Below are 87,693 nucleotides of genomic sequence, written 5' to 3' on the forward strand. Positions count from 1 at the left end.
ATGAAGAAGACGAACTCGCCCTTCTCGATGTTGACGGAAACATCGTCGAGTGAGGGGCGGGACGCCTTCGGATACGTCTTCGTCACGTGGTCAAGCCGAATCACGGGACGTGAGTCTACGCGGTGTGACATCCACGCCAAGTACGCGAAGTGCGTCGCGTGCCGTTTGCCCTAAATGCGAACCCAAAGAGCTGACCCCAACCGCAGGGAGACACGGGATTCCAGCCGCAAGTGTGACGTACACCTCACTTGCGGCCTTGATCGCCTAATTACCGAAGGTGATCGCCGCACTCCAATGCGATGATCAGGCCTCCGGGGGTCACCCGAACGGGGTTTACGCCGGATTGAGCTCCCGCTGCTTGCGCCACCGGATGCCCGCGTCGATGAAGCCGTCCAGATCGCCGTCGAAGACCGCGGTGGGGTTACCGGTCTCGTGCTCCGTCCTGAGGTCCTTCACCATCTGGTACGGGTGCAGCACGTACGAGCGCATCTGGTCGCCCCACGAGCCCTGGACGTCGCCGCGGAGCTCGTTCATCTTCGCGGTCTCCTCAGCCCGCTTCAGGGCGAGGAGCTTGGCCTTCAGCACGCCCATGGCGGTCGCCTTGTTCTGGATCTGGGACCGCTCGTTCTGGCACGAGACGACGATGCCGGTCGGCAGATGGGTGAGGCGCACCGCGGAGTCGGTCGTGTTGACGCCCTGGCCGCCGGGGCCGCTCGAGCGGTACACGTCGACGCGCAGCTCGTCGTCGGGGATCTCCACGTCGTCGGTCTGCTCGACGACCGGCACGACCTCCAGCGCGGCGAACGACGTCTGCCGGCGGCCCTGGTTGTCGAACGGGCTGATCCGCACGAGCCGGTGCGTGCCCGACTCGACCGACAGCGTCCCGTAGGCATACGGGGCCTTCACCGCGAACGTGGCCGATTTGATGCCGGCCTCCTCCGCATACGAGGTGTCGTAGACGTCGGTGTTGTAGCCGTGCCGCTCCGCCCAGCGCAGGTACATGCGCAGGAGCATGTCGGCGAAGTCCGCGGCGTCGACGCCGCCGGCGCCGGCGCGGATCGTGACGAGCGCCTCACGGGCGTCGTATTCACCCGAGAGCAGGGTGCGCACCTCGAGCTCCTCGATCGACTTGGTCAGCGCCGCGATCTCGTCGGCGACCTCGCCGAGCGACCCCGCGTCGTCCTCGGCCTGGGAGAGCTCCAGGAGGACGACGGCGTCGTCGAGCTTGGCCCGCAGCCGCTCCAGCTTGCCGATCTCGCCCTGCACGTAGGACAGGCGGGACGTCACCTTCTGCGCGGCCACCTGGTCGTCCCACAGGTTGGGCACGGCCGCCGCCTCTTCGAGCTCCGCCTTCTCCTTGCGGAGCCGGTTGAGGTCGAGGACGGCCTCGATGTTGCGCAGCGTGCCATCAAGGTGCTTGAGCGATTCGGCGTGGTCGAGAGCGGTCACCCTCAAAGACTACGCCGGACCGGCCGGCGCTAACGGGCGGGCGCTATTTGGTCGGGGCGCTCTTGAGCCACGTGAGAGCGGCCTTGTGATAGCCGACCGCGAAGTCCAGCGACGCGGCGAAGAACTCGTCGCCGGACTTCTTCGCCTCTTTGGCCATTTCCCGGGCCTCGGTCAGCGCCGCATTGTGGTATTCCACCGCGTGCGCATACACCTGCTGCAGTTGCGCGCCCGTCTGCTGCACGCCGAAGGCGACACGCAATGCGACAGGATTGCGCAGCGCCTCCCGGCCGGCGGGCTCCGACAGCCAGCGGGTGAATGCCCGCTTGCCGGCGGGAGTGATCGCATAAGGCTGGCTCGAACGCGCGCCGGGCTTGCCGAGCCTGACATAACCAGCGGCTGCGAGCGCGGGGAGCTCGCGGTAGACCTGGCTGCGGGTCATCGACCAGTAGGCGCCGAGGCGTCGCTGGGCGGCGGCCATCAGCTGCCCACCGGTCATCGGCCCCTCGTGCAACAGACCGAGCAGGGCCGCCGCCGTCGCGTTGACTCCAGATTCCGCCATGAACCCTACGCTGTCATCTTTCTCCGGCTCAGTCCAGGATTTCGACAAATCCACTGTCGACTGTCGCGTCGCGACTGTCGAGTTAGGACGGAAACTTCGGCGGTGAAGGAAAGGACGGCATCGTCGGGAACGGCGGCAGCGGATCACCGATGCCCGGCAGGCTCCGCCCCGGCGACGGCACCGCCGTCGGACGCTTCGTGGGCGGTTTCCCACCACCGCCCCCGTTGCCTTCGCCGCCCGGTCCGGTGGATTCCTCGACCGGCGGCGCGCTGAACGGCTCCGGGGACGTGGCCGCCGAGGGGGCGGGCGAGTCGCTGGAGACGACCGCGGGCGTGGTGCCGTTCACCCGCGTGGGCTGCCGCCCGCCGCCGTCGAGCGCGCCGCTCATGAGCACGGCGCCGACGCCGAGCAGGATGAGCAGCAGCACCGCCCCGCCGACGCCGGCGAGGACTCGGCGGTCGGACCGGCGCTCGCCGGCGGGCGGCGCGGCGGCATCGGACGCGTCGTCGGGGGCACGCAGCCAGGTCAGCGCACCGGAGTCGGGGTCGGCGGCGGCCGGCGGCGCGTCCGCGGCGGACGCCAGGACGTCGGTCGGCGGCTCGGCGGCATCCTCAAGATCCACCGGGTCCATCGGCGAGGCGTGCACCGGCGCGTCGGGCTTGACGAGCGAGGGGCCGGGAATGGGGCCGGTGGGCCGGTCGGGCAGCACGGGCCAGGCCGCGGGCACGACGACGTCGGTGGACCGCTCCCCCTCGGCGGTGGCGGCCGCTTCGGCGGAGGCCTCCCGCTGCTGGGGGACCGCGGGCGTGAGCACCACGGTGAACGCGTCCGGGCTGGGACCCTCCCCGACCGGCGGCGCGGCGGGCTCATCCCCGCCGGATGTGTCGCCGCCCCAGAGCGGGACGTCGGTCACCAGCTCGGGTCCGGCATTCCCGGTATCGACCGGTTCGTCGGAACCCTCAGACTGTTCGGTCTCAGCCTGTACCGCGGCATCCTCGGCGACGACGTCGGCAGCGGCCTCCGTGGGCGTGACGGATTCGGCCGGCACGGCGAGGGCCTGCTGCAGCGCCGCGAGGGCGCCGCCGGGAACGCTCTGCTCCGGCTTGGCGAGCACCACGGCCTCCGCCTCAGCAGCGGACACGACGGCCTCGGTGGGCGGTTCCGCCTCAGGAGCGGACGCAATCACCTCGGTGGGCGGTTCCACCTCGGAAGGGGACGCGACGACCTCGGCCGGGGGTTCCGCGCCGGAAACGGATTCGATGACCTCGGTGGGCGGTTCCACGTCGGAAGCGGGCGCGATGACCTCAGTGGGCGGTTCCACCTCGGAAGCGGGCGCGATGACCTCAGTGGGCGGTTCCACCTCGGAAACGGGCGCGATGACCTCAGTGGGCGGTTCCACCTCGGAAACGGGCGCGATGACCTCAGTGGGCGGTTCCACCTCGGGGGCGAGCGCGATGACCTCGGTCGGGGGCTCCGGCTCCGAGGCAGCCGGGGCGGCATCCGCAGGTGGCTCCTCCGACGGGGTAGCCGACAGTGGGGAAGCCGGCACCTCGACAGCCGGCGTCTCGGTAGCGGGCATATCGGTAGCAGGCATCTCGGCTGCAGGCAGCTGGGACGGCACGGTGGGCAGTTCGGCGACGTCCTGGCGGACCGACGCGGCGAACGCGCCCGCCCCCCGCGCCTGCGTGGGCAGCTCGGAGAGCGGCAGCCCGTTCGGCTCCGTCGGCAGGTCCTTGATCGGCACGGCCACCATGAGCGCCGCCGAGGCCGCGGCCGGTGAGGTCGGGGCGGTCGGCAGCGGCACCCAGTCGACCCGGCGGACCGGGGCGGACACGGGCGCGGTCTGCTCGGCGGAGCGGGCCCAGAAGGTGACCGCCTCGGCGGGCAGCCGCGGCAGCGGCTCGAAGCCGTCCAGCGCGCCCTCGGCGACCCTGAGCCGGCCCATGATCGAGGCGGCCGCCGGACGCATGCGCGGGTCGAGCTCCATGCAGCCCTCGATGATCGGCCACAGCGCGGCCGGCATCCCGGGCGGCGGCACGGGCACGCAGTCCGCGTGGCGGCGCAGGACGTCGTTGGGGGATCCGCCGCGGTACGGGCTCCGGCCGCAGATCAGCTCGAAGAGCACGACCCCGAGCGCGTAGACGTCGGAGGCGGGGCTGGGCAGGCCGCCCGCGACGACCTCGGGCGCCACGTACTCGGGCGTGGCGTGGGTCGGCCCGGCGGGCTGATCGAGGCGGCGGGCGACGCCGAAGTCGGCGAGGCGCACCGGGCCGCCGTCGAGCGGGACGAGCAGGTTGCCGGGCTTGACGTCGCCGTGGACGATGCCGGCGGCGTGGACGTACGCGAGCGCGTCGGCGACCTGGGCGACGACCTCTGCCGCGGCGGCGGGCGGCAACGGGCCGTCGGCGCGCAGCCGGCGCCGCAGGTCGGGCCCGCCCACGAGCTCCATCGCGATGGCGAGCAGGCCCTTGCCGGTGATCAGGTTGTGGACCCGGATGACGGACGGGTGGTCGAGGCCGGCGAGCAGCTCGGCCTCGCCGAGGAACCCGTCGACGAGCTCGGGCACCTCGGCGGCCTCGGCGCGCATGACCTTGACCGCGACCCATTGGCCGGTCTGCTCGTCGTACGCCCGCCAGACCGCGCCGATGGCGCCGCGGGCGACCTCGGTCTCCAGCCGGTACCGGTCGCCGAGCATGGTCTTCGTCTTCATTGCGGACCCCTCCCCATCACCTAGGACGGTAGGCCCGCATCGATGCGGCTGGACGGCCCGGGTGGGCCGGTTGGCACAAAGAAAGGAGTAGCCAGGCTACATGTGCGAGCGCAGCTCCCCAGCGCCGGTGCTACACGTGTGAGCGCAGCTCCCCCAGCGCCGGTGCTACATGTGTGAGCGCAGCTCCCACAGCTCCGGGTAGAAGCGCAGCTCGACCCGGGAGCGCAGGTAGGCGCCGCCGGCGCTGCCGCCGGTGCCGGCCTTGGTGCCGATCTGCCGCTCGGCCATGAGGACGTGCCGCGCCCTCCACATGCCCCACGCCTGGTCGTGCGCGACCATCGTCTCGGCGAGGTCCCAGAACGGGCCGTGGTGCTCCCGGTCGCGGGAGATCGTGAGCAGCGACGCGATCCGGTCCTCCTTGGTGGCGACGGCGAAGCCCGCCTTCTCCAGGGTGGTGAGGAACGCCTCCCAGAGGCTCGGCTCCTCCAGGCGCCGGTTGAGCCGCGCCTGCTCGGCGTCGGACAGTCCGCGGAAGCGCTGCAGGTACGTCGGATCCTTCAGCCCGGAGAGGAACTCGATCTCCCGGAACTGCGCCGACTGGAACCCCGAGGCCGGGGACAGCTTGTTGCGGAAGCGCAGGAAGTCCTGCGGGGTCATCGTGTCGATCACGTCCACCTGCCCGACCAGCACCCGCTGGATCGACAGGCAGCGCTCCAGGCGCACCCTCGGCAGATAGGTCTCGCCGGCGAGGAGGCGGTCCCGGGCGTCGGTGAGCTCGTGGAGGATGAGCTTGAACCACAGCTCGTACACCTGGTGGATGGTGATGAAGAGGAGCTCGTCGTGCGCGGCGGGGTCCGACTCGGGGACCTGGGCGTCGAGCAGACCTGTCAGTTGCAGGTAGTCCCCGTACGTGAGGCGGCCGCCCTGCTCCCCGAAATGCGCGTCCTGCCAGTTGCCGGCGACGTTGCCGGGCGATGGGTTGGTCACCTCCCAAACCTATAAGGTCACCAGTCGTGACGAGAGTTGCACTGGTCGGCTGGCTGGGTCGGTTGGCGGCGGACGAGCTGGGCGCGGTGCTGCGCCGCCGTCCCGACGCGCTCGGGGCGCCGCCGCCGGAGGACCTGGTGCAGCTGGCCGCGCGGCTGACCGCCCGGACCGGCGTCGACGAGGTGGTGGCGCGGCTGCCGCTGCCGGCCGTCCAGGTGCTGGAGGCGCTGGGCGGAGGACCGGATCCGGTGCCGCTGCCGGAGCTGGCGGACCGGCTCGGCGTCGCCGCCGACGACCCGGCGCTCGACGCGACCCTGCAGGTGCTGCTCCAGCGGGCGCTGGTGTGGCCGTCGGAGGACGACACCGCGCTGTTCACCACGGCGCAGCTGCCCGCCCCTTCCGGGCATGACGCGTTCGAGCCGGTGCCGCCGGCGCCGTCGCTGCGCCCCGCCGACCGGACCGAGGTGCGCGACGCGGCGGTACAGGCGGCGACACTGCTGCTGGAGCGGCTTCCGGTGCTCCTCGACGCGGCGGCGGCGCGCCCGCTGAGCCGGCAGCGCTCCGGCGAGGTCGCGGTGCGGGAGCGGCGCCGGCTCGCGTTCACCACCGGCCTCGACGAGCCGACGGTGGTGCTGCTGGCGGACCTCGCGGTCGCGGCGCGGCTGCTCGGGCCCGACGGGGTGCGCTTCGTGCCGACGCTCGCCTACGACGAGTGGGCCGACCGGGCGGCCGCGGACCGGCTCGCCAGGCTGCTGACGCAGTGGTGGTCGGGCGAGCCGCTGCGACAGGTCGTGGTGCGGGCGCTGCACGAACTGCCCCCGGACACGGCCGTCGCCGACGTGGTGTCGTTGGCGCCGCTCGTACGATGGACCGCGCCGCTGCAGACGAGAGCCCTGGACGACCTCGGGTCCGTGGTGGCCGGCATCGTCGACGAGGCCACCCTGCTGGGCGTGTGCGCGGCCGGGGCGCTGAGCCCGCTCGGCCGGGCGCTCGCCGACGGGCGGGGCGTCGCGGACGTCGCGGCGCGGCTGCTGCCTGCGGGCCCGCCGGCGGACACCCTGCACGTGCGCGGGGTCGGCAGCGTGATCGTCAGCGAGGACACCGACCTGCTGGACTCGCTGGTCGCCGACGGCACGCTGGCGGCGCTGAAGCTGCGCCGGGTCGCGCCGACCGTCGCCGGGTCGGCGCTGTCACCCGTGGACACCCTCGCCGCGCTGCGGGCCGCCGGCTACCGTCCGGCCCGCGACGCCGGCCCGGGGCCGGTCCGGCTGCACCGCGCGCGGGTCGACCACGCGCGCCGCCCACCCGCGCGGGCCACCGTGGACCCGGGTGAGCTGGCGGCGCGGCTGCTCGTGCCGACGCAGCGGACGCCCGATCCGTTGGAGCTGATCCGGCAGCGGGCGCCGCAGCTGCGCGCCGACCAGGCCCAGCTCCTCGCGACCGCGGTGGAGGACGGCTCGCCGGTGTGGATCCGCTACGTCGACGCGCAGGGCCGCGCCTCCGAGCGGGTCATCGACAACGCGCACCTGTCCGGCTCCACCATCGACGCGTGGTGCCGGCTGCGCCGCGACGACCGTGCCTTCACCCTGGACAAGATCGTCGCGGTCGCACCCGTGCGGGTCTAGCCCATGTGCGGGTAGCGGTGGTCGGTCGGCGGCACGAACGTCTCCTTGATCGTCCGCGGCGACGTCCAGCGCAGCAGGTTGTGCCACGATCCGGCCTTGTCGTTGGTGCCGGAGGCGCGCCCGCCGCCGAACGGCTGCTGCCCGACGACCGCGCCGGTCGGCTTGTCGTTGACGTAGAAGTTGCCGGCGGCGAAGCGCAGCGCGTGCGTCGCCCGCTCGACGGCCTGCCGGTCGGTGGCGAAGATCGAGCCGGTGAGCGCGTAGGGCGCGACCGACTCGGCCTGCGTGACGACGGCGTCGTAGTCGGCGTCGGGGTAGACGTGCACGCCGAGGATCGGGCCGAAGTACTCGGTCGTGAAGACCTCGTGCGTGGGGTCCGTGGACTCGACGACCGTCGGCCTGACGAAGAAGCCCTCGCTGTCGTCGGTCGTGCCGCCGGCGACGACGGTGCACGACGGCGAGTTCTTGATCCGGTCCAGCGCCTGGGCGTGCCGGTCGAACGCCCGCCGGTCGATGACGGCGCCACCGAAGTTGCTGAAGTCGGTGACGTCGCCGTAGGCCAGCTCGTCGGCGGTGCCGGTGAGCTGGTCCTTGATCTTCGCCCAGATGCTGGCCGGGACATACGCGCGGGACGCCGCCGAGCACTTCTGGCCCTGATACTCGAACGCGCCGCGGATCAGCGCCGTCGTCAGCGCGGCCGGGTCGGCGGACGGGTGGGCGATCACGAAGTCCTTGCCGCCGGTCTCGCCGACGATCCGCGGGTAGGAGCGGTACTCCCGCTCGGCGACGGTCCGGTTGAGGGTGCGGAACACGGCGGTCGAGCCGGTGAAGTGGATGCCGGCCAGGTCGCGGTCGGCGAGCGCGACCTCGGACGTGGCGAGCCCGTCGCCGGTCACCAGGTTGATCACGCCGGCGGGCAGGCCGGCGGCCTCGAACAGCCGCATCGTCAGGTGCGCCGCCAGCTGCTGCGTCGGCGACGGCTTCCACACGACGGTGTTGCCCATGAGCGCGGGCGCGGACGGCAGGTTGCCGGCGATCGCGGTGAAGTTGAACGGGGTGATCGCGTAGACGAACCCCTCCAGGGGGCGGTGGTCGAACCTGTTCCACACGCCGGGCGACGACTTCGGCTGCTCGGCGAGGATCTGCTGGGCGAAGTGCACGTTGAACCGCAGGAAGTCGATCAGCTCGCAGGCCGCGTCGATCTCGGCCTGGATCGCGGTCTTGCTCTGCCCGAGCATGGTCGCGGCGTTGAGCGTGTCGCGCCACGGCCCGGCGAGCAGGTCGGCGGCGCGCAGGAACACCGCGGCCCGCTCGCTGAACGGCAGGTCGCGCCAGCCGGGCGCGGCCCGCTTCGCCGCCTCGACGGCGTCGGCGGCGTCGGCGGTCGTCGCGTTGTGGGTGACGCCGAGCACGTGCCGGTGGTTGTGGGGCTGCACGACGTCGATCGGCTCGCCCGACGCCATGCGCTCCTTGCCGTCGATCGTCATCGTCAGCTCGAACCGCTCGCCCGCCAAATCGGCCAGGCGGCGCTGCAGGCTCTCGCGCTCCGCCGACCCCGGCGCATAGCCGCGGACCGGCTCGTTGGTCGGGTCAGGCACGGCGAACAGGCCATCCATCACGGGACTCCAGATCTCTACTCGGCAACGTCGGCGAGGTTTCCTCTCATCTTCCCACGGTCCCCTGAACCGTCGTTCGGGTCGCTTCCGCGTACGCTGCTAGCTCGTGGCAACAAAGGTCGTCTCGTCTCAGGTGGAACGCCGGCCCTACACGGTGGTCGTCGTCGCGCTCATGCTGCTCGCGCTGACCCTCTGGTCGACCTACAGCGTCATCGCCAATGCCGCGAGTGAGTTCCTCGTCACCACCCTGGCCGCCCTGGTGCTGCCGAGCATCCTGCTCGCCACGGCCCTCGCCGGTGGCGCGGCAGGGGTGCTGGCCGTCGGCCTGCTGCCGTGGCGCCGCCTGTTCGCGGGCGCCGCCGGTGGTCTGGTCGTGGGGCTGCTCGCGACGGGCGGGATGCTGCTGGCGTACCACCATGGGCCGGCGGTGCCGTACGTCGCGGCGGTCGTGGCCGTGACGGGCGCGCTGGGCGGCGCGGCGGCCGCGTTCCGCTTCCCGGAGGCGGTCACGGCCGGGATCGCCGGCGGCGTGGCGGCCACCGCGCTGGGCCTGGTCGTCGCCTACTTCCAGAACGACCTCGTCGACCTCTTCGGCAACCAGGAGACCGTCGGCACGATGGCCGAGGCCGCGTCCCGCCTGCAGCTGACCACGTCGATCCTCAGCGGCGTGCTGGCCGGTGTGGTCGCGTTCATCGCCCTGCGGCGCACCGGTGCCGCCCTGCCGTGGCCCGTGTACCCGGCGGCGGGCGCCGCGGCCGGGGTCGTCACCCTGGTCGCGACGCTGCTGGGCTGGCTGGGGCGGCTGCCGCTGACGGCCATCGTCGAGGACTACAGCGCCTTCGACGCGCAGATCATCTACAGCCGGCTGCCGGAGCAGATCAACCACGGGATGATCGTGCTCTTCGCGGGCGCCTTCACGGCGATGATCCTGGTCGGCCGGACGATCCGGCGCGCCTAGCTCTTCGTTGTTACCGGATCAGCTGGTCCAGCTCTGACGGGTCGTACCACTCGAGCTCGTGGTCCTCGGCGCCGTCGACGGTGAACTGCGCGTCGGGGTCGCCGGCGGCGGCCTCCTCCACCACCTCCGCGGCGGCCGACACCTCCGGCTCCGCGTCGCGGCCGTCGACGTGGATGGCGGCGACCGCCCGCAGCGGCACCTTGCCCGACACCTCGACCTGGCTCGACCCGAGGTCCAGCCCGGCCATCTTCAGCGTCTTCTCCGGCAGGTCCACGCAGAGCACGACCCTGCGCCGCGGCGCCTTGGGGTCGTGGCGCAGGAGCCGCAGCGCGCTCTGGGCCGCCCGGGTGAACGCGACGTATTCCAGCTCCTCCTCGTCGCCTTCCGCGTACCACTCCCGCAGCGCGGGCGTGACGGCGTGCGCCTCGGACGGCGGGGGCAGCTCGCCGCTCTCCCGCAGGACGGCCAGCTGGGCGAGGGTCGCGGGCAGGTACACACGGGTGAGGTCACTCGTCACGCCACCTGTACTACACCCTCATCGCCGTTTTCGGTGCGGAAACGCCCATGTGTCCTTCAGCGCTCGGGATGGGTCGTCCGGGGCTGTCGGGGCCTAACGGTGGCAAACTGAGGTCATGGAGCCGCGATTCCTGCTCATGGCCGACGTCGCCGAGCAGTTGAACGTGTCGACGTCGCAGGTCTACCACATGGTCCGCAGCGGCGAGCTGCCCGCGATCAAGGTCGGCGGCCGGGGTCAGTGGCGGATCGAGCGCTCCAAGCTGGAGGAATACATCGAGCGCAAGTACGCGGAGACGGCGGAATGGGTGCGCTCGAACCCACTCACCGACCGCTTCGACGACGCGCTGTAGCCCCCGCCCCGTCCGCGCAAAGCGACGCTTACCCATTGTCCAGATTTATCATCTCTTTGCGGTCGAGTTGATCTTGCGTTTGCTTGCGTTTGCCTTGACCGGGGTTCGGTACGGTCGTAGAAAGGAGGAGGCAAACGTAGGCAAACGCAAGGATCGGGGGAAGTCATGGCGCCCACCACGACGCCCGCTCGCCCACGCCGCGCCCGCACGTCGGCGTCCCGCCCCGGCACCGCGGCCACCACCTCGCCGTCCCGCCGCGCAGCCCGCCCGCCCAGCGACGCGCCCACCTCATCGGCCTGCTCCCCCGCCGGTGCGACCGACCACCCGACGGTTCTGGCCGGCGGCGCTGCCGATCATCCGGCGGCAGTGGCCGGTGGCGCCGCCGGTCACTCGGCGGCGGTGGCCGGTGATGCGGCCGTCGTGGCCCGCCCCGCCCCGCCGCTCGACCCACCGTGCGAGGAGGCCGTGGTCCGCCGGCCTTCGCAGCCCACCGGCGGGATGGACTTCCTGCCGGGCGGCTGGGTGGCGTTCCCCACCAGGGCGGCCCCCGCCTCCGCCCGCCGGGCCCCGGCACCCCCCTCGGCCGGGACGCCCGCACCGTCGCCGCCGCACCCGTCCGCCCAGCGGTTCGTCGGCATGTGCGTCGAGATCCTCAACGGCTACCGCCCGGCGTCCCACCTGCGCCAGGTCACCCACCCGAAGCACTGCACCGCCATCACCGACCAGCTGATCCGCCGGACCGTCCGCGTCCGCATGACCCCGTCGCACGCCGCCCGCCAGGGCCACCTGGTCCGCGTCAGGCGCATGCTCGTCACCGAACCCCTGCCCGGCATCGCCGAGCTGGTCGCCATCCTCGATCAGGGCTCCGCCACCTGGGCGATGGCCGTCCGTCTGGAGCGCCTGCCCCACCGGACCACGGGCCACCCCACCTGGCTGTGCACCCTGGTCCAGGTCGTCTGAAGCCCCGGTGCCGCCCGCCGAGGGAGGGCGGCAGGCGGCACCGGCCCAAAGCCCTGAACCCTCGCCACACCGCCCGTCCCGGCACGGGGCAGGACGGGCCCCGACAGGGCAGCGGGAGCCCTCACCCGGTCAACCTCGCGGACCGGGTGAGGCTCCCGCTGCCCGGCACCTCACTCACCCACCGAGACCCACCACCGAGGTCCGCATAGACCCCCGGTGCGCCCACTGGAGGGGCGGCGGGCGCACTGGGACTCCACCCACCCCTCAACCCAAGACCCAGACGCGCCAAGCCCGAGCGACGGCGAACGCCCCGGGGCACTCCATCCGCCCGCCCACTCCAAGGCCCCGGCGCCCGACGTGAGCAACGGCGAGCACACCCGACTCCGATCACCCCCAAGCCCAAGCTCCCGGCGCGCCCATCTTGAGCAACGGCGGCACTCCGGGGCACTTCGCCCACCCGCCGACTCCAGGGCCTCGGCGCCCGTCTTGAGCAACGGCCGGCACACCGGGACCCCACCCACCTCAGCCCCAAGCTCCCGGTGCGCCCATCTTGAGCAACAGCGGAGCGCACCGAACGTCTTTACCCCCAACCCCAAGTCCCCGGCGGCTGCGGGAGGGGCGGCGGGAGCGCTGGGACTCCACCCACCCCGCGACCCCAAGTCCGCAGGTGCACCCAACCAGAGCAACGGCGAGCGCCCCCGAGGCTCCATCCGCCCGGCAGTTCCAGATCCCCGGCGCCCGTCTTGAGCAGCAGCGGGCAAACCGGGCCTCCCCTCAGCCCCAGGTCCCAGCGCGCCCTCTCGAGCAGCAGCGGAACGCACCGAACGTGTCCCACCCACCCGACCGATCCAGGGCCCCGGCGCTCGTCTTGAGCAGCGGCGGAGCGCACCGGACGCCACTCATCAGCTGCGGCGGGCGCGGGTCCAGGTGCAGACATGCGGACGCCCGCCGGGCTGCGGAAGTGCATCAGCAGCGCGGCGGGCGTCCGGTGGGGCTGGCAGGCGGCGCGGGTCAGGCGCCGCCGGGGGCGCCGTGGCAGCGCTTGTACTTCTTGCCGGAGCCGCAGGGGCAGGGGGCGTTGCGGGAGGGGCCGTTGCTGGCGACCGCCTGGCCGGGGGAAGGCTTGCGGGCCGCCGACGGCGCGGCCGGGCCCGAGCGGCGCACGCCGGGAGACGGCGACGACGACGGGGCCGGGCGGGTGGTGCCGCTGCCCAGGCCGAGGGCGGGCGCGTCCTCCTGCTGCTCGATGTGCACGCCCGCCTCGCCGTCGATGGTCGGGGCGGAGTACTGCAGCGCGCGCGGCATGCGGTTGCCGCCGAGGCCCTTGGCGCGGATCTCGACGTGCGGCTCGGGCAGCGGGACGTTGGCGCCGGTCTCGGCGGCCGCGGCCACGTCCAGCACCGGGGCCGGAGCCTCCTCGACCTGGACCTCCAGGTTGAAGAGGAAACCGACGGCCTCTTCCTTGATGCCTTCCTGCATCTGCTGGAACATGTCGAAGCCTTCGCGCTGGTACTCGACCACGGGGTCGCGCTGCGCGTAGGCCCGAAGGGTGATGCCTTCCTGCAGGTAGTCCATCTCGTAGAGGTGCTCACGCCACTTGCGGTCGATGACGTTGAGCAGGACCTGGCGCTCCAGCTCGCGGACGGCCTCGGCGCCGAGCTCCTCCTCGCGGCGGTCGTAGGCGGCGTGGGCGTCGTCGATGAGCTGGTTCTTGAGGAACTCGGGGTCCAGCGAGCCGCCGGCCTCCTCCTCCAGGTCCTCGATGGTGACGCCGACCGGGTAGAGCTGCTTGAGGTTCGTCCACAGCTGCTCGAGGTCCCAGTCCTCGGCCGTCTCGCCGAGGGAGGTGGCGGAGGTGACGTAGTCGCCGACGACCCCGTCGATCATGTTGCGGACCTGCTCGCTGAGGTCCTCGCCGTCCAGGACGCGCTTGCGCTCGGCGTAGATGACCTTGCGCTGCTTGTTGAGGACCTCGTCGTACTTGAGGACGTTCTTGCGGATCTCGGCGTTCTGCGCCTCGATCTGGGTCTGCGCGCTCTTGATCTGGCGGGTGACCATCTTGGACTCGATGGGCACGTCCTCGGGGATGTTGAAGCGGTCCATGACCGCCTCGACGGCGCTCGCCCGGAAGCGGCGCATCAGCTCGTCCTGCAGGGACAGGTAGAAGCGGGACTCGCCGGGGTCGCCCTGACGGCCGGAGCGGCCGCGGAGCTGGTTGTCGATGCGGCGGGACTCGTGCCGCTCGGTGCCCAGGACGTACAGGCCGCCGGCGTCGGTGACCTCGTCGGACTCGTCCTCGACGAGCTTCTCCCAGCGCAGGAGGGCGTCCTCGAAGGCGGCCGAGTACTCGTCCGGGCCCTCCACCTCGTCGAGGCCGCGCTGGCGCAGCTCGGCGGCGGCGAGGTATTCGGCGTTGCCGCCGAGGAGGATGTCGGTGCCACGGCCGGCCATGTTGGTGGCGACGGTGACGGCGCCCTTGCGGCCGGCCTGCGCGATGATCTCGGCCTCTTTGGAGTGGAACTTCGCGTTGAGGACGGAGTGCGCAACGCCACGCTTGCGCAGCAGCTGCGACAGCAGCTCGGACTTCTCGACGGAGACGGTGCCGACGAGGATCGGCTGGCCGAGGGCGTGCCGCTCGACGATGTCGTCGACGACGGCGTTGTACTTCGCCTTCTCCGTCTTGTAGATCACGTCGGGGTGGTCGACGCGGACCATGGAGCGGTGGGTCGGGATGCTGATGACGCCGACGCCGTAGACCTTGTTGAACTCGGCGGCCTCGGTCTGGGCGGTGCCCGTCATGCCCGACAGCTTCGAGTACAGGCGGAAGAAGTTCTGCAGGGTGATCGACGCGAGCGTCTGGTTCTCCTGCTTGATCTCGACGCCCTCTTTGGCCTCGATGGCCTGGTGCATGCCCTCGTTGTAGCGGCGGCCGTGCAGGATGCGGCCGGTGAACTCGTCGACGATGAGGACCTCGCCGTCGTTGACGACGTAGTCCTTGTCGCGCTTGTAGAGCTCCTTGGCCTTGATGGCGTTGTTCAGGTAGCCGACCAGCGGGGTGTTGACCGACTCGTAGAGGTTGTCGATGCCGAGCTGGTCCTCGACCTTGCCGACGCCGCGCTCGGTGACGGAGATCGTGCGCTTGGACTCGTCGACCTCGTAGTCGCCGTCGCCGTCCTTGCCGCGCTTCAGGCGGCCGACGACGCGGGCGAACTCCTGATACCACCGGGCGGACTGCTCGGCCGGGCCGGCGATGATCAGCGGGGTGCGGGCCTCGTCGATCAGGATCGAGTCGACCTCGTCGACGATCGCGAAGTTGTGGCCACGCTGCACGAGTTCGTCGCGCGACCACGCCATGTTGTCGCGCAAGTAGTCGAAGCCGAACTCGTTGTTGGTGCCATACGTGATGTCGCAGTCATACGCGGCCCGGTGCGCCGACGACGGCTGGTTGGGCAGCACGGTGCCGACGGTGAGGCCGAGGAACCGGTGCACGCGCCCCATCCACTCGGCGTCGCGCTGGGCGAGGTAGTCGTTGGTCGTGATGACGTGCACGCCCTTGCCCGAGAGCGCGTTGAGATATGCGGGGAGCACGCAGGTGAGGGTCTTGCCCTCACCGGTCTTCATCTCGGCGATGTTGCCGTAGTGCAGGGCGGCGCCGCCCATGACCTGCACGTCGTAGTGTCGCTGACCGAGCACCCGGGAGGCGGCCTCGCGGGCGACCGCGAACGCCTCAGGCAGGATGTCGTCCAGCGTCTGACCGTCGGCGAGCCGTTCCTTGAACTGGTTCGTCATGTCGGCCAGCTCTTCGTCGGAGAGGTCGGTGTACTCCTCCTCCAGCGAGTTGACGGCATCTGCGACAGCCTTCAACCGCCGCACCTGGCGACCTTCGCCGGCGCGGAGGATCTTCTCGAAAATCGACACGGGTCAGCGCTCCCTTAAACGTCTGCGACCCATCGTAGGCGGCTTCTTGCCCGAACTGCCGCCCCCGCCCACCCACTCTACGGACACTGATGGACAAAGCCGTACAAATCGCTTCGATGTACCGGAGAAATATCCGCCGACAGCGGGCACATTTGGGGCAGGATCGGCGGTCATGGAGCCGATCGAACTGACCACCGGCGACGGGCTCGTCCTGCGCGCCTGGCATGAGGACGACGCCGAGGACGTCTTCCTCGCCTGCCAGGATCCCCTGATTCAGCGCTGGACCATGGTGCCTGTGCCTTACCTGCGGGAACAGGCCGCCGCCTACGTGCGGGAGATGTCACGGGCCGCGTGGGTCACCGAGACGTCGGCGCCGCTCGGGGTGTTCGACGCCCGCACGGGTGAACTGCTCGCCTCCGCCGGCCTGGTCACCCTCGACCTGCGCAACCGGCAGGGCGAGCTCGGCACCTGGGTGGCGCCCTGGGCGCGCGGGCGGCGGGTCGCGGAGCGGGCCGGCCGGGCCGTCGCGCACTGGGCGTTCGAGGTGCTGGGGCTCACGAAGCTCGTCTGGCGCGCCGAGGTCGGCAACCACGCGTCGAAGCTCACCGCCGAGCGGATCGGCTTCACGTTCGACGGCGTCGTGCGGGCGCTGCTGCCGGCGAAGGAGGGCGGGTTCGTCGACGGCTGGCACGGGGTGATGCTGCCCGGCGAGGTCTGCGACACACCCCCCGCGTGGGTCGCTCCGGGCGGCCCGGGCGCGCTGCGCGCCCACACGTTCTGCGCCCCGCCGGTCCGCCTGCCGGCCGGGCCGGGCACGCTGCGGCTGGCCCGCGACGGCGACCTGGACGACCTGGTGATGACGTTCCGCGACCCGGAGACCGTCCAGTGGACGTCGGTCCCCCTGGACTACGGCCCGGAGCATGCCATGGACTTCATCCACCACCGGTACCCGAACGGCTGGCTGCAGGGCACGGGGGTGGGGTTCGTGGTCGCGGACCCCGACGACCGGTTCGCCGGCACCATCGACCTGCGGATCAACCCGATGGACCCGGTCAGCGCGGAGCTGGGCTTCTCCTCCGCGCCGTGGATGCGGGGCAAGGGCTTCATGACCGAGGCGGCGCGCGCGATCTGCGGCTTCGGGTTCGACCGGCTCGGCCTGGGCCGGATCGTCTGGCGCGCGCACGTGGGCAACATCGGATCGAGGAGGGTGGCGGAGAAGGTGGGATTCGTGATCGAGGGCGTCCAGCGGGACAGCTGCGAGCAGCGCGGCACGCGGGTCGACGGCTGGGTGGCGACCCTGCTCAAGCGGGACCTGAAATGACCGTCGCGCTCAGGCCGTTCCGGGACGAGGATGCCGACGCGGTCGCCGAGGCGTGCGGCGACCCCGCCATCGCGCACTACCTGCCGTTCCTGCCCCAGCCGTACACCCGCGACGACGCCCTGGCGTTCTTCCGGCAGAAGCCCGAGGACCCGGCGATCGTCGACGCGGCGACGGACCGGGTGCTCGGCGCGATCGGGTCGACGCCACGCGGCACCGGCACCGTGGAGGTCGGCTACTGGGTCGCGCCGTGGGCCCGCCGGCAGGGGGTGGCGTCGGCGGCGCTGGAGCAGTTCAGCGCCGGGCTGTTCGCGCAGGGGCTGCAGCGGCTGTACCTGGTGACGGCGCTGACCAACGGCGCCAGCCAGCGGGTCGCCGTCGCCGGCGGGTACGTCCGGGAGGGCATCGCCCGGGCCGCCTCGCAGGCCGTGGACGGCACCTGGCAGGACATGGTCGTGTGGGCCAGGACCGCCGGCGACCCGCCCGGCCCCAGCGCCCGCGCCCTGCCGGACCTGCCCGGTGGCGTGCTGACCGACGGCGTCGTCGCGTTGCGCCCGATCAGCGAGGAGGACGGGCCCAGCACGTACCAGATGCGCAGCCGCCCGGACGTCAGCGGCAGGTCGGTCGTCGGCACCCCGATGGACCCGGCCGTCGTGACCCGTCAATGCGCCGAGTCGGTGTCGAAGTGGCTGGCCGGCCAGCGGGCGGAGATGACCATCCGGGACGCCGCCGGCGGCACCTACCTCGGCGAGATCGCGCTGTTCTACTTCGAGCCGCTCCTGCGCGAGGCGATGATCGGCTACAGCCTCACCCCGGAGGCGCGCGGCAAGGGGTACGCCGCCCGCGCCGCCCGGCTGGTCACCGCGTGGGGCTTCGAGATCGGGATGGCGAGAATGACCGCCGGCACCGCCCCGGACAACGTCGCGTCGCAGCGGGTCCTGGAGGCGGCCGGGTATCACCGCGAGGGCCTGCAGCGCAGCCGGCTGCCCGGCCCGGACGGCACCCGGATCGACAACATCCAGTTCGCCAAGCTGCGCCCGGCGGCAACCTAGGCGTCATGCGGCGTTGCCGTGTGCCCGAGACAGTCTGGGCATGCGTCGACGTGCAGTGATCTCCGGCATCTCGGTGGCCGCCGGGGCGGCGGTCCTTCCACAGGCCCTCGTCAGCCCCGCGGCCTCCGCCCACACCACGAAGCCGCGGCCGGCCCGGCCGCTCGTCATCGGGCACCGCGGGGCCAGCGGCCACCGGCCCGAGCACACCCTGGCGGCGTACCGCCTGGCGATCGCGATGGGCGCGGACTTCATCGAGCCCGACCTCGTGCCCACCAAGGACGGCCAGCTCGTCGCCCGGCACGAGAACGAGATCTCGGGGACCACCGATGTGGCGTCGAAGCCGCAGTTCGCGGGCCGGCGGACCACGAAGACCATCGACGGGGTCAGCGTCACCGGCTGGTTCACCGAGGACTTCACCCTCGCCGAGCTCAAGACGCTGCGCGCGGTCGAGCGGCTGCCCGCGGTCCGCCCGCACAACACGATCTACGACGGGCTCTTCGAGATCCCGACCCTGCAGGAGGTCATCGACCTCGCCCGCTCCGCCGGCGTGGGCATCTACCCGGAGACGAAGCACCCCACGTACTTCGCGTCCGTCGGGCTCGCGCTGGAGCCGCTGCTCGCCCGGATCCTCAAGCGCAACGGGCTGGCCGGCCGCAACGCGAACGTCTTCCTGCAGTCCTTCGAGCCGACCAGCATCAAGAAGCTGCGCGGCCTGGTGGACACGCCGTCGGTGGTGCTGCTCGACGCGGTCGGCTCGCCCTTCGACTTCCGCAGCAGCGGCGACCCGCGCACGTGGGCGGACCTCGCCAAGCCGGCCGGCCTGGACTGGCTCAAGACCTTCACCAACGGCGTGGGCGCGACGAAGAACCTGGTCATCGCGCGGGACGCGGCCGGCAATCTGCTGCAGCCGACGGCGCTGATCGGCGACGCCCACGCGCGCGGCCTGAAGGTGCACTCCTGGACGTTCCGCAACGAGAACCAGTTCCTGCCGCTCAACCTGCGCAAGGGCACCGACCCCAACGCGTGGGGCGACGTGATCGGCGAGATCAGGACCTTCCTGGCGGCCGGGCTCGACGGCGTCTTCGCCGACTACCCCGACACCGCGGTCCTGGCCCGCGACCTGTGAGCGGACGGCGGGCCGGTTCGCACCGGCCCGCCGTCCGGCGACAAACGGCTCAGGTGCCGAGGCTCATGACCCCGTAGTCATACGCCTTGCGGCGGTAGACGACGCTGGGCCGGCCCGACTCCTTGTCGTTGAACAGGTAGAAGTCGTGGCCGAGCAGCTCCATGTGGAACAGCGCGTCGTCCACGGTCATCGGCTCGCCCGGGTGTTCCTTCTCCCGGACGATGTGCCACGGCTGGTCGTCCTGCTCGTCGATCAGGTCGAAGGACTCGGCCTCGACGTCGGCGAGTGTGGCGACGCTCGCGCGCTCAGGTTGTGTGAACGCCAGCGACGCGGTCGCCGCGGCGACGGAGACCGGCGCGTGCCGCCCCCGGTGGACGCGCCGGCGGTCGGCGGCCCGACTCAGCCGGCTGTCCAGCTTGGCGATGGCGGCGTCCAGCGCACTGTAGAAGTCGGCGGCGCAGGCCTCCGCCCGGATCACCGGCCCTCTGGAGACACACGTGATCTCCACACGCTGGCAGTGATCGGATTGGCGCGGATTGCGCTCGTGAAACAACTCGACGTCGACGCGGATGAGCTTGTGGTCGTATCGCTCGACCTTCTGCAGCTTGTCTGCGACGTGCTGCCGGTAATGGTCGGGCACCTCGACGTTGCGGCCCTTGACGACGATGTCCACTCCTGGCCTCCCCCACGGGTCTAGCTAAAGAAACGGGTTTGGGTTCGGTTGTTGTCCGGACTGCTCGGCCGGATCGCGCCTCCCCAGAGGCTGAGCCTTCGCGGCACGCGACCGAAACGGATGGGGCAGAGTCCTCCCTTCCGAACCGGCGCTTCGCGAACGCCGGCAAGGTCTTCGGTCAGGTCGTCTCTCGACGTTAAACCGAGGACAGCCGCTAGTCACCCCCGGTTCACAAGAACTCTCCGATCAACTTCTGAATCCCTCCTCGCGGATTACCCCGAGTGGCGCACGAAGTAACGTTCCGCTCAAACCGGGACGAAGGGCGTTAGCTACGCGGCACGCTGCGTAGCGGCCAGAACGGCCACGCGGTGGACCCGGACGCCCGCGGCGGCGAGCCGCGCCGTGGATGCGGCAAGGGTCGACCCTGTGGTGATGATGTCGTCGACGAGGATCACGGCACCGCCGGCCGGCCTGCCCCGTCCCCGCACCGCGAAGGCCTGCGCGGCCGCGCGGGCCCGCTCGGTGGCCGACAGCTCGGTGGAGTCCTCCCGCTTCGGCAGCGCCCGCAGGAGCCCTTCCACCCGCACCTCGGCGCCCCGCCGGCGCAGCGTCGCGGCCGCGGCGACCGCGAGCCGGTCGACGTGGTCGCCGAAGCGCCGCCTGGCCGCCGCGCTCGTGGCCGGCACGGGCACCAGCGTCAACGGCCCGGCACCGGCCGGCACGGACGCGGCGACGACCCTGGCGAGCAGCCCGCCGAGCACCGGCGCCAGCTCGTGGCGGTTGCGCTCCTTGTACTGGATGAGCATCCGCCGCAGCGAGCCGGCATACGCGGCCAGCGCGAAGGCCGGCGGCAGCCCCGGCGGCTCGGGCACCGGCCGCGTGCGCCCCGGCCGGACGGCGGCGAGCGCCGCGCGGCACGGCTCGCACAGCGGCCCGGTGGCGGGCCCGTCGCACCCGGCGCAGGTGGCCGGCAGCACCAGGTCCAGCAGGTCGGCGAGCAGCATGACGCCCGTCAGTCCGCGTAGAAGGGCGACTTGGCGATCAGCTTCGGCGTCTGGGTCGCCGACGGGCTGGGGGTCCCGCCGCCGGGGGCATCCACCTCGATCGGGTCGACGGACGTGGCGTACACCCCCCGCGCCTGATCCTTGTCCTGGAACATGACCAGCACCAGCTCCAGCGACTTGGCCGCGTCGTTGGTGCGCGCCGACAGCTCGGTGACTGGGAAGGCGCTGGGCTTCTCCGGCTTCCGCGGCAGGGGCTCCTCGCCGGTGCCGTCGAGGCTGGTGCGCACCAGCGAGTAGTTGGCCTCCGGCGGCCCGTTGGCGGGGTTCGGCTCGCCGCCGATCACCAGCGAGGTCTCGGTAAGCCAGCCGACGGCCCTGTTCGCGCCGAGGGAGTTGGGCACCGCGTGCTGCTCGCCGAGCGTGAGCTTGCCGTTCTCGAATTTCAGGGCCGCGACCTTGGTCTCCTTGCCACCGATGACCAGGGCGACCCGCCGGCCGTCGGGCGACACCGAGAAGGCCGAGACGTTGGTCAGCTCCGTGTCGTTGGGGCCGGGCACCGCCACCCGCACGGGCGGCTCGCCCGCGGCGCCGGGCGGGGTGACCGCCCACAGACTGGCGCCGTCGGCGATCAGGAACCGCGGCGCCGGGTGGTCGATCCACACCGGCCGGCTCAGCGTCGCGGCGGTCATGCCGGGGACCTCGACGTACGTGGGCACCCGGGTGTCGGCGTTGACGAAGAGCTGCTCCTTGTTACCGACCTTGCGGACCAGCGCCGCCCTCGTGCGCGCCCGGTTGATCGTCGCCGAGACGACCGCCTTGTTCCACTCGCTCGGGCCGAACAGCGCGGGACCGTCGGTCGCCGTGCTGAGCTGCCGGACCGACTCGTTGACGATGGCGAACCTCTCCTGGTCCAGGTCCCCCTGCACAACGGCGGAGTTGTCGCCGAGGTAGCCGCCGGAGTCGTTCGTGGTGTCCCTGGCGTTCTCGAAGGACAGCGACACGGGCGGGTGCAGGATGAGCGACCAGCGGATCTGGCTCGCCAGCTTGCGCAGGTCGTCGGGGCTCTTGCCGGCCACCTTCGAGATCAGGTTGACGTTCACGCTCTGGTCGGCGTTGACCGTGGCGCTGCCCTTCGTCTCGATGCCGGACAGCCTGTCGACGGCCGGGGTCAGCCACGCCGACGGCCCTTCGACGAGCCACCGCACGACCTCGTCGACCCGCTTCGACGGCTGCAGCACCTTCGGCATGTACCGCAGGTCGGGCACCAGCTTCGGCTTCTCGACGTCCTTCTCCCAGAAGTAGATCGGCTGGCGGATGTACTGGTCCTGGAGCCCTGCGGTGCTCAGCAGCATGTACTGGGGCACCTGGGAGAACCGGACCTGTCCGCCGACCTCCTCGCTCTCGAACACGGCGGGGAACGTCCGGTCGCTGTCGGTGGGCCAGGCCGTGAACCGGCCGAACGAGTCGAGCTGACCGACGCGCGTCAGAACGACCTTGTAGGTCGATCTGGTGCCGTCCTGGACGATCTCGCTCTTCCCCTGCGCGACGACCGTCAGGTTTCCTGTCGGCTTCCAGGTCGCCGCGGTCTGCTCGGTCATGAACGTCTTCATGCGGGTCTGGGTCTCCGACGCCGCGTCCTGCTGGTCCGAGTTGGTGATGTTGCCGCCGACCGACGTCTTCAGGTAGCGGTTGACCAGGTCGGACAGGCTGGTGGCGCCGTCGGGCTTCTCGGGCGGGTCGGCCCGGTCCTGGACGCGGCTCGGCTCGACGGCGGGGCCCACGTACCTCGGGTCGGTGCGGTCGGGCAGCCCGCACCCGCCGAGCACCAGCGCGACCACGGCCACGCCCGCGGTGAGCCGCAGGAACCGGGCGGTCATGCCGACACCTCCGCTGCGCTCCGGCCCGCTCATGGCGTCTCCCCGATCAGCGCGGCCTCGTCGGCGCGGGCGTCGTCGGGCACCAGGCGCAGCGGCGAGGAGACGAGGCGGTCGCCGGAGCGCACCGGCAGTGTCAGGCGGAACTGGGCGCCCTTGCCCGGCGCGCCCCAGGCCTCCAGCCAGCCGCCGTGCAGCCGGGCGTCCTCCAGGCTGATCGACAGACCGAGCCCGGTGCCGCCGGTCTGCCGCGCCCGGGACGGGTCGGCCCGCCAGAAGCGGTTGAACACGAGCTTCTCCTCGCCGGTCTTCAGCCCGACCCCGTGGTCGCGCACGGTCACCGCCACCGCGGCCTCGTCGATGGCCAGGGTCACCACGACCGGCTTGCCCTCACCGTGCTCGATGGCGTTGCCCAGCAGGTTGCGCAGCACGCGCTCGACGCGCCGCGGGTCGACCTCGGCGATCGCCCCGTCCTCCGGCGCCTCGACCCGCAACGGTACTTTGCAGCGCTCGGCGAGCGGCTCGAGCCGCTCCGCGACCCGGCGCACGATCGGCGCGAGGTCGGTCGGCTCGGCGTCCAGCGCGGCGAACCCGGCGTCGAAGCGGCTGATCTCCAGCAGGTCGGTGAGCAGGTCCTCGAACCGGTCCAGCTCGGCCTGCAGCAGCTCCGCGCTGCGCGCGGCGGCCGGGTCGAAGTCGTCGCGGTAGGCGAAGAGCAGGTCCGCCGCCATCCGCACGGTGGTCAGCGGGGTGCGCAGCTCGTGCGACACGTCGGAGGTGAAGCGCCGCTGCAGTCGCGACATCTCCTCCAGCCGGACGATCTGCCGCTGCAGGTTGGCCGCCATCTGGTTGAACGCGGCGGCCAGCCGCGCCAGGTCGTCCTCGCCCTTGACCTGCATGCGCTGGTCGAGCAGGCCGGCGGAGAGCCGCTGCGCGGTGCGGGCCGCGACCCGCACGGGCTTCACCACGAGCCGGGTCATGGTCGCCGCGATCAGGGCGAGCAGCGCGACGAGCGCCACGCCGGTCGCCGTGACCACCAGCGCGACGAACTCGACCAGGTCGTTCTCGGCCTTCAGCGGCAGCAGGTAGTACAGCTCCAACGGCTGGCCGCCGGTGATGATCGGGGTGCCAATGACCAGGAAGCGGGTCGGCCCCCGCCCGACGTCGAGGGTCTCGATCTGCTGCCACGTGCCGGGCTTGCGGCCGCTGACGACCGACTCGCGGAGCTGGCGCATCGAGCTCTGCTGCATCACCGTGGCCGTGCCGTTGTCCGGCGACGCGGCCCCCGGCGTGCCCTGCCGCAGGATGACGACCTCGGAATCGGGGTTGTCCATGGAGGTGGCCAGGTCCAACGCCACGCTCCGCATCTTCCCGGGCAGCCCCGGATCGTCGGCCTGGGTGTAGCCCTCCAGCTGCTTGGTCGCCTCCCGGGCGCCGCGCAGGATCTGGTCCTCGGAGGTGTCGACCTGGGTGCGCAGCACGCCCTGGCTGATCAGGGAGGCGACCGTGTAGCCGAACGCCGACACCAGGATCGCGGAGAGCAGCAGCGTGATGCCGACGACGCGGAACTGCAGCGACCGGCGCCACTGCCGGCGGGCGGCGGCGTAGAAGCGGCGCAGGCGGCGGCTCACGGCGTGCGGGATCAGCCGCTTCGGCCGGAAGCGGCTGAAGCGGCGGACCTGCACGATGATCGGGTCGATACGCACCAAGGCAGACCTCAGCCTGTGCCGGCCTTGTAGCCGACGCCGCGCACGGTGAGGATGATCTCCGGCTTCTCCGGGTCGGGCTCGATCTTGGCGCGCAGCCGCTGGACGTGGACGTTGACCAGACGGGTGTCGGCGGCGTGCCGGTAGCCCCAGACCTGCTCGAGCAGCACCTCGCGGGTGAACACCTGGCGCGGCTTGCGGGCCAGGGCCACCAGCAGGTCGAACTCGAGCGGCGTCAGCTTGACCTCCTCACCGTCGCGCATGACGGTGTGCGCCGGCACGTCGATGGTGATCTGGTTGCCGGGCGGGCCGATGGTCAGCAGCTCGGGGGCGACGTCCTCGCCGCGGCGCAGCCGGGCCCGCATGCGCGCGACCAGCTCCTTGGGCTTGAACGGCTTCATCACGTAGTCGTCGGCGCCCGACTCGAGCCCGAGCACCACGTCGACCGTGTCGCTCTTGGCGGTGAGCATCACGATCGGCACGCCGGACTCGGCGCGGATCGACCGGCACACGTCGATGCCGCTCATGCCCGGCAGCATCAGGTCGAGCAGGACGATGTCGGGCCGACTGTCCCGGAACGCACCGAGTGCACGCTCGCCGTCCGCGACGAAGGACGGGAGGAAGCCTTCGCTGCGCAGGACGATGCCGAGCATCTCGGCAAGGGCGGGGTCGTCGTCGACCACCAGGACGCGGGCTCTCATGCGGTCCAATATTTCACCTCGACGCCCGAAGATGGGAACCCGATGCCCGATCTTGGTCAGTTTCCGGCCATCTGGTCAGGGCGGGCCGCCGGGTTCGCGCCTGCCGACTACGGTGTCCGCGTGGACCAGCACAGCCCGGTGATCCCACTGCGTCCGCTCACCTTCGGTGAGCTGCTCGACGCGGGGGTGCTGCTGCTGCGCGCCAATGCCCGGTTGTTCCTGGTCGCCGCGTTCGTGCTGGCGGTGTGCGAGCAGGCCGTGCTGTTTCCGCTGCGCTCTGTCGCCGGCGCGGACGGCACGACGGACGTCTTCGACGCCGACACCGGGATCTGGTGGCTGGTCTTCTGCTGCGGCCTGACCACGGAGGGCATCGTGCTGGCGCTGCTCGGCGGGCTGACCGGGGCGGCCGCCGGGCCGGCCCTGCTCGGGACCCCCGCGCCGGCCCGCGACCTGCTGCGCGCGTGGGGGCGGCGGGCGCCGGCGCTGATCGTCCTCGCCATCTCGGTCGGCCTGATCCTGCTGCCGAGCGCGGTCGTGGCGCTGCCGTGGTTCTACTTCTTCGGCGCGATCGGCCTGGCCGCGCCCGCGCTCGTCGTCGACCGGGTGGGGCCCGGCGCGGCGCTGGTGCGCTCCCTGAACCTGGCGCCGGTCGGGCTGCGCGGCGTGGCGATCCGGCTGGGCGGCTACGGCGGCTGGGCCGCGATCCGGGTGGCGATCGGCCTGGGCACCGCCGCGCTGCTGGACACCGTGCTGCCGAGCGACGCGCTGGTCTACGAGATCGTCACGGTGGCGGTGTGGGTGCTGGCCAACACCGTCGTCTACGCCGCGCTCGCCAGCGTCGACGCCGTCCTGTACCTGGAGAGCCGGATGCGGGTCGAGGGGCTCGACGTCGCGGTCGGCCGCTCCCGCCGGCTCGGCCGCCCCGTCGACCTGGCCCAGGCCGCCCTCTCCGGTGCGGTGCAGCGATGACCCGCGGCTGGGCCGAGTTCCTCGAGCGGCTGTCCGCGGCGATCGGGCTGCCGCTGCTGGTCTTCCTCCTGCTGCTGCTGTCGGTCGTCGGCGGCGTCCTGTACTACTTCTTCCCGCGCTGGGTCCCGAAGCGCTTCCCGCGCCTGCGCCGGCGGAAGCGGAAGAAGGACGCCGAGGAACCGGAGACGGCCGCGCCCGAGGAGGTCGAGGTCACCGAGCCGTCGAGCGGCGACACGCTGCCCGACCTGCCGGCCAAGGTGTTCCTGAGCCTGGCCGACCGGCTGGCCGCGGAGGGCCGCTACGCCGAGGCGGTCCGCGAGCGGCTCCGGGCGATCGTGCGGGGGCTCGCCGACAAGCGCGCCGTCGAGGTGCTGCCCGGCATGACCGTGACCGAGGTGGCCCGTGCCGCGTCCGCCGTGGTGCCGGCCGCCGAGCCGGCGCTGCGCGGCGCGACCGGGATCTTCTCCGACATCTGGTACGGGCAGATCCCCGCCACCGAGGAGCACGACACCCTGATGCGGCGATACGCGGCGGAGGTCGACGCATGAAGAAGGCGCGCTCCCGGCGGTGGCTGCGGGTCGTGGTCCCACCCGTCGCCGCCCTGCTGGTCGTGATCACCGGCCTGGTGCTGTACCAGTGGGAGCAGCCCGACGAGGACGACGCCGCCTACCTGTCGCCGGTCAGCACGGCGGCCATCGGCGCGAGCACCCTCGCCGACCGCGTCCGCGCGGCCGGGGTCACGATCGCCCGGGTCGGCAGCACCGCCGACGCGTTCCTGGCCGAGAACCGCGGCGACGTGACGATCCTGCTCACCACCCCGCAGTTCGTGCACCCCGAGTACCTGCGGCGCATGGCGCTGCTGCCGGGCTCGACCCGGGTCGTGCTCGTCGAGCCCAGCAAGCAGACCCTGCTGCGCGCGCAGATGCCGCTCACCACCGGCCGGCGGGCCCTCGCCGGCTCGGTGAGCGCGCCGGGGTGCGACTACCGGCCCGCGGCCGACGCCGGCCCGGCGGGGATCCACCGGACCAGCTACGGCCCCGTCGACCCGGCCGCCGAGGAGGAGTTCGCCCGCTGCTACGACGACTCGCTCATCGTGTTCAGCCGGGGCTGGACCACCACGACGATCGCCGGCTCCGCGGACCCGTTCCGCAACGACCGCATCGGCGAGGCCGGCAACGCGAGGCTCGCCACCAGCCTGCTGACCACCAGGCCGCGGCTCGTCTGGGTCGACCTGCACCGGCACGAGTCGCCGCCGGAGCCGGTGCGGGACCCCGCCCCTCCCGTGCCGACGGCGACGCGGACCGCCAGCGCCGAGCCGAGCGCCACGCCGACCCGCGACCAGGACCTGCCCAGCTCCGGCCCCAGCCGGTCCAGGGGCGCGCCGCCCAGCCCGGACCCCGGCGCGACGCAGGCCGGCAGCCGCGGCGAACCCGCCAACCCGCTGTGGGAGGCCTTCCCGGCGTGGGTCTACGTGGTCGCCGTGCTGCTCGTCGTCGCGCTCCTGCTGTACGCCCTGGCCAGGGCGCGCCGGATGGGCGGGCCGGTGGTGGAGCCGCTGCCGGTGCTCGTGCGCGCCGGCGAGACGGTCACCGGCCGGGGCAGGCTGTACCAGCGGGCCCGGGCGCGCGACGAGTCGCTGCGGACGCTGCGGGCGGCCGCCGTGGCCCGGATGGCGCGGCTGCTGCGGCTGGAGCCCGGCACCGACCGCACGACGCTCGTGGCCGCGGTCGCCGCGTGGAGCGGCTGGCCCCCCGAGGTCGTCGACGACACGCTGTTCGGCCTGCCGCCCGCGGACGACGAGGCGCTGGTCGCCGCCGCCGTCCAGCTGGAGATGCTCACCGAGGCCGTGATCAACGAACAACCCCACGCAGAAGGAGCACGACGGTGACCGACACCGCTATCCCGCTGGCACAGCCGGCGCCAGAGCCGGCAGTGGGGCCGGTCGGGGACCCGCAGGAGGCCCGCGCCGCCCTCGGCCGGCTGCGCGCCGAGGTCGGCAAGGTCGTCGTCGGCCAGGACGCCGTCGTGTCCGGCATGGTGATCGCCCTGCTCGCCCGCGGGCACGTGCTGCTGGAGGGCGTGCCCGGCGTGGCGAAGACGCTGCTCGTGCGCACCATCGCCGCGGCGCTGGACCTGGACACCAAGCGGGTCCAGTTCACCCCCGACCTGATGCCCGGCGACGTCACCGGTTCGCTGATCTTCGACGCCCGCACCGCCGAGTTCGAGTTCCGGGAGGGGCCGGTCTTCACCAACCTGCTGCTCGCCGACGAGATCAACCGGACGCCGCCGAAGACCCAGGCGTCGCTGCTGGAGGTCATGGAGGAGCGGCAGGTGTCGGTGGAGGGCCGGGCCCGCCCGCTGCCGGACCCGTTCCTGGTCGCCGCGACGCAGAACCCGATCGAGTACGAGGGCACCTATCCGCTGCCGGAGGCGCAGCTCGACCGGTTCCTGCTGAAGCTGACCGTGCCGCTGCCGACCCGCGACGAGGAGCTCGGCGTGCTGCGCGCGCACCACCACGGCTTCGACCCGCGACGGCTGCGCGACGCCGGGGTGACCGCCGTCGCGACCGCGGCCGACCTCGCCGCCGGGCGCGCCGCGGTGCAGCGGGTCGCGGTCGCCGACGGGGTCCTCGCGTATGTGGTCGACCTCTGCCGCGCGACCCGCGTGTCGCCGTCGCTGGAGCTCGGCGCCTCGCCGCGCGGCGCGACGGCGCTGCTCGCCGCGGCGAAGGCGTGGGCGTGGCTGACCGGCCGCGACTACGTCACCCCCGACGACGTGAAGGCCCTCGCCCGGCCGACGCTGCGGCACCGGGTGCGGCTGCGGGCCGAGGCGGAGCTGGAGGGCGTCACCGCCGACGCGGTGCTCGACTCGGTCCTCGCGACCGTGCCGGCCCCACGATGAAACCGGTGTCCGCGTGACCATCTGTCTTCGCCCGGGGACGGCTTCATGATCACCTGGCGGCCGGCCGCGCTCGTCGCCGCCGGCACGCTCCTGCTCGCCCTGGCCGGCATCGCCGCCGGGGACGCGGTCGGCGGCGGCTGGCTGTGGCTCGGCGCCGCGGTCCTGCTCGCCGGCGTCGCCGCCGCGTGCGCCGTGGACTACTTCGCCGCCGTGCCGCCGCGCGCGCTGGCCCTGTCCCGGTCCGGGCACCAGTCGCTGTGGCTCGGCGACACCGGCAGCGTCGAGCTGACCATCCGCAACGGCGCCGACCGGCCGTTCGTGGGGCGCGTCCGCGACGCGTGGGTGCCGTCCGCCGGCGCGTTCCCCGCCGAGCAGGAGGTCCGGATCGAGCCGGGGCGGGCCGTGAAGCTGACGACGTCGCTGACCCCGACCCGCCGCGGCGACCGGCCCGCCGTCCGGGTGACCCTGCGCTCCCATGGGCCGTTGCGGCTCATGTACCGCCAGACGACGCGCCGGACCGCGGACTCCATGACCCCGTCGTGGCGGCTCCGCGTCTACCCGGCGTTCGCGTCCCGGCGGTTCCTGCCCGAGAAGGTCGCCAGGCTGCGGGTCCTGGACGGGTCGGTGGTGACCCGCGGGCGGGGCCAGGGCACCGAGTTCGACACCCTCCGCGAGTACGTCGTCGGCGACGACGTCCGCTCGATCGACTGGCGCGGCAGCGCCCGCCGCTCCGACGTGGTGGTCCGCACCTGGCGGCCCGAGCGCGACCGGCGGCTCGTCTGCGTCCTGGACACCGGCCGGACCTCGGCGGCCCGGATCGGCGACGAGCCCCGGCTCGACGCGGCGATGGACGCCGCGCTGCTGCTCGCCTCCGTCGCCGCCCGCGCCGACGACCGGGTCGACCTGCTCGCCGTCGACACCACGGTCCGCGCCTCGGTGACGAACGTCGACAAGAGCACGCTGCTGTGGCGCCTCGTCACCGCGATGGCCCCGCTCCAGCCGGCGCTCGTCGAGACCGACTTCGGCCTGGTCGCCGGCGAGGTGCTGCGGCGCGAGCGGAAGCGGGCCCTCGTGGTGCTCTTCACCGCGCTGGAGCCGGGCGCGCTCGGCGACGGTCTGCTGCCGGTCCTGCCGCAGCTGGCCGCGAAGCACCGGGTCGTCGTCGCCGCGGTGCACGACCCGGAGCTGAGTCGCATGGCCCAGGTCCGGCCCGGCGCGACCCCGGCCGACGTCTACGCGGCCGCCGCGGCGCAGCGCACCCTCGCCGAGCGGGAGCGGGTCAGCGCCGCGCTGCGCCGCCACGGTGTGGAGGTGGTCGACGCCCCGGCCGACGTGTTCGCGTCCCGAGTCACCGACCACTACCTCGCCCTGAAGACCAGCGGCCGGCTCTAGGCCACCGGGACCGCGGCCTCGCTCAGTTCCTCCGGGAGGTCCGTCGACACGCCACGCAGTTCCGCGGCCCGGCCGAGGATCACGACGTACGCCAGGAACCCCAGCCACACGACGGCGCCGATCGCGTCTTTGACCAGCATCGGCAGCGCGGACGGCGTCAGGAAGCCCTCCAGGACGCCGCTGACCAGCAGCACCACCACGAGCCCGAGCGCGACCAGCATCCCCTCCCGGGCCGCCGCCACCAGCGCCCGGCCGCGGGTCCGCAGCGGCCCGGGCACGATCCACGCCCACCCGATCCGCAGCCCCACCCCGGCGCCGACGAAGACGGCGGTCAGCTCCAGCAGACCGTGCGGCATGATCAGGCCGAAGAACACGTCACCGCGCCCGTACGTGATCATCACGCCGCCGGTCAGCCCGATGTTCAACGCGTTGTTGAACAGCACGATCAGCACCGGCAGGAGCAGCACGCCACCGGCGAGGCACTCCGCGGTCAGCACCGCGTTGTTGGTCCAGACGCGCAGCGTCGAGTTCTGCGCCTGGAACTCGCTGTAGTAGCCGACGAACTCGCTCTGAACCATCTTCGTGATCGTCGCGTCGTCCATGAACAGGTCGGCGACCTCGGGGTTGGCCACCACGTACGCCATGATCCCGAACGTGACCAGACTGAACACCGTCGCCACGGCCGACCACCACGGCCAGGCCCGGTAGACCGCCAGCGGGAACGTCTCCGTGAAGAACCGCCCCACGGTCCGCCACGAGAACGCCGGCGCCCCCGTGATCGCGTTGCGGGCGGCCAGCACGAGGCGGGACAGGTGGGCGACGAGCGCCGGGTCGGGCGACCGGCTGCGCACGGCGGACAGGTGCGTCGCCGCCCGCTGGTAGAGCGCGACCAGCTCGTCGGCCTCGGCGGCACTCACCCGCCGCCGGCGCGCCAGCTCGTCCAGCCGCCGCCACTCGGCGGAGTGCTCGGCGACGTATGCGTCCAGGTCCACGACGGCAGCGTAGACGGCGCCGGCACCCCCGGTGGCCCGGTCCTTCGGGTGCGCGCGATGGTGCGGCCGTGTAGGACACTGTTGCGCATGCGCATCGCCACGGCCCCCGAAAGTCCAGGAGACCGCCTGGTCAGCGGCGAGGCCGTCGAGCTGGACGTGCGGGTCGCCAGGATCGGCTCACGGGCCGTCGCGCTCATCATCGACGCCTTCGGCCAGGCCGTCCTGTTCATGCTCCTGTTCGTGGCGGCCTCGTTCCTGCGCCTCGTGACCGACGCCGCCGGCCTCTTCGACGACGGCCTCGGCCAGGCCATCTTCACCGTCATCCTGGTCGTCACGGCCCTGGGCTACCCGGCCTTCTTCGAGACCCTCCTGCGCGGCCGCACTCCCGGCAAGGCCGCCATGGGCCTGCGCGTGGTCCGCGACGACGGCGGCCCGGTCCGCTTCCGCCACGCCTTCACCCGGGCGCTGCTCGGCCTGGCCCTGGAGTGGCCCGGCCTCCTCCTGCCGGTCGTCACCTGGGTCGCCAGCCTCGGCACCATGCTCATCGGCCGCAGCGGCAAGCGCCTCGGCGACTGGGCCGCCGGCACGATCGTCATCCACGAGCGCACCCCGGCGAGCTGGGGCTGGGTCCCCGCCATGCCGCCGCCGCTGCGCTCATGGGCGAGCCGCCTGGACCTCACCGGCCTCGACGACAGCCTGGCCCTGGCGGTCCGCCACTTCCTGGCCCGCAACCGCGAGATCACCGAGCCCTCCCGCACCGCCCTCGGCCGTGCCCTGGCCCGCGAGGTCGCGCTCTGCACGACCCCGCCCCCGCCCCGCGAGGCCCCGGGCTGGGCGTACCTGGCCGCCGTCATCGCCGAACGCAACCGCCGCGCCACCGCCCAGCTCGTCAAGGCCCGCGCCGCCTCGTCCAGCGTCTGGCCGGACCTCCACGCCGCCGCCGGCCCCCACCTGGTCGGCCCGTTCGAGCCGGCCCCACTCCCCCCACCCCCGACCGCCCTCCGCCCCGCCGTCCCCCGCTGACCCGACCATCAAGACCGACGGCGCCAAGCAGGCCGCCCAGAAGGTCGTCGACTGGGTCAACGCCGGCTACGTCCCGGCATCGGCCAACAGCGACCCCCACCGTCGGCGGCAATCCCCCGCACCACCCACCGCCCCCTTCGATCGACGATGCCCCGCCAAGGCACCCGCCGGCCGCACAGCCGCTGCGGACACCGCCCACCACACCACACCGCTGCGGCTCCTATCTAGCGGACACCGCCCACCGCGCCGCCACAGGACTCCCCACTGCTGTGGACGCCGCGTCCGCACCCCACCGCCGCGGACTCCCACATTCCGCACTCCACTCTCCGCGCTCCGGGTCTACTTCGACCTCTCTCCGCCCCACCGCATGGGACTCCCGGACTTCCACTGTGTTCGCTTCCGGCCTCCGCAGCCCCGCGCCCACGCGTCCGCTCGCCCGTCCCCCACGCTCGCCGCGCTCTTCCTAGGCAGTGTCTTCAAGGAGGCGCGGGTCGGGCATGATCTGACCCGCGGTCCGTCGATATGCACTCACGGATGGCGAGTGGGAAGCATTGTCGCGGTTCCTGCCTTCGCCGGTCACCGGCGGCATCGTGCGGGTGCATCAGCACGCCGCCGGCGGCGGCAAAGGGGGCGGGCAGAACCCGGCGAATCAGACACCCGTGGGGGCCCGCAACCGGCTCACGCCGTCGGACGATTCCGTGGCGGACTGACCACGAAGATTCACCTTGCCTGCGACGGTGCGGGCCGTGTCCTGGCGTTCGTCCTCACCGCCGGCAACGTCAACGACTGCACCCGGTTCACCGCTGTCATGGACTCGATCAAGGTCGACCGGCGCGGCCGGGCCGGCCCCGGACCCGCCCGGACCACGCCATCGCCGACCAGGGCTACAGCACCAACGCAATCCGGGCTTCCTGCGTTCCCTCGGCATCGGGCACACCATCCCTGAACGCGCCGACCAGCAGGCCAACCGCCGCCGCAGAGGCAGCCGCGGCGGTCGGCCGCCAGCCTTCGATCGTGACCGGCACAAACACCGCAACGTCATCGAACGCTGCACTGCCTAGCCCGTCCCCCACGCTCGCCGCGCTCTTCCTAGCCCGCCCCCTTCGTTTTTCGCGCTCTTCCTCGCAGGCCTCTCACAGCCACTCCTCTCCACACAGACATTGATCAATGCCCCGGAATGCGGCAATTGCTCCATAGACGTTGCGCTATCTGCATACGAAATGATCAATGTCTGTGCGGATGGAGGGCGCCGGGTGCCGTGCGGTGCGGGACTCGAAACCGAATACGAACGGCCCCGGCTGGAGCCTCGCTGGTGGGCGGGTCCGGGCCGGGGCCGGTGAGGTGGAGCGAGTGCCTAGACCAGCTTGACGGCCTCGGCGTAGTGGCAGGCGCTGCGGTGGCCCTGGCCCCGGTCGGTGAGGGCCGGGACCTCGTCGGTGCAGAGCTTGCGTTCGGTGTCGGTGAGCTCGGTGGCGAACTTCGGGCACCGGGTGCGGAAGCGGCAGCCGCTCGGCGGGTTGACCGGGCTCGGCACGTCGCCGGTGAGGAGGATGCGCTTGCGGACGCGTTCCTTGCGCGGGTCGGGCAGCGGGATCGCCGAGATCAGCGCCTGGGTGTAGGGGTGCGACGCCCTCGTGAACAGCTCCTCGACCGTCGCCGTCTCCACGATCCGGCCGAGGTACATCACCGCGACGCGGTGGGCGATGTGCCTGACCACGGACAGGTCGTGGGAGACGAAGAGGTAGGACAGGCCCAGCTCGCTCTGCAGGTCCTCGAGCAGGTTGATGACGCCCGCCTGGATGGAGACGTCCAGCGCGGACACGGGCTCGTCCAGGACCAGGACCTTCGGGCGCAGCGCCAGGGCCCGGGCGATCCCGATGCGCTGGCGCTGGCCGCCGGAGAACTCGTGCGGGTAGCGGTTGCCGTGCTCGGCGTTGAGGCCGACCGTCGACATCAGCTCGCGGACCTTCGCCGGGCCGCCGTCGGAGAAGAGGCCGTGGATGCGCAGCGGCTCGGCGATGATCTCGAAGACGGTCATGCGCGGGTCGAGCGACGCGAACGGGTCCTGGAACACGATCTGCAGGTCGCGGCGCAGCGGGCGCATCTGCGAGCGGGACAGCCCGGTGAGCTCCTTGCCCGCGTAGTGGATCTCGCCGCTGGTGGGGCGGATCAGGTTGAGCAGCAGGCGGGCCGTGGTCGACTTGCCGCAGCCGGACTCGCCGACCAGGCCCAGGGTCTCGGTGCCACCGATCTCGAAGGAGACGTCGCAGACGGCGTGCACCTCGCCGACCCGCCGGCGCAGGATGCCGCGGGAGCGGACCGGGAAGTGCTTGACCAGGTTCTTGGCGGAGATGACCGTGCCGGTGACGGCGGGTTTCGTGGTGTCGATGGTCATGAGGCGTCCTCGGGCGTGTCGGCGGCCAGGTCCGTGTCGGCCACCGCGACCTCTTCGGTGTCGACGTCGACGGAGGTCACCGCGAAGACGTCGGTGGCCTGGGTGTCGACGAGCTGGGTGCTGAAGTGGCAGGCCGCGGTGTGCTGGCCGTCGAGGTCGACCGGGAGGAGGTCGGGCTCGACCTCCTCGCAGATGTCCTGGGCCATCGGGCAGCGGGGCCGGAAGGGGCAGCCGGGCGGCAGGTTGAGCAGCGACGGCGGCGTCCCGACGATCGGCGTGAGCCGGGCGTCGCGGCCCTCGTCGACGCGGGGCAGGCTGCCCAGCAGGCCGAGGGCGTAGGGCATCCGCGGGCGGTAGAAGATGTCGTCGACGGTGCCCGACTCGACCAGCTTGCCGGCGTACATGACGCACACCCGGTCGGCGTGACCGGCGATGACGCCGAGGTCGTGGGTGATCAGCACGAGCGCGGCGCCGATCTCCGTGCGGGCCGCCTCGAGGGCCTCCAGGACCTGCGCCTGGACGGTGACGTCGAGCGCGGTGGTCGGCTCGTCGGCGATCATGACCTCGGGGTTGTTCGCCATCGCGATGGCGATGACGACCCGCTGGCGCATGCCGCCCGACATCTCGTGCGGGTAGTTGTTGACCCGCTGCTCCGGGTACGGGATGCCGACGACCTTCAGCAGCTCGACCGCCCGGTCCCAGGCCGACCGCTTGCTGACGTCGTGGTGCACGAGCACGGCCTCGGCGATCTGCTTGCCGATGGTGTAGACCGGGTTGAGCGAGGTCAGCGGGTCCTGGAAGATCATTGCCAGGTTCTTGCCGCGGATCTTGCTCATCTCGCGGTCGTTCTTGCCCAGCAGCTCCTCACCGCGGAAGCGGGCCGAGCCGGTGATCTTCGCGGAGCCGGGCAGCAGGCCCATGAGCGCGAGCGACGTGACCGACTTGCCGGAGCCCGACTCGCCGACGATGCCGAGCGTCTCGCCGCGCCGCAAGGTGTACGACACCCCACGGACCGCCTTGACGAGGCCGTCCTCGGTGGGGAACGAGACGCTGAGGTTGTCGACCTCCAGGACGGTGTCCGTCGCGGTTGGGCGGGTGTTCAGTTCGATGGAGGTCATCGGCGCACCAGTGTCTGTCGGGGGTCGAACGCGTCGCGCAGGCCGTCACCGATGAAGTTGACCGTCAGCGCGATGAGGATGATGAACAGGCCGGGGAAGTAGAACAGCCACGGCTGGTCCTGCACGGAGAGCTTGGCGTCGTTGATGAGCAGGCCCAGCGAGGTGTCGGGCCGCTGCACGCCGAAGCCGATGAAGGACAGCGCGGTCTCGGCGAGGATGGTGGTCGCGATCGTGACGGTCGCGGCGACGATGATCGAGCCGAGTGCGTTGGGCAGCAGGTGCCGCACGATGATGCGCAGGTCGCTGGCGCCCATCGCCTTGGCCGCCTCGACGAACTCCTGCTCGCGCAGCGACAGCACGACGCCGCGGACGACCCGGGAGATGCCGGCCCAGGCCAGGAACGACAGCACGAGGGCGAGGCCCCACCAGCTGGCGCCGCCCTGGAGGTTGACCGACAGGGTCACCGCGATCGCGATGCTGGGCAGCGTGAGCACCACGTCGGCGATGCGCATCAGCACGCCGTCGGCCCAGCTGCGGTAGAAGGCCGCGACGGCGCCCCACAGCGCGCCGAAGGTGGTGGCGATCAGCGCGACCAGCAGCGAGATCTTCAGCGACTGCTGGGTGCCGCGCATGCTCTGGCCGAGCAGGTCGTGGCCGGCCTGGTCGGTGCCGAGCGGATACTCCGCCGACGGCGGGGAGAAGCTGGGGCCGTCGATGTAGGCGTAGTCGTATTTCCACAGCAGCGGGCCGACGAACGCGAACAGGACGATGAGCAGGAACAGCACGAGGCTGCCGACGGCGAGCCGGTGCCGCAGGAAGCGGCGGAGCACCAGCTCCATCTGGCTGCGCTGGCGGGTGGTGAGGACAGGGGTGGCCTCGGGAGCCTTGGTGACCAGTGAGCTACTCATAACGGATCCTCGGGTCCAGCACCGCGTAGAGAAGGTCGGCGACGATGTTGAAGACGATCACCACGATGCCGGAGACCAGTAGCCAGGCCAGCAACGAGTTGACGTCCCGCCGGGTAACGGATTCCAGCAGGTAGACACCCATGCCGGACCAGTTGAAGACGGTCTCGGTGATCACCGCGCCGCCGAAGATCCCGCCGATGTCGACGGCCGTGATGGTGGCCAGGGGGATCAGCGCGGTGCGCAGGGCGTGGCGGACCATGACCTGGCGGCTGCGCAGCCCCTTGGACCGGGCCAGCCGCACGTAGTCACTGTTGAGGACCTCCAGCATCGCGCTGCGCTGATATCGGCTCCAGGCCGCATAGGTGATCAGCGTCAGCGAGATGGTGGGCAACACCATGTGCCCCGCGATATCGGTGATCTTGCCCCACGTATCGAAGGTGTCGTGGTTGTAGTCCTGGTCGCCGAGCGTGTAGAAGACCTGCGATCCGGTGCTCTGGTTGTACGCGACGCCCGCCTCCTTGAGCAGCAGCGCGAGCCAGAACGACGGGATCGACAGGGCGAGGAAACCCATGAAGGTGAACCCGTAGTCGACCTTGCTGTACTGCTTGACGGCGCTCAGGACGCCGGATATCACGGCCAGGATGACGGCCAGCAGCATGGCCACGAAGACCAGCCGCAGCGTGACCCACAACCGATCGCCGATCTGATCGCCGATGTTGAGCGTCTTCTCGGTGGACTGGCCGAAGTCGCCGTGCAGGACGAGGTTGCCAAGCCAGCTGACATACCGTTCGGCGAGTGGCTTGTCGAGGCCGAGCCGGTGGGCCTCCAGCTGTCTGGTCTCGAGCGGGACCGGTGGGTTCCGCGCTTCCATGTCGTCAATGGGGTTGCCCGACAGTGAGGCGATGACGAACACGAATATCGAGGCGGCGATGAGCACCGGAATTCCGATCAGGAGCCGGCGCACCGCATAGGCGATCATGAGTTTCCTCCGCTTATTGGCAGGTGCGGGAGGACCCCGGACGCACGCGGCGTCCGGGGTCCCCGTCGATCCGGTGCGTCAGGCCGCTTTCTGGCCCCACTCCTGGATGTTGTACGTCGGGCTCCACTGCGTCGCGTTGTCCCGGATGTTGACGTAGTCCGAGTAGGTGAACGTCAGCGTGGGCTTCTGCGCGATCGGGAGGACATAGGCCTCCTTCGACAGGATCTCGTCGCCCTGGTTGATCAGCTCGGCGGCCTTCTTCGGGTCGAGCGAGCGGGCACCCTCGTTGGTCAGCTTGTCGACCTCGGCGTTGGAGTAGCTGCCGTAGTTGCCGCCGTTGCCGGTGACCCAGTTCTGCTCGGCCGCGCCCTGGTACAGCGGGCTGCCGACCCAGGCGAAGATGATCATGTCGTAGTCGGCGCTGGAGAGGGTCTTGCCCAGCGTCTCGGTGACCTCGATCTTGATGTCCAGGCCGATGTTCTTCAGGGCCGCCTGGACCAGCTCACCGGTCGTGGCGCGCAGCTGGTTGCCCTTGGTGTGGCGGAAGCGCAGCGGCGGCACGGCCTCGCCGGACTTCGTGATGAGCTTGCCGCCCTCGATCTTGTAGCCGGCGTCGGTCAGGATCTTCTTGGCCTTCTCGACGTCACCGGAGCCCTGACCCGTGGGGGTCACGACGTCCTTGTAGTTCGGGTCGCCGGGGAAGAAGTTGTGGCTGCCGAGCGGCTTCGCGGCCTTGTCGAACACACCGTAGGTCTTGTCGATGACCGACTTGACGTTGATCGCGGTGAAGATCGCCTGGCGCAGCGCGAGGTCGGACAGGTACTTGTTCTTCAGGTTCAGGTCCAGGTGCTCCCACTGGTACCCGTGGCCGATGCGGTAGATGACACCGGGCGTCTCGGCCGCGCCGTTCACCAGAGCCGCGTTCGGCTGCGGCGACATGCCGGTGATCTCCTTGTTCTTCAGGGCCGGGATGACGCTGCCCTGGTCGATCACGAACTTGAAGACGACCTTGTCCAGGGACGGCTTGACCTTGCCGTACCACTTGTCGTTCTTCTTGAGCACCAGCGACTGGTCCTTGTTGAACGTGTCGATGACCAGCGGGCCGCCGGACCAGGTCGGCACGGTCTCGCTGAACCAGTTGGCGGCGCTGTTGACGCCCTCGGGCTTGTTCAGGTCGAAGCCCTGCTTGGTCGCGAGGTGGGCCGGGTAGAGGCCGTCGGTGGAGTAGAGGCCCTTCCAGTCGGCGTAGGTCTTGCCGTCGTCGAAGGTCACCGTCACGGTCTTGCCGTTGTCGGAGCCGACGATGCTCTTGATCAGGTCATAGCCGGAGGTGCTGGCGGGCGTGCACTCCGAGCAGTGCTCCTTCTTCCCGGAGTTCTGCTTCCAGCCGAAGATGAAGTCGTCGGCGCTGATCGCGGTGCCGTCGTTCCAGACCGCGTCGGCCTTGATCTTGTAGACCACGGTCTGCGGGTTCTGGTTGGTGAGCTCGGCCGAGGTCATGAGGTCGGCGTTGAGGGTGAGCTGGCCGCTCGGGTCGGACTTGTAGACCTGCGGGATGACACCCGACAGCGCCTGCGAGGCGACGAGCGTGTTGCCCTCTTCAGTGGTGATGTTCCAGCTGGTGAAGCTCTGCTCGAGGCCGAAGATGTATTCACCGCCCGGCTTGGTGTTGCCGCTGTTGCAGGTGTTCGGGCTCTTCTCGCAGTCGGCGAAGCCGGCGTTGGACGTCGGCGTCTCCTTCTTGGTGTCACTCCCGCCACCGCAGGCGGTCAACGTGAGCAGCGAAGCCGCCGCGACCGCGACGAGGCTGGTGAGCCCCTTCGATCTCGTGCGCATGGTCTCCTCCAGTCAGGAACGACAGCCCTGGCCACGATGAGTCCGCGGTCGCGGGCACGACCGTGGGCCAACCAGGCTGCGTTGTGGTGCCTAAAGGAAACGACGCGATGGGCAACCTGCATAGAGGATGTAGAGATTCGTAACTGTCCCGTTATGCGGACTGTTGGCCGACCATTTGCCCAACGAAATGGACGTTCTGAAGTGCGGTTGTTACAGATGGTGAAAGTAGATCTTGCTGACTTGCGCCCGAAATATCCGAGAAACATGCCTTCGAATCAGTCGAAACTACGCGAAGAGCGCCCGACCCCAGAAGTCGTCGGCGGCACGGATGCCGGGAGGGCAGGCGAACAAACCACTTGACACATGGCGGATGTACTCGTTGAGCGCGTCCTGCCGGGCGAGCCGGGTCTGCATCGGCACGAACTGCCGGCGCGGATCCCGCTGGTAGGCGATGAAGAACAGCCCTGCGTCGAGGCGGCCGAGCCCGTCCGATCCATCGACGAAGTTGTACCCGCGCCGCAGCAGCCGCGCGCCCTCGTTGGCGTCGGGGTGCGCGAGCCGCACGTGCGCGTCCGCGGCGATGGCCGGCCCGCCGTCCGCGCCCTTCGCGTCGAACTTCGGCAGGTCGAACTCGGCCTTGCCGCCCAGCGGCGCGCCCTCGCCCTTGTCCCGGCCGATGATCGCCTCCTGCTCGCCGAGCGACGTGCGGTCCCACGTCTCGATGAGCATCCGGATCTTGCGGGTGACGACGTAGGAGCCGCCGGTCATCCACTCCGCGCCGTCGCCCGGCTGCACCCACAGCTGCTCCTTGAGCAGCTGGGTGTCCTCGGCCTTCAGGTTGGCGGTGCCGTCCTTGAACCCGAACAGGTTGCGCGCGGTGACCTGGCCGCGGGAGGTCGACGAGGTGCGGCCGAAGCCCAGCTGCGTCCAGCGGACGCTGACCACCCCGAAGCCGATGCGGGCGAGGTTGCGCACGGCGTGCACCGCCACCTGCGGGTCGTGCGCGCACGCCTGGATGCAGATGTCGCCGCCGGAGATCTCCGGCTTGAGCGTGTCCTTGGCGAAGCGCGGCAGGTCGGCGAGGGCCGCCGGCCGCTTGTCGGCGATGCCGAAACGGTCCTTGCCGTCGGCGGTGCGGAACAGCGTCGGCCCGAAGCCGATCGTGATCGTCAGGCCCGACGGCGGCAGGCCGATCGCCTCGCCCGTGTCGTCCGGGGCGGCCTCCGGGGCGCCGGCGACCGCGCCGATGCTGCCGGCGTCGCGGCCCGCGGTCATCCGCGCCGCCGCCATCGTCCACTTCTCCAGCAGCTCGACGAGGTCCGCCTTCTTGTCGGTGATGACGTCGAAGGCGACGAAGTGCAGGCGGTCCTGGGCCGGCGTGACGATGCCGGCCTGGTGCTCGCCGTAGAACGGGATCGCCGCACCCGCGTCGGAGGCCTGGGCCGGGTGGGTGGCGCCGTCGATCAGCGTCACCCCCGCCACGCCCCCTGCCGCGGCGCCCACGACGCCCGCACCGGTGAGCCCGAGCATCTTGCGGCGATCCATCGCTCTTCCTTTCGCGTTGGCTGCGTCGGTACGGCCTGCCGCCGCGCTACTTGGCGGCGACCAGCGGGGCGACCTTGCTGATCGGCTCGGCGAGGGCGTTGATCGCGTCGCCGAGCTGCTTGAGCTCGGTCTCGGACAGCTCGTTGTGCAGCTTCCAGCCGTCGCCCTTGCGGTGCTTGTCGAGCTCGGCCTGCGCCGCGGCGAACTTGTCCTCGAGCGTCTTGGCGAGGGCGGCGTCCTTCTCCTCGATCATCGGGCGGAGCGCGGCGATCGCGGCGCGCGAGCCTTCGAGGTTGGCGGCGAAGTCCCACAGGTCCGTGTGCGAGAAGATGTCCTCCTCGCCGGTGATCTTGCCGGTGGCGACCTCGTCGAGCAGCTCCTTGGCACCGTTGGCCAGGTTCAGCGGCGACAGCTGCACGCTGTTGGCCTTCTCCACGATCGTCTTGACGTCGGCGAGCAGCTTGTCGGCGGTCGGGCCGGACTTGCTGACGTCCTTGGTGACCCAGAGGTCCTTCTCGATCTTGTGGAAGCCGGTCCACTCCTGGCCGGCCTCCAGGTCCGCCTCGCGGGCGTCGATCGCCGGGTCGAGGTCGCCGAAGCTCTCCGCCACGGGCTCGATGCGCTCCCAGTACGTGCGGGCGATCGGGAAGAGCGCCTTGGCCTTCTCCATGTCGCCGGCCTTGACCGCGTCGACGAACTCGGTGGTCTTGTCGATCAGCGCGCCGGTCTGGCTCTTCACGTAGCGCTGGTAGTCCTGCGTCGCCTGGGCGAGCTTCGCGTCGTCGGTGAGCGGCTTGGCGTCGCCGGTGGCCTTGAAGCCGCCACGGATGCCCTTGCCGGCCATGCCGGGCTTGCAGGCCGTCTCGTACGTGCCGGCGGGCAGCTCGACGATGAGCTCGCGGCTCAGCCCGGGCGCCACGTTCTCGACCTCGCCCATGATCCGGTCGCCGGCGGCGAAGACGTAGAACTCGGTGACCTTGGCGCCCTTGTTGCTGACCGTGAACGTCACCGGCCCGGACGTGACCTCGGTCTTGGAGACCTTGCACTCGGTGTCGGTCGCGGTGACGGCGATCTTGCCGTTGCCGGCCTCGCCACCGGCCTTGGCGCCGTCCTTGCTGTCGCCGCAACCGGCGAGGCTCAGCGCCGCGGCAGCGCCCGCGCTCACCGCGATCAGGGCTGATTTACGCATGGTTCTCCTACGGAAGTGAGGGTGCGGGCGTTCAGACGGCGGTGGAGACCGGCGCCGGCGCCGGCTTCGGGGTCTTCTTCAGCAGCGGCAGCAGGAACAGGAAGAGGACCGGGATGCCATAGGCGAGCCAGGCGACCGTCTCCAGCACCGTCGGCTGCGGCGTGATGTTGAACATGCCGCGGAGCAGCTCGGCGTACCAGGCGTCGGGCGGCAGCGCGCCGGTCACGTCGTACGCGTGCGTGTTGATCCCCGGCAGGACACCGCTCTCCTGCAGGTCGTGCACCCCGTACTTGAAGATCCCGGCGGCGACGAGGACGAGCAGCGCGCCGGTCCAGGTGAAGAAGCGGGTCAGGTTGATGCGGACGGCGCTGACGTACAGCAGCCAGCCGAGCACGACCGAGGTGAGCAGGCCGAGGCTGATGCCGATCAGCGGCTCGGCGGAGTCCTGCGTGCCCTGGGCTGCGGCGTAGAACAGGATCGAGGTCTCCAGGCCCTCACGGACCACGGCGAGGAAGGCCATGCCGGCGATCGCCCACGCGCCGACCTGGATCGCCTCCTCGAGCCGCCCGCGCAGCTCGGCGGCCATCCGGCGGGCCATCCGGCGCATCCAGAAGATCATCCAGGTCACGAAGACCACGGCGGCGAACGACGCGCACGCCTCGAACAGCTCCTGCTGCTCGAAGCTCAGGGTCGCCGCGCCCGCCTCGAGGAGGGCGGCGAAGCCGATGGAGAGCAGCGCGGCGGCGGCCACCCCGGCCCACACGAACTTCAGCAGGGGCTTGCGCTCGCTCTTGACCAGGAAGGCGACGAGAATGGAGACCACCAGGGTGATCTCAAGCCCTTCACGCAGGCCGATCAGGTAGATGGCGGTCATTCGGGGCTCCGCAGGTTAGCCGAACCTTACTTAGGTCAGCGTTACCTTACCGGCGGGGCCCCGGTTCTACAAGTTGTAGAAGCGCGAGGGCCCGGCCGTGTGAACGGCCGGGCCCTCTGGTGTCTCGCCGGCGCCTTGGCGCCTGCTTCGTGGTGCTGGCGGCTCAGTAGCGGTAGTGCTCGGGCTTGTAGGGGCCCTCGACCGGGATACCGAGGTACTCGGCCTGCTTCTTGGACAGCTCGGTGAGCTTGACGCCGAGGGCGTCCAGGTGCAGCCGGGCGACCTTCTCGTCGAGGTGCTTGGGCAGCGTGTAGACGCCGACCGGGTAGTCCTCGAGCTTGGTGAACAGCTCGATCTGCGCGATGACCTGGTTGGTGAAGCTGTTGGACATCACGAAGCTCGGGTGGCCGGTCGCGTTGCCCAGGTTGAGCAGGCGGCCCTCCGACAGCACGATGATCGAGTGGCCGTCGTCGAACTTCCACTCGTCGACCTGCGGCTTGATGTTGATCCGCTTGACGTCGGAGCGCTTGGTCAGGCCGGCCATGTCGATCTCGTTGTCGAAGTGGCCGATGTTGCCGACGATCGCCTGGTGCTTCATCTGCGCCATGTGGTCGGCGGTCAGCACGTCGAGGCAGCCGGTCGCGGTGATGAAGATGTCCGCGGTGGAGACGACGTCCTCGATGGTGGCGACCTGGTAGCCGTCCATGGCGGCCTGCAGCGCGCAGATCGGGTCGACCTCGGTGACGATGACGCGGGCGCCCTGGCCGCGCAGCGACTCCGCGCAGCCCTTGCCGACGTCGCCGTAGCCGAACACGACCGCGACCTTGCCGCCGATCAGCACGTCGGTGGCCCGGTTGATGCCGTCGATGAGCGAGTGGCGGCAGCCGTACTTGTTGTCGAACTTCGACTTGGTGACCGAGTCGTTGACGTTGATCGCCGGGAAGAGCAGCTTGCCCTGCTGGTGCATCTCGTAGAGCCGGTGCACGCCGGTGGTGGTCTCCTCGGTCACGCCCTTGATGCCGGCGGCGACCTTGGACCAGCGGCCCTTGTCCTCGCTCAGCGAGGTGTGCAGCAGCTGGAGGATGACCGCGTACTCCTCCGAGTCGGCGGTGTCGACCGCCGGGACCGCGCCGATGCCCTCGAACTCGGCACCCTTGTGCACGAGCAGCGTGGCGTCACCGCCGTCGTCGAGGATCATGTTGGGCGCCTCGCCGTCCGGCCACAGCAGGACCTGCTCGGTGCACCACCAGTACTCCTCCAGGGTCTCGCCCTTCCAGGCGTAGACCGGGATGCCGGACGGGTTCTCCGGCGTGCCCTCCGGGCCGACCGCGATCGCGGCGGCGGCGTGGTCCTGCGTCGAGAAGATGTTGCAGCTGGCCCAGCGCACCTGCGCGCCGAGCGCGGCGAGGGTCTCGATCAGCACCGCGGTCTGGATCGTCATGTGCAGCGAACCGGTGATCCGCGCGCCCCGCAGCGGCTGCGACGCGGCGAACTCACGGCGGATCGCCATCAGGCCGGGCATCTCGTGCTCGGCGAGCTGGATCTCCTTGCGCCCGAAGGCCGCGAGGGAGAGGTCGGCAACCTTGAAGTCACCCTCGGCCACGGTCTTCGGGCGGTCGCCCTGGGCGATCCGCGGCGGCAGCGTGCTGGTCATGCAGTCTCCTGGTCTGTGGGCCGGATCTGGATCTGGGCCCGAGTGCGAGCCGCGCTGATCGACCAGTCGCGGCCAGGCCCAAAGCGGCGCGACTCTTACGGTACGCGGCATGGCACTAGTGATGACCACCGGCCTTTGGACAGCGCACGGGGCGGTGAGATCACTCTCACCGCCCCGTGCTTCCCCCCGGTTTGGCTCTCCCGCGTGAGGCTCAGACTCAACGTCGAACCCTGCGTAGTCAGAACACTACCCTGCGCAGTCGTAATGTCAAGGCAAATACGGACAAGATGCCGCGTTTTGGGTTGCGGCCTTTACGGGGTGGCGGCCTGGAAGACGTCGCCCTCGCCGCTGATCGCCAGCTCCCCCCGGGACGCGGGGGCGAAGGCCGCCTGCCCGGCTTCGAGGGTGACCGGCACCACGCCGTCGTCGACCCGGACGCCACCGCGCACGCAGAGCACGATCCGCGGGCCGCCACCGGGCAGCCGGACCGCCGGGGTCCCACCGTCCAGGACCGCCCGGTGCAGGGTGAAGTCGCCGACCGGCACCGGCCAGGTCACGAGACCCGGCCCGACCTGCGTGGGACGCGTGACGGGATCGTCGAGCACCTCGAAGCGCAGCACCCGCAGCAGCTCCTCGACGTCGACGTGCTTCGGGGTCAGGCCGCCCCGCAGCACGTTGTCGGAGGCGGCCATGATCTCCACGCCGACGCCCCGCAGGTAGGCGTGCAGGTTGCCCGCGGGCATCCAGACCGCCTCGCCGGGGTGCAGCCGGACCCGGTTGAGCAGCATCGCGACGATGACGCCGGCGTCCCCCGGGTACTGCTCGGCGAGCTCCACGGCCAGGGTGTAGGGCCCGCCGCGGCCGGCGCACGCCGCCACGACCTCGTCCACCAGCGCCGCGTCGGGCTTGGCCAGCAGGCCGCGCACCGCGTCGTGCAGGGCGGCGGCCTTGTCGTGCTGGCGCAGCGCGCCGACGGTCTCCTCCAGCCCCGCGACACCGAGCGCGGCCAGGTCGGCGGCCGTGACCGCCGGGTCCCGGAAGCCGCACAGCGCGTCGAACTCGGTGAGCGCGACCAGCATCTCCGGCTTGTGCCACGCGTCCACGTAGGACGGGTGGCCCGCCGCGTGCGCCTCCCGGGCCTGGGCGAGCGTCGGGTGCGCCTGCAGCGACAGCGGCTGGGCCGCCGCGAGGATCTTCAGCAGGAAGGGCAGCCGGGCCCCGAAGCGCTCGACCCCGGCCGCGCCGAGCAGGCCGGCCGGGTCCGCGGCGATCGCGTCGGTGAGGGTCGTGCCGCTCACCGCGAGGCGGGACGGGCTCGCGGGGTGCGCGCCCATCCACAGCTCCGCCTCCGGCTCTGCCGTCGGCGCGGGGCGCCCCTGCAGCGTGGCGATCGCGGTCTGCGACCCCCACGCGTACTTGCGGATCGGACTGTCGAGCAGCTCCACGCTAGTGCGCCTCCGCGGTGTCCGGCAGGTCCGTCTTCGCGGGCTTACCTGCCTGGTAGATGTCGGGCTCCAGGTAGATCATCCGGGCGATCGGGACCGCCGCCCGGATCCGGGCCTCGGCCGCGTCGATGCCACGGGCGACCTCGCCCGCGGTCTCGTCGTGCCGGACCGCGATCTTCGCCGCGACCAGCAGCTCGTCGGGGCCCAGGTGGACGGTGCGCATGTGGATCAGCGACTCGACCTCGGGACCGGCGACGATCGCCGCCTTGATCTGCGCGATCTGCTCCGGGGTCGCGGCCTCGCCGACGAGCAGGCCCTTCATCTCCACGGCGAGAATCGCGGCGACCACGATCAGCAGGACGCCGATGGCGGCCGTGCCGATGCCGTCCCAGATGCCGTCACCGGTGATCAGCGTCAGCCCGACGCCGAACAGCGCGAGGACCAGGCCGACGAGGGCGGCGAGGTCCTCGAGCAGGATGACCGGCAGCTCCGGCTGCTTCGCCCGGCGGATGAACTGCCACCAGGTGGCGTCGCCCTTGATCTTCTGGGTCTCCTGGATGGCGGTGCGGAAGGACAGGCTCTCCATGACGATCGCGGCGACCAGCACGGCGACCGGGACCCACTGCCACTTGTCGATCGGCTCCGGGTGGCCGATCTTGTGCCAGGCCTCGTACAGCGCGAAGATGCCGCCGACGAAGAACAGCACGACCGCGACGACGAACGCGTAGACATAGCGCTCGCGGCCGTAGCCGAACGGGTGCTCGGCGTCGGCCCGCCGCTTGGACTGCCGGCCACCGAAGAGCAGCAGCCCCTGGTTGCCGGAGTCGGCGACGGAGTGGATCGACTCGGCGAGCATCGACGACGAGCCGGTGAGCAGGAACGCCACGAACTTGGTGACAGCGATGCCGAGGTTCGCGAACAGGGCCGCGACAACGGCCTTCGTCCCACCCTCTGTGCTCATGGACTGACCAGCTCCTTCATCTCCGAGACCGCGGGCACGGCCATCGGGTCGAAGCCGTGCGCGAGTCCAAGATAGATCGAAGCGAAGTCGGGCACCGCGACGAGAGACGCAAGTCGCTCCAGGGCCGAGCCGCCCTCGGCGGTGATCAGGCTCACCCGCACGCCGCGGCGCTCCGCGAGCTGCTGGACCGCGTCGGCGCGCTTCTCCTCGACGGCCGAGGGCTCGCCGTCGGCCTCCTCCTCGTCCGCCGAGAGGCCGCCGTCGCGCAGCAGCACCAGCCGCAGCCGGGTCACCGACTCGTCCTCGTCGGACGGGTCGGCGAAGATGTCGCGGCCCGCCTCGGCCAGCCCGCCGTAGACGCCGTCGAGCAGGCCGACCCTGCCGCGGCCCGCCTCGCCGAGGGCGCCGGCGACTGCCGGGTAGCGGGCGTTGGCGGCGAGCGTGTCGCCGAAGCGCCGGGCCGCGACGTTCGCCAGCGGCGAGGAGCCCCACACGATCGGCACGGACCGGGCCAGGTCGAGCGCGAGGCTCTTGCCCGGGTTGACGAACAACTCGAGGGTCATCCGGCACCGGTCGGCGTCGGCGTCGAGCCGGGCGGCGGTCTCCGCGAAGTCCGCCTCGTTGACCTTGACCAGGCCGAGCTGCCGGCCGGCGAGCAGCACCGGCACGGCCAGGCCCCACAGGCTGGCGCGGGCCGGGGCGCGGCGCGGCACCGGGATGAACGGCGCCCGGAACCGGTCGGCGAGCGCGTGCAGCTGCGTGTCGGGGGCGCCGATCGCGACGAGCCGGGCGCCGCGGCGGCCGGCGGCCTCGGCGGCCGCGAGGGCCTCCGGGGAGCGGCCCGACGCGGACACGGCGATGACGACGTCGGCGGCGCCGACCCAGCCGGGGATGCCGGCGCTGCGGTGCGCGAGGACCGGCACCGGGCAGCGGGGGCCCGCGACCGTCTCCAGGATGTCGCCGGTGCGGGCGGCGGTGCCGACCCCGGCGACGACGACCGCCCGGGGGCGGCCCTCGTCGGCCAGGGCGCTCAGGTCGGTCTCCGCGGCGAGCGCCGCCGACTCGCGGACCTGGGCGCCGGCCGACGCGGTGGCGCGCAGCATGCCGCCCGGGTCGTTGCGCTCCAGCGCGGCGGCGTCGTCGAGCAGCGACAGGTCGATCTCGCGATGGCCGCGGACGCCCGCGGTGCCCTCGAGCGGGTTCACGCGGCGCCGCCTTCGGTGAGCGGGGACTCGCCGCCGGCGACGGGAGCGCTGTCACCGGAGACGGGAGCGCTGCCGCCGCCCTCGGGAAGCCGGGCCTCGTCGAGCAGGAGGACGGGGATGCCGTCCCGGATCTCGAAGATCCGGCCGCAGGACGTGCAGGTCAGCGTCTGCGCCTCCGCGTCGAGCGTGAGCTCGGCGTGGTGCTCGTCTGGGCAGCGCAGGATGGACAGCAGGGCGGGGTCGACGGACACGTCTGATCCAACTCCTTCTAGCAGCGTTCGTCAGCGGCGGATGACAGCCAGCATTTCATCGCGCAGGGCTGCCATCCGCTCGGCGGTCGGCGCCTCAACGTTAAGCCGCAGGAGAGGCTCCGTGTTGGACGGGCGCACGCTGACCCAGCTGCCGTCGGGGAAGTCCAGCGTGATCCCGTCGAGGTGGTCGACCGGGACCGGATACGCGGCCTGGATCTCGGCGAGCTTCGCGGCCGGGTCGGCGACCGTGGAGTTGATCTCCCCGGAGTCCGCGTAGCGGACGTAGTCCTTGGTCAGCGCCGACAGCGGGGCGCCCTGCCCGCCGAGCATCGCGAGCGTGTGCATCGCGGCGAGCATGCCGGTGTCGGCGCCCCAGAAGTCGCGGAAGTAGTAGTGCGCGGAGTGCTCGCCGCCGAACACGGCGCCGGTCGTGGCCATCTCGGCCTTGATGAACGAGTGCCCGACGCGGGTGCGCACCGGGGTGCCACCGTGCTCGCGCACGATCTCCGGCACGGCCCGGGAGGTGATGAGATTGTGGATGATCGTGGCGCCGGGGGTCTTCGCCAGCTCGCGGACCGCCACCATCGACGTGATCGTCGAGGGCGAGACGGCCTCGCCGCGCTCGTCGACGACGAAGCAGCGGTCGGCGTCGCCGTCGAAGGCCAGGCCCAGGTCGGCGCCGGTCTCGCGGACCTTTGCCTGCAGGTCCACCAGGTTGGCCGGCTCCAGCGGGTTGGCCTCGTGGTTGGGGAACGAGCCGTCCAGCTCGAAGTACAGCGGGATGATCGTCAGCGGCAGGCCGTCGCCGAGCACCGCCGGCACCGTGTAGCCGCCCATGCCGTTGCCCGCGTCGACGACGACGGTGAGCGGGCGGATGCCGCTCAGGTCGACCAGGCCGCGCAGGTACGCCGCGTAGGCGGTCAGCATGCCGCGCTGCTCGATCCCGCCCTCGCGCCCGCCGGCCGGCGGCTCCCCGCGGCCTTCCAGGATCGCCTGGGCCCGCTCGCGGATCTCGGCGAGGCCCGAGTCCTGCCCGACGGGCTTCGCCCCCTGCTTGCACAGCTTGATGCCGTTGTACTGGGCGGGATTGTGACTCGCCGTGAACATGGCACCGGGGAGGTCGAGCGTGCCGGAGGCGAAGTACAGCAGGTCCGTGGAGCCCAGCCCCGCCTCGACGACGTCGGCGCCCTCCGCCCGTACACCCGCCGCGAACGCCGACGCGAGCGCCGGACCCGACTCGCGCATGTCGTGCGCCGTCACGACGCGCTCCGCGAACTCTCCCCGGCTGCGCAGCGTCTGGACGAACGCGCGGCCGAGGGCCTCCGCGACCGGCTCGTCGAGCTGGTCGGGCACCGTCCCCCGCACGTCGTAGGCCTTGACGATCCGGCTCAGGTCGATCACAGTCCGTGCTCCTGTCGTGGGCGCTGGTCCTACCGCGAAGCCTAGTGCCGCGAGGTTCCGCACACGTGTCAGTCCGGGGTTGCCGGTGTTAGTTCATGTCGCCGGTGTGGTACAGGGGGATACGTGGCCGAGGAAGGTAACTCCATCAGGGCGATCATCGCCGCGTTCGCCGCCAACCTCGGCATCGCCGTCAGCAAGTTCGTCGCGTTCCTCTTCACGGGGTCCTCGGCGATGCTGGCCGAGGCCGTGCACTCGGTGGCGGACACCACCAACCAGTTGCTGCTGCTCATCGGCGGCCGGCGCGCCAAGCGGGAGGCCTCGCCGCTGCACCCGTTCGGCTACCAGCGCTTCCGCTACTTCTACGGGTTCCTCGTGACGCTCATCATCTTCCTGGTCGGCGGCGTCTTCGCGCTGTTCGAGGGGTACGAGAAGCTGCACTCCCCCGAGCCGGTCGAGTCGCCGGTGTGGGCGTTCGCCGTGCTCGGCGTGTCGATCGCGCTGGAGTCCTTCTCGCTGCGGACGGCGGTGCACGAGGCGCAGCCCGAGCGGCGCGGGCTGCCGTGGCTGCGGTTCATCCGGACCACCCGCTCGCCGGAGCTGCCGGTGGTGCTCGCCGAGGACTTCGGCGCGCTGACCGGCCTGTTCTTCGCCGCGGTCGGCATCACCCTCGCCGTCGTCACCGGCGACGGCCGGTGGGACGCGGTCGGGACGATCGCGATCGGCATCCTGCTGGTCATCATCTCGATCACCCTGTCGATGCGGATGCGCAGCCTGCTGATCGGCGAGTCCGCCGACCAGGAGACGCTGCGGCGCATCGAGGCGGCCGTCGAGCCGTTCGTCGATCGGCTGATCCACCTGCGCACCATGCATCTCGGCCCCGACCAGCTGCTGATCGCCGCCAAGGTCGCGTTCAGACCGGACGAGACGGTGGCGCACGCCGCGGAGGCGATCAACCGGGCCGAGGCGCGCATCCGCGAGGACCTCGACGACGAGTGCTTCATCTTCCTGGAGCCCGACGTCTGGGACCAGCGCCTGCACGAGACGCAGGCCAAGCCGCCGGGCTCCGCGGCTCCTACAGCTGCAGACCCGTCAGCACCATGACGCGGTCCTCGGTGTAGTCGGTCATGGCGCTGGCGAGGCCTTCGCGCCCGACGCCGCTGGCCTTGGCACCACCGTAGGGCATCTGGTCGGCGCGGTAGCTGGGGACGTCGCCGACGACGATGCCGCCGACGTCGAGGACCCGGTGGGCCTCGAAGGCGCGGTCGAGACGGCGGGTGAAGACGCCGGCCTGCAGCCCGTACTGCGAGTCGTTGACGGCGGCGAGCCCGGTCTCGTCGGACTCGACCCGCTCCAGCACGAGGACGGGGCCGAAGACCTCCTCGCAGGCGACCTTCGCGTCGCGGGGCACGCCGGTCAGGACCGTCGGGGCGTAGTTGGCGCCGTCGCGGGTGCCGCCGGTGAGCAGCTTCGCGCCCGCCGCGACGGCCTCGCCGACCCAGGACTCCACCCGCTCGGCGGCGGCCTCGCTGATCAGCGGGCCGACGTCGGTGGCGTCCTCCCACGGCGAGCCGGTCACCTGCGCCTCGACCGCCGCGACCAGGCGCTCGGTGAGCGCGTCGAAGTGCCGGTCGTGGACATACACCCGCTGCACCGCGATGCAGCTCTGCCCGGCCTGGTAGTTGGAGAACGTCGCGACGCGGGTCGCGGCCCAGTCGAGGTCGTCCCAGTCCTCGCAGACCAGGACCGCGGCGTTGCCGCCGAGCTCGAGCGTGACGTGCTTGCGGGGCACGGCCTCGCGGATCTGCCAGCCGACCGGGCCGGATCCGGTGAAGGACACCACCGGCAGGCGCGGGTCGGCGACCAGTGCCGGCGCCCGGTCGTTGGGGATCGGCAGGATCGACCACATGCCCTCGGGCAGGTCGGTCTCGGCGAGGATCTCGCCGAGCAGCAGCGCGCTGAGCGGGGTCGCCGGCGCCGGCTTCAGCACGATCGGCGCGCCGACCGCGATCGCCGGGGCGACCTTGTGCGCGACCAGGTTGAGCGGGAAGTTGAACGGAGCGATGCCGAGCACCGGACCCTTCGGCACGCGCTTGACCAGGGCGATCCGGCCGGTCGCGGCGGGGTCGGTGTCGAGTCGCTGCACGGCGCCGGAGAAGCGGCGGGCCTCCTCGGCGGCCCAGCGGAACGTGGACACCGCCCGGCCCACCTCGCCCCGGGACCACTTCAGGGGCTTGCCGTTCTCCCCCGTGATCAGCTGGGCGACCTCCTCGGCGCGCTCCTTCAGCCGGGCGCTCACGTGGTCCAGCGCCGCGGCCCGGACGCTCGCCGGGAGGGCGGCGGCCTTCGCACGGACCGCGTCGGCCGCGGCGACGGCCTCCTCGACCTGCGCCGGGGTGGCGTTGGCGGTGCTGCCGACCACCCGGCCGTCGAACGGGTGACGGATCTCGACGGCGTCGTCGCTGGTCGCCGGTCGGCCGGCGATGAAGAACGGGGTCACACTGAAAGCCTACGCCGCTTCACAGCATGGAAACAGTTGCTCAAGGGGTTGTGCACTGCGGAATCGGTGGAAGGATGTGGCTGCCGGCACTCAAAGGAGTGGACATGACCAAGCAACTGCAGAACTTCATCGACGGCGCCCACGTGGAGCCCGCCGACGGCCGTTATTCGGACCTGATCGACCCCTCGACCGGTGAGGTGTTCGCCTCCGCGCCGGTCTCGGGCGAGGCCGACGTCGACCGCGCGGTGAAGGCGGCCAGCAAGGCGTTCGAGACGTGGCGCGACGCCACGCCCGCGGAGCGGCAGCGGGCGCTGCTGAAGCTCGCCGACGCGATGGAGGACCGCGCGGCCGAGCTCATCGACGCCGAGTGCCAGAACACGGGCAAGCCGCGGGCGCTGACCACCAGCGACGAGCTGCCCCCGGCCGTGGACCAGGTCCGGTTCTTCGCCGGCGCCGCCCGGGTCCTGGAGGGCAAGTCCGCCGGGGAGTACATGAAGGGCCACACCAGCTACGTGCGCCGCGAGCCGATCGGCGTCTGCGCGCAGGTCACCCCGTGGAACTACCCGCTGATGATGGCGATCTGGAAGGTCGCGCCGGCCCTCGCGGCGGGCAACACCGTCGTGCTCAAGCCGTCGGACACCACCCCGGTGTCGACGCTGCTGCTGGCCGAGCTGGCCGCGGAGTTCCTGCCGCCGGGCGTGCTCAACGTGGTCACCGGCGACCGGAACACCGGCCGGGCCCTCGTGTCGCACCCGGTGCCGCAGTTCGTGTCGATCACCGGCTCGGTCCGCGCGGGCCGCGAGGTGGCGGGCTCCGCCGCGCCCATGCTCAAGCGCACCCACCTGGAGCTCGGCGGCAAGGCGCCGGTCGTGGTGTTCGACGACGCCGACCTGGAAGCGGCGGCCGAGGCGATCGCGGTCGCCGGCTACTTCAACGCCGGCCAGGACTGCACCGCCGCGACCCGCGTGCTCGCCGGCGCCGGCATCTACGACGACTTCGTGGCCGCGATCGCCGAGCAGGCCGCAGCGACGAAGACCGGCGCGCCCGACGACGAGGACGTGCTCTACGGCCCGCTCAACAACGCCAACCAGCTGGCCCGGGTCGCCGGCTTCGTCGACCGGCTGCCGGACCACGCGAAGCTCGACGCGGGCGGCGCCCGGGTCGGCGACCGGGGCTACTTCTACTCCCCCACCGTCGTCTCCGGCCTGCGCCAGGACGACGAGATCATCCAGGACGAGGTCTTCGGCCCCGTCATCACCGTGCAGCGCTTCACCGATGAGGACGAGGCGGTCCGCTGGGCCAACGGCGTCGAATACGGGCTGTCGTCGTCGGTGTGGACGAGGGACCACGGCCGGGCGATGCGGATGACCCGCCGGCTCGACTTCGGCTGCGTGTGGGTGAACGCCCACATCCCGATCGTCGCGGAGATGCCGCACGGCGGTTTCAAGTCCTCCGGTTACGGTAAGGACCTGTCCATGTACGGGCTGGAGGACTACACCCGCATCAAGCACGTCATGCACAACATCGAGCTGTGATGACGGCGTCCGGGGAGCTCCACAAGCGCCGCGGCGCCGCGGTCGCCCGCGGCGTCAGCAGCATGATCTCGTCCTATGTGGACCACGCGGCGGGCGGCACGCTGTCCGACGTGGACGGTCGCGAGTGGATCGACATGGCCGCCGGCATCGCCGTCACCAACGTGGGCAACAGCTCGCCGAAGGTCGTCGAGGCGGTGCGGCGCCAGGTCGAGCGCTTCACCCACACCTGCTTCATGATCGCGCCGTACGAGGGCTACGTCGCGGTCTGCGAGCAGCTCAACGCGCTGACCCCGGGCACGTTCGAGAAGCGCTCGGCGCTGTTCAACTCCGGCGCCGAGGCGGTGGAGAACGCGGTGAAGATCGCCCGGCACGCGACCGGGCGGCAGGCGGTCGTGGTGTTCGACCACGCGTACCACGGCCGCACCAACCTCACGATGGCACTGACCGCCAAGGCGATGCCCTACAAGCACGGCTTCGGCCCGTTCGCCGGCGAGATCTACCGCGTGCCGATGTCCTACCCCTTCCGCGACGGCCTCTCCGGCCCCGACGCGGCCGCGCTCGCCACCGGCATGATCGAGAAGCAGGTCGGCGCCGATCAGGTCGCCGCCGTGCTCATCGAGCCGGTCCAGGGTGAGGGCGGCTTCATCGTGCCCGCGCCCGGCTTCCTGCCGGCGGTCGCCGCGTGGGCCCGGTCCGCCGGGGCGCTCTTCGTCGCCGACGAGATCCAGACCGGCTTCTGCCGCACCGGCGAGTGGTTCGCCTCGACCCACGAGGGCCTGGAGCCCGACCTGGTCACCACCGCGAAGGGCATCGCCGGCGGGCTGCCGCTCGCCGCGGTGACCGGCCGGGCCGAGGTGATGGACGCCGTGCACCCCGGCGGTCTGGGCGGCACCTACGGCGGCAACCCCGTCGCCTGCGCGGCCGCCCTGGCCTCGATCGAGACCATGATGGAGCTGGACCTGGCGGCCGCGGCCCGGCGGATCGAGTCGGTCATGCGCCCGCGCCTGGAGTCCCTGGCCGCCGCGCACCCGCACATCGGCGAGGTCCGCGGCCGGGGCGCCATGCTCGCCCTGGAGATCGTCGTGCCGGACTCCTCCGGCCCCGCGGGCCCGACCCCGGACCCGGCGAAGACGGCGGCCATCCAGAAGGCGGCCCACGAGGCGGGCCTGCTCCTGCTCACCTGCGGCACCTACGGCAACGTGATCCGCTTCCTGCCACCCCTGGTCATGGACGACACCACCCTCGGCCGCGCCCTGGACATCCTGGAAGCGGCCCTGTGACCCAGCCCCGGCCGGGGCCCGACATCAGACGAGGTCGTGCCCGGCCGGGGCGGTGTCGAGGACCCAGGCCAGCGGCATGCTCGCCCAGGCCTCGTAGTGGTCGCCGTTGAGGCGGTACATGGTGACGGTCTGCGCGGCGTCCTGGCCGACCACCCAGTACCGCGGGACACCGGCGGCCGCGAACGGCATGTGCCTGCCGGCGGCTCCGGCGCTCATGCTGACAAGTCTAACGGCCTTCAAGAAGGGGCTGGCGCGGGTTCCAGGGGTCGCCGCGGCGGCGCCGGGCGATGGCGGACAGTGCTTCGAGGACGACGCGGTTGGCGAGGTATGCGGTGATCTCGGCGTGGTCGTACGGCGGGGAGACCTCGACGACGTCGATGCCGGCGATCGGGAGCTCGTAGCAGCAGCGGCGGACGGCGTCGAGGAGCTGGCGGGAGGTGAGGCCGCCGGGTTCGGGGGTGCCGGTGCCGGGGGCCATGCCGGGGTCGACCACGTCGACGTCGACGGACAGGAAGACGCCGTCGCAGTCGTCGGTGGCGATCGTGAACGCCTCGGTGAGGCAGTCGTCGAGGCCGCGGGCCACGATCTCCGTCATCTCGTAGGAGCGCATGCGCTGGGCCGCCATCCAGTCCAGCGTGGCCGGGCCCGGCCAGTAGCCGCGCAGGCCCAGCTGCAGGAAGCGGTCGCCGCGGACCGCGCCGGACTCGATGAGGCGGCGCATCGGCTGGCCGTGGCCGACGAGGGAGCCGAACTCGGTGTCGCCGGTGTCGGCGTGCGCGTCGAAGTGCACGAGGGAGACCCGGCCGTAGCCGAGCTGCCGGGCCACGCCGGTGGCGTCGGGCCAGGCGATCGTGTGGTCGCCGCCCAGGACCACCGGGATCGCGCCCGTGGCCGCGACCGCGTGGACCGCGTCCTCCAGCCTCGCGATCGCGCCGGCCGCGTCGCCGGAGAACATCTCGACGTCGCCCGCGTCGTACACCCGCAGATCCCGCAACGGGTCGACACGCAGCGCGAGGGACGGGCGGGAGCCGTCGTGGGCGAGGTAGCAGGCCTGGCGGATGGCGCCCGGGCCGAAGCGGGTCCCGGGCCGGTGCGAGGTGCCGCCGTCGAAGGGTGCGCCGACGACGACCACGTCCGCGTCCGGCGGCAGCGCGTCGAGGTCGCAGGGCGGCACCCCGAGGAACGTGATGTCAGGTCCGTACATAGGACCGTATCGCGTCATTTTTCCTGCATTCCCCACGGCGAGCCGTACTCGGTGAGCAACTCCAGGAACGGCTTCGGCGGCAGCGCCTCCGGCCCGAGCACGCCACGGCCTTCCCAGGCCCCGGACGCCAGGAGCTCCAGGGCCACCACCGGGTTGATCGCCGTCTGCCAGACGACGGCCTGCGAGCCGTACTCGGCCATCGACCAGGCGTTGTCGACCACGTGGTACAGGTAGGTGCTGCGCGGCGCGCCCGACTTGTCCAGGCCGGTGACGAGCGTCCCCGCGCAGGTCTTGCCGCGCATGCGGTCGCCGAGGCCGGCCGGGTCGGGCAGGCAGGCCGCGACCACGTCCCGCGGCGCCACCTCGACGCCGCCGACCCGGACCTTGCGGGTCGAGTCGAGGCCGAGCTTGTGCAGGGTCTTGAGCACGTCGATGAACTCGTCGCCGAGGCCGTACTTGAACGTGACCCGGCGGCAGTCGACCCAGCGCGGGATGAGCAGGACCTCTTCGTGCTCGACGTTGACGCACTCGACCGGGCCGATGCCCTCCGGGAAGTCGAAGACCTCCGGCTCGGAGAAGGGCGCCGTGGTGAACCAGCCGCGGTCGCGTTCCCAGACGACGGGCGGGTTCAGGCACTCCTCGATCGTGGTCCAGATGGAGAACGAGGGCGCGAAGTCGTAGCCGTCGACGACGAGGTTCGCGCCGTCCCGGACGCCGACCTCGTGGACCTCGGAGAAGAGCTCGTCGGCGGCGTACCGGGCGAAGACGTCGGACAGGCCGGGCTCGACGCCGATGCCGACGAGCGCGAGCCGGTCGGCGGCCTCCCACGTCGCGGCGGCGGCGAACTGCTCGTCGCCGAGCTTCACCCCGGTCTGCGCGTACGGCGCGGTGGGGTGCGGTGAGGACAGCGACATCGCCATGTCGAGGTAGTGCGCGCCGGCGGCGAACGCTCCCTCGAAGATCGGCATGACGAACCGCGGGTCGACCGCGTTGAGCACGTGCGTGATCCGATGAGCCCGGCACAGCTCCTCGACGGCCGCCGCCGATGAGGCGTCGATCCGGGCCGCCGTGAAGCGGTCGTCGATCACCGCCGCCTGCGCGCGGGGCAGCGAATAGTCGGCGACGACACAGGTCTCGAAGAACGAGCGGCGGCCGAGAATACGCACGGCGGCGGAGCCGACGCCACCGGCGCCGACGATGAGCAGGCGCATCGGTCAGCCCTTCTGACGGGAGCGGCGCATGTTGGGGACCTGGCCGATGAGCACGACCAGGAAGGAGATGACGAACATGGCGGTGCCGATCACGTTGATCTGCGGCGGGATGCCCCGCTGCGAGGCGCCCCAGACGAACATCGGGAACGTGACGGTGCTGCCGGAGTTGAAGTTGGTGACGATGAAGTCGTCGAAGGACAGCGAGAAGGACAGCAGCGCCGCCGCGACGATGCCGGGCATGACCAGCGGCAGCGTGACCCGCAGGAAGGTGGAAGCCTCGTTGGCGTAGAGGTCCATCGCGGCCTCCTGCAGCCGCGGGTCGAGGCCGGCGAGGCGGGCCTTGACGGTGACGACCACGAACGACAGGCAGAACATGATGTGGGCGATGACGATCGTCCAGAAGCCGAGCTGCACGCCGGAGGCGACGAACAGCGCCAGCAGCGACGAGCCCATGACGATCTCGGGCGTCGCCATCGGCAGGAAGATCAGGGTGTTGGTGGCGGCGCGGCCGCGGAACGTGTGGCGGGCCAGGGCGAAGGACATCAGCGTGCCGAGGATGACCGCGCCGAGCGTGGCGATCGCCGCGATGGCGATGCTGAGCAGGAAGGCGTCGCCGATGCCGGCGGTGCCGAAGGGGTCGGCCCAGTGCGCCCAGGTGAACTTGTAGTTCTCCAGCGAGTAGGGCGCGTTGCGGCCGGCGTCGCGGAACGACATCGCGGCGACGACCCCGATCGGCACGAACAGGTACAGCAGGACGAGCAGGCCGATCGCCATGACCCAGTGGTCGGCGACGGAGCGGCGTAGGCGATGCAGCATCAGAGCACCTCATCCGTCCCGGCGCGCCGGACGTAGACGAAGACCAGGACCAGGATCGCCGCCATCAGCGTGAAGGACAGCGCGGCGGCGCTCGGGTAGTCACCGACCTTCAGGAACTTCGACTGGATGACGTTGCCGATCATGTACTGCCGGTTGGTGCCCAGCAGCTGCGCGTTGATGTAGTCGCCGGCGGCGGGGATGAACGTGAGCAGCGTGCCGGCGACGACGCCCGGCATCGACAGCGGCAGCGCGACCCTGGTGAAGCGGGCGACGGGCCGGGCGTAGAGGTCGCCGGCGGCCTCGAGCAGCCGCGGGTCGAGCTTCTCCAGGCTGGCGTACAGCGGCAGCACCATGAACGGCAGGAAGTTGTAGACGAGCCCGGCGATGACGGCGGGGGTGGTGGCGAGGAGCCGGCCGTCGGGCAGCGGCACGTGCAGCGCGTTGAGGGTCGTCACCAGCCAGCCGTTGTCCGACAGGATGACCTTCCACGCGAGGGTGCGGATCAGGAAGCTGGTGAAGAACGGCGCGATCACGCAGATCAGCAGCAGGTTCTTCCACCGGCCGCCCTTGAGCGCGATCGCGTACGCGAGCGGGTAGCCGAGCAGCAGGCAGATGGCGGTGGTCAGCGCCGCGTAGCCGAGCGAGCGCATGAAGTGCGGGAGGTATTCGCTCGCGGCGTCGACGTAGTTGCTGAACTGCCACGTCATCGCGTAGCCCTCTTCGAGGGATCCGCTCGGGTCGTAGAGGCTGGTCGCGAAGAGCTGGATCGAGGGCACGGCGAAGAACAGGATCAGCCACAGGCCGCCGGGGAGCAGCAGCAGATACGGCAGCCAGCGCTTCCTCGGTTTTTCGAGGTTCGCCGGTGTACCGGTGGTGGCCGCCCCGACATGCCCCAACGCGCTCACGCGAGGGCCTCGGCGTCCACCACCGGCGCCACCGTCTGCCCCTCGGGTCGCGACAGCAGGAACGCGTGCTCGGGCCGCCAGTGCACGGTCACCTCAGACGCCACGGCCAGAGGTGTGGCGACCCCGGAGTTGGGCACGAAGACGGTGAGCTCGTCGCCCCAGGCGGGTTTCACCAGGTACTGGGTGCTGACCCCGACGTACGAGGAGTCGGTGATGATCCCGGTGACCGACTGGTGCCCGGCCGGCACCTTGTCCAGGCCGGTCGCCAGGTGCATCTTCTCCGGCCGCACGCCGAGCCACACCGAGCCGTCGGCCGCGCGGGCCCGGGTCGCGGGCAGCGAGTAGCGGGCGCCGTGCGCCTCCACGAGGAGGTCGTCGCCGGAGCGGCCGGTGACGGTGCCGGCGAGGAGGTTCGACTGACCGAGGAAGTTGGCGACGAAGGCGGTGCCGGGGAAGTCGTACATCTCCACGGGGCTGCCGAGCTGCTCGATCCTGCCGGCGTTCATGACCGCGACGGTGTCGGCCATGGTCATGGCCTCCTCCTGGTCGTGGGTCACGTGGACGAAGGTGATGCCGACCTCGGTCTGGATCCGCTTGAGCTCGACCTGCATCTGCCGGCGCAGCTTGAGGTCCAGGGCGCCGAGCGGCTCGTCGAGCAGCAGCACCCGCGGGTGGTTGATCAGGGCCCGGGCGAGGGCGACGCGCTGCTGCTGGCCGCCGGAGAGCTGCGCGGGCCTGCGCTTGCCGAAGCCTTCCAGGTCGACCAGGTGGAGCATCCGCTCCACCTGGTCGGCGACGCCCTTGACGCCGCGGCGGCGCAGGCCGAACGCGACGTTGTCGGCGATGTTGAGGTGCGGGAAGAGCGCGTAGCTCTGGAACACCGTGTTGACGGGGCGCTTGTACGGCCGCAGCCGGGTCACGTCCTGGTCGCCGAGCAGGATACGGCCGGTTGTCGGCTCCTCGAGCCCGGCGATCATCCGCAGGGTCGTGGTCTTGCCGCAGCCGGAGGCGCCGAGCAGGGCGAAGAACGATCCCTGGGGCACCGTCAGGCTGAGGTCGTCGACGGCCGTGAAGGCGCCGAACGACTTCGTCACGCCGACCAGGTTGAGGTCGGCACCGCTCTCACCGCTTCGCTGCTCGGCCATCTGTCAGGCCCCCGAGATCGCTTCGAACTTCGCCGAGTACTTCTTGTCCTCGTCCTCGGTGAGGGCCTTGAAGCTCTTGGTCTTGGCGAGGGTGGCGGCGTCCGGGAAGATCAGCGGGTTGCTGGCCAGGTCCGGGTCGATCTGCTGCATCGCGTCCTGCGCGCCCTGGACGGGGCAGATGTAGTTGACGTACGCCGCCAGCTCCGCCGCGACCTTCGGGTCGTAGTAGTAGTCGATGAGCTGCTCGACGTTGCCCTTGTGGGTCGCCGTCGACGGGATGAGGATGTTGTCCGACCACAGCATCAGGCCCGACTCGGGCGTGACGAACTTGACGTCCTCGTTCTCGGCGCTGAGCTGGATCACGTCGCCGGACCAGGCGATGCACGCGGCGAGGTCGCCCTTGTTCAGGTCTTCCTTGTAGTCGTTGCCGGTGAACTTGCGGATCTGCCCGGAGTCGACGGCCTTCTTCAGCTTCTCCAGCGCGGCGTCGAACTCGGCGTCGGTGACGGTGCCCGGGTCCTTGCCCTGCGACATGAGGATCAGGCCGACGGTGTCGCGCATCTCCGACAGCACCGCGACCTTGCCCTTGAGGTCGGGGCGGGTGAGCAGCTCGTCGATGGTGCGGACCTCTTTGGTCGCCTTGGCGTTGTAGGCCATGCCGGTGAGCCCGGACTGCCACGGCGCGGCGAACTTCATGTCCTTGTCCCACGCCCGGTTCTTCAGCGTGCCGAGGACGTTCTTGGTGAAGTTGGGGGTCTTGGCGTTGTCGAACGCCTGCACCCAGCCGAGGCCGACGACGCGGGAGGCCATCCAGTCGGTGAGGACCATGATGTCGCGGTCGATCGACTGGCACGCCTGCAGCTGGTTGCGGACCTTGCCGAAGAACTCGTTGTTGTCGTTGATGTCTTCGTTGTACGTAACGGCGATGCCGGTCTTCGCGGCGAAGGCGTCGAGGCTGGGCCGCTTCTTCTCGTCCTTCTCGTCGACGTCGACGTACAGGGGCCAGTTGGAGAAGGTGATCTTCTTCTCGGTCGCGGAGACGTCGGTGGCGGTGCACGCCGCCTTCTCCGCCTCGGTCTTCTTCGCGGGCTTCGTGCCGCACGCGGCGAGGGCGCCGCCCGTCGCGATGAACGCTCCACCGGCGAACAGGCCTCGCATCAGGGTCCGGCGCGACAGGCCGGTGGCGTTGAGGACGGCGGCCGCTTCGGGCGAGAGCGGCGGGCGAGAGGGGTTTCGCACGAGGGCTCCTACGGATCTCGGGCCGGAACCTCGGGGGGTGGTATCCGACGACCGATCCTGACACGAGGTGCCATCACTGACAAGGGATTCCGTCGTTACGATCGGGCCGCACAACGAAAAGCGCCACTTGGTCAGATTGAGGTTACCGTCGTGACCCGGCGGAAATATGGTCCCGAACGACGATCGATTCCTGGCGGATCACGAATCCGCAGATCCCTAGTTATCCAGCTATGGAATTAGTTGCCAACAGCGGGGTCTTGGGCAAGAATCCACACGTGACCGAGCCCGTCCTTGACGACGTCAACAAGCGGATCATCGAGCAGCTGCAGCGCGATGGTCGCATGTCCTACGCCGCCCTCGCCAAGGTCGTCGGCCTGTCGGAGGCGGCGGTCCGCCAGCGTGTGCAACGCCTGCTGGACACCGGCGTCATGCAGATCGTGGCGGTGACCGATCCCCTGACCCTCGGCTTCGCCCGCCAGGTGATGATCGGCCTGAAGGTCGAGGGCGACCTGCGGCCGGTGGCCAAGGCCCTCGCCGCGGTGCCGGAGATCGACTACGTGGTGATCTGCGCCGGCGGCTACGACCTGCTCGTCGAGCTCGTCTGCACCGACGACGAGCACCTGCTGAATCTTCTCAACGACACGATCCGGAGCATCCCTGGCGTCACCGCCACGGAGACCTTCGTCTACCTCAAGCTCGCCAAGCAGACCTATGCGTGGGGGACACGATGACCGACCAGCAGCCCGACGCCGAGCGACTCGACCAGGCCGCCCGAGACCACCTCTGGATGCACTTCACCCGCCTGTCGGCGTACGCCGACGCGCCGGTGCCGGTGATCGTCCGTGGCGACGGCCCCTACATCTACGACAGCAACGGCAAGCGCTACCTCGACGGCCTCGCCGGCCTGTTCGTGGTGCAGACCGGGCACGGCCGGCACGAGCTCGCCGACGCCGCCGCCAAGCAGGCCTCCGAGCTGGCGTACTTCCCGCTGTGGTCCTACGGGCACCCGAAGGCGATCGAGCTCGCCGACCGGCTCGCGGACCTCACCCCCGGCGACCTGAACCGGGTCTTCTTCACCACCGGCGGCTCCGAGGCCGTCGAGAGCGCGTGGAAGCTGGCCCGCTCGTACTTCAAGCGCACCGGCAAGCCGATGAAGACGAAGGTGCTGTCCCGCTCGATCGCCTACCACGGCACGTCGATGGGCGCCCTGTCGATCACCGGCATCCCCGTGCTCAAGCAGGAGTTCGAGCCGCTGGTGCCGGGCGCGTTCCGGGTGCCGAACACCAACTTCTACCGCCGGCCCGACCAGTCGATGACCGAGGAGCAGTTCGGCGTCTGGGCCGCGGACCGCATCGCCGAGGCGATCGAGTTCGAGGGCCCGGAGACCGTCGCGGCCGTCTACCTGGAGCCGGTGCAGAACGCGGGCGGCTGCTTCCCGCCCCCGGCCGGCTACTTCCAGCGGGTCCGCGAGATCTGCGACCGGTATGACGTGCTGCTCGTCTCCGACGAGGTCATCTGCGCGTTCGGGCGGCTCGGCGAGTACTTCGGCGCCAAGCGCTTCGGCTACCAGCCCGACATCATCACCGTCGCGAAGGGCCTCACCTCCGGCTACGTGCCGCTCGGCGCGATGCTCGCCTCCGAGCGGCTCGCGGAGCCGTTCCTCGACGGGGCCAACTGGTTCGCCCACGGCATCACCTACGGCGGGCACCCCGTCGGCTCCGCGGTCGCGCTGGCGAACCTCGACATCTTCGAGCGCGAGGACCTCAACGGGCACGTCCGGACCAACTCGCCGCTCTTCCGGTCCTACCTGGAGCGCCTGTACGACCTGCCGATCGTCGGCGACGTCCGCGGCGACGGCTATTTCTTCGGCATCGAGCTGGTGAAGGACAAGGCGACGAAGGAGACCTTCAACGACGAGGAGTCCGAGGCGCTGCTGCGCGGCTTCCTGTCCAAGGCCCTCTTCGACGCCGGCCTCTACTGCCGCGCCGACGACCGCGGCGACCCGGTGATCCAGCTGGCGCCGCCGCTGATCTGCGACGAGAGCCACTTCATCGAGATCGAGCAGATCCTGCGTTCGGTGCTGACCGAGGCATGGGCGCGCCTCTGAGCCGGACGCGGGTCCGTCGGCTTCCCGAGCTCCAGGTCGACGATCCCGCCGTGCTGCACGGCATTCTCGACGCGGGGACGATCGGCCATCTCTCGATCGTCCACGATGGACAGCCGTACGCGATCCCCGTCGCGTACGGCCGGTCCGGCTCCTCGGTGCTCTTCCATGGCTCCACCGGCAGCCGCCTGTTCCGCGTCCTCGCGGAGGGCGCGCCGTGCTGCTTCACGGTGACGCTGCTCGACGGCCTGGTCCTGGCCCGCAGCGCCTTCGAGACCTCGATGCACTACCGGTCGGTGATGGTGCTCGGCGCGTGCACGGTCGTCGAGGACAAGCTGCTGGCCCTGGAGACCATCAGCGAGCACGTCACGCCCGGGCGATGGGCGGTCGTCCGCCCACCCTCACGCAAGGAGCTGGCCGCCACCCTGGTCCTCGCCTTGGCCCTGGACGAAGTGTCAGTGAAGGTGAGCGCCGGGCCGCCGAGCACTTCCCCCGAGGACGCGGGGTTCGACCCGTGGGTGGGGGTAGTGCCCCTTCGCGTCGAACGCGGCGAACCGATCGAGTGCGAGGAGGAGCTGCCTTGAGTTTCTGGATGTCCGTGCTCCCTTCGGTGCCGCCGCGTTCGGCGCTGACCGGCGACACCGACGCCGACGTGGCGATCGTCGGCGCCGGGTACACCGGGCTGTGGACCGCGTACTACCTCGCCAAGGCCGACCCGGCGCTGCGGATCGTGGTGCTGGAGGCCGAGACCGCGGGGTTCGGGGCGAGCGGCCGCAACGGCGGCTGGTGCTCGGCGCTGTTCCCCAAGTCGGTGCCGGCCCTGGCCCGCGCGCACGGGCTGCCGGCGGCGCTCGCGCTCAACGCCGCGATGGAGTCCACTGTGGACGAGGTCGGGCGGGTCGCGGCGCTCGAGGGCATCGACTGCGACTACGCCAAGGGCGGGACCGTCGTCCTGGCGCGTTCGGCGGTGCAGCTGGACCGGGCGCGACACGAGGTCGCCGAGGCGCAGGGGCTCGGCGTCGACCTGCGGCTGCTGTCCTCCGAGGAGGCGTTCGAGCGGGTCGGCGCGACGAACGTGCTCGGCGGCACGTACACGCCGCACTGCGCGGCGATCCAGCCGGCGAAGCTCGTGCGGGGGCTGGCGTCCACGGTGGAGCGGCTCGGGGTGCGGCTGTTCGAGCAGACCCCGGTCACAGCCATCACCGCGGGCCGGGCCGACACTCCACACGGGACGGTGCGGGCGCCGATCGTGGTGCGGGCCACCGAGGGCTTCACGCCGCGGCTGCCGGGGCTGCGCCGGGCGATCGCGCCGGTCTACTCGCTGATGATCGCGACCGAGCCGCTGCCCGCGTCGTTCTGGGCGTCCGCCGGCCTGGCGCGGCGGGAGACGTTCTCCGATCACCGGCACCTCATCATCTACGGGCAGCGCACCGCCGACGACCGGCTCGCGTTCGGGGGGCGGGGCGCGCCGTACCACTTCGGCTCGGCGGTCGCGCCGGCGTTCGACGCGTCGCCGCGGGTGTTCGCGGAGCTGCGCCGGGTCCTGGTCGACCTCTTCCCAGCGCTCGAGGACACCGGCGTCGCCCACTCGTGGGGCGGGCCGCTCGGGATCGCGCGGGACTGGATGGCGTCGGTCGGGCTCGACCCGACCACCGGGCTGGCCTGGGCGGGCGGCTACGTGGGGGACGGGGTCGGCACGTCGAACCTCGCCGGCCGTACCCTCGCGGACCTCATCCGCAAGCAGGACTCTCCGCTGATCGGACTGCCCTGGGTGGGGCACCGCTCGCCGCGCTGGGAGCCGGAGCCGCTGCGGTGGCTCGGGGTGAACACCAGCCTGCGGGTGATGACCGGGGCCGACGCGGCGGAGTCACGGACGGGCCGGCCGTCGCGCCGGGCCGCACTGCTGGCGCGGGTGCTCGGTGGCTGAGCTGTTACGGCTCCAGGTCCTCGGGCGCGACGCCCAGCAGGTTGGCGACCTGCTCCAGGATCACGTCGTGGACCAGATCGGCGAGGTCGTCGTGGTCCGCGGCCCGGAACTCCAGGGGGCGGCGGTACAGCACGATCCGCGGCGGGACGCCGTGGCGGCCGGGGCGGCCCGGCAGCAGCCGCGCGAGGGGCACCTCGCCGTCCTCGAGCACGTCGGAGTCGTAGACGTTGAGGTCCGGCGGGACGTCCTCGACGGCGAACTCGACGCCGGCCAGCTCGTTGGCGAAGCGCTGCTCCAGCTGCTCGACGGAGTCCAGCACCAGGTCGTCGAACATCTCCGCGCGGGTGCGGGACATCGGCAGCGAGGCGGGCACCAGCCGGCCGCGCAGCCCCCGGCCGTGCCGGTCGCGGCCGCGCCGTCCCGGTCCGCTACGTCGTCGATCGGGGCTCGCCACGCTGCCAGCGTAGCGCCACCGTCGACGCGACAGTGGCACGGCGCCACGTCGAGATCGTCCATGCCACTTCGGAGGGGGGCCGGTCAACCGGACGGGCGTGTCGGCGTGGTCACCACGGCGTGTCGTGAGGCTTCGGGGTTGGGCGCGGGCCCACGGAGCGATACGGTTCGGCCGTGAGGACCCCACGTCGATGCTCGCGCAACGGATGCCCCCGACAGCCCGTTGCGACGTTGACGTACATTTATGCCGAATCGACCGCAGTTGTCGGTCCGCTCGCGGCGTTCGCCGAGCCGCACTCCTATGACCTGTGCGAATCGCACGCCCGCGGGCTGACCGCGCCCCGGGGGTGGGACCTGGTCCGGCACGAGGGTGAGTACGGTCCGCCGCCGCCGTCCAACGACGACCTGGTCGCCCTCGCCGAGGCGGTCCGCGAGGCGGCGCGCCCCGCGCCGCACAAGGAGGACCCCGGCAACCATCCGCACCAGCAGGGCCGCCGCGGTCACCTGCGGGTCATCCCACCAGACGCGTGAGGGGTCCCGGCCGTCGCGCCGGAACCCCTCACTCAAACCTGAGACCTGCTAGGCAGCGCGTCGCTTGAGCTTGCGACGCTCCCGTTCCGAGAGCCCACCCCAAATTCCGAAGCGCTCGTCGTGCCCCAGCGCGTATTCAAGGCAGTCCGCCCGCACCTCGCAGCGCGAGCAGATGCGCTTGGCCTCGCGGGTGGACCCACCCTTCTCCGGAAAGAATGCCTCCGGGTCGGTCTGCGAGCACAAAGCGCGTTCTTGCCACTCCGGAGCGTTACCCAGCAGGTCGGCCACGACTGGTCGGCCGTCCATCAGCGTGCCTCCTTCTTGCGCGCCGGCGACGATGCCGGCGCAACCCCCCACGCGGAAGGCGCATGTCCTACAAGGTTGCTGTTCCTCGGCGCGGTGTTCTTTATGTCCGAAAGATGACCCGCTTTCGGTCATCCCCCCGAACATCCCCCGTGAAATTACACGCGTGTAATGCGTGCGTCGTCAAGCCGAACCTGATAAATAGGCCCGCTCGGGCGATCGCTTGCACCCCGTGCCGTACCCATACCGAGCAACCCCCTCCGGAGGTAACGGGCGACACGCCGGACGCGCCGGAAGACTCTCGGCGAGTTTGCTCAGGTGCCCGGATCCGCGGCCGAATTGCGCCGATGTGCGGGGAAACCACGAGTTCTGCGCGTGTCCTGGGATACCGTCGTGATCAGGCGGCTGCTGCTCGGCGCCGCGGTGACCGCCGTGCTTTTCACGGTCGGAATCATCGGGCTGGGCTGGAAGCCTTACGTGGTCATGTCCGATTCGATGGCGCCGGCCATGCACGCCGGTGATGTCATTCTCGTCGATCCTCAGGCGACATCTCTCGCCGTCTACGAGATCGTCACCTACAGCGATCCGCGTGGGCTCGTCACGCACCGGGTCGTGGCGCAGGCGGAGGACGGCACCTTCACGGTGAAGGGCGATGCGAACCAGCAGCCGGACACCCGTCCGGTCGAGCGAAGACAGGTGATCGGGCCGGTCCGCCTGATCCTCCCCAGCGTGGGCTGGCCCGTCGTCCAGGTCCGCACCCACCCGTTCAAGGTCGCCGGGGTGGCGCTGATCCTGGCGGTCGTCTGGCCACGCCGGCGGCTGCTCGGGGTCGCGCTGCTCGGCGGCCTTGTCGCCGTCCTGGCCTTGGTGCCCACCACCGGGGCGCTGCCGCTCTAGCTCCGTGCCTCCACCGGCCGTAGGTGGTGGTGCCCTGCCGTTCTAGTTCCTTGCCTCCACCCGGCCGTAGGTGGTGGTGCGCTGGCGCACGGGACGGCCGGCGGCCTTGCCGATCGCCTCCAGCTCCTCCCGGGTGCGGGCGGAGCCGTGCTCGGAGCCCGCCATCCTGGAGATGGTCTCCTCCATCAGCGTGCCGCCGATGTCGTTGGCGCCGCCGTTGAGCATCGCCACCGTGCCCTCGTCGCCGAGCTTCACCCAGGAGCACTGGATGTTGTCGATCCTGCCGTGCAGCAGGATCCTGGCCATCGCGTGCACGGCCCGGTTGTCGCGCCACGTCGGGCCCGGCCGGGCGATGCCGGCGAGGTAGATCGGCGCGCTGTGATGCACGAACGGCAGCGCCACGAACTCGGTGAACCCGCCCGTGCGGTCCTGGATGCCGGCGAGGACGCGGAAGTGGCTGAGCCAGTGCCCCGGGTGGTCGACGTGGCCGTACATCATCGTCGAGCTCGACCGGATGCCGAGCTCGTGCGCCGTGGTCACCACCTCCACCCACGCGGACGTCGGCAGCTTGCCCTTCGTGAGCACCCACCGGACCTCGTCGTCGAGGATCTCCGCGGCGGTGCCGGGGATCGTGTCGAGGCCCGCCTCCTTCAGCTGAGCCAGCCAGTCGCGGATCGACACGCCGGCCTTCGAGGCGGCGGTCACGACCTCCATCGGGCTGAACGCGTGGACGTGCATGCCCGGGACGCGGGTCTTGATCGCGCGGACGAGCTCGGCGTACGCACCGACCGGGAGCTTCGGGTCGATGCCGCCCTGCATGCAGATCTCGCCGGCGCCGGCCAGCCAGGCCTCCTCGGCGCGGTCGGCGACCTCCTCGTAGGAGAGGCGGTAGGCGTCGGCGTCGCGCTCGCGCTGGGCGAACGCGCAGAACCGGCAACCGACGTAGCAGACGTTGGAGAAGTTGATGTTCCGGTTGATCACGTAGGTGATGTCGTCGCCGACGGCCGCTTTCCGGAGATCGTCGGCGATCCGTGTGAGCGCCTCCAGGCCGTCGCCGTCCACATTGAACAGTGCGAGGGCTTCGTGCTCGTACTGTGGCAGCAGCAGGCTTCCGGGGTCGGTCGAGGCCCTTGCGAGTCCACTTCGGACGTCACCGTCCAATGTGTGCTGTGGCTTCGTGCTGACGCGCGCTGCCACCTCCTGCCAGTCGCCGTAGACCGAGTCGAAGTCGCCGCGGCGGTCGTCGGTGCGACCCTCCGTGTCGATGGCCTCGTGGAGGTCGGTGCGGCCGGTGCTCTGGATGCCGCCGTCGGGCTCCTGCCAGGGCTGTCCCTTGGGACTGACGCCTTCCTTGGCGAGGCCCGTCTCGGGGTCCATGAGGGCCTCGACGTGGACGGCGAGCCTCGGGTCGAGCCAGGGGTGCTGCTTCTTCGCGTACTCCGGGTAGATGGTGAGGCGTTCCTTGAGCTGGAAGCCGTGCTGCGCGGACTTCTCGGACAGGTCCTGGATCGCCGGCCAGGGGCGCTCCGGGTTGACGTGGTCCGGCGTGACCGGGGAGACGCCGCCCCAGTCGTCGATGCCGGCCCGCAGCAGCAGGCCGTGCTCGTCGTCGATGAGGTTCGGCGGGGCCTGGATCCTGGCCTTCGGGCCGAGGACGAGCCGCGCGACCGCGACCGTGGCCGCCAGCTCGTGCAGCTCCGCGTCGGGCATGCCGCGCATCGCCGTGTCGGGCTTCGCGCGGAAGTTCTGGACGATGACCTCCTGGATGTGGCCGAACTCGCGCATCGTCCTGCGGATCGCGAACAGCGCCTCGGCGCGCTCCTCGATCGTCTCGCCGATGCCGATGAGGATGCCGGTCGTGAACGGCACCCCGACCCGGCCCGCGTCGTCCAGCACCCGCAGCCGCACCGCGGGCTCCTTGTCCGGTGAGCCGTAGTGCGCGCCGCCCGGCTCCGACCACAGCCTGGTCGCCGTCGTCTCGAGCATCATGCCCATGCTGGGGGCGACCGGCTTGAGCCGCTGGAGCTCCGCCCACGACAGCACGCCGGGGTTGAGGTGCGGCAGCAGGCCCGTCTCCTCCAGCACCGCGATCGCGCAGGCGCGCAGGTAGTCCAGCGTGGAGTCGTAGCCGCGCTCGTCGAGCCAGCGCTTCGCCTGGTCCCAGCGGTCCTCGGGGCGGTCGCCGAGCGTGAACAGGGCCTCCTTGCAGCCCTGCTGCGCGCCTTCCCGGGCGATCGCGAGGACCTCGTCGATCTCCAGGTATTCGCTCGGCAGCCGGTGCGGCACCGTCGCGAACGTGCAGTAGTGGCACCGGTCCCGGCACAGCCTGGTCAGCGGGATGAAGACCTTGCGCGAGTACGTGACGACGCCGGGTCTGCCGGCGTCGGCGAGCCCCGCGTCGCGCACCGCGCCGGCGACCGCGAGCAGGTCGTCGAGGGCCTGGTCGCGGGCGGTGAGCAGGACGGCGGCCTCGGTCACGTCGAGGGCACGGCCGTCGGCCGCACGGCGCAGCGCCCGGCGCATGGCGTTGCCTTCGGTACCTCTGACTACAGACGTCACAGCTTGCAGCCTAGGCCGCCGCCGGGCGGATCGGCCCTCACACCCGATGTGACTGTTCTCCTTCGCTTCTTCCCCTGTTACGACGCGGGCGCCCGTCGTGTGACAGGCGCCCGCGTCGGGTGTGCTCCGGTGCTCAGTCCTTCGGGGGGATCACCTGGGTGCGCTGGGTCTCGTCGTCGTCGCCCTGGTCGGTCGCCGGCTTCTCCTGGCCCGCGGGCCGGAACACCTCGGTGGCGTCCGGGTCGTGCGCCGGGGTGTTCGCCTGGGTCACGTCGCCGGTGGTCTCGGCCGGGGCGGCGCTGACCGGCGCGTACGCGGCGGTCGCGTCCGGGTCGGCGTCGGCCTTGGCGATGCTGACCGGGGCGGCCGGCTGGGTCTCGGGCTCGCCGACGGTGCCGTGGGCCGCCGTGGTCTCCCCGGCGGTCCAGATCTGGGCGGTGGGCTCCTGCCCGGCCGGGACCGTGGGCTCGGCCGCCGGGGCCGCCGTGGTCTCGGCCGCCGGGGCCGCCGTGGTCTCGGCCGCCGCCGGGAACGCGCCCGTCTTGCCGAACGGTGAGGCGGCGCCGTCGCCGGTGTCCTCCGCCGGCTGCTGCGCCGCGGGCATGCCGGTGGCCGCGCCCGAGGTCGGGTGGGTCGAGGAGCCGCCGGGCCAGCCGGCCGCCGCGAACCCGCCCGAAGGCGTCGCGCCGCCGTCGGCGGGCGGGGAGGACACCGGCGGGGTGACCGGCGGCGCCGACACCGGCTGGGCGGCGGGCGCCGTGTACGCCGCGAACGGCGAGCTCAGCGGCGGCGTCGAGGCGGGCGCCGCGGACACCGGCTCGGCCGCCGCGGGCTGCGGGGCGAACGCCGGGGCGCCGGTCGCCTGCGGGTTCTGCACGGGGGCGGGCTGGGCGTTGAACGCGGGCGCGCCCGTCGACTGCGGGTTGTATCCCTGGGCCGCCGGCTGGGGGTAGGCCGGGGCACCCGACGCCGGGCCCACGGCCGGAGCGCCCGAGGCCTGCGCGGCCGGGTAGGCCCCGGGCTGCGCCGCGTACGGCTGCGCGGCGGGGACGACCTGACCCGAGCCGGTCGTCGCGGGATTGGTCCAGCTGCCGGTCGGCTGCTGGTGCTGGGCGGGCTGCTGCTGGTACGGCTGCGGCGGGACCGAACCGGTCTGCTGCTGGTAGCCGTACTGCTGCTGCGGGTACTGGTAGCCCGGCTGCTGCCCGTACGGGTACGCGGGCTGGCCGTACACGCCGGGGGCCGGCTTCGGGGGTGCGTAGGCTCCGAGGTACACCCTGATCACCAGGAACAGGACGAGACCCAGCAGCGCGAGACCGCCGAGGCGGGTCAGGAAGATCGTGAGCGCCGAGGTCGCCCGCAGGCCCGACTCGCTGTCCATGTCGCCGATGAGGCTGGCGAGCAGCAGGATCAGGCCGAAGAGCGCCACGATCCCGTATTCGACGAGGCCGACGAGGACGATGACCTTCGCCTTCGGCACCACGGGGTCGACGTGGGTCGCGACCAGCACCGCCAGGATCGGCAGCAGGATCGTCTGCAGGTTGACGAACGTGCCGAACGTGCCGCCCGCGCTCAGCAGGAAGTTGCCGTCCAGCGAGGTCAGCAGCGAGATGAACCCGGCGAGCAGGAACGCCGCGGTCGCGCCGAGCAGCACGAACGCCGCCAGCTCGCGAAACGGCAGCGTGAGCGAACGGGCCTTCTTGGCGTCGACCGTCGCCTGCGCGCTCTGGCCGGGCTGCTGCGCCGGCGGCACCTGGGGCGCGAAGGACGAGGTGGCCGGACCGGCGGCGTAAGCCGCATGCGGCGCCGCCGAGGAGGTCGGGTCGGGTGGCTGGGTGCTCACTGGCTCTCCCCAAGATCTAGCGGACACGCGACAGGTCGCTCGCAGCCTAGCCGTCGAACGGAAAATCCGCGTGCGGGGCAGGACCGGCCGCCTCGCACGGGAAGTGTCATACCCGTGGGGCAGGATGAGAGGCATGCGGATCGTGGTTCTGGCAGGTGGCATCGGCGGCGCTCGCTTCCTCCTCGGAGTGCGCGCGGTGGGGCAGGAGCTGGGGGCGGAGGTCACCGCGGTGGTCAACGTCGGCGACGACGTGACCCTGCACGGCCTGCGGATCTGCCCCGACCTGGACAGCGTGATGTACACGCTCGGTGGCGGCGCCGATCCCGAGCGCGGCTGGGGACGCGTCGGCGAGACGTGGACCGTCAAGGAGGAGCTCGCCGCCTATGGGGCGGAGCCGACCTGGTTCGGCCTCGGCGACAAGGACATCGCCACCCATCTGGTGCGCACCAGGATGCTCGACGCGGGCTATCCGCTGTCCGCCGTGACCGAGGCGCTCTGTGACCGCTGGCAGCCCGGCATCCGCATGCTCCCCGCCAGCGACGACCGGGTCGAGACGCACGCGGTGGTCGAGGTCGACGGCGCCTCCCGCGCGATCCACTTCCAGGAGTGGTGGATCCGCCACCGGGCGGAGATCCCGACGTCGCGGTTCGTGTTCGTCGGCGCCGAGTCGGCCAAACCGGCCGCGGGCGTGCTGGACGCGCTCGCCGCCGCGGATGTCGTGCTGATGGCGCCGAGCAACCCGATCGTCTCCATCGCGCCGATCCTGGCGGTCCCCGCGGTCCGTGAGGCGGTCGCCACCGGCCGGGCCCCGGTCGTGGGCGTGTCCCCGATCATCGGCACCGCCCCGGTCCGTGGCATGGCCGACAAGTGCCTCGCCGTGATGGGCGTCGAGTGCACCCCCGCCGGCGTGGGCGGCCTGTTCGGCGCCCGCTCGGCCGGCGGCGTCCTGGACGGCTGGCTCGTCGACGACACCGACGCGGGCGCCGAGGTGCCGGGCCTGACCGTCCGCGCCCGCCCGCTGTGGATGACCGACGTGCCGGCGACCGCGGCGATCGTCCGGGAGGCGCTGTCCGTGGCGGGTGCGGCATGAGCGGCCAGCGAAGCGGCTCGGCCCGCGCATCGGATTGGGACAGGTTCGGCTCAGGCCGGCGCCGCAGCGCAGCGGAGGTGACGACATGAGCGGCCAGCGGAGCGGCTCGGGCCGCTCATCATGTGACAGGTTCGGCTCAGGCCGGCACCGGAGCGCAGCGGAGGTGACGGCATGAGCGTGCCGCCCGTGGGGTTCGAGGTGCTGCCGGTCGCCGGCATCGGCGAGGTGCGCCCCGGCGACGACCTGGCCGCGCTGATCACGACCGCCGCGCCGTGGCTCGTCGACGGCGACATCCTCGTCGTCACCAGCAAGATCGTCAGCAAGGCCGAGGGGCAGCTGGTCGACGTGCCGCTGGAGGAGCCCGCCCGCGAGGCCGCCCGCGAGGCGGTGCTGCGGGCCGAGACGTCCCGGGTCGTCGCCCGCCGGGGCGCGACGCAGATCGTGCAGACGCACCACGGGTTCGTGCTCGCGTCGGCCGGCATCGACGCGTCCAATGTGGAGCCGACCCGGCTCGTCCTGCTGCCCAAGGACCCGGACGCCTCGGCCCGCTGGCTGCGCGACGAGCTGCGGGAGCGCTTCGGCCTGCACGTGGCGGTCATCGTCACCGACACCATGGGCCGGCCCTGGCGGATGGGCCTCACCGACGTCGCCATCGGCGCCGCCGGCATCGACGCGCTGACCGACTACCGCGGGGTGCTCGACGTGCACGGCAACGAGCTCCAGCTGACCCAGATGGCCGTGGTCGACGAGCTCGCCGCCGCCGCCGACCTGGTCAAGGGCAAGACCGGCCAGGTCCCGGTCGCCGTCGTCCGCGGCCTGCCGATCCGCCCCGACGGACACGGCCAGGGCGCCGCCCCGCTGATTCGCGGCGCCGACGCCGACCTGTTCTCGCTCGGCACCGCCGAGGCCGTCGCCAAGGGGCTCCGCACCGCCGCCGCCATCCGTGACACCCCACCGCTCACGTTTCCCGAGCTTCCCGCGCCGGTCGCCGCTGCTGACGGGGCCGAGCGATTGCTGCTGGTCTGGGCCCCCGCCGGCGACCTGCGGCGGGCCATGGAGGCGGGCATGGAGGTGCAGCGGATCAGGGCCGGGCTCGCCGCCGACGGCGTCGCGTCCGAGTGGCTGGAGGCGGACCAGGTCGACCTCTCCGGGGTCGATGTCCCGGAAGGCGGCATGCCACTCGGCGTGCTCGCCGTCGGTCGCGGTAGCCTGCCGTCACTATGACGACGTTGCACGATGATGCCCTCGCGGTGCTGACCCAGTGGACGCCCCCGAGCGACGAGGCGGAGCAGACGCGGCGGCGGTTCATCGAGTTCGTCCTCCGCGACCCGTCGACGGTGTGGCGCGAGCACCCGGGGGCTCACGTCACGGCGAGCGCCCTCGTCGTCGACTCCACCGCCGAGCGCGTCCTGCTGTGCCTGCACGGCAGGATCAAGCGCTGGGTCCAGCTCGGCGGCCACTGCGAGCCCGGCGACGCGTCCGTGGCGGCCGCGGCGCTCCGCGAGGCGACCGAGGAGTCGGGCATCGCCGGCCTGCGGATCAGCGAGGCCCCCATCGGCCTCGACGTCCACCACGTCCAGTGCGCCGGCGGCCCCGCTCTGCACTATGACGTCAGGTATGCCGCCATCGCCCCCGCCGGCGCCGTCGAGACCGTCAGCGCCGAGTCGTCCGCGCTGGGCTGGTTCGCCCCTGACGACCTGCCCACCCCGCTCGCCGACGCCACCGAGGTCCTGGTCGCCCCCGCCCTCGCCTGGGCCCGCCGAGCCTGACCCCGCCACCCGCGCCCACACTCCGGCACATTGGGTCGAGGCTGGTCCCGCGCGACGGCAAGACCGACGCCCGGCCCACCGCCCACACCCACAACCCGGCACACCACGCCGAAGCAGCCCGCACCACGACCCGGGCACGCTCCGCGTCGAGGCCGCCCCGCGCGACAGCAAGACCGACAACCAGCCCCGGCACTCGCGTCCAGCACACCACGTCCAAGCAGCCCGCATGACGGCAAGGCCGACGACCAGCGATCGCCCACCGCTCGCGTCCACGCTCCAGCACCCCACGTCGAACCAGCCCCGCGCGACGGCAAGACCGACAGCCAGCCCCGGCGCTCGCGTCCAGCACACCACGTCGAAGCAGCCCTGCATGACGGCGAGGCCAGCCACCTGCGACCAGCCCCCGCGCACCACGACCCGGCGCACACCACGTCGAGGCAGCCCACACGGCGACAAGACCGGCGACCAGCGATCGCCCGCAGCCCTGCACCAACACGCTGGCGAACACCACGTCGAAGGAGCCCTGCATGACGGCGAGGCCGGCCACCACCTGCGATCAGCCCGCCGCCCGCACCACGACCCGGCACGCCACGTCGAGGCGGTCCCGCGCGACGGTCAGGGCAGCAAGCAACCGCTCGCCGCACCACATCGCAGCAGCCCGTGCGGCATCAGCGATCGCCCGCAGCCCCGCACCAACACACTGGCACACCACGTCGAAGCGGCCAGCTACCCGCGATCAGCCCGCCGCCTACATCACGACCCGGCCTCGCCGCGTCGAGACAGTCCGGCGCGGCGAGGCCGACTACCATCCCGCCGCTCGCGTCCAGGGTCCAGCGCATGCCGCGTCGAAGCTGTCCCGCACGACCGGCAAGACCGACGACCAGCGATTGGCCGCCGCCCTGCACCCGCACCCCGGTGCACACCAGATTGGCACGGCCCGGCGCGGCGGCGACCAGCGGTTGGCCGCCGTCCGCGCTCGCTGGGGGCGCCGCGGCGTGCTGCCTCCGTTGATGTCCTGCTCGAAAGCGGTGCGGGTGAGGGCGTGTCCGTCTGACTGACCGACACGCCCCGCTTTCGAGTCACCGCCTTGCGCAGATCGAAGTCCAGACTCGATCAGCCTCGCCGGCGTCGCGGACCCGCTCGCAGACGGGACGTGACCGAGCTGCGGGCTTCGATCGGGCGGGAGGGCTACAGGAGTTCGACGGAGCCGCGTTCCTTCAGGTTGTCGACGAGCTTCTTCACGTCCTGGGCGCGGGAGCGGGGGCAGACCAGGAGGGCGTCGGGCGTGTCGACGACGATGAGGTCGTTGACGCCCACGACGGCGACCAGGCGGCCTGACTGGGGGACGACGACGACGCGCTCGGCGTCCTGCATGATGACGCCGGTCGGGGCGGCGGGGTCGAGGTTGACGACCACGTTGCCGGCGGTGTCGGTCTCGAGGAGCTCGCCGAGGGTGTGGAAGTCGCCGACGTCGTTCCAGCCGAAGTCGCCGGGGACGGTGCCGACGAGGCCGGCCACGCCGGCGCCTTCCATGACGCCGAAGTCGACGGAGATCTTGGTGAGGTCGGGCCAGAGGTCGGCGAGGACCTCTTCGCGGTCGTGGGTGTCCCAGGCCTCGGCGATGCGGCGCAGGCCGTCGTGGAGGACGGGCTGCTGGCGGGCGAGCTCGTCCAGGAAGACGTCGACGCGCCAGACGAACATGCCGGCGTTCCACAGGTACTCGCCGGAGTCGACGTACGCCTGGGCGAGGGGCAGGGCCGGCTTCTCCTCGAAGGAGGCGACCTTGCAGACGTCCCCGGTGCCGGTGGGCTCGCCGACGTGGAGGTAGCCGTAGCCGGTCTCGGGGTGGGTGGGGGTGATGCCGATGGTCATCAGGAGGCCGTCCTCGGCGCCGGCGATGGCCTTGCGCAGGACGGACGTGAAGGCCGGGACGTCGCGGACCAGCTGGTCGGCGGCGAAGGCGCCCATGACGGCGTGCGGGTCGCGCCGGGCGATGACCGCCGCGGCCAGCCCGATGGCGGCGCACGAGTCGCGCGGCGTGGGCTCGACCAGGATGTTGCCTTCGGGAAGGCCCGGGAGCTGCCGCGCCACCGCCGCCGCGTGGGCCACTCCGGTGACCACGAACGTGGTCTCGGGGGTCGCGAGGTCGGCCAGGCGCCCGTACGTCGCCTGGAGCAGCGACAACGGAGTGCCTGTGAGGGCGTGCAGAAACTTGGGATGACCGGCTCGCGACAACGGCCAGAGCCGCGTGCCACTGCCCCCTGCTGGAATGACCGCGTAGAACACAGGCCCATCATGCCCAGCCAAGGGCGCGTTCCAACAACTCGAAGGTGTCATGTCCACTACGAATATCGCCTGATCTGGTTTCAGAGGGTGACGCGGGAGGACTAACTGCGCGGATTCGCCGCTCTCGACCAGGCGGCGAGGTGCACCTCGGCGCTCGACTCCCAGGTGAACTCCTTGGCGCGCGCGGCACCGGCCTTGGCGAGCGCGTTACGGCGCTCGTGATCGTCGAGCAGCGCGGCGAGGTCGCGGGCGATCTCGTCGGTGCCGGGTCCGGTGTAGGCGACAGCGTCTCCGCCGACCTCGGGCAGCGAGAGCCGGGGCGTGGTCAGGACGGGAGCGCCGCAGGCCATGGCCTCCAGGATCGGCAGGCCGAAGCCTTCACCGAAGGAGGGGTAGGCGGCGACGACGGCGCCGCCGAGGAAGCCCGGCAGGTCCGCGTAGCGCAGGTAGCCGGGGCGCAGGAGGCGCAGGTGGCTGGGGACCTCACCGAGCGCGCCGTCGATCTCGTCGTCGTGGCCCTGGCCGCCGGCGATGACGAGCGCCGGCGGGTCGGGCCGGTCGCGGACGGCGGAGATCCAGCCGCGGATGAGGCTCGGCACGTTCTTGCGGGGCTCCTTGGCGCCGAGGAACGCGATGTACTCCGTCGTGCCGAGGCCGAGGCGGGCCCGGACGCGGGCCTTCTCGTCGTCGGTGGGCGCGTGGAACGCGTCGGGGTCGACGCCGTGGTAGGCGACGTCGATGCGGGTCGGGTCGGCGTCCAGCAGGCGGATCAGCTCGTCGCGGGTCGCCTTGCTGGGGACGATGACCCGGCTGGCACGGCGCAGTGACGTCTTGATCGCGGAGCGGAAGAAGGTGCGGCGGGACTTGTCGTAGTGCTCCGGTTCGGTGAAGAACGTGGCGTCGTGGACCGTGACGGTGACGGGGCAGCCGGCCCGCAGCGGGCACGTGTAGAAGGGCGAGTGCAGCACCTGGGCGCCGACCTGCTGGGCGAGCATCGGCAGGCCGGTCTGCTCCCAGGCGAGGCGGGCGGGTCGGTGGGCCGCAGCGGCCGGCGCGGCCATGATCCGGGCACCGGACAGTAACCGTCCGTAACGTTCGGCGTCGGTGCGCTGACAGACCACGGCGAGGTCGGCGTCGAGCGCGGCCAGGGCGCCGAGCAGGCCGTCAACGTAGCGCCCGACACCGCCTCGGTCGGCTGGGACACTCGTGGCGTCGACGAGCACACGGGGCGGACGGCCGGGGGTCACTGGGCGTCTCCTTCGAACACGGCATGCCACGCGTAACGAACGTCACGCGATACGTCAGGCAAAGCCTACGCCCGATCCCCCGGTGATCGATGTCCACGACGCGACTCGCGATCGAGGAAACCCAGGATTCAGCTCAACGGCATCGGAATGTCGCCCGGCGCACCCACGTCGTAACCGCCCGCACCGCGGATCTCGTAGCGGCCGTCGTGGTACACCGCCGGATCCGCGCGGCCGTCCCCGTCGTACTGCGCGGACACCGGCGTTCCGGAGGCGCCGAACTTCACCGCGGCCTGGCCTTCGATGGTGAACTGCTGGGTGACCGGGTTCCAGGTCGCGGCGTCGACGGTGCCGTTGCCGTCGTAGTCGGCGGGCGCGGCGAGCTGGCCGGGCGCGCCGACCTTGAACTCGCGCAGCGCGTAGATCGCCCACAGTCCGGTCGACGGGCGCCAGATGGCCGCCTCGGCGCGGCCGTCGCCGGTGTAGTCGGCCGGCACGGGCACGTCGCCGGGCACCCCGAGCTGCAGCTCGCCGATGCCCTTGATGTACCAGACACCGGTCGCCGGACGGAAAACCGCCAGCTCAGCCGCGCCGTCGCCGTCGAAGTCGGCGGGTGCCGGCACATCGCCCGGAAGACCCCACTGGACGGTCCTGGGGCCCTCGCCGGTGAGCAGCATGCTCCAGTTGCCGGTCGTCGGCGACCAGGTCGCGACGTCGTCCTTGCCGTCGCCGTTGTAGTCCGCGGCGACCGGGATCTCGTTGGGCCCGCTGGTGAAGATCGGATCGGGGATGCCCTGGAGGCGGACGGTGCCGTCGGTGGGCCGGTACGCGGCCAGCAGCGTCCGCACGATCTCGGGTTTGACCAGGTCGCCGAGGATCGCGCCGGCGCGGTCGCGGATCCAGGGCAGCGCGGCGAGGCCCTTCGCGCCGGGGCACTCGGTCGGGTTGGTCTGCTGGTGCGGGAAGACGCGGGGCACCGTCACGGTCGTGCCGGCCGGGTAGCGCGACGTCGACCCGCCGCCGGTGAGGCTGACGGTGCCGCGTGGATCGATCGCCTGATGCAGTGAAAGTTTCCACGCGGTGTACTGCGCGGCGGCCTCCTGGACCGGCTGCGGCACGCTCGTGTACCGGTAGTCGCCGATCATCGCGATGCCCGCGGTGCCGGTGTTGAACCCGCCGGCCTGGGCGCCGACGACGGGGCGGGACAGCCCGCCGGAGCGGCCCTCCCAGAGCCTGCCGAAGCGGTCGACCAGCACGTTGTAGCCGATGTCGCCCCAGCCGCGGCTGACCGTCTGGTACTGGTAGATCGACCGGAGGATCTTCGGCACCTCCTCCGGGCTGTAGTCGTTGCCGGTGGCGGTGTGGTGCAGGGCGACGGCCTTCACGTAGGGGGCGTACTGCGGGCGCCAGTCCATCAGCTGCTCGTTGGCGCCCCAGGCGGCGCGGCGCAGGATGGCGGGCATGAACGGGCGCAGCCCGACGGGCTGACTCTCCGTGACCGGGGTGGCGGGGTCCGGCGCGATGTCGCCGGGCGCGTCGGTGGGGTCGATGAGGTCGGCGGCGATGTCGTGCGGCGTCGCCCCGCCGGTCGTGGTCACGGCCAGTTGCACGCCGTCCGCCTTGCCGGTCCAGACGAGGTCCGCGCCGCCGCGCTGGCCGGGCCGCGGCGCGTCGGGCGTGACGTCGCGGTCGGCCTCGGCGGTGTCGACGGTCCTCCAGGCGCTCCAGGCGCCGCCAGGGGTGTGGTGCCGGACGGCGACGCTGACGTCGCCGATCTTCCCGGTCTCGCGCCAGGTGACGCCGACGGCGCTGAAGGGGGCCACGCCCTCACGGGTGACGGTGAGTGTCCGTGCTTTCACGCCGCGCCGGTACCGCTCGCCGAGGCCCGCCGGCGGGCCGGCCTGCGCGGCGACGCCGTCGGCCGGCTTCTCGAAGCTGCCCAGCGGGATGCGCGTGACGTTGGGGGTGACGCCGGTGGGGCCGGGCTGCTTGGCGACGGGGTTGGCCCACTGGATCGGCGCGGCGAGGTCAGGCGCCGGCGGCAGGAACGGGATGTGCGGGTCGGCGGTGGCACCGCCGGCGCTGAGCAGTGCGATGGCGACGCCGCCCACGGCGACGAGTTCGAGCCGCCGGTATCGTCGCATTGCCCATACCCCCATCGCACACCACCTAGCTAGACCCGATTGGAGATGCTATGGGAGGATTTTCCGGACATATGGGGAATACAGTTCCTTCACTCTTTGCGGCAATTGTCGGAAGGGACCCGTCACTTCCGCTGCTGACGTTCTACGACGACGCCACCGGGGAGCGGGCCGAGCTGTCCGGCGCGACGCTCGGCAACTGGGTCTCGAAGACCGCGAACCTGCTGGTCGACGGCTGCGGGCTGGGCCCCGGCGACACGGCCGGCGTCTGGCTGCCGCCGCACTGGCAGACCGCCGCGGTGCTGCTCGGCGCCTGGTCCGCCGGGGTCACCGTCGCCTACGGCGAGCCGACCGCCGCCGGCATCGACGTCGAGTTCGCGTCGGCGCAGGCGGTCGAGGCGGGCGTGCCGGCGGGCCCGCCGGACCGGTTCGTCCTCGGGCTGGCCCCGATGGGGATGCCGATGCGCACCCCGCCGGCCGGCTGGGCCGACTACGTGACCTCGGCCCGCCAGCACGGCGACCACTTCCCCGGCGCGCCCGTCGCCGCGGACACCGGCGCGCTCGTCGAGACCGACGGCTCGCTCGACGGGCACGGCCCGCTCCTGGACCGCGCCCGGGCCCGCGCCGCCGAGCTGGGCATCTCGGGCGGCCGGGTGCTCATCGACGCCGACGCGTACCCGTACCCCCTCGACTGGCTGCTGGCGCCGCTCGCCGCCGGGGCGAGCGTGGTGCTCAGCGTGCGCACCGACCTGTCGAAGCTGCCCGCACGGGGCACCTCCGAGCAGGTCGACCACACCGTCGGCCCTACTGTCTAGCCGCCCGGACCGCTTCGAAGTACCGCAGCGACTCCGGGTTCGCCAGGGCGCCCTTCGCGGCGGCCTGATCGACGGGCGTGCCGGTGAGGATCCGCTTCACCGGCACTTCCAGCTTCTTGCCCGACAGCGTCCGCGGCACCGCCTCCACCGCGAACACCTGGTCGGGCACGTGCCGCGGGGACAGGGCCGTGCGCAGCTCCCGCGCGATCGTGGCGCGCAGCGCGTCGTCGAGGGTCACGCCGGGCCGCAGCACGACGAACAGCAGCAGCTCTCCCGCCCCGCCCTCGGGGTCCTCCAGGTGCACGACGACCGAGTCGGTCACGTCGTCGAGGCCCTCGACGACCGAGTAGAACTCGCTGGTGCCGAGCCGGACGCCGCCACGGTTGAGGGTGGCGTCGGAGCGGCCGGTGATCACGCAGGCGCCGCCCTCGTCGATGGTGATCCAGTCGCCGTGCCGCCACACGCCCGGGTACGTGCCGAAGTAGGCGTCGGCGTAGCGGGACCCGTCGGTGTCGCCCCAGAAGCCGACCGGCATGCTCGGCATCGGCGCGGTGATGACGAGCTCGCCGAGCTCACCGATGACCGGGGTGCCGTCGGCGGCGTAGGCCTCGACCCGCGCGCCAAGGGCCCGGCACGCGATCTCGCCCGCGTGGACGGGCAGCAGCGGCACACCGCCCACGAACGCCGTGCACACGTCGGTGCCGCCGGACGCCGAGGCCAGCAGGACGTCGGCGGAGACCGCGTCGTACACCCACTCGAAACCCTCGGGTGGCAGCGGCGCGCCGGTCGAGCCCACGCCGCGCAGCGCCGACAGGTCGGCCTGCTCCTTCGGGACGAGGCCGGCCTTGCGGCACGACAGCAGGAACGGCGCGGACGTGCCGAAGTACGTGGTGCCGGACTCGGCCGCGACCCGCCACAGCCAGCCGAGGTCGGGGTGCGCGGGGTTGCCGTCGACGAGGACGATCGCGGCGCCGACCGCCGGGCCGGAGACCAGGTAGTTCCACATCATCCAGCCGGTCGTGGTGAACCAGAAGAACCGGTCGCCGGGGCCGAGGTCGTGGTGCAGCGCGAGCATCTTGAGGTGCTCGAGGAGGATGCCGCCGTGGCCGTGCACGATCGGCTTCGGCAGGCCCGTGGTGCCGGAGGAGTACAGCACGTAGAGCGGGTGGCTGAACGGTACCGGCGCGAACTCCAACGCGTCGGACGTCTCGTCCCAGACCGGATCGCCGCCGTGCAGATACGGGATCTCGATGAACGCCTCGACCGACGGCAGCGCCTCGCGGATCGCCGCCACCTCGGCGCTGCGGTCGACGGCCTTGTCGCCGTAGCGGTAGCCGTCCACGGCGACGAGGACCTTCGGCTCGATCTGCTGCCACCGGTCGACGACCGAGCGGGTGCCGAACTCGGGCGCGCAGCTGGAGAAGATGGCGCCGAGGCCGGCGGTGGCGAGCATGAGGACGAACGTCTCGGGGATGTTCGGCGCGTACGCCGCGACCCGGTCGCCCTGCGTGACGCCGAGCCGCCGCAGCGTCGCCTGCGCCCGGCGGACCTGCTCGCGCAGCTGCGCGGCGGTCAGCGTGACCGGCTCGCGGGTCTGCGAGTAGGCGAGCACGACCGGCTCGTCGTCGGCGACGCCGGGCATCCGCAGCACGTGCTCGGCGTAGTTGAGGCGGGCGCCGGGGAACCAGTCGGCGCCGGGCATCCGCGCGTCGGGCAGCGCCGCGGTGGCCGGCTCGTGCGTGATGACCTCGAAGTGCTCCCAGATCGCCTGCCAGAACTCGGCCGGGTGGTCGACCGACCACTGCCACAGTTGCCCGTAGTCCTCGAACTCCAGGCCCCGCTCGCTCGACAGCCATCGCAGGAAGGCACCGATACGGGTGCGTTCACGGACGTCTGCAGGGGGTCGCCACAGCTCCTTCGCCATCCGACCATCTTCCTGCACGCCCGAACGATCGCTCAGTGTGGGCCACCGACATCCGCACCCGGGTTTCCGTGTGGCGGCCGCGGGTAATCGACACGGGTATGACGCTCTCGTTGCCGCACCACCACCGCCCGCAGTGGGTCGGCCTCGCCGGATTCGGTGCCGCCGCGGCGGCCGCCGCTCTGATCGGCGGGCTGGGCGTCGCCGGGACCGCCAGTGAGTACGACTCGCTGAGCCAGCCGTCGTGGGCGCCCCCGTCATGGCTGTTCGGGCCGGTCTGGACCGTCCTGTACTGCTGCATCGCGGTGTCCGGCTGGCTGGTGTGGCGGCGCTCCGGATGGACCGCCGCCCTCACCGTCTTCGCAGCTCAGCTGGCCCTCAACGCGATCTGGACGCCGTTGTTCTTCGGCGCCGGCCAGCGCGGGCCGGCGCTGGCCGACATCGTCGCGCTGTGGGTGCTGATCGGCGTGAACATCGCCATGTTCTGGCGGCGGTCGCGCCTCGCGGCCGGGCTGCTGGTGCCCTACTGGGCGTGGGTCACGTTCGCCACCGCGCTCAACGCTTCGGTGTGGTGGATGAACCGCTAGCCCCCGGCGTCTCCTGCGTGAGGTCCCGGGCGGCGCCCGGCACCGGCCGCGGTTGTGTGGCAAAGTCCACGAACTCGAAGTTCCCGGCGGTCACCTTCAGATCCGCGCCCCGTCCAGGCGCCGCCGGCGAACCGGCCCGTCGCCGCGTCGACGAGCAGGCAGTCGGCCTTCTGCGCGTCCGCCATGCAGATCACGTCGCGCTGCCGCCGGGGCAGCTTCGCCAGCACCCGGGCGACCTTCCGCGACCGGCGCTGCGCGTCGGTGCGCTCCTCCGCCCGGGTCGCGTGGCTCTCCTGCACGGGGTCGACCCCGGTCCGCGCGAGGGCGCGGTAGCCGCGCACCTCGTCGCGGCGGTGCCGGTTGAGCACGTTCGTGGCGATGCCGAACAGCCACGGCAGCGGCGGCTGGTCCTGCGCGAAGGTGTGGCGGCGTTCGTACGCGATGAGGAACGTCTGCGCGACGACGTCTTCGGCCAGATCCGGACCGACCGGCGCGCGCAGTAGCGGTACAGCGTCCGCGCGTGCCGGTCGTAGATGGCCGTGAAGCCGTCCGCGATCAAGAGGTTGCCTTCCGGGTCCACACCCCTTCTTGTCCGCACGCGCCTGTCATGTTCCCGCTACTTCTGTTCTTCCTGGCGGTGCCGCTGGATCGCCTCCCGGCGCGACAGGCGGTGCTCGCGGCGGATCTCGGCCTCGCGCCACCGGCCCTCGTTCTCGGGCGAATCGGGCACGACCGGCGGCACCGCCCGGGGCTTGCCGTCGGCGTCGACCGCGACGAACACCAGATATGCGGTCGCCACCACGACCGGCTCGGCGACCTCGTCCCACCGCTGCGCGACCAGCCGCACGCCGATCTCCATGGACGTCGTCCCGGTCCAGTTGACCTGCGCGTACGCGTGCACGAGGTCGCCGACCCGCAGCGGCTCCAGGAACAGGATCTCGTCGATCGACGCCGTCACCGCCGTGCCGCCCGAGTGCCGCGCCGCCGCCGCGCCCGCCACGTCGTCGACGAACTTCATGATCACACCGCCGTGGACCGTGCCGTAGAGATTGACGTCGACGGCGGTCATGATGCGGCTCAGCGTCACCCGTGAATACGCGGTCGGTCGGCCAGTGTGCTCCTGCATTCCCCAGACGGTACGGTGCGAACCATGCGACACGTGGGAAGCCTGATCGCGGGGATGTTGATCGCCCCGATCGCGTGGCTGCTGATCGCCCTCGGCCAGCAGAAATCCACTGAAACGGTGACGAAGTGGGTGGAGCGCGGCGCCTTCGACAGCGTCGACCTCATCGTGCCCGCCGCCTACCTCCTGGGCGCCGGCCTGATCCTGGGCCTCATCGCCACTCTGCGCATCTCCCCCGTCGGCCCGGTCGTCGCCGGCCTGGCGCTGCTCGGCACCTACGTGAGCCTCTTCATCGACCCGCTCGGCGCCCTGGACGGCCTGCCCGCCGACTACAAGCTCGCCGGCCTGACGATCAACCTGCAGCTGCCCATCCTCAACGGCACGACCGCCGTCCTGGGCATGGCCCTGCTGGTCGCCGCCGCGAGCGTCAAACGCTGGCGCGCGTGGCCGTTGACCGCCCCGGTCGTCGTCGCCGGCGGCGAACCCCTCGACCCGCACGAGTTCCCCCTGGGCCAGGGCCCGACCGCGGCGCACCCCGGCTCCCGCACCACCGAGTTCCCGGCCGCCGCCGGCGCCACGTCGGTGCTGCCGCCGTATGGCGCGCAGGCCTCCTCCGGTGGCGGCAGCGGCTCTGGTACGCCGAGCTCCGGCGCCACCTCCGTCCTGCCCACCTTTGGGGCCGCTTCGGCCGGTTCGCCGGGCCTGCCTTCCGACGCGACGCAGCCCGTGCCGCCGGTGGGCCGCCCCGCCGCCGGCCACCCGCCCGTGTCGCATTTCGCCGCTCCGGTGTCCGGCGCTGGGTCGTACTCGCCTCCGGTGACCTCCGCGCCCCCGGTGTCGTCCGCCCCGCCGTCTTCTGCTCCGCCGGCGCTTTCGAAGCCGGCCGCGTCCGGGTTCGGCGCGCAGGCCTCCGCGGCGGGCGGGGCACCGGCTCCTGGGTTCGCCGCACAGCCCCCCGCCGGTGGACACCCCGGCCAGCAGGGCGGCCCGGCCCCGGTCTCAGCGCCCGGCAGCAGCACCGGCCCGTCGTGGCTCACCCCGGAATCGATCGCCGCCCAGCCTTCTTCTCCCCAGCCGTCCTCCGCCCCGCCGGCGGCTGGGCAGCCCTACTCGGCGCCGCCGGCCCCTGGTCAGCCTTCCTCCGTTCCGCCGGCCCCCGCGCACCCCCATTCGGCGCCGCCGGCCGCTGGGCAGACGTACCCCGCGCAGCCCTTCTCTGCCCCGCCGGCCCCTGCACAGCCTCATTCAGCACCGCCGGTCGCTGGGCACCCCCATTCGGCGCCGCCGGTCGCTGGGCAGTCGTATCCCGCACAGCCCTTCTCTGCCCCGCCGGCCCCTGGGCAGCCTCACTCGGCACCCCCGGCCCCTGGGCAGCCTTACGCGGCCCCGCTCGCCGGGCAGCCCCCGCTGACGCAGCCGTCCTCCACCGCAGCGCCGGTCGCGCGGCCGCCGGCCGCCGCTCCTGGCGCCGAGACCTCGGGTGGGCAGGCCGCGCCGGCCACCCCGCCCGGCCCGTTCCCGCCGTCGCTCGGTGGCCGGGGTGGACCGCCGGCTCCGGCCGCCCCGCAGGGTTCGACGCCGCCTGGGCCGTTCCCGCCCGGGGGCGCACCCGCCCCGGGCTCCGCGACCCAGTTCCGCCCGGCCTCCGGCCAGGGTGCGCAGACGCCGCCGTTCGCTCCGCCGGGCGCGCCCCGGCCTGCCTCGGCACCTCCCGCGCCCCAGTTCGGCCAGCCCGCATCCGCCCCGCCGGCGCCGTTCGCACCTCCCACGTCCGGCCCCGCGTCCGCACCACCCGCACCCGGCCAGGCGTCCGCACCACCGGCCCAGTTCGGCCAGCCGACCGGCCCCGCGCCCGCGCAGTTCGGACAGCCTGCGTCCGCACCGCCCACGCACTCCGGGCAGCCCTCCGCCGGTCCCGCGTCCGCACCGCCCGCGCCGTTCGCACCACCGACGGCCGGCCCCGCCTCGGCACCGCCCGCGCAGTTCGGGCAATCCCCCGCCGGTCCCGCATCCGCACCGCCCGCGCAGTTCGGGCAGCCCTCCGCCGGTCCCGCGTCCGCACCGCCCGCGCCGTTCGCACCACCGACGGCCGGCCCCGCCTCGGCACCGCCCGCGCAGTTCGGGCCGT

At 71.8% G+C, this 87,693-nt stretch carries 74 protein-coding genes and 3 pseudogenes (1 of these 77 only partly in view); 29 read left to right on the plus strand and 48 right to left on the minus strand.

The genetic code is table 11. The features are described 5' to 3' along the window. The 5 genes from ftsE to AB0I21_RS07320 all read right to left on the minus strand — a co-directional run. Positions 1–104, minus strand: the beginning of a protein-coding gene (ftsE, locus tag AB0I21_RS07300; protein WP_344501596.1) for a cell division ATP-binding protein FtsE. The gene continues 577 nt to the left of window position 1, outside the view; only the first 104 of its 681 coding nucleotides appear in the window; it begins with the start codon at positions 102–104; its stop codon lies off the left edge, out of view. Between the two features lie 229 nt (positions 105–333). Continuing rightward, the gene (prfB, locus tag AB0I21_RS07305; RefSeq protein ID WP_360559529.1) at positions 334–1,449 is read right to left on the minus strand and encodes a peptide chain release factor 2; all 1,116 of its coding nucleotides are present in this window, start codon (positions 1,447–1,449) and stop codon (positions 334–336) included. Between the two features lie 43 nt (positions 1,450–1,492). After that, positions 1,493–2,008 (minus strand): PadR family transcriptional regulator, encoded by a 516-nt coding sequence (locus tag AB0I21_RS07310; RefSeq protein ID WP_354890947.1) that lies wholly within the window; start codon positions 2,006–2,008, stop codon positions 1,493–1,495. An 82-nt stretch (positions 2,009–2,090) separates the two neighbouring features. Further along, the gene (locus tag AB0I21_RS07315) at positions 2,091–4,718 is read right to left on the minus strand and encodes a protein kinase (RefSeq protein WP_360559530.1); all 2,628 of its coding nucleotides are present in this window, start codon (positions 4,716–4,718) and stop codon (positions 2,091–2,093) included. A 165-nt stretch (positions 4,719–4,883) separates the two neighbouring features. After that, positions 4,884–5,705 carry a tryptophan 2,3-dioxygenase family protein gene (locus AB0I21_RS07320; RefSeq protein ID WP_360559531.1) on the minus strand — a complete coding sequence of 274 codons (822 nt, stop codon included), beginning with the start codon at positions 5,703–5,705 and terminating at the stop codon, positions 4,884–4,886. A 26-nt stretch (positions 5,706–5,731) separates the two neighbouring features. Here AB0I21_RS07320 and AB0I21_RS07325 point away from each other — a divergent pair, with 26 nt between their 5' ends. Beyond that, entirely contained in the window at positions 5,732–7,330 is a 1,599-nt protein-coding gene (locus tag AB0I21_RS07325) for a hypothetical protein (protein ID WP_360559532.1), read from the plus strand. Here AB0I21_RS07325 and pruA read toward each other — a convergent pair. Next, positions 7,327–8,946: an L-glutamate gamma-semialdehyde dehydrogenase gene (pruA, locus tag AB0I21_RS07330; protein ID WP_360559533.1), complete on the minus strand. Its 1,620-nt coding sequence runs from the start codon at positions 8,944–8,946 to the stop codon at positions 7,327–7,329. The two genes, AB0I21_RS07325 and pruA, sit on opposite strands and share 4 nt — an antisense overlap. A 106-nt stretch (positions 8,947–9,052) precedes the next feature. Between pruA and AB0I21_RS07335 the strand changes: the two genes are divergently transcribed. Then, entirely contained in the window at positions 9,053–9,904 is an 852-nt protein-coding gene (locus AB0I21_RS07335) for a hypothetical protein (protein ID WP_360559534.1), read from the plus strand. 10 nt (positions 9,905–9,914) lie between these two features. Here AB0I21_RS07335 and AB0I21_RS07340 read toward each other — a convergent pair whose 3' ends face one another. Beyond that, positions 9,915–10,421, minus strand: a complete 507-nt coding sequence (locus AB0I21_RS07340) for a hypothetical protein (RefSeq protein WP_360559535.1) — start codon at positions 10,419–10,421, stop codon at positions 9,915–9,917. Between the two features lie 115 nt (positions 10,422–10,536). Here AB0I21_RS07340 and AB0I21_RS07345 point away from each other — a divergent pair, with 115 nt between their 5' ends. Together AB0I21_RS07345 and AB0I21_RS07350 are read left to right on the plus strand one after the other, a co-directional pair. After that, the gene (locus AB0I21_RS07345; RefSeq protein ID WP_344501604.1) at positions 10,537–10,770 is read left to right on the plus strand and encodes a helix-turn-helix domain-containing protein; all 234 of its coding nucleotides are present in this window, start codon (positions 10,537–10,539) and stop codon (positions 10,768–10,770) included. A 165-nt stretch (positions 10,771–10,935) separates the two neighbouring features. After that, on the plus strand, positions 10,936–11,730 hold the full coding sequence (locus AB0I21_RS07350; protein ID WP_360559536.1) for an Rv3235 family protein: 795 nt from the start codon (positions 10,936–10,938) through the stop codon (positions 11,728–11,730). A 1,011-nt stretch (positions 11,731–12,741) separates the two neighbouring features. Here the strand turns inward: AB0I21_RS07350 and secA are convergent. After that, positions 12,742–15,648: a preprotein translocase subunit SecA gene (gene secA / locus AB0I21_RS07355; protein WP_360559537.1), complete on the minus strand. Its 2,907-nt coding sequence runs from the start codon at positions 15,646–15,648 to the stop codon at positions 12,742–12,744. 172 nt (positions 15,649–15,820) lie between these two features. Between secA and AB0I21_RS07360 the strand changes: the two genes are divergently transcribed. The 3 genes from AB0I21_RS07360 to AB0I21_RS07370 are packed head-to-tail and all read left to right on the plus strand — an operon-like array spanning position 15,821 to position 19,144. Beyond that, positions 15,821–16,969, plus strand: coding sequence for a GNAT family N-acetyltransferase (locus AB0I21_RS07360; protein ID WP_360559538.1), 1,149 nt, complete (start codon positions 15,821–15,823; stop codon positions 16,967–16,969). Further along, positions 16,966–18,018: a GNAT family N-acetyltransferase gene (locus AB0I21_RS07365; RefSeq protein WP_360559539.1), complete on the plus strand. Its 1,053-nt coding sequence runs from the start codon at positions 16,966–16,968 to the stop codon at positions 18,016–18,018. The genes AB0I21_RS07360 and AB0I21_RS07365 overlap by 4 nt, the downstream gene beginning before the upstream one ends. A gap of 40 nt (positions 18,019–18,058) precedes the next feature. Next, a complete protein-coding gene (locus AB0I21_RS07370; protein ID WP_360559540.1) occupies positions 18,059–19,144 on the plus strand; it encodes a glycerophosphodiester phosphodiesterase in 1,086 nt (361 codons plus the stop codon). Between the two features lie 49 nt (positions 19,145–19,193). Here AB0I21_RS07370 and raiA read toward each other — a convergent pair whose 3' ends face one another. The 5 genes from raiA to mtrA all read right to left on the minus strand — a co-directional run bounded on the left by raiA (position 19,194) and on the right by mtrA (position 25,102). Continuing rightward, positions 19,194–19,817: a ribosome-associated translation inhibitor RaiA gene (gene raiA / locus AB0I21_RS07375; protein ID WP_360559541.1), complete on the minus strand. Its 624-nt coding sequence runs from the start codon at positions 19,815–19,817 to the stop codon at positions 19,194–19,196. A 329-nt stretch (positions 19,818–20,146) separates the two neighbouring features. Next, positions 20,147–20,821, minus strand: coding sequence for a phosphoribosyltransferase family protein (locus tag AB0I21_RS07380; protein WP_360559542.1), 675 nt, complete (start codon positions 20,819–20,821; stop codon positions 20,147–20,149). An 8-nt stretch (positions 20,822–20,829) separates the two neighbouring features. Then, positions 20,830–22,698: an LpqB family beta-propeller domain-containing protein gene (locus tag AB0I21_RS07385; RefSeq protein WP_360559543.1), complete on the minus strand. Its 1,869-nt coding sequence runs from the start codon at positions 22,696–22,698 to the stop codon at positions 20,830–20,832. 29 nt (positions 22,699–22,727) lie between these two features. Next, positions 22,728–24,326 (minus strand): MtrAB system histidine kinase MtrB, encoded by a 1,599-nt coding sequence (gene mtrB, locus AB0I21_RS07390; protein WP_360559587.1) that lies wholly within the window; start codon positions 24,324–24,326, stop codon positions 22,728–22,730. A gap of 86 nt (positions 24,327–24,412) precedes the next feature. Continuing rightward, on the minus strand, positions 24,413–25,102 hold the full coding sequence (gene mtrA, locus AB0I21_RS07395; protein ID WP_033364613.1) for an MtrAB system response regulator MtrA: 690 nt from the start codon (positions 25,100–25,102) through the stop codon (positions 24,413–24,415). Between the two features lie 120 nt (positions 25,103–25,222). On the opposite strand from mtrA, the gene AB0I21_RS07400 reads away from it, so the two are divergent. The 5 genes from AB0I21_RS07400 to AB0I21_RS07420 are packed head-to-tail and all read left to right on the plus strand — an operon-like array spanning position 25,223 to position 30,364. Beyond that, complete coding sequence (locus tag AB0I21_RS07400) at positions 25,223–26,071, plus strand: hypothetical protein (RefSeq protein ID WP_360559544.1); 849 nt, start codon at positions 25,223–25,225, stop codon at positions 26,069–26,071. Next, positions 26,068–26,619 carry a DUF4129 domain-containing protein gene (locus AB0I21_RS07405; RefSeq protein ID WP_360559545.1) on the plus strand — a complete coding sequence of 184 codons (552 nt, stop codon included), beginning with the start codon at positions 26,068–26,070 and terminating at the stop codon, positions 26,617–26,619. Before AB0I21_RS07400 ends, AB0I21_RS07405 begins: the two co-directional genes overlap by 4 nt. Continuing rightward, positions 26,616–27,959 (plus strand): DUF4350 domain-containing protein, encoded by a 1,344-nt coding sequence (locus AB0I21_RS07410; RefSeq protein ID WP_360559546.1) that lies wholly within the window; start codon positions 26,616–26,618, stop codon positions 27,957–27,959. Before AB0I21_RS07405 ends, AB0I21_RS07410 begins: the two co-directional genes overlap by 4 nt. Before the next feature lie 44 nt (positions 27,960–28,003). After that, positions 28,004–28,972 carry a MoxR family ATPase gene (locus AB0I21_RS07415; protein ID WP_354890946.1) on the plus strand — a complete coding sequence of 323 codons (969 nt, stop codon included), beginning with the start codon at positions 28,004–28,006 and terminating at the stop codon, positions 28,970–28,972. A gap of 45 nt (positions 28,973–29,017) precedes the next feature. Further along, positions 29,018–30,364: a DUF58 domain-containing protein gene (locus tag AB0I21_RS07420; RefSeq protein WP_360559547.1), complete on the plus strand. Its 1,347-nt coding sequence runs from the start codon at positions 29,018–29,020 to the stop codon at positions 30,362–30,364. On the opposite strand, the gene AB0I21_RS07425 is transcribed toward AB0I21_RS07420, so the two are convergent. Beyond that, the gene (locus AB0I21_RS07425; protein ID WP_360559548.1) at positions 30,361–31,356 is read right to left on the minus strand and encodes a stage II sporulation protein M; all 996 of its coding nucleotides are present in this window, start codon (positions 31,354–31,356) and stop codon (positions 30,361–30,363) included. The two genes, AB0I21_RS07420 and AB0I21_RS07425, sit on opposite strands and share 4 nt — an antisense overlap. Before the next feature lie 87 nt (positions 31,357–31,443). Here AB0I21_RS07425 and AB0I21_RS07430 point away from each other — a divergent pair, with 87 nt between their 5' ends. Both AB0I21_RS07430 and AB0I21_RS07435 read left to right on the plus strand, forming a co-directional pair. Further along, positions 31,444–32,379 carry an RDD family protein gene (locus AB0I21_RS07430; protein ID WP_360559549.1) on the plus strand — a complete coding sequence of 312 codons (936 nt, stop codon included), beginning with the start codon at positions 31,444–31,446 and terminating at the stop codon, positions 32,377–32,379. A 590-nt stretch (positions 32,380–32,969) separates the two neighbouring features. Further along, positions 32,970–33,172: pseudogene (locus AB0I21_RS07435) on the plus strand (transposase); the annotation flags it as partial. A gap of 91 nt (positions 33,173–33,263) precedes the next feature. On the opposite strand, the gene AB0I21_RS07440 reads toward AB0I21_RS07435, so the two are convergent. The 15 genes and pseudogenes from AB0I21_RS07440 to AB0I21_RS07510 form a co-directional block, all read right to left on the minus strand. Further along, positions 33,264–33,452 (minus strand): hypothetical protein, encoded by a 189-nt coding sequence (locus AB0I21_RS07440; protein ID WP_360559550.1) that lies wholly within the window; start codon positions 33,450–33,452, stop codon positions 33,264–33,266. 281 nt (positions 33,453–33,733) lie between these two features. Continuing rightward, positions 33,734–34,774: an oligopeptide/dipeptide ABC transporter ATP-binding protein gene (locus AB0I21_RS07445; protein ID WP_354890922.1), complete on the minus strand. Its 1,041-nt coding sequence runs from the start codon at positions 34,772–34,774 to the stop codon at positions 33,734–33,736. Next, on the minus strand, positions 34,771–35,892 hold the full coding sequence (locus AB0I21_RS07450) for an ABC transporter ATP-binding protein (protein WP_360559551.1): 1,122 nt from the start codon (positions 35,890–35,892) through the stop codon (positions 34,771–34,773). The genes AB0I21_RS07445 and AB0I21_RS07450 overlap by 4 nt, the downstream gene beginning before the upstream one ends. Then, on the minus strand, positions 35,889–36,800 hold the full coding sequence (locus tag AB0I21_RS07455) for an ABC transporter permease (RefSeq protein WP_360559552.1): 912 nt from the start codon (positions 36,798–36,800) through the stop codon (positions 35,889–35,891). The genes AB0I21_RS07450 and AB0I21_RS07455 overlap by 4 nt, the downstream gene beginning before the upstream one ends. Then, on the minus strand, positions 36,793–37,779 hold the full coding sequence (locus tag AB0I21_RS07460) for an ABC transporter permease (RefSeq protein ID WP_360559553.1): 987 nt from the start codon (positions 37,777–37,779) through the stop codon (positions 36,793–36,795). Before AB0I21_RS07460 ends, AB0I21_RS07455 begins: the two co-directional genes overlap by 8 nt. 78 nt (positions 37,780–37,857) lie before the next feature. Then, a complete protein-coding gene (locus AB0I21_RS07465) occupies positions 37,858–39,615 on the minus strand; it encodes an ABC transporter family substrate-binding protein (protein WP_360559554.1) in 1,758 nt (585 codons plus the stop codon). A 285-nt stretch (positions 39,616–39,900) separates the two neighbouring features. Beyond that, positions 39,901–41,160 carry an iron uptake transporter deferrochelatase/peroxidase subunit gene (gene efeB, locus AB0I21_RS07470; RefSeq protein WP_344501624.1) on the minus strand — a complete coding sequence of 420 codons (1,260 nt, stop codon included), beginning with the start codon at positions 41,158–41,160 and terminating at the stop codon, positions 39,901–39,903. A gap of 46 nt (positions 41,161–41,206) precedes the next feature. After that, positions 41,207–42,349: an iron uptake system protein EfeO gene (gene efeO / locus AB0I21_RS07475; RefSeq protein WP_360559555.1), complete on the minus strand. Its 1,143-nt coding sequence runs from the start codon at positions 42,347–42,349 to the stop codon at positions 41,207–41,209. Positions 42,350–42,380: 31 nt separating this feature from the next. Continuing rightward, positions 42,381–43,223: an iron uptake transporter permease EfeU gene (gene efeU, locus AB0I21_RS07480; protein ID WP_360559556.1), complete on the minus strand. Its 843-nt coding sequence runs from the start codon at positions 43,221–43,223 to the stop codon at positions 42,381–42,383. A gap of 163 nt (positions 43,224–43,386) precedes the next feature. Continuing rightward, the gene (gene ahcY / locus AB0I21_RS07485) at positions 43,387–44,877 is read right to left on the minus strand and encodes an adenosylhomocysteinase (RefSeq protein WP_360559557.1); all 1,491 of its coding nucleotides are present in this window, start codon (positions 44,875–44,877) and stop codon (positions 43,387–43,389) included. Between the two features lie 311 nt (positions 44,878–45,188). Then, positions 45,189–46,322, minus strand: a complete 1,134-nt coding sequence (manA, locus tag AB0I21_RS07490; protein ID WP_360559558.1) for a mannose-6-phosphate isomerase, class I — start codon at positions 46,320–46,322, stop codon at positions 45,189–45,191. A 1-nt stretch (position 46,323) separates the two neighbouring features. Next, complete coding sequence (locus AB0I21_RS07495) at positions 46,324–47,283, minus strand: cation diffusion facilitator family transporter (protein ID WP_360559559.1); 960 nt, start codon at positions 47,281–47,283, stop codon at positions 46,324–46,326. Then, complete coding sequence (locus tag AB0I21_RS07500) at positions 47,280–48,488, minus strand: SIS domain-containing protein (protein ID WP_360559560.1); 1,209 nt, start codon at positions 48,486–48,488, stop codon at positions 47,280–47,282. The genes AB0I21_RS07495 and AB0I21_RS07500 overlap by 4 nt, the downstream gene beginning before the upstream one ends. Before the next feature lie 89 nt (positions 48,489–48,577). Then, a pseudogene (locus AB0I21_RS07505) lies at positions 48,578–48,739 on the minus strand (Trm112 family protein); the annotation flags it as partial. A 30-nt stretch (positions 48,740–48,769) separates the two neighbouring features. Further along, complete coding sequence (locus AB0I21_RS07510) at positions 48,770–50,140, minus strand: phosphomannomutase/phosphoglucomutase (protein WP_360559561.1); 1,371 nt, start codon at positions 50,138–50,140, stop codon at positions 48,770–48,772. 123 nt (positions 50,141–50,263) lie between these two features. On the opposite strand from AB0I21_RS07510, the gene AB0I21_RS07515 reads away from it, so the two are divergent. Beyond that, the gene (locus AB0I21_RS07515) at positions 50,264–51,241 is read left to right on the plus strand and encodes a cation diffusion facilitator family transporter (RefSeq protein ID WP_360559562.1); all 978 of its coding nucleotides are present in this window, start codon (positions 50,264–50,266) and stop codon (positions 51,239–51,241) included. On the opposite strand, the gene AB0I21_RS07520 is transcribed toward AB0I21_RS07515, so the two are convergent. Then, positions 51,213–52,637: an aldehyde dehydrogenase family protein gene (locus tag AB0I21_RS07520; protein WP_360559563.1), complete on the minus strand. Its 1,425-nt coding sequence runs from the start codon at positions 52,635–52,637 to the stop codon at positions 51,213–51,215. The genes AB0I21_RS07515 and AB0I21_RS07520 overlap by 29 nt on opposite strands. A 98-nt stretch (positions 52,638–52,735) precedes the next feature. On the opposite strand from AB0I21_RS07520, the gene AB0I21_RS07525 reads away from it, so the two are divergent. Together AB0I21_RS07525 and gabT are read left to right on the plus strand one after the other, a co-directional pair. Next, complete coding sequence (locus AB0I21_RS07525; protein WP_360559588.1) at positions 52,736–54,172, plus strand: gamma-aminobutyraldehyde dehydrogenase; 1,437 nt, start codon at positions 52,736–52,738, stop codon at positions 54,170–54,172. Beyond that, a complete protein-coding gene (gene gabT / locus AB0I21_RS07530; RefSeq protein WP_360559564.1) occupies positions 54,172–55,452 on the plus strand; it encodes a 4-aminobutyrate--2-oxoglutarate transaminase in 1,281 nt (426 codons plus the stop codon). Before AB0I21_RS07525 ends, gabT begins: the two co-directional genes overlap by 1 nt. 24 nt (positions 55,453–55,476) lie before the next feature. Here the strand turns inward: gabT and AB0I21_RS07535 are convergent, their stop codons facing one another. Genes AB0I21_RS07535 through AB0I21_RS07565 form a run of 7 tightly spaced genes read right to left on the minus strand, consistent with a single transcriptional unit; the run spans position 55,477 to position 61,972 of the window. Beyond that, the gene (locus AB0I21_RS07535; RefSeq protein ID WP_360559565.1) at positions 55,477–55,668 is read right to left on the minus strand and encodes a hypothetical protein; all 192 of its coding nucleotides are present in this window, start codon (positions 55,666–55,668) and stop codon (positions 55,477–55,479) included. 10 nt (positions 55,669–55,678) lie between these two features. After that, on the minus strand, positions 55,679–56,674 hold the full coding sequence (speB, locus tag AB0I21_RS07540) for an agmatinase (RefSeq protein WP_360559566.1): 996 nt from the start codon (positions 56,672–56,674) through the stop codon (positions 55,679–55,681). Next, a complete protein-coding gene (locus AB0I21_RS07545) occupies positions 56,671–57,867 on the minus strand; it encodes a saccharopine dehydrogenase C-terminal domain-containing protein (protein ID WP_360559567.1) in 1,197 nt (398 codons plus the stop codon). Before AB0I21_RS07545 ends, speB begins: the two co-directional genes overlap by 4 nt. A 3-nt stretch (positions 57,868–57,870) precedes the next feature. After that, on the minus strand, positions 57,871–58,683 hold the full coding sequence (locus tag AB0I21_RS07550; RefSeq protein WP_360559568.1) for an ABC transporter permease: 813 nt from the start codon (positions 58,681–58,683) through the stop codon (positions 57,871–57,873). Further along, positions 58,683–59,588 (minus strand): ABC transporter permease, encoded by a 906-nt coding sequence (locus AB0I21_RS07555; protein ID WP_360559569.1) that lies wholly within the window; start codon positions 59,586–59,588, stop codon positions 58,683–58,685. The genes AB0I21_RS07550 and AB0I21_RS07555 overlap by 1 nt, the downstream gene beginning before the upstream one ends. Then, on the minus strand, positions 59,585–60,733 hold the full coding sequence (locus tag AB0I21_RS07560) for an ABC transporter ATP-binding protein (RefSeq protein WP_360559570.1): 1,149 nt from the start codon (positions 60,731–60,733) through the stop codon (positions 59,585–59,587). Before AB0I21_RS07560 ends, AB0I21_RS07555 begins: the two co-directional genes overlap by 4 nt. A gap of 3 nt (positions 60,734–60,736) precedes the next feature. Continuing rightward, positions 60,737–61,972, minus strand: coding sequence for a spermidine/putrescine ABC transporter substrate-binding protein (locus tag AB0I21_RS07565; RefSeq protein ID WP_360559571.1), 1,236 nt, complete (start codon positions 61,970–61,972; stop codon positions 60,737–60,739). Positions 61,973–62,202: 230 nt separating this feature from the next. Here AB0I21_RS07565 and AB0I21_RS07570 point away from each other — a divergent pair, with 230 nt between their 5' ends. Genes AB0I21_RS07570 through AB0I21_RS07585 form a run of 4 tightly spaced genes read left to right on the plus strand, consistent with a single transcriptional unit; the run spans position 62,203 to position 66,003 of the window. After that, positions 62,203–62,703 carry an Lrp/AsnC family transcriptional regulator gene (locus tag AB0I21_RS07570; protein WP_203845385.1) on the plus strand — a complete coding sequence of 167 codons (501 nt, stop codon included), beginning with the start codon at positions 62,203–62,205 and terminating at the stop codon, positions 62,701–62,703. After that, positions 62,700–64,079, plus strand: coding sequence for an aspartate aminotransferase family protein (locus AB0I21_RS07575; RefSeq protein ID WP_344501908.1), 1,380 nt, complete (start codon positions 62,700–62,702; stop codon positions 64,077–64,079). The genes AB0I21_RS07570 and AB0I21_RS07575 overlap by 4 nt, the downstream gene beginning before the upstream one ends. 50 nt (positions 64,080–64,129) lie before the next feature. Next, complete coding sequence (locus AB0I21_RS07580) at positions 64,130–64,660, plus strand: pyridoxamine 5'-phosphate oxidase family protein (RefSeq protein WP_360559572.1); 531 nt, start codon at positions 64,130–64,132, stop codon at positions 64,658–64,660. Positions 64,661–64,668: 8 nt separating this feature from the next. Further along, a complete protein-coding gene (locus AB0I21_RS07585; RefSeq protein WP_360559573.1) occupies positions 64,669–66,003 on the plus strand; it encodes an FAD-dependent oxidoreductase in 1,335 nt (444 codons plus the stop codon). A gap of 4 nt (positions 66,004–66,007) precedes the next feature. Here AB0I21_RS07585 and AB0I21_RS07590 read toward each other — a convergent pair whose 3' ends face one another. Next, the gene (locus tag AB0I21_RS07590) at positions 66,008–66,457 is read right to left on the minus strand and encodes a metallopeptidase family protein (RefSeq protein ID WP_033364641.1); all 450 of its coding nucleotides are present in this window, start codon (positions 66,455–66,457) and stop codon (positions 66,008–66,010) included. Positions 66,458–66,630: 173 nt separating this feature from the next. Here AB0I21_RS07590 and AB0I21_RS07595 point away from each other — a divergent pair, with 173 nt between their 5' ends. Continuing rightward, positions 66,631–66,987 (plus strand): DUF3499 domain-containing protein, encoded by a 357-nt coding sequence (locus tag AB0I21_RS07595; RefSeq protein ID WP_033364642.1) that lies wholly within the window; start codon positions 66,631–66,633, stop codon positions 66,985–66,987. Positions 66,988–67,035: 48 nt separating this feature from the next. Here AB0I21_RS07595 and AB0I21_RS07600 read toward each other — a convergent pair whose 3' ends face one another. Beyond that, positions 67,036–67,293 carry a WhiB family transcriptional regulator gene (locus AB0I21_RS07600; protein WP_033364663.1) on the minus strand — a complete coding sequence of 86 codons (258 nt, stop codon included), beginning with the start codon at positions 67,291–67,293 and terminating at the stop codon, positions 67,036–67,038. Positions 67,294–67,608: 315 nt separating this feature from the next. Between AB0I21_RS07600 and AB0I21_RS07605 the strand changes: the two genes are divergently transcribed. Beyond that, positions 67,609–68,187 carry a signal peptidase I gene (locus tag AB0I21_RS07605; protein ID WP_360559574.1) on the plus strand — a complete coding sequence of 193 codons (579 nt, stop codon included), beginning with the start codon at positions 67,609–67,611 and terminating at the stop codon, positions 68,185–68,187. Between the two features lie 42 nt (positions 68,188–68,229). Here AB0I21_RS07605 and AB0I21_RS07610 read toward each other — a convergent pair whose 3' ends face one another. Continuing rightward, positions 68,230–70,746 (minus strand): bifunctional FO biosynthesis protein CofGH, encoded by a 2,517-nt coding sequence (locus AB0I21_RS07610; RefSeq protein ID WP_360559575.1) that lies wholly within the window; start codon positions 70,744–70,746, stop codon positions 68,230–68,232. 133 nt (positions 70,747–70,879) lie between these two features. Beyond that, positions 70,880–72,589 carry a hypothetical protein gene (locus tag AB0I21_RS07615; protein ID WP_360559576.1) on the minus strand — a complete coding sequence of 570 codons (1,710 nt, stop codon included), beginning with the start codon at positions 72,587–72,589 and terminating at the stop codon, positions 70,880–70,882. 133 nt (positions 72,590–72,722) lie between these two features. On the opposite strand from AB0I21_RS07615, the gene cofD reads away from it, so the two are divergent. The 3 genes from cofD to AB0I21_RS07630 all read left to right on the plus strand — a co-directional run bounded on the left by cofD (position 72,723) and on the right by AB0I21_RS07630 (position 75,448). Then, a complete protein-coding gene (gene cofD, locus AB0I21_RS07620) occupies positions 72,723–73,679 on the plus strand; it encodes a 2-phospho-L-lactate transferase (protein ID WP_360559577.1) in 957 nt (318 codons plus the stop codon). Between the two features lie 186 nt (positions 73,680–73,865). Then, positions 73,866–74,903 carry a coenzyme F420-0:L-glutamate ligase gene (locus AB0I21_RS07625; RefSeq protein WP_360559589.1) on the plus strand — a complete coding sequence of 346 codons (1,038 nt, stop codon included), beginning with the start codon at positions 73,866–73,868 and terminating at the stop codon, positions 74,901–74,903. Then, positions 74,900–75,448, plus strand: coding sequence for an NUDIX domain-containing protein (locus AB0I21_RS07630; protein ID WP_360559578.1), 549 nt, complete (start codon positions 74,900–74,902; stop codon positions 75,446–75,448). Before AB0I21_RS07625 ends, AB0I21_RS07630 begins: the two co-directional genes overlap by 4 nt. A 1,188-nt stretch (positions 75,449–76,636) precedes the next feature. On the opposite strand, the gene AB0I21_RS07635 is transcribed toward AB0I21_RS07630, so the two are convergent. From AB0I21_RS07635 to AB0I21_RS07645, 3 genes are all read right to left on the minus strand, one after another. Next, complete coding sequence (locus tag AB0I21_RS07635; RefSeq protein WP_344501649.1) at positions 76,637–77,734, minus strand: sugar phosphate nucleotidyltransferase; 1,098 nt, start codon at positions 77,732–77,734, stop codon at positions 76,637–76,639. A gap of 101 nt (positions 77,735–77,835) precedes the next feature. Next, positions 77,836–78,981 carry a glycosyltransferase family 1 protein gene (locus tag AB0I21_RS07640; protein WP_360559579.1) on the minus strand — a complete coding sequence of 382 codons (1,146 nt, stop codon included), beginning with the start codon at positions 78,979–78,981 and terminating at the stop codon, positions 77,836–77,838. A 128-nt stretch (positions 78,982–79,109) separates the two neighbouring features. After that, a complete protein-coding gene (locus tag AB0I21_RS07645; protein ID WP_360559580.1) occupies positions 79,110–81,122 on the minus strand; it encodes an N-acetylmuramoyl-L-alanine amidase in 2,013 nt (670 codons plus the stop codon). Positions 81,123–81,193: 71 nt separating this feature from the next. On the opposite strand from AB0I21_RS07645, the gene AB0I21_RS07650 reads away from it, so the two are divergent. Further along, positions 81,194–81,934: a TIGR03089 family protein gene (locus AB0I21_RS07650; RefSeq protein WP_344501652.1), complete on the plus strand. Its 741-nt coding sequence runs from the start codon at positions 81,194–81,196 to the stop codon at positions 81,932–81,934. Here AB0I21_RS07650 and AB0I21_RS07655 read toward each other — a convergent pair. Further along, positions 81,924–83,858, minus strand: coding sequence for an acetoacetate--CoA ligase (locus AB0I21_RS07655; RefSeq protein ID WP_360559581.1), 1,935 nt, complete (start codon positions 83,856–83,858; stop codon positions 81,924–81,926). The genes AB0I21_RS07650 and AB0I21_RS07655 overlap by 11 nt on opposite strands. 98 nt (positions 83,859–83,956) lie before the next feature. Here AB0I21_RS07655 and AB0I21_RS07660 point away from each other — a divergent pair, with 98 nt between their 5' ends. After that, a complete protein-coding gene (locus AB0I21_RS07660) occupies positions 83,957–84,442 on the plus strand; it encodes a TspO/MBR family protein (RefSeq protein ID WP_360559582.1) in 486 nt (161 codons plus the stop codon). Here AB0I21_RS07660 and AB0I21_RS07665 read toward each other — a convergent pair. The 3 genes and pseudogenes from AB0I21_RS07665 to AB0I21_RS07675 all read right to left on the minus strand — a co-directional run bounded on the left by AB0I21_RS07665 (position 84,439) and on the right by AB0I21_RS07675 (position 85,568). Continuing rightward, on the minus strand, positions 84,439–84,810 hold the full coding sequence (locus tag AB0I21_RS07665; RefSeq protein WP_360559583.1) for a hypothetical protein: 372 nt from the start codon (positions 84,808–84,810) through the stop codon (positions 84,439–84,441). The genes AB0I21_RS07660 and AB0I21_RS07665 overlap by 4 nt on opposite strands. Before the next feature lie 30 nt (positions 84,811–84,840). Further along, positions 84,841–84,942, minus strand: a pseudogene (locus AB0I21_RS07670) (hypothetical protein); the annotation flags it as partial. A gap of 116 nt (positions 84,943–85,058) precedes the next feature. After that, complete coding sequence (locus tag AB0I21_RS07675) at positions 85,059–85,568, minus strand: acyl-CoA thioesterase (RefSeq protein ID WP_344501657.1); 510 nt, start codon at positions 85,566–85,568, stop codon at positions 85,059–85,061. 24 nt (positions 85,569–85,592) lie between these two features. Here AB0I21_RS07675 and AB0I21_RS07680 point away from each other — a divergent pair. Further along, the coding region (locus AB0I21_RS07680; RefSeq protein WP_360559584.1) for a hypothetical protein at positions 85,593–87,693 on the plus strand (2,101 nt) is incomplete at its 3' end.

The sequence above is a fragment of the Dactylosporangium sp. NPDC050588 genome (genome assembly GCF_040654975.1).
Classification (GTDB): Bacteria; Actinomycetota; Actinomycetes; order Mycobacteriales; family Micromonosporaceae; genus Dactylosporangium; species Dactylosporangium maewongense.

Bases quoted from the DNA above. Each gene is read 5' to 3' on its own strand.
- AB0I21_RS07410 (WP_360559546.1), top strand. From the start codon at position 26,616: ATGAAGAAGGCGCGCTCCCGGCGGTGGCTGCGGGTCGTGGTCCCACCC.
- AB0I21_RS07660 (WP_360559582.1), top strand. From the start codon at position 83,957: ATGACGCTCTCGTTGCCGCACCACCACCGCCCGCAGTGGGTCGGCCTC.
- AB0I21_RS07630 (WP_360559578.1), top strand. From the start codon at position 74,900: ATGACGACGTTGCACGATGATGCCCTCGCGGTGCTGACCCAGTGGACG.
- efeB (WP_344501624.1), bottom strand. From the start codon at position 41,160: ATGGATCGCCGCAAGATGCTCGGGCTCACCGGTGCGGGCGTCGTGGGC.
- AB0I21_RS07455 (WP_360559552.1), bottom strand. From the start codon at position 36,800: ATGAGTAGCTCACTGGTCACCAAGGCTCCCGAGGCCACCCCTGTCCTC.
- AB0I21_RS07585 (WP_360559573.1), top strand. From the start codon at position 64,669: ATGTCCGTGCTCCCTTCGGTGCCGCCGCGTTCGGCGCTGACCGGCGAC.
- AB0I21_RS07450 (WP_360559551.1), bottom strand. From the start codon at position 35,892: ATGACCTCCATCGAACTGAACACCCGCCCAACCGCGACGGACACCGTC.
- AB0I21_RS07380 (WP_360559542.1), bottom strand. From the start codon at position 20,821: ATGCTGCTCGCCGACCTGCTGGACCTGGTGCTGCCGGCCACCTGCGCC.
- ahcY (WP_360559557.1), bottom strand. From the start codon at position 44,877: ATGACCAGCACGCTGCCGCCGCGGATCGCCCAGGGCGACCGCCCGAAG.
- AB0I21_RS07430 (WP_360559549.1), top strand. From the start codon at position 31,444: ATGCGCATCGCCACGGCCCCCGAAAGTCCAGGAGACCGCCTGGTCAGC.
- AB0I21_RS07370 (WP_360559540.1), top strand. From the start codon at position 18,059: ATGCGTCGACGTGCAGTGATCTCCGGCATCTCGGTGGCCGCCGGGGCG.
- AB0I21_RS07405 (WP_360559545.1), top strand. From the start codon at position 26,068: ATGACCCGCGGCTGGGCCGAGTTCCTCGAGCGGCTGTCCGCGGCGATC.
- AB0I21_RS07550 (WP_360559568.1), bottom strand. From the start codon at position 58,683: ATGCTGCATCGCCTACGCCGCTCCGTCGCCGACCACTGGGTCATGGCG.
- AB0I21_RS07360 (WP_360559538.1), top strand. From the start codon at position 15,821: ATGGAGCCGATCGAACTGACCACCGGCGACGGGCTCGTCCTGCGCGCC.
- AB0I21_RS07385 (WP_360559543.1), bottom strand. From the start codon at position 22,698: ATGACCGCCCGGTTCCTGCGGCTCACCGCGGGCGTGGCCGTGGTCGCG.
- AB0I21_RS07495 (WP_360559559.1), bottom strand. From the start codon at position 47,283: ATGAGCACAGAGGGTGGGACGAAGGCCGTTGTCGCGGCCCTGTTCGCG.
- AB0I21_RS07365 (WP_360559539.1), top strand. From the start codon at position 16,966: ATGACCGTCGCGCTCAGGCCGTTCCGGGACGAGGATGCCGACGCGGTC.
- AB0I21_RS07545 (WP_360559567.1), bottom strand. From the start codon at position 57,867: ATGCGCCTGCTCATCGTCGGCGCCGGTGGCGTCGGCTCCGCCGCCGTG.
- AB0I21_RS07310 (WP_354890947.1), bottom strand. From the start codon at position 2,008: ATGGCGGAATCTGGAGTCAACGCGACGGCGGCGGCCCTGCTCGGTCTG.
- mtrA (WP_033364613.1), bottom strand. From the start codon at position 25,102: ATGAGAGCCCGCGTCCTGGTGGTCGACGACGACCCCGCCCTTGCCGAG.
- pruA (WP_360559533.1), bottom strand. From the start codon at position 8,946: ATGGATGGCCTGTTCGCCGTGCCTGACCCGACCAACGAGCCGGTCCGC.
- AB0I21_RS07445 (WP_354890922.1), bottom strand. From the start codon at position 34,774: ATGACCATCGACACCACGAAACCCGCCGTCACCGGCACGGTCATCTCC.
- AB0I21_RS07655 (WP_360559581.1), bottom strand. From the start codon at position 83,858: ATGGCGAAGGAGCTGTGGCGACCCCCTGCAGACGTCCGTGAACGCACC.
- speB (WP_360559566.1), bottom strand. From the start codon at position 56,674: ATGACGCGATACGGTCCTATGTACGGACCTGACATCACGTTCCTCGGG.
- AB0I21_RS07420 (WP_360559547.1), top strand. From the start codon at position 29,018: ATGATCACCTGGCGGCCGGCCGCGCTCGTCGCCGCCGGCACGCTCCTG.
- AB0I21_RS07570 (WP_203845385.1), top strand. From the start codon at position 62,203: ATGGAATTAGTTGCCAACAGCGGGGTCTTGGGCAAGAATCCACACGTG.
- AB0I21_RS07575 (WP_344501908.1), top strand. From the start codon at position 62,700: ATGACCGACCAGCAGCCCGACGCCGAGCGACTCGACCAGGCCGCCCGA.
- AB0I21_RS07560 (WP_360559570.1), bottom strand. From the start codon at position 60,733: ATGGCCGAGCAGCGAAGCGGTGAGAGCGGTGCCGACCTCAACCTGGTC.
- AB0I21_RS07650 (WP_344501652.1), top strand. From the start codon at position 81,194: ATGGGGAATACAGTTCCTTCACTCTTTGCGGCAATTGTCGGAAGGGAC.
- efeO (WP_360559555.1), bottom strand. From the start codon at position 42,349: ATGCGTAAATCAGCCCTGATCGCGGTGAGCGCGGGCGCTGCCGCGGCG.
- AB0I21_RS07675 (WP_344501657.1), bottom strand. From the start codon at position 85,568: ATGCAGGAGCACACTGGCCGACCGACCGCGTATTCACGGGTGACGCTG.
- AB0I21_RS07315 (WP_360559530.1), bottom strand. From the start codon at position 4,718: ATGAAGACGAAGACCATGCTCGGCGACCGGTACCGGCTGGAGACCGAG.
- AB0I21_RS07465 (WP_360559554.1), bottom strand. From the start codon at position 39,615: ATGCGCACGAGATCGAAGGGGCTCACCAGCCTCGTCGCGGTCGCGGCG.
- AB0I21_RS07535 (WP_360559565.1), bottom strand. From the start codon at position 55,668: ATGAGCGCCGGAGCCGCCGGCAGGCACATGCCGTTCGCGGCCGCCGGT.
- cofD (WP_360559577.1), top strand. From the start codon at position 72,723: ATGCGGATCGTGGTTCTGGCAGGTGGCATCGGCGGCGCTCGCTTCCTC.
- AB0I21_RS07460 (WP_360559553.1), bottom strand. From the start codon at position 37,779: ATGATCGCCTATGCGGTGCGCCGGCTCCTGATCGGAATTCCGGTGCTC.
- efeU (WP_360559556.1), bottom strand. From the start codon at position 43,223: ATGACCGCCATCTACCTGATCGGCCTGCGTGAAGGGCTTGAGATCACC.
- gabT (WP_360559564.1), top strand. From the start codon at position 54,172: ATGACGGCGTCCGGGGAGCTCCACAAGCGCCGCGGCGCCGCGGTCGCC.
- AB0I21_RS07345 (WP_344501604.1), top strand. From the start codon at position 10,537: ATGGAGCCGCGATTCCTGCTCATGGCCGACGTCGCCGAGCAGTTGAAC.
- AB0I21_RS07350 (WP_360559536.1), top strand. From the start codon at position 10,936: ATGGCGCCCACCACGACGCCCGCTCGCCCACGCCGCGCCCGCACGTCG.
- AB0I21_RS07600 (WP_033364663.1), bottom strand. From the start codon at position 67,293: ATGGACGGCCGACCAGTCGTGGCCGACCTGCTGGGTAACGCTCCGGAG.
- AB0I21_RS07645 (WP_360559580.1), bottom strand. From the start codon at position 81,122: ATGCGACGATACCGGCGGCTCGAACTCGTCGCCGTGGGCGGCGTCGCC.